Consider the following 115,343-nt stretch of genomic DNA (forward strand, 5'->3'; position numbering starts at 1 on the left):
AATTATCATAATATTCATAAAATACCGTGGCAATAGGTGAGGCATAGCTAGTATCTTCCTTAATCATTAAAAAGCCATTTTCAAGCATATCAAACTCACTCATTAAATACACGGCTTTATTATAATCATAATTGTTAGCGTATTTAGCTTGTTCTATAATTGGGTGCCATTTATACATACCCTTAAAAAAACCTTCAAAATTATAGTCCTTTGGTACAAATAGTTTTGATACATTTCGGCAACCCAAACCATAATATCTAAAGATATCTTCAGAGAGGTTTTCAAAATCTTTAGCAGTTTCCTTACCAGTTAATACCGCAACCGAATTCCTGTTTTTACGAATAATGGAAGGCTTATCTTTAAAGTAATATTCAAAATAACGTGCTGTATTATCGCTTCCTGTAGCTATAACCGCATCAAAATTAGACAGCTTGTCTTCAGTAAAACGTATGCTACCTTTAAATTCTGGTTCAACATATTCCAAATATTTGGCTAAATAGGGAAGGAGCTGCTTGTCGTTAGACGATTGCTTCACTAACACTTGATGTCCAGAAATTAATACTGATAAAAAATCGTGAAAACCAACCAAAGGAATATTTCCAGCCATAATAATAGCAACCGTTTTTGGTTCCAGAGTATTAAAGTTATACTTTGATAACCATTGGCTTAAATTATTTTTAGTCAACGTATTAGACCAATTATTAAAGGCGTAAACAATATTATCTGTATTAAACCAACCGTTATGCTCTTTGGCCAGTTTTATTTGATGTTTAAAGCCATCAAAAAAAAGATCGTTGTGTAAAACAGTATCTATTTTTGTGAATTCAAGCGTACTAAACTGACTCAAAAATTCACCTAATTTTACAAAGGCATTAATTCTTTTTTCTAAATCCATAGTTCATTTGGTTATGAATGGTTTTGGCTTTATTTTTGCAGACGCAAAAGTACGGAAACTTAAACGAAAAATTACTATGGCAATTATAATAACAGACGAATGTATTAACTGTGGCGCATGTGAACCAGAATGCCCAAACACAGCTATTTATGAAGGAGCTGATGACTGGCGTTATAAAGATGGTACGAGCCTTACAGGTAGTGTGGTATTGCCAGATGGTAAAGCTGTAGATGCTGATGAAGCCCAAGAGCCTATAAGCGATGAGATTTACTACATTGTACCAGATAAGTGTACCGAGTGTAAGGGTTTCCATGAGGAACCACAATGCGCTGCCGTATGCCCAGTAGATTGCTGCGTACTGGACGACGACCATGTAGAAAGCGAAGAAACCCTATTGGGCAAACAACGCTTTATGCATCCAGATTCTTAATTTTTAAAATTTCTTTAGGTTTTTTCAAGTAAACTTTACTTATTTGTTCTTTAATATTTTTATCGATTGATGAGAGTTTACGTAGTTTTTAATATTTTATGTCATTTCGTTCTTTCCATTATGACACCTTTCAGTGGGCTTTCTCAAGATTCCGGAGTTGCACAAATCCAATTAAGAAATAACTTGGATATTAATGTATGTAGTGATGATGGTTATGCAACTTTCAACATTCAAGAAATAGAGCAACTGGTTTTAATGGATTTAGGTATTGATGATGATGATTTTTTAGAAAAAATACTAATCTCAACTTCAAACGGAAATGTTCTTATTGTTAATTCTCCTTCAAACAATCCTAATATAGAAACTTTTTGTGAGTTAGATGCTGAATTAACAGATATAGCTATTAATTCAAATAAAGAAATATTTGTTTTAAGGGGAGGTGGATTTACAGAAATTGATGATAACTGTAATATGACCCACTATAATTATTCTTGGTTTGGGAGTAACGCATTATCTGTTGATGATTTAGATAATTTTTATCTTGGATCTGCAACAAATACTGATGTATTTAAATTTGAACTTTTACCAAGTGGTATAATTACAGGTGATAGATGGTATGATTTTGATAATGGAAGTTCAGGCGGTGATTTTGTTTTATTAAATGACAAGATGTATGTAGCATGGAGATTAAGTAATAATAATTTTAGGCTTTATGAAGTTACTGTGAATCAAGATAGAGATTACATTTCTCATGTAGATCTGGGCCAAATACCAAATAACACATTTGGTCTTGCTTCAGAACTAGGAAGACTATATGGTGTGACACCAGACCGCCTGTATGAAATTAATTTATCTGATTTTTCATTTTCAGACGTAATTCAAAATCCAAACATTGAAGATGAATGGTTTGGAGCAGCTGGCTTTCATGAGGCATCTCCTTACAATGCTTCTACACATATAAATTTCACTGATGCTGAAAATGATATCAACGAAATAATAGGCGATTGGACAAACACTATTATGGGTGGGCAAACTATCTACATTAGAATTGATAATTCAATAACAAATGAATTTATAATTGCACCAGTAAATATTAATGTTGAAACTTTTCCAGAAGTAGATCCACCAGAAGATTTGATAAAATGCAAAAATGACAGCTTTAATAGTTTTGATTTCAATGAGGTTTCATCACAGATGCAGATAAATCCAAATGACGACTTAATTTTTGTTTATTACAACATTGATCCTCAACTAAATTTTGGGGCAGTACCATTAGATTTAAATTATCAAAGTATTTCTGAAGCTGAAACAATTTATGTGCGTGTGGAATACGCTAATAGTATAGATTGCAGTTTGTTTTTTGATTTTCAAATAATTAATCATGAGACACCAGACCTATTACCGTTATCAGATTGGAATTTCCCAACAGTTTTAGAATCTTGTTATTTTGATCAAAATAATAATGGATATTTCAATTTGAATGAAATAGAAAATGATATCATTTTGAATAACAATGATTTAAACATTTCATATTATATAAGTTTTAATGATGCACAGAATAACACTAATCAAATACAAAATATTTTTTTTCTTGAAAATTCAAGTCAAGAAATTTTTATAAAAGCAACTAATACATTTGGGTGCTATACTATTTCCAATTTTTTTATTGAACAAGATTGTATATTAAATAATGAATCTCTTTTTAATATCAACTTTCCTAAATTTTTCACACCTAATAATGATGGAACGAATGATTTTTGGAATGTTTATGGTATTTCTGAAAAAGTTAGGAAAGAATCTATAATAAAAATTTTTGATAGATATGGAAAACAAATAATAGCCTTTAAACCTTACAATTCAAATGGTTGGGACGGAACTTACAACGGTAATCCTTGTCAATCTTCGGACTATTGGTTTGTGTTTTATTCTGATTCAGGATATCAAAAAGTTGGACATTTTACATTAAAAAGATAAAAACAATCAATTAAAAAAATAAACAGTTATTTGATAGCCATTTTTTTAAAGAGCGTTCATGCATCCTGAAAATTAATTCGTTTTATTAAGATTAGAATATTAAAACCTCAAGTATTTGCTTGGGGTTTTTTGTTTACAGTCTTAATAAAATCTTTTTCCCTAAATTAGACCATCAACAGATAACCAACCAACCCATGATAAAAATTTTCCGTAAAATACGCCAGCAATTGCTGTCAGAAGGTAAAACAGGCAAATATCTCAAATATGCCATTGGTGAAATCATTCTAGTAGTTATCGGTATTTTAATAGCCTTACAAATAAACAATTGGAATGAAAACCGGAAAAATAAGATTGCAGAAGCCGATTACTACTGTCGAATTTTAGATGACTTTGAACTCAATGAAAAATTAATTGATGAAACTGCAGAACTCACAACGCACAAAATTAAGCTATGTAAAGAGCTGCTATTAGATTTAAACAGCATACCCAATAAAAGAAGTGATATACTAAACAAATTTGTATTGGCCTTGAGGCAAGACGTTTTTGTGCCTAGCAATATTGCCTTTGAAGAGATTACATCCTCTGGCCAGCTAAAGCTATTAACAGATTTAGAACTTAAAAACAGATTGATTCAGCACAGTACATTTTTAAACAATATTTTAAACCTGCTTCAAGAAAACAGGAATGAAATTATTGAAAGAATGGGTGATTTTGATTTAGTATCTGAATTTGGGTTTCAAGATTTAGACTATCTGAATAATGTGCTTGACAAAGAACATTTAGACCTATTGCCAAAAAACAACTGGAACAACGAACCTAATAACCCGTTATTTTTAAAGTTTCAAGACAATCTGGTTTTTTTTGTAGGCATGCTTGTTAGGCAAAAACAACATTTAGCTAATTTAAAGATCGAAATGCAAGAACCTTTAAAATTGTTACAAGCCAAAAAGTGTCAATAACGTAAGACTAACCAACCCATGATAAAATTCTTTCGTAAAATCCGCCAACAGTTACTATCAGAAGGTAAAACAGGTAAATATCTAAAATATGCCATTGGCGAAATCATTTTAGTTATGATTGGTATTCTTTTAGCACTTCAGGTAAATGACTGGAATACCAAGCGATTATTAAAATCCAAAGAGCAGGTCTATTTAAAACAAATTAGAATTAGCTTAAACAATGATTTAGAAAGCATAAAAGAAGTAAAAGAATTTAATGCTGATAAAGCTTCTTACATAGACACAACCTATGTAGTGTTAGAACAGTCTTCAAACCCTGAAAAATATATACCTGTAATTACTGATTATATGTATGTAATAGCTGAATTTAATGTTTTTGAACCTAACAATATTGCTTTTGAAAATATGATAGCTTCAGAAAATATTGACCTTATTACTAATATGGAGTTAAGAAAAAACCTTTCACTATACTATAAAAGAGATTTTGAGAATAGTACCCAAGAGCGTATTAAAGAGCAAACGCGGCAATTTGTAGATTACATTATGCCTAAACTAACCAGCAGACAATTTGTAAAAGAATTGATGAAACACGATTCTCATTTACCTGATATTTCAGAGACTAATATACACAGTGATACACAAGTTTATGCTCATCTTTTTATTATGATTGCAAATATGGATGGTCAAAATGAACTTTTAGATACTACTACTGAAGAAATAAAACGTTTACTAGATTTAATTGATAATAATCTAAAATCATAGACATGATAAAATTCTTTAGAAAAATTAGGCAAAATATGATTAAAGAAAATCGAGCAAGTAAATATTTACTTTATGCCATTGGCGAAATCATCCTTGTTGTAATAGGAATTTTGATTGCTTTGAGTATTAATAATTGGAATGAAAAACAAAAAGATTTAAAGCAGGAACAATTAATTTTAAAACAATTAAAAAGTGAATATCAAAGCAATCTCGTGCAACTAGAAGAGAAAATTCTAATGCGTAATCAAGGATTAGAGGCTTGTAACAATTTACTCAATCAAATTGATCATCCAGAATCAATTAATGAAGGTGAACTTTACAAATCGCTTTCGTTAATAATGAGAGACCCAACATTTGACCCTATTAAAAACGATATTGTAGGTTCAGAAAAATTACGTCTTATACAAAATCAAGAGTTAACTAGTATTTTATCAAATTGGTCTTCCGAAGTCTATCAAGTTCAAGAGCTAGAATTAGAATATAAAAAATTTCGTACCGAAATAATAATTCCCTGTTATATTAGGCTTGGTGTTTCAAGAAATCTTAATAATGCACTCTGGAAGGATGGATATACGCCTACTGAAGCACTAGACAAAAAATACAATCACAAGTTTACCATAAAACCAACCAAAAAAGATTTAGACTTTTTAAAAGTCCTGAATGATGTTGAATTAGAAGGTATAATTGGACAGGTAATAACATTTAATCAAATAACCAATCTCCAATCGCAAACATTAAGAGATAGAATAATAAATATGCTTGCAGTAATTGAAAACGAGATTGATAAAGAATAGTAAAATACCAACAATGATAAAATTCTTTAGACATATTAGACAAAACTTACTTTCCGAAGGTAAAACCAGCCCGAATGACTCGGTCGGGCGGGCAGGCAGGTACCTAAAATATGCCATTGGCGAAATTGTTCTCGTGGTTATTGGTATTCTAATTGCACTACAGATTAATAACTGGAATAATGATAGAAATGACAGAAAGTTAGAAAAGCACTATTTGGCAGGACTTATAAATGATCTTAAATCAGACTCTATCGCTGTTAGTGATCTCAAAACAATGTCAAATGAACAAGTTCGGAGAAAAGAAAAGTTGTACGAGTATTTTGATGGATATCAGTTTTCCAAAGATTCTATTGCTTACTTCTTTGCAATGCAATGGGGAATGCCTGTTGGATTCGTGCCAAATACTGCCACAATTGACGAAATGAGGAGTGCTGGTGGAATTAGTCTGATTGGAAAACAAGATATTCGAAAGAAAATTATTGAACTGTATAATACTTACCAAGAGTTTATAAATGGTGACCAAGCATACTATGAACGTAACAGGTTCGAGTTGAGAAAATTGGCATTCAAAATTCCCAACGTATTTGATAAAGAGTCACTGAAAAATGCAATTGAACCAGACATAGTAGATGCATTAAAAAATGATGAGTTAAGGAATAGCGTTATGGCTAATTACGCCTTTGGAGTAAATAATGAACTAAAAGTTTTGCAAGAAGAAAATGCAGAATTACTAAAACTATTGACTACGTATTTATCTGAACTTTAAAAAAATAACGAAAGCACAACCAACCCAATGATAAAATTCTTTAGGCGAATACGCCAAAACTTACTTTCAGAAGGCAAAACAGGCAGGTACCTCAAATATGCCATTGGCGAAATTGTTCTAGTGGTTATTGGAATTCTAATTGCGCTACAGATTAATAACTGGAATGAAAATCGACAAGCCATTTCAAAATCACTAAATTATCTTGAAGAATTTCGGAAAGATTTAATAAGTGACACTATCAGCTTAAATAAAGCATTAACAAGACTAGACGAAGAAATGAGTGCAGAATTGTGGGCTTTAAGACGAACTAGTTATAAAATCGCCGATGCAGACTCTATCATGCTTGCTATTGGTAGAACATATTACGATAGGGAAATCAACAATCGAACCTTTAGTAATGTCCAAAATTCAGGAAATTCAAAGTTAATAGGGTATGATAGTCTTTTCACAGTACTCTCACAATATTACACAAAAACCAATGAGAGGCTCAAGGCTCACACAGAATGGGATGAGAAAGAAGTTACAGAAAAACAACAGTACAAGAGAGATTTGTTTAGCAAAATTGAAGTTGACATAAATTACATTAAAAGCAATTCCAGATCATTAGATATAGAGCATTTTCCGATGATTACGGATTCTGTTGAGCAAGCAAACTTGATTATAGATTTTGCAACAACCGTACAAGGAAGAAATCACTTTAAGGAAAATTATGTACGGCATTTGAGACTTCAAAATGTTTTTAATCAAACTAAAAAAGAAGCAGAGGAATTGATAAAACTAATAGATTTAAAAGTAATAAAATAATGAAAGCAGCACTACAAGCCCATGATAAAATTCTTTCATTATCGAAACATAATTTTGCATTTGCAAAATCAAAGGTCTAGTAGAGTCCTCATGAAAATGGGGATGGTGGAGATAGCCGCTTGCGGAAAGCTCAAAATTAAAATGTGTGAAATATGATTAAGTTTTTTAGACACATTCGTAAATCACTCCTTATAGAAAATATAACAGGCAGGCACCTAAAATATGCCATTGGTGAAATCATCCTTGTTGTAATAGGAATTTTGAAACATCCTATGAGAAATTAATAGAAGACTCTTTTTTTTATAATAGTATTTCAATGAAAAGTAGATTAATTAATCAGCAAAGAAAATACTATGAAAATCAGATTTATAAAATTGGAGAAATTATTGAGTTTATTAATCTTGAACTGAAAAAATAATGAACACACAATAAAGAACTGACAAAAAGAATTACAAACGCATAGTTTTTTTGTAAATTACGTTAAACACAAACACCATGCAAAACATCAGACAACTAGTCATAAGTCAGCTACCACCAGGCACACGCAATCCTGATGACATCAGTCCTATAGATATTTCCAAACCATTCAATATTATAGTATTTATTATACTGCCTATACTTATCATTATCCTGTATCTCATATGGAGAAAACAAAAAAACCGTAATAAAGATTAAAATATAGTATCACTTATGTTTAGTTCGTTGTGCTCGTATTTATTTAGTTAGTATTTATTAATTTAGGTGATCAAACCACGTCAATAAACCTACAATCCCGTTGGCATCAACTAAAAATAACCACAAATTCAACATAAAATGAAAAACTTATTATTTCTTTTACTAACAGTATTCCTCATTTCCTGCAACCAGAAAAACAATCAACCAGAGGCCAAACTTCCTGTTGTGAACAAAATTGACATAGAAGCCGAATTAGCGGCAATTGAAGAAACTCGGACAGGGTTTCAGTTGGCAATAAAAGAAAAACGCTACGCCGATTTAAAACAATATGGCACCAAAGACATTATCTCACTAACACCCATTTGCGGAACTTGGGAAGAATACAAGCGTTTACGCAATGAACCTGTTGGTTCCTTTAGTTATGATAGTTTGGTAATGAAACCCCAAGAAACTATAATAGTAAGTGACAGTGTCGCTTATGACTTTGGAGTAAGTTCTGTATATTATACCAACGAACAAGGAGAGCCCGTTGAAATTGAAGATACATTCCTGGCCATACTAAAAAAGGATAAAAACGATGGAAAATGGAAGTTGCATAGGGAAGTGGCCACAACTAATAAACTAGAATAATAGCATATGAAACCTTTCAAAATAATAGGGGTATTATTAATCTTGACTTCCTGTAACTTAAAAAAATCTGAAAATATACCAAGTGTGGACAATCAGGTTTACACCGGCCCAATAATAGACATGCATATTCATGTAGACAACGAAAATAGTTTACCTCCTGTTGTTCTCGGTTTATGTCCACCATTTTCAACCTTGATAGAAAGTTTTGATCCTCAAGAAAAGTTTGAAGATGTATGGAATGAAAAATTTGGTAATCCTGATTGTGAAAACGCATTAATGTCTCCAAAATCATATGATGGGTATCTAACAGAGCTCGAGAGTCAATTAAAAAAACATAATGTAGTAGCAATAGCAAGCGGCTCTCTAACTGATATTACAAATTGGAAATCCAGACTTCCTGAACATATTATTCCAAGCATTGAATTTAGGATAACCAGAGACAGTATTTCTCCAGATCAAATGAAAACCCTAATTATAGAGAATGATATAAAGGTTATTGGTGAAATTTCAAATCAATATGCAGGAATAGCTCCTAATGACCCTAGAATGTTTCCATACTACAAAGTAGCCGAAGAATTAGATATTCCAGTGGCAATTCATCTTGGTAGTGGTATTCCAGGCACGCCATACATGGGTTATCCAGATTATAAAGCCAAACTATCAAACCCACTTCTACTGGAAGAAGTTTTAAAAAAGTTCCCAAAAATGCGTGTTTCTATAATGCATTATGGAGAACCATTTATTGATGAGTTGATAACCATGCTATATCATTACCCACAATTATATGTTGATATCGGTGGCATTCAATGGGCCTATCCAAAAGAATACTTTTATGAATACCATTTAAAGAAAATGGTTTTAGCAGGTTTTGATAAAAGGATTATGTATGGGTCTGATATGATAATTTGGCCTAAATTAATAGAACATTCAATAGATATTATTAACGAAGCATCATTTCTATCCTATGAACAAAAAGCAGATATTTTTTATAATAATGCCGCAAGATTTTTGAGATTAAAAAAATAACTGTTTACAACATTGCTTATAGGTAATTGCTAGTTCTAGCCTATTTACCAAAGCCCTAACGGATTTTCTATTCGGTTTGTATTTGCTAAATTAGTTGCTTAAACGACACAAGCCATATCCAACAACCTTAGGTAACATTAAAAAAATGAAGAAACTAAAAAAAGAAAATAACAGAAGAGACTTTCTTAAAAAATGCAGTTTATCAACTGTCCCTTTCTTGATTCCTACGATTGGTTTGAATGCAATGTCATTTGAAAAAACTAATGATAAGGTACTCACTAAAAATCAATCATCTGTTAACTTCATTTACGATGGATTGGCTTTAGGCCCTACTGAATACCTGAATAAACTGCAAGAAATAAATAAATCAAAACCAATTGAACCCGACTTTTACGGAGGTGGTGGAACCACGAAATTAATTGAAGAAGAATTTGCAAAAATAACTGGTAAAGAAAAAGCCATTTATCTTCCAACTGGCACGATGGCTAATCAATTAGCAATTAAGTTGCTTAATGAAAATAATACTAAAGTTATAGTACCCGAAAACTCACATATCTATAGAGATGAAGCTGATGCCGCTCAAAGTGTTCATGGTAAAAGACTAATTCCTGTTGGAAAAGGAAAGTCATATTTTGATATAACTGATTTGAAAAGTACAATAGACTATACAAATAAAAATGAAGTTTTTAAAAGTGGGTTAGGAACAGTAGTGATTGAAAACCCTGTTAGACGAGCTGACGGAACTTTCGTGCCAATAGGCGTAATAAAGGACATTTCAAAATATTGCAAAGAAAATAATTACAAAATGCATTTAGACGGTGCGCGAATTCATATAGCGTCTGCATTCAGCAATATATCGGTTTCAGAATACGCTTCATATTTTGACACGGTTTATATTTCTCTGTATAAATATTTAAATGCATCTGGTGGAGCAATACTTTGTGGAGATGCAAAAATCATTGAACAAATATCGCATCAAATAAAAATACTTGGAGGAACTGTATTTCAAAGTTGGAATAATACATCAATGGCGTTGCATTATTTAGAAGGTATTAATGAGCGATGGAATGAAGTTGTTATAAAATCTGAAAAATTAATTACTGCATTGAACAAGTTAAATGGTATTAGTATTACTAGTCTTAAAAATGGCACTAATATTTATGATTTAATATTAAGTAATGAAATAAGTTTAAAAAAACTTGCCATATTTCTATACAATGAGCATAATATTTGGTTAGGAAGAGCCAACGATAAAGGAATTGTAAAATTTACTGTGAATGAAAGTTTATTAACTAGAGATTATACAGATATACTTGATGCTTGGAAGAAAGGAATTGAACAAGCACGAAATTAAAAACGTTGCCTAACACCGTATAAAATTTAATGCTAGTTCTAGCCTATTTACCAAAGCCCTAGCGGATTTTCTATTCGGTTTATATTTGCTAAATTAGGTGCTTAAACACACCATAGCTCAATACAAACACGTTGGCACTTATTTAAGAAAAATATGAATAATAAAAAGACGTATATATTTTTATTAATGACCATTATTTGGTCTTGGACTTTTTGGTTTTTAGGTCTAAATTATTTTACCAACGGAATCAATCAAGAATCAATCGGAAAATTTTTAATATTCTTTTTTACGGGTTTATATGGACCTACAATCAGCGCAATTGTAACAACACTACTTTTTGATGGACTCAAAGGTGTATTGAATTTACTTAAGAAAGTGTTTATTTGGAATATTCCCTTTAAAAACTATTTATACATAATACTATTACCTATAATTTTTGTCATTATTGCAATTGGATTATATAGCATATTTATTGGAGATATTGGGAGTTTTGACAAAGCAGCTTTTCTTTCAATTCCTACTGTATTATGGGCTGGTTTTTATGCTGGACCTTTAGGCGAAGAACTAGGGTGGAGAGGTTTCCTATTACCTGAATTACAAAAAAAACATTCTAACTTAAAAAGCGCAATCATAATTGGAGTTATATGGTTTATTTGGCATATGCCACTTTGGTGGGCACCATTTGGCACGTTAGTTAGTGTGGAGTCAATTTCTTTTTTAACTGTAACAGCTTATTTTCTAATGCTAATCTGTTTATCAATAATAATCACTTGGTTGTTAATTAATTCTAAAGGAAGCGTTCTAGTTGCAATCTTATTTCACTTATCAATTAATGCAGGAATAGCATTGCTGTTTTTCCCTGAATTGAGTGCAGATTTTAAAAAAGTACATTTATTGTCCAGTATTGGTATGCTTATATTTACAGGAATATTGATAGCTAAAAATAAATTAAAAACAAGTGCCAACAATAGCTACCCTTCAGGCATTAAAGATTAAGCTGGTTTTTGGGTAAAACCCAACCAAAACAAAAACCACGAATACCTAGAGTTAGTGGTTTTTTTTTATCTCAAGATTAGCAATTAATTTAATATATTAGTGCTATAGGTTGGATATAATCAATGATTATATCCCATTGTTGGCAGTAAGTAAAAAGAACATTATGACTAGAATATTTTACATTTTTATTTGTGGTGTCTTATTATTAAGCTGTAAGGAATCTGATAAAACTCGAAATGAACAGCGGATTGAAAATAAACAATTAACTGGAGAATCAATTCTTGAAAAAAGTATTCAATTTCACGATATAAACAATGAATGGAAAACAGCAAATTTCAAAGTAGTCATTGAAGAACCAAGAATAGGAAATCAATTCAGGAATTCTATTGTAGAACTAGATAATAAATCAAATTATTTTAAACTTCAACGAAATAGAGGCGATAGTATTTCTACTCATATTTCGCAAAACAACAATTATTCTTCATTATTGAATGGTCAAATCATAACAGATTCGTTATTGATTAAAAAGTATCGATTAGACCCAAAAAGGAATAAAGGATATCATCGATTTTATAAAACTCTTTTAGGACTGCCAATGTCGCTGGATGATGAAAATAAGACAATAAAACAAGTAGAAGAAATTACTTTTAATTCAATACAGAGTTATAAAATCACAATAGAATTAGAAGAATCTATTGCAGGTGGAACTGTATTAAATACTGTAAAAAGTTTTAAAAACAGAAAGGAGTCATTGTTTTCTAAAGATTGGATTTTGTATGTCGCAAAAAATGATTTTAGAATTATTGGTTTGGAGATGATTTATCTAGATGACCCAAATGCAGGAGGACGCATAATATTCGAGGGAGATTTTAATATCAATAATATTTCAATTCCAAGAATTAGACATTGGAGAGAATTAGATAATTCATATAACGGAAGTGATATTTTAATGGAATGAAAAATACCTACTGCCAACACCGTGTATAATTAATTGCTATGGCTAGTGCTTATCACGAAAATTCCTTCGGAATTTCCTCTGGCAAGTATTTGTTTACTAAATTAGTTGCTGCGCACGCAACTAACCATACACCAAACGTTAGCTGCAATGTGAAAACAGGAATTTCAAATAACATATGAAAGACAAAGACATTTGGGAGCAAGTTTTTTCTAATATTCCAATGGAATGGAAAGAAGTTTCTCCAACAGATTCAATGCTTTTTTGTTTAGATTATTTTCAAAAACATAATGTTGAATCTGTATTAGATTTGGGATGTGGTGTAGGTATCTGGTCTGTTTTTTTAGCAAAAAATGGAATTTCTGTAAAAGGAGTAGATTTTTCTAAAAATGCAATTGAGTATGCCAAAAATTGGGCAAAAGAAGAAAAAGTTAGAGCTTTGTTTGATTATTCAGATTTAGTCAATCATTCTTTTAAAAAAGAATCTTTTGATGGAGTAGTCGCATCAAAAATTTTGGATAATATTTCGAGATTTAAATTGTCTGAAGTTAGTCAACAAATTGAATCTAATTTAAATGATGGCGGAATTCTTTTTTGTGTCTTCAATCCGTATTTAAACGAAACAGATAGAGAAAAACTAATGAAAAGCGATAATCCCACCAAAGGGATTACTCATACTGTATACAAAGATGAGGAATTAGAAAAAATCTTTCCCGAATTGAATTTATTAGAATTTAGAATTTTTGAGCACGGATTTAGAGGTTTGATATGGCAAAAAGAAGAAAACACAGCAGCTAACAATGTGTAAAAATAATTGCTTGGTCACAGTGTACTCGGAAAATCCTTCGGATTTTCCTCTGGCTTGTGATAGTTTACTATCTTTAGGCAAACCAACGCAACGAAATCATACACAAAACCGTTGTGCTTCATTATCAGAAACCGCTAACCAATGATAAAATTCTTTAGAAAAATTAGACAAGATTTACTTTCGAAAGGTAAAACTGGAAAGTACTTTAAATATGCTATTGGTGAAATTGTGCTAGTTGTGATAGGGATATTGATTGCGTTATCTATAAATAATTGGAATCAAACCTTAAAAAACAGAAAAGCTGAAAAGTCTATATTAGAATCTCTTCACAATGAATTTTTACTTACCAAAGAAGAATTGAGAAGAAAGCAAAAAATCTATGAAGAGAAGAAAATAATCTGGGATGAGTTAAATGAACTAGTTGGACAAGAAAAAAGTGATATCGACAGAAAATATATGGACTCTTTGCTTACAAAGAGCGAAGCATATCCTAGTTTCAACCCTCCGGATGGAGTTGTTTTGGATATCATTAATTCAGGCAAGGTATCCCTTATCCAAAATACTGAGCTTAGAGAAGCAATAACTAGTTGGAATGGAATAGTATTGGACGTAAACAAGAACGAAGATTCTCAGGCAAATTTTATGCTCAATCAATATATGACATACATTAATGATAACGTTGAACTACTTTACACTAGAGCTAAATGGTACTCATTGGAAGAGACTAAATCATTTGGACCAGACCCAAGATTGCTTCTGAAAGATTTTCGCTACGCTAACTTGTTGAGAAGAAACCTTTATTGGTATGCGTGGATAACTGGTCAATATAAAATTGTAGAAAAGAAAATTGATAAAATACTGGAGATGACTAAAAACTCTACAGAATTAAATAATGAACCAATAGAATAAATAAAAGTAAAGGCAAATAGCGTATACAAAAAGCTGGCTGAAGATTTATTGCTAATGGCTAGTCAAGAATTAGAGAAAATATAAAAATGATTGATACTAAAATAAAAATAACGAAAGCACAACAATCGCTATAAACAATAGCTACCCTTCAGGCATTAAAGATTAAGCTGGTTTTTGGGTAAAACCCAACCAAAACAAAAACCACGAATACCTAGAGTTAGTGGTTTTTTATATCTCAAGCTTATCATTTAATTTAATATATTAGTGCTATTGGTTGGATATAATCAATGATTATATTCATTTGTTGTAGCCAATTTGAAAAACAGCATTTTATGAAAAATAATCGCGCATTTTTAGTAACATTTTTAATAATATTAATCATAATGACAGGATGTAAATCTCATAAGTCGGAATTGGATAAAATGGTCGAATTCGGACAAAAATATACTGATGCTTGGAACAGTAAAGTGCCAGAAAAAATGGCTTCATTTTATGCAGAGGACGGAACTTTAACTGTGAATAACGGAACACCAGCAGTTGGAAGAAAACAATTAGCAGAAACGGCTAACTCATATATGGAGGCATTTCCTGATATGGTTTTGACAATGGACAGTCTAACAATAGAAAATGACAGTTTCAGATACTATTGGACATTTAAAGGAACCAATACTGGACCGAATGGAACTGGAAATAAAGTTAACTTCAGCGGATTTGAGGAATGGACAATAAATGACCAAGGACTCGTTCAAAAATCAATCGGAACATACAATGCGGTTGATTATGAAAAACAACTAAATGGAAATTAAAAAAATCTGGCTACAACAATAGCTATAAGTAACCAGCCCGACAAGTCATTCTGGTGGGTTGCTTGTATTTGCAAAAATCCGTGCTATCCCACGCCACTAATCATACACACAAACGTTGTGCTTCATTCAAACCAACCAAAACCAATAAATGGCATTTAAACAAAATAAAATACTTTTTTTTCTTGTGGCACTTCTTATTTTAGGCTGCAAACACTCTGAAAAAAATAAGTCTGAACAAGAAATTATAAACTCTGATTCTTATGTTTTAGTCAAGGATTGGCCTAAATTACCGGATAATTTTATTTTAGGAAGTCCTACTGGATTGGGACTTGATAGTAAAGGGAATATAATTGCATTTCATCGTTCTGGTAGAGCTTGGTTAACTATGCCAATTTCGCACCTTCCGTTAATTCAAGAAAATACCATATCAATAATAGATTCCAAAACTGGTGAAATTCTGAATTCCTGGGGAAACAATTTATTCATAATGCCACACGGTCTTGAAGTAGATAATCAAGATAACATTTGGGTCACAGATTGCGGACTTCATCAAGTTTTTAAGTTTGATTCTAGAGGTAACTTACTCATGACATTAGGTGAAGCTAAAGTTTCAGGAAACGATGCTGAACATTTTAATCTTCCAACCGATATCGCTGTTACAAACGATGGTTCATTTTACGTAAGTGATGGGTATGGTAACAGCCGAGTTATAAAATATTCCAAAGACGGAACATATTTATTTGAATGGGGAAAATTCGGAAATAAAAAAGGAGAATTCAATATTCCACACGGAATTGATTTAGATAAAAATGGAAATGTTTATGTCGCTGACCGCGAAAACAATAGAATCCAAAAATTTGACGCTAAAGGAAATTTTATTGCTCTCTGGCAAAATCAAACAACTGACCAATTATATTCTGTAACCATTGACAATCATAAAAACCATCTTTTTGGAATAGATTATTGGACTGATAATGATTCTATTATAAAAGGTTCTGATATTTTTCGATTTGATTTAGATGCTAACCTACAAGTACAGTTTGGTAGAACTGGGTTTTACGATGGACCAGTAGCAAGATATCACGATATTCAAATTGATAACGAAGGAAATATTTATGTCGGAGATATTTTAGGAAATAGAATTCAGAAATTTAAACTAAAATAAAAACGCCGTACAACACTGGCTAGAAGTAATTGCTTGTTCTAGCCTCTTTCTAATTAATCATATAAACAAATCAACAAATCAACACACATCCGTCTTCGGTCTTCATCACCCAACTACCCACTAAAAACTACCTACTACAAACCAACATCTAAAAACTAAACTTTTTGTTTCCACTAACGCCAACTATAATTATATTTGCAGCCTGCAAAAACCACTGTCTTGGTTCTTGCGACTTGAATCTAATGATCTAAAAAAAAATGAAAGCAGGAATAGTAGGATTACCAAACGTAGGGAAATCAACCTTATTTAATTGTTTAAACAATGCCAAAGCACAAAGTGCCAACTTTCCGTTTTGTACCATTGAACCCAATATTGGTGTGGTAAACGTACCAGATCCTAGGCTTCAAAAACTAGAAGAACTGGTCAATCCAGAGCGTGTTGTTCCAGCTACTGTTGAAATTGTAGATATTGCTGGTTTGGTAAAAGGCGCTAGTAAAGGCGAGGGGCTAGGTAACCAGTTCTTGGCAAACATTCGTGAGACAGACGCTATTTTGCACGTGTTACGCTGTTTTGATAATGACAATATTGTACACGTAGATGGCAACGTAAATCCTATTCGCGACAAGGAAACCATTGATATGGAATTGCAGTTAAAAGATTTAGAGACTGTAGACAAGAAATTGGACAAAGTAAAGCGCGCAGCCAAAACAGGCAATAAAGATGCCCAAAAAGAAGAAGCCGTTCTATTAAAAATAAAAGCCGGTTTAGAAGCAGGGCAATCGGTACGTGCTTTAGAGTTTTCAGAAGACGATGATAGAGACTTTGTAAAACCAGCGCAGTTTATTACAGATAAACCGGTTATGTACGTGTGTAATGTAGATGAAGGTTCGGCAGTTTCAGGTAATGCCTATGTTGAAACCGTTCGCGAAGCTGTTAAGGACGAACACGCCGAAGTATTAGTCTTGGCTGTTGGTACTGAAGCCGATATTAATGAATTAGACGATTACGAAGAGCGCCAGATGTTTTTATCAGATATAGGACTAGATGAACCCGGTTCGGCAAAACTCATTCGTGGTGCTTATAAATTATTGAATCAACAAACCTATTTTACAGCAGGTGTGAAGGAAGTCCGCGCTTGGACGGTTGATATAGGAGCCACTGCGCCTCAAGCAGCAGGCGTGATCCATACCGATTTTGAAAAAGGCTTTATTCGTGCCGAAGTAATTGCCTATAATGATTACGTGCAATACGGTAGCGAAGCCAAAGTAAAAGAAGCGGGTAAAATGCGTGTTGAAGGCAAAAACTACATTGTTAAAGATGGTGACGTTATGCACTTCTTATTTAACGTATAGAAACAGGTATAGTCATAAAATTAAAGCTCTTGATTTCCAAGAGCTTTATGGTTTATATATGATATGTTAAGTTACTTAAAACCGGTATCGCAACGATAAGCCTGTGTACTCTTTACCTTGAAAGTCAATACCATTTACAGGAAGTACGGACATTTTATGTTTGCGTTTTTTATGTAAGTGTGGAATAAAATAGCCTGATAGTGCTCCAAGGCCATAACCAATTAAAACATCAGTTAAAAAATGCTGACCAGCTTGAATTCTTAAGAATCCAACCGCAGCTGGCAATAGTGCGGCACCAGCATAAAAATAAGGGATTTTAGATGAGCCAGGGTTAAAATCCTGATAGACTTTAGCTACAAAAAAAGTAGCCGTGGCCGTCATCAAGGTATGCCCAGAAAAAAATGATCGTTGACCACTGGCACCAACACGTCTATCATAGTCATAATCCTCTGCATATACGTAAGGTCTGCTTTTGTCAACCAGTCCGGCTGTAATGGTGTACATAGCGCCAGAAGTTGCCATGGTTTCTAGGAATATTCCTAATACCAAACCACTATTGTCATTCACTTCATCATCAAAAAACAAAGCTAGGGGAGCGGCAAATGATAAATAAAATGGGATATCACTTATTTTTCCAGCAGTTTCTGATGAGTTTCCTGCTGCCCAACGGTTTATACCACTAATATTATCTTCATCAGCGACTATAGATTGTAATTCAGCATCACTAATGCCATCTTTATTAATTATAAAATATAAACCTAAACCATTAGCTGCCATAGCTGTTCCTGTCCATATACCATCTCTCGTCCAATTCCATTCATAAGGCGGATTTTCACCTGTATCAATCTGTTGCGCAAAGGTTGTTTGGCATGAAAAAAATAGTACTAATACTAATATTGTAATTCGCATAAATAAAACTTTTGGTTAAAATTACAAGCATAGTCACAACGCTTTTAATTCGATTACTAAAAAAATTAGCGCAATTAGATTTTTAGTGCTTTCAAATACCTGCCTCATGAAATGAAAGCACCAATGTTCTCAACAAATCAGGCAATTTTTTTGTTAATTACTTTAATAAAATCGGGTTTCATTTTTTACTATGAAAATGTATATTAGCAAGGTCTCAAAAAATTCACTTTCACAATGGCTCAAGAAACCAAATATACTGAAGAAAACATACGCTCACTAGACTGGAAAGAGCACATCCGCATGCGACCTGGTATGTATATCGGGAAATTGGGTGATGGCTCTTCGGGTGATGATGGTATTTATATTCTTCTTAAAGAGGTTTTAGACAATTCCATTGATGAATACGTGATGGGTGCCGGAAAAACTATTGAAATTTCAGTTCATGGTAATAAAGTAACTGTTCGCGATTATGGTCGTGGTATTCCGCTAGGTAAAGTAGTAGATGTGGTTTCTAAAATGAATACCGGTGGAAAGTATGATAGTAAGGCGTTTAAAAAGTCTGTGGGACTAAATGGTGTTGGAACAAAAGCGGTTAATGCCTTATCTAGTTATTTTAGGGTAGAATCAACACGTGATAATAAATCTGCTTCGGCTGAATTTGAACAAGGAAATCTGACTAATGAGGAGCTGTTAGATGATACATCTAGACGAAAAGGTACTAAGGTATCCTTTGTACCAGATGACACCATATTTAAAAACTACAAATACCGTAATGAGTATGTCATTAAAATGCTCAAGAATTATGTGTATTTAAATCCTGGATTGACCATTGTTTTTAATGGTGAAAAATATTACAGTGAAAATGGTTTAAAGGATTTATTGAGTGAAAACATCAAGGATTCTGACTTATTATATCCAATAATTCATTTAAAAGGTGATGACATTGAAGTAGCCTTAACACACAGTAAAACCCAATATTCCGAAGAATATCATTCTTTTGTAAATGGACAAAACACTACCCAAGGTGGAACCCATCTAGCTGCTTTTCGGGAAGCGCTGGTAAAAACCATACGGGAATTTTATGGCAAAAACTATGATGCCTCTGATGTTAGAAAATCGGTAGTATCTGCTGTGTCTATAAAAGTTATGGAGCCTGTTTTTGAAAGTCAGACCAAAACTAAATTAGGTTCAACCGATATGGGTGGCGATTTACCAACGGTAAGAACCTATATCAATGATTTTGTTAAAACCTATTTAGATAACTATCTGCATAAAAATCCGGATACAGCTGAAAAAATCCAACGCAAAATCTTGCAGGCTGAACGTGAGCGCAAAGAATTATCAGGCATCAGAAAACTAGCTAAAGATCGTGCTAAAAAAGCCAGTTTACACAACAAGAAATTACGCGATTGTCGTGTGCATTTTGGTGATACCAAAAACGAACGCAATTTAGAAACTACTTTATTTATTACAGAGGGTGATTCGGCATCGGGTAGTATTACCAAGTCACGCGATGTAAATACGCAAGCCGTTTTTAGTTTAAAAGGAAAACCTTTAAACTGCTACGGTTTGAGTAAAAAAATTGTGTATGAAAATGAAGAGTTTAATTTATTGCAAGCAGCTTTAAATATAGAAGAATCACTTGAGGATTTGCGTTATAATAATGTTGTAATTGCAACAGATGCTGATGTTGATGGTATGCACATTCGCTTATTACTAATAACATTTTTCCTTCAGTTTTTCCCTGAACTCATAAAAGAAGGCCACTTGTATATTTTGCAAACACCCTTGTTTCGAGTTCGTAATAAAAAGAAAACCATTTATTGTTATTCCGAAGAAGAGCGTCAAAATGCTATTGAAGAATTAAAACCAAAACCAGAAATCACCCGATTTAAAGGTTTAGGTGAAATTTCACCAGATGAATTTAAACACTTCATTGGTGAAGATATTCGTTTAGATCCTGTTATGCTAGATGACGATATGTCAATTGAAGAACTTCTGCAATTCTATATGGGTAAAAACACACCAGACAGACAAGAGTTTATAATCAATAACCTTAAAGTTGAATTAGATTTAGTAGAAGACACACCATGAGAACCAATAACGAAAAAGTAAAAAGTGTCATCATTGGGGTATATTTCATTATGATTGTATTGGCTATCACATCTATTTTTGTGTTTAATGCTGTTACAGGTCTTGAAGTCAACCCACTTATTCTATTTTTGGTGGTTCTAGGTATTTTTGGAATATTATTCTTTTTGGTGCATCGTGTTGCAAAATATTTTGAATATGATAGTGATGGGGCAAAATTAATTTTATTAAATAAAGGTTTATTACTTTCCGATAGATTCAACTACCGAGAGCATAAACTTGAAACCAGTAAGCATGAACTTGTAGGTTTTAAGATGTATAATTTTTTTCTCTATAAAGAGTTGGTAGTATTCATCAAATGGGATGGACATGAGAGAGTCAAAAAATATAGATTTAATATTACTTTGGTCGCTAGAAAAAAGCGTAAATACATGAAACAGTCTTTGAGCAAAACGGTTAAATTAAATAAAAGAGCAAATAATTAATGAGCGAAGCGAACGACGATTTGATTAATGAACAGGAAGACAATAACGAAACCATTACCAGAGTAACTGGTATGTACAAAGATTGGTTTCTAGATTATGCATCATATGTTATATTAGAACGTGCCGTACCAGCAATTGAGGACGGCTTTAAGCCTGTACAGCGACGTATTATGCACTCCATGAAAGATTTGGATGATGGTCGTTACAACAAAGTTGCAAATATTGTAGGTCATACCATGCAATACCATCCTCATGGTGATGCTAGTATTGCTGATGCCATGGTGCAAATTGGTCAAAAAGATTTACTAATAGATACTCAAGGAAACTGGGGAAATATTTTAACTGGTGATAGTGCAGCGGCATCGCGTTATATTGAAGCACGACTTTCAAAATTTGCTTTAGATGTTGTTTACAATCCAAAAGTAACCGAATGGTCTGCAAGTTATGATGGCAGACGAAAAGAGCCTGTTAATTTACCCGTAAAATTTCCCTTATTATTAGCTCAAGGTGGTGAAGGAATTGCTGTAGGCTTATCTACAAAAATACTCCCACACAATTTTCTTGAATTGGTTGATGCTTCCATAAAACACTTACAAGGCAAACGTTTTAAAATTGTTCCTGATTTTCCAACTGCTGGAATAGCTGACTTTACAGATTATAAAGATGGTTTGCGTGGTGGTAAGGTTAGGATTAGAGCAAAAATTTCACAGCTAGACAAAAATACTTTAGTCATTACCGAAATTCCATTTGGAACTAATACATCTTCTCTAATTGATTCTATTCTAAAAGCCAATGATAAAGGCAAAATTAAAATAAAGAAGATAGAAGATAATACGGCAGCTGATGTTGAAATATTGGTGCATTTACCAAGTGGTATTTCTCCAGATAAAACCATTGACGCATTATATGCCTTTACCAATTGTGAAACATCAATCTCACCTTTAGGCTGTGTGATTGAAGATAATAAACCCTTGTTTATTGGTGTTTCAGAAATGTTACGTCGTTCAACCGATCATACAGTTCAGCTACTTAAAAATGAATTGGAAATTAAACTCGCCGAGTTTGAAGAACAATGGCATTTTGCTTCTTTAGAGCGTATTTTTATAGAAAATAGAATCTATCGCGATATTGAAGAGGAAGAAACATGGGAAGGCGTTATTCAAGCCATTGACAAGGGCTTACAACCTCATATAAAACACTTAAAACGTGCAGTTACTGAAGAGGATATTGTTCGATTGACAGAAATTCGAATTAAGCGTATTTCAAAGTTTGATATTGATAAGGCTCAACAAAAAATTGATGCTCTTGAAGAACAAATAGCTGAAGTAAAACATCATCTGGCTAATTTAATTGATTATGCTATTGCTTATTTTGAACGTCTTAAAAAAGAATATGGAAGCGGTAAAGAGCGCAAAACAGAAATCAGAACCTTTGATGACGTTGATGCTACAAAAGTCGTTATAAGAAATACAAAGCTCTATGTAAATAGGGCAGAAGGTTTCATTGGTACGTCACTACGAAAAGACGAGTATGTTTGCGATTGTAGTGATATTGATGATATCATAGTTTTTACCAAAGAAGGTAAAATGATGGTAACCAAAGTGGATTCTAAAACCTTTGTTGGCAAAGATATTATTCATGTTGCAGTCTTTAAGAAGAAAGACAAGCGAACAATTTATAATATGATATATCGCGATGGCAAAAGTGGTCCAACCTACGTAAAACGTTTTGCCGTGACTTCTGTAACTAGAGATCGTGAATATGATATGACCAATGGTAATAAAAACTCTATGGTTTGGTATTTTTCTGCAAATCCAAATGGCGAAGCCGAAGTGGTCACGGTTTATTTACGTCAAGTAGGAAGTATTAAGAAGTTAAAATGGGATTTGGACTTTGCCGATGTACTCATTAAAGGTCGTGCATCTAAAGGAAATATTGTAACAAAATATGCTGTCAAGAAAATTGAATTGAAAGAAAAAGGTGTTTCTACATTGAAGCCAAGAAAAATTTGGTTTGATGATACCGTTCAACGTTTAAATGTAGATGGAAGAGGCGAATTAGTTGGTGAATTTAGAGGCGAAGACAGGATATTGATAATCAGGCAATCAGGAACCATTAAAACAATCATTCCAGAAGTAACAACTCATTTTGATGATGATATGATAGTCATGGAAAAATGGATTCCTAAAAAGCCTATTTCTGCCGTTTATTTTGATGGTGAAAAGGAACGCTATTATGTCAAACGTTTTTTAGTTGAAAACGAAGGAAAAGAAGAAAGCTTTATTTCAGATCATCCAAATTCGCAATTGGAAATAGTTTCAACAGACTGGAAACCTATGGCAGAAGTTGAATTTACTAAAGAACGCGGTAAAGATAGAAAAGACAATCTTGAAGTTAATTTAGAAGAATTCATAGCTATTAAAGGTATAAACGCTTTAGGAAATCAATTGACAAAGGACAAAGTAAATCAAGTAAATTTATTGGATCCTTTGCCTTATGAAGCACCCGAAGAAGTTCATGCTGAAGATATTGAAGTTATAGATGAAACGGCTGTTACCAGTGAAAAAGAAGAAGATTCTAGCGCAGATTCAAATTCTAAAACTAAAGAAGATGACGCTTCAGATAAATTGGATGATCAAGGACAAATAACCTTATTCTAATTTTTATTGAGCCAAGCAAAATATAAGCGTGGTGCTACTAGTAGCCAAATTGGGATCAAAACCCAAACTCTGCCATTTAGAATGTTATAATCAGCCAATATATCTGTTAAAGTCAAGCCACGATAATACCCAAAACCGAATTCAAAACTCAAGGTTAAAAGCATCCATGTAACGCCAATTTTATAACTCATCGTTTTAGAAGAAATTGGATATTTCTTAAATACAAAATAGAAGTAAAGCCCAAATAAAAATATTAGTGTTAAAGTGGATAATTGATGTGCTGATTGCTCCCCTAAATAAGATATGTACCATAAATCGCGAGCAGATCCATTAACAATAGCTATGAATATCATGGGTATCCAAAGAAAAACATAACGTTTCATAAATATGTTTATTAATATAAATAAGCAGAGGTAGTCATAACTAGTAGCGTAAATAGCACTAGAATAATGAATAAAGGCAGAATAAATTTCAACCATTTATCATAACCAACTTTTGCAATAGCTAGAGATGGCAATATCAATCCTGTAGGACTAATAAGATACAACAATCCCATACCATATTGATAAGCATTAACTATGAGCTCTCTACCAACACCAACAGTATCAGCCAAAGGCGCCATAATAGGCATAGTTAAAACAGCCATGCCAGAGGAACTTGGAATGAAAAATGACAATCCAGAATAAGTAAGGGTAAGCACACTAGCAAATAAGCCTTTATTCATACCTGTTGTAATGTCACTAGCATAGTACAACATAGTATCACTTATTAATCCATCAGACATAATAACCGTGACGCCTCGCGCAATTCCTATAATTAATGCAACACCCAGTAAATCGCCAGCACCTTTAACAAAAACTTCAATAAAGTCACCTTCCTTTATTTTTGTAATAAAACCTATTAATATGGCTCCTACTAAAAATGTTGTAGTCATTTCTAAAAACCACCAATCTAATAAGGATACACCAATAATCATAATTACAAAACATGCCGAAAACGTTAACAATGCCAATCGTAAGCGCCAATTAAATTTAGTGACTGTTACGGTTCCCTGATGGAAAAGCGCTTCTATTTGATCCTTTTGACTGTAAATTATGGATTTTGTTGGATCTTTTTTTACACGACTAGCGTAACGCATGATAAATACAAGAGAAATCAATAAGGTCATTAAGAGCATCGCCAAGCGACCTTGCCAGCCTGTCGTCCAATTTATCCCTGCAGCATCTGATGCGATAATTGTACTAAAAGGATTTATTGTCGAGCACATGGTACCAATGGAAGACCCTAAAAAGATACAAGCAATAGCAACAAGCGCATCATATTTAGCTGCTAAAAATACAGGTATAAGAATAGGGAAGAAGGCAATAGTTTCTTCAGCAAAACCAAATGTCGTGCCTCCAAGAGCAACAAGTACTGTAACAATAATAATAAGATAGTATTCGCCTCCATACAAAGCCTTTGCCAACCAGCCTATTCCAGCATCAAAAGCACCTGTATGATTCATGATACCTATAAGACCTCCAATAATAAGGACTAAAAAAATAATATCGGCAGCATCAATGATACCTTTTATTGGTGATTTCAAAAAAGCTACTAAACCTTGCGGTTTAGCATCAAGTTCTTTGTAAGTATTTGGAATATTTATGGCTTTGTAAATGTCACCACTGGTAAATTTTTCTAAAGGAATAATTACATTCAACGATTCTAATGTTTCCTGCGTAGCAGCAAGTGTTTCGGTATTTTCTTGACTTGTCCTAATAAACATATCTGAAGCATTATCATAAACAAGTGTATCATATTTTCCAGCAGGAACAATAAAGGTTAAAATAGCTACTAAACCAGCTATAATGAGTAAAATGGTTTGAGCTGAAGGGAATTTGAGTTTTTTCAAGGTATTAGATTTTTATAATTTAAAGATAGTATTATTTTAGATGCCCTAAAGTGATACTCAAAAATAATGACTGTAAACATAAATGATAGCTGGAAATCTTATTTAAATGCAGAATTTGACAAGCCTTATTTTCATAATCTAGTAGAATTTGTTAAATCAGAGTATTTAAAGCATACTTGTTATCCGCGAGGTAAACAAATTTTCAATGCTTTTGAACATTGCAGTTTTCATGATTTAAAAGTGGTTATTATAGGCCAAGATCCTTACCATGGTCCTAATCAAGCAAACGGTTTATGTTTTAGTGTTAATGATGGTATAAAACACCCACCTTCTTTAATTAACATTTTTAAAGAAATCGAGCAGGATTTGAATATCCCTTATCCAACGAGTGGTAATCTGGAACGTTGGGCAGATCAAGGAGTTTTACTTCTCAATGCGACCTTAACAGTTAGAGCACATGAAGCAGGAAGCCATCAAAATAAAGGTTGGGAAACCTTTACGGATGCCGTTATAAAGACAATAAATAACAATAAAGAAAATGTGATATTTTTACTTTGGGGTGGTTTTGCAAAAAAGAAATCGAAATTGATAGACTCAAAGAAACACTATATTTTACAAAGTGGACACCCATCCCCATTAAGTGCAAATAGAGGATATTGGTTCGGGAATAAACACTTTAGTAAAACTAACTCCCTGTTGGAGCAAGTTGGGTTGAAGGCTGTGGATTGGTAGTGTTTTTAGTTACAATAAACGTAGGTTTTTTCTCAACAGATTTAACACGCTTTGTTGTTTTATTACAACTAAAAATTAGCAATAAAAAATTGATTGCAATTAAAACTGAAATCACGAGAGTTATTGTTAATAGCATAAGCAATTTGGGTTAGTTAGACACTCTGTTTAAAACAAATATAAACTTTTTGGGCTAAAAATTAAATATTTTTTAACATTTGTGAGTTATTTACTAAAATACAAAGGTTTGATTTTGAGCATTCTTCACACATATTCCTATCTCAAAAAACCAAGATTTAACATTTGTGACGTATTAATTAACTAGGTGTATAAACCAAGTTCTTGTAATCTGTAATTTTAGTTATAATGTTTAATGTAAATAGCTCTTTTTGAATTTTTGCTACAGTATTTCTATCTAAAACTGATTGTGACCACTCGGTCAATGATAGCCATTCTTGTACGTCTTCTAACTTTTGTTCGTATCTGTTAGCTATTGTTTTGTCAATACTCGGAATATTCTTAAACTCAGCTGTGGTGTTATTAATTATTCTCAAAATAGTATCCAGATCATTCTTGCTTTCAGCAATAAAATTATCACTTACAGCAATAACAAAGCATGGCCAAGGTGTTGGGCATTCATCAATACGTCTAAAAATCTCGTCATCAACATAGGGTTTTGTGGTAAATTTTTCCCACATAAAATAATCAGCGATACCGTTTGTTAGACCTTCAACAGCACCATTTAAATTTTTTATAACTTCAAAATGAAGGTCTTTATCCAAATTCCAATGATTGTTTTCGGCATTGATATATGCCATAAGATGAGAGCCAGAACCATAACGGCTAATGGCTGCTTTGGTTCCCTTTAAATCATTAATTTCGTTATAATTTGAATGATGAGCTACATGAATACCCCAAATGAGTGGCGATTGCACAAATGTTTGTACAATCTTACTTGGGTTGCCTTCAATAATATCTTTTATGATGCCTTCTGTTAAGATAACTGCCATATCAATGTCACCATTCCGAAGGGCTTTACACATAGCTCCTGTGCCACCATAATAATCATGCCATCTCAAGTTTATACCTTCAGACTTGTACTCACCATTCTTTAACGTTAAATACCAAGCTAAATTAAAATGCTCTGGAACACCACCAATTTTAACTGTTCTCATTAATTCACAATTTTATCTAGGGTATAAACAATTAAATCATCAACTACTTTTTTAGGATCATTACTAAACTCACCAGTAGCTCTATTGGCTATTATAGCATTTAATGAAACGGCATTATGACCTAATAATTTTGACAAACCAAAAATAACGGAAGTTTCCATCTCCAAATTGGTGACACGTAAACCATTATAACTAAATGAATCTATCTTATTATTAAGTTCACTGTCTTGCAATGGTAACCGTAAAACACGTCCTTGCGGACCATAGAAACCCCCTGCAGTCGCAGTTATACCAGAATGCATTTTAGGCCCTGTAAACTTCTTTTCTAGCCATTTACTATTTTCAATTACAATGGGTCTGGATTTGTTTTGATGCCAGTTGGTAAAGTCAATAAAAGAATTTTCAATTTCTGGATGAATAATTTGGTTAATTTGGTAAGCATGTAGCATCCCATTGAGATCTAATCCATAAGTACTACTTAAAAAAGAATCAACAGGAATATCTTTTTGCAAGGAGCCAGATGTACCCACCCTCACAATATTTAAACTTGTTAGATTTGCTTTTGGCTCACGAGAATTGAGATCAATATTCACCAAAGCATCTAATTCGTTTAAAACAATGTCTATATTATCTGGTCCAATACCTGTTGATAACACAGTTATTCGTTTGTTCTTATAAATTCCGGTTTGAGTTTTAAATTCACGCTTTTGTATAGAGAATTCAATAGAATCAAAATGTTGAGTGATTCGTTCTACACGATCTTGGTCACCTACAAAAATAATATCTTGAGCTATGTGCTCTGGTTTTAGATTTAAGTGATAAACACTACCATCTGGATTTAGTATAAGTTCAGATTCTTTAATGGGCATGGTATCGGGTTTTTTACTAATACATTTTCTTCACTACTGAAGAAATAATCTAATCTGTTAATTCCACCATAAGGAATGTTATTATTGATTTCTAAAGCGAAATTATGAGTTTTCAAAAGGGCTTCATGACCTTGTCTGTTTAAAACAATACCATTGTCGTCTTCTGTAAATAATCCTTTTAAATTATCAATTATTCTATTTAGTTGAGTATCACCATACCCATAATAACCTTGATAATTTAAAATATAACCAAGTAAATGATGCCTTGAATTAATTTCGTTATCACGAATTAAAATCAAAACATTTTTTTCTAATATTGACAAACCACTTTTTAAATCAGGAAACCTTCCAAAATGAGCCTTGATACAATTATTTAAATACTTAAAGGATGATTCTCTTGTAATGTATGGCTTTAAAAGATTGTGGTCCTTGCCGCAATAAATTCGCCATATGGTTATTGCTAGGTCAATATCAGATTCAGTTAGTTGTATTTTGTTTTCATAATGACTCAACAACTGCTCATGGTTCAATTCACTTAATCCCTTTAAATTTCTATCACCTTCAACATGACCACTACAAACAAGGTAGAGTGGGAGAGAAATATTTTTTTCTTTTAATAGGCTAATAATTGCAAGTAGGTTAATGTGGCAGAACAAATCATACTCAAACCAAAGAACAATTTGTGAATACTCTTCAACATTGTCTAAAATTGCCAGTTCATTTTTAAATTCTTCCTCATCAATTTCAATATCGTAATAGGTGCTTAAAAAGGCCTTTCTTTGATTTAAAAATGATTTAGAACTTACCAATGATGTTGTATTGCCTTCACAAAGCATTTCATGCCAAGTAAGTATATCATCATTAAAATCTAACTCTTTAAGATAATTTGTAAGACTGGAGCCATTGGTTATATGTAAAATACGTTCGCTCATTAACCGCCAACGCGTTTAACATTAAATCCCTTATCTTTTAAAATACCCATGATTTTATCACGATAATCACCTTGAATAATAATTTTATCATCCTTAAAGCTACCACCAACACTCAAAGTTGTTTTAAGTTCTTTAGCTAGTAATTTAAAATCTTCTGTAGCTCCTGTATAACCTTCTAAAATAGTTATAGGTTTACCTTTACGCTTTTCATATTTACAGATGATTGGATCATCTTGAAGCCATATTCCTGAATCTTCTTCTTGTGTTTCAGATGATTCTTCTGGAATATAATCAGGAAACAAGTTTTTTAATTGATCTTGTAAATCCATGATTATTTTTTAGTTAACCCTAATTCAATTAAACGTTCATTTAAGAACTCACCAGCAGTTATATCATCAAATTGTTTCGGGTTGTCTTCATCAATACAACTATCAAGCACATTTAGTTTCATATCACTTATGGGATGCATAAAAAATGGAATAGAATAACGTGAGGTTCCCCAAAGCTCTCTTGGAGGATTTATAACACGATGTATGGTTGATTTTAGCTTGTTATTAGTGTGCCTAGATAACATATCACCAACATTAATCATCAATTCATCAGGCTCTGCAATAGCATCCAACCACTCACCATTATGGTTTTGTACTTGTAGTCCTCTACCTTGAGCACCCATTAACAATGTGATTAAATTAATATCGCCATGAGCTGCTGCACGAACAGCATTTTTAGGTTCTTCTAAAATAGGAGGGTAGTGAATAGGTCTTAAAATACTATTTCCATTATAGATATATTGATCAAAATATGTTTCTTCTAGATTCAAATGCAAAGCCAAGGCCCGCAAAACATATTTAGCAGTTTTTTCAAGACTTCTGTATGCTTCTTTACCTACACGGTTGAAGTTAGGTAATTCATCAACAACAACGTTTTTAGGATATTCGGCTTCTAATTTCGGATCATTTTCAACAAACTGCCCAAAATGCCAAAACTCCTTTAAATCACCTTCCTTTTTACCTTTGGCGCTTTCTTTACCAAATGAAATGTAACCGCGTTGACCGCCTATGCCTTCAATTTCGTATTTCTGCTTGGTCTCCACAGGAAGATCAAAAAACTTTTTGACTTCATCATAAAGGTTATCTACTAATGAGTCATCTAAAAAATGTCCCTTCAAGGCAACAAAGCCAATCTCTTCGTAGGCCTTTCCTATTTCATCAACAAATTTTTGTTTTCGTTCAGGATCGCCTGAAGTAAAATCATTTAAATTAACGCTAGGTATTTTATTCATCGGTATAAATATTTCAAGTGAATGCTTACAAATGTACAAAAACATTACAAAATTTTAAGCAAGAATTCTTTTTGTATTCGCATTTGTAATTATCAAATTATACTATATTTGACAAACAAAATTTATGAGTTCAAAGGTGACTTCAACAGCCGAATTACAATTCAATATTTCAGGTTTAAAACATAATGAGCTAATTACTTTATACAAGAATATGCTCAAACCAAGACTAATTGAGGAGAAGATGCTTATCCTATTACGTCAAGGTAAAATATCAAAATGGTTTTCAGGAATTGGTCAAGAAGCTATTTCAGTAGGTGTAACCATGGCTATGCAGACCGAGGAGTACATCTTACCCATGCACAGAAATTTGGGTGTTTTTACTACGAGAGAAATCCCTTTATACCGATTATTTAGTCAATGGCAAGGGAAGGCCAATGGATTTACCAAAGGGCGTGATCGCTCATTTCATTTTGGTACACAAGAATTCAAGATCGTGGGTATGATTTCTCATTTAGGACCACAACTAGGTGTAGCTGATGGTATTGCTTTAGCAAGTAAACTAAAAAACCTAAATCAAGTAACAACAGTTTTTACAGGAGAAGGTGGCACTAGTGAAGGTGATTTCCACGAAGCATTAAATGTTGCATCAGTATGGCAATTACCTGTTATATTCTGTGTTGAAAACAATGGTTACGGATTATCCACGCCAACTCGAGAACAATATAATTGTGAGCATATTGCTGATCGTGGTATAGGCTATGGTATGGAGTCACATATTATAGACGGGAACAACATTATCGAAGTCTATCAAAAAGTAAATGAAATAGCCAAAAGCATAAGAAAAAACCCCAGACCAGTTTTACTAGAGTTTAAAACTTTTAGAATGCGTGGTCATGAAGAGGCTAGTGGTACTAAATATGTGCCACAAGATTTGATGGACGCTTGGGCAAAAAAAGATCCTGTTGAAAACTTTCAAGCATTTTTAAGAGATGAAGGTATTCTTTCAGAACAGGAAGAGGTTGCTATAAAAGAAACAATTGTTCATGAAATTAATGAACATTTACAAATGGCTTTTGATGAAGATATTATTTCACCAAACGAAAGTGTTGAATTAAATGATGTTTACAAACCATTTGAATATCAATATTTTAAAACAAAACCAAAAACCGAAGGAATTCGATTGATTGATGCCATTTCTCAAGGATTAAAACAATCCATGGAGCAACATGAAGATCTCGTAATTATGGGGCAGGATATTGCAGAATATGGTGGTGTTTTTAAGATTACTGATGGTTTTGTGGAGCAATTTGGAAATAATCGTGTACGCAATACACCAATATGCGAATCGGCAATAGTTGAAGCTGGAATGGGATTATCTATTGCTGGTATGAAAGCAGTAGTTGAAATGCAATTTGCAGATTTTGTTTCTTCAGGATTTAATCCTATTGTCAATTATTTGGCCAAATCACATTACAGATGGAATCAACACGCTGATGTTGTTGTTAGAATGCCATGTGGAGCAGGAGTAGCAGCAGGTCCCTTCCATTCACAAACTAATGAGGCTTGGTTTACTAAAACACCAGGTTTAAAAGTAGTTTATCCAGCATTTCCATTTGATGCGAAAGGCTTATTAGCTACAGCAATCAATGACCCCAATCCAGTGCTTTTCTTTGAGCATAAAGCTTTATATAGAAGTATTCGTCAAGAAGTTCCTGTTGATTATTACACCCTACCATTTGGTAAGGCATCACTTATAAGAGAAGGTAGCGAGGTAACTGTTATTTCTTACGGAGCTGCTGTACATTGGGCGTTGGAAACATTGAATGCTAACCCTGAAATTCAAGCAGACTTAATTGATTTAAGAACTTTGCAGCCACTTGATACGGAGGCTATTTATAATTCAGTAAGAAAAACAGGACGAGTAATTATTTTACAAGAGGACTCTTTGTTTGGAGGTATTGCTTCGGATATTTCAGCACAAATCATGGAAAACTGTTTTGAAGATTTAGATGCACCTGTTAAACGTGTAGCCAGTATGGAAACACCTATACCGTTTATCAATCAACTAGAAGATCAGTATTTAGCCAAAGGCAAATTTGAAACAGTACTCAAGGAGTTGATTGCCTATTAACTTTTATTTAGAAAGTAAGTTATTTTTTCTACCATAATTAAGTAGAAAGCGTATATTTAAATATGAAATACGGCTTACTAATATTGCTATTCACTTGTATATTGGCTTGTAAAAAATCTAAAAATAAGCCTGTCTATGATTGGAAAACTATTGAGGTCACTGCAACGGCCTATAATTCATTAGCTTATCAAACAAGTGATAATCCTCACATTACAGCATTTGGAGATAGTCTAAAACCTGGCATGAAGTATATAGCTGTTTCTCGTGATCTATTGGCACTAGGACTTAAACACAATACACCAGTTGCCGTAGAGGGAATGGAAGGTCTTTATCTGGTAAAGGATAAAATGCATTGGCGCTGGAAAAAACGCATAGATATTTACATGGGAGAAGATGTGAAAGCGGCACGAGAATGGGGCAGAAAAAAGCTTATTATAACCTATGGTGTTGAGATTGATTGATAACTAACCATAAAGCTTTATATTATTTAATTTTGTTACTTTTAAAAGAAATTTAAAAATCACTATACATGAAATTACTTCGCCTACTATTTGTTTCAGCTTTAATTATTGCTTGTCAATCTGAAAAAAAGGAAGATAAAAAGGAAGTTATTAATCCGCCAATTGCCAAAAAGATTCCAAAAGAGTTAACCTCTCATGGTGATACCCGAATAGATGATTATTTCTGGATGCGTTTAAGTGATGAACAAAAGAATGCTGATAATCCTGACGACCAAACCCAAGATGTTTTAAACTACCTAAATGCTGAAAATGACTATCTCAATGAGGTCATGCAACATACGGAAGTTTTTCAGGATAGATTATTTAATGAAATTGTGGGACGCATAAAAAAGGATGATCAATCAGTTCCTGTAACCGATAATGGATATTCTTATTACACGAGATATGAAGAAGGCAGTGAATACGCTCTGTATTGCAGAAAAAAAATAACAGAAAACGCAGAAGAAGAAATCATATTAAACGGTCCTAAATTAGCAAAAGGCTACTCATATTATGGTATAGGAAGTCAAGATGTAAGTCCCAACAATAAATTGATGGCTTATGGTATTGATACGATTTCTAGACGCCAATACACCATCTTTTTTAAAAATCTAGAAACGGGTGAGTTATTAAATGATAAGTTAAGTAATACTGGTGGTAGTGCCACTTGGGCAAATGATAATAAAACTGTTTTTTACACAACTAAAGACCCACAAACACTGCGTCAGAATAAAATTTATAAACATGTTTTGGGTACTGATCAAGCTAGTGATGTTTTAGTCTATGAAGAAAAAGATGACACATATCGCTGTGGTGTTTTTAAAACTAAATCGCGAGATTATTTAATGATAGGTAGTTTTCAAACACTTTCCACTGAATACCGCTTTTTAAAAGCAGACAACCCTGATGGCAATTGGCAAGTTATACAACCTCGAGAAAGTGATTTAATTTATTACGCAGACCACTTTGGAGATGATTTTTATATTAGAACCAATAGAGATGCTACCAATTTTAAATTAGTAAAAACTCCAATAAAAAAACCTTCCAAAGAAAATTGGACAGACATAATTGGTCATCGAGAAGATGTGCTTTTGGAAAACTTTGATCTTTTTAAAGACCATTTAGTAACGGCAGAACGCCTTAATGGCTTAAGAACTATAAGAGTTTTGCCATGGGAAGGTAAAGATTATTACATAGAATTTAAAGATCCAGCTTACACCGCATACCCAACCTCTAATTTAGATTTTGATACAAATATCTTGCGTTACACATACAGCTCTCTAACAACACCGAATAGTACCTTTGAGTACAACATGGATACAAAAGAGCAAGCACTTTTAAAACAAGAAAACGTTTTAGGAGGATTTTCTTCTGATGATTATACTTCAGAAAGATTTGAAGTAACTGCAACTGACGGTACAAAAATCCCTGTTTCTATGGTTTATAAAAAAGGGATAAGCATAGGTTCAGAAACACCGCTGTTATTGTATGCTTATGGTTCTTATGGTAATAGTACCGAACCTACTTTTAGATCAGATAGGTTAAGCTTGCTAGACCGAGGATTTATTTATGCTATAGCGCATGTAAGAGGTGGCCAGGAAATGGGTAGGCAATGGTATGAAAACGGTAAATTACTTAAAAAGAAAAACACCTTTACAGATTTTATTGATGTTGGCAAATACTTGGTAGACAAAGGCTATACCAGTTCAGAACATTTATATGCCATGGGTGGCAGTGCTGGAGGATTATTAATGGGAGCCATTGTAAATATGGAACCCTCCTTATGGAACGGTATTATTGCTGCAGTACCTTTTGTAGATATTGTTACTACAATGCTTGATGAGTCTATTCCACTTACCACTTTTGAATTTGATGAATGGGGTAATCCTAAAGATAAAACATACTATGACTATATGCTATCCTATTCACCATATGATAATGTGGAAGCAAAAGCTTACCCCAATATGCTCATCACAACGGGTTATTGGGATAGTCAAGTGCAATATTGGGAACCTGCCAAATGGCTTGCTAAATTACGCGACATGAAAACAGATAATAACATACTTATCATGGATTGTAATATGGAAACTGGTCATGGAGGTGCATCGGGTCGTTTTGAACGACATAAGAGAACCGCTTTGTACTATGCCTTTCTATTTAACCTAGAGGGTATAGAAGATTAATTTTTAGTCATTACTTCAGAAATTTGTACAGGGTATAAGGTATTTATAGACTTTAATTCTGCAGTTGTTACGTCTGATAAGGGTTTATTATATACCTTTTTTGCATAGTTGTCTTTTAAAAACCAGTAGGCTTTTGAAATCTCATCGTGTACTAAAACAAATAGCTCATAGCTAGTTTCTCTATGATGTTGTAAACTTAATACGGCTTCTTTTGGATTATTAGATAGTGATGAATCTGCTGAGCCACCACAATATGTACACGTGCCATCAGCATTATTATCTATATGCTTTATTAAAAGTGCTTTTAAGTCTTTTAATTCAACTTGTTCATCGGCAACTAAAATATTATCATCATTATTTAAGACAATTCTTAAAACATTTTGTTCAAGAATAGTTTTAGTACAATCAACACGGTCTGGGCATTTTTCAGGTAATGTTCTGTTAATACCCTTGTCAGTGGCAATAGTGGTTGTTACTAAAAAGAAAATAAGGAGTAAGAAGGCAATATCTGCCATAGATCCAGCATTCACTTTTTCTGAAGAGCGATAATTTTTCATGAGAACTTGGTGTTAAAATTAATAATTGAGCGTTGAACCAAATAACTCAAAAACAGTACCAAGGAAAATACTGTATATAAAAAAAGCCAGTAAACTGTTACTGGCTTTTAATTTTTAACTAATTCAAACTAATGTAAATATCGTTTAATACCTTTCCAAAGTGTATCGTGACAGTTAGAGAATGACACGGACTCACAACTACGTTTAAATGGTTTTTTTAAGAATTCGCTGTTATCTCTCGATATTTTATTAACTGCCTCCATAATTCATTTTTTGATTGATTGATTGTTGACTAAAAAGATTTCTATTATCTATAACGTCTTTTGCTGTTCCAAGTATTACTTTTCGTATTACTTAATGTTCCTGTTACTTGATTGTTGTCTAAAGTTCTCATGATTTAATATATTTTAATTGATTGATGTACTATATAGACGACCAATAAATAGAAATGTTACAGTACTATGTATTACAAAGTAGTTATTTAACATTTTTTAACATTTATAGTGCTAATTATAAGCGTGTTAAAGCAATGCATAAAAATGACAATTTGACGAGTGGGAGCGAAATTTTGACAGAAAGTGAGTGAAAAATAGGATTGGCATCTATTTTGCAAATACAATTGTAAACAATGTTTAACTAAAAATTTGATTAACATGAGTAATTTAGTAACAACGCCAAAAAATGGCACCGACTTATCAAAAAAAAGAAATGTTACCGGTTTGCCAAGTTTTTCATCTTGGATAGACAATTTTTTTGACACAGAATTAGGAACCGGATTATTATCAAACTTCAATACGGGTATGACATTACCAGCAGTGAATATTAAGGAGGATAATGAAAATTATTTTCTTGAAGTTGCTGTTCCTGGTATGAAAAAGGATGATTTTGATTTAGAAATTGATAATGATATATTATCTATTTCAGCCGAAACAAAATCAGAGAATGAAACAAAACAAGATACCTACACAAGACGTGAGTTTGGTTATGCTTCTTTCAAGAGAACGTTCACTTTGCCTGATACTGTAGAAACTGATAAAATTAAGGCAAAATATGAGGATGGTATTTTAAACATACATATTCCTAAACGTGAAGAGGCTAAAAGAAAGCCAGCTAAACGCATAGACATTTCTTAAGGTTATAGAAATTATAATCTTATCTTAAAACAAAGAGAAGCGGATTCCGTTTCTCTTTTTTTAATTTATATTTGATTTTAAATAGAATAGGTATGGTTTTTGTAAATCTATTGATGAAATCATTTCTAATTAATTATATGGAAAGAATCGTTTTGTTAATTTGTCTTCTGCTTTTGGCTGCACCAGTGCTACAGGCTCAAGTTGACGGTAGCAATAATACTACCATTATTCCAGCGGAAACCAATCAATCTGATGGCGACTCTTCCCTAGATATAAAGCCTTTGGATAATAAAGGTTTAAGCAATCCAAATAGTAACCGTATTAATGGTATGTCTGTACCAAATACCTCAAGCTCTAACAACAGTGAATTTTCCATGTTTCCAAAAGAAAAATTTGGAAATCCTGGAGAGATTTATAGTGAAAAGCTTAAGAAACAAGAAAAAAAGCATGATTTAGGAATTGAAGGACAGACTTTGGGAGCTGTTGAAGATCAATATTTAGGTGATTTTAAGACTAAAAGCAAAAAGGTAACGATTGCATATAAAGATGGTGGAGGTGTAGTAGATGGAGATCGGATAAGGGTTTTTGCAGATGAAGACATTATTCGTGCTGAAGTGCTATTAAGTTATACAATGACTGGGTTTGAATTGGAACTCAAAGAAGGTTTCAATAAATTGGATTTTCAAGCATTAAACGAAGGAGAAGCTTCACCTAACACAGCTGAAGTTCTGATTTTGGATGAAGGCGGCAATGTGATTGCCCATGAATATTGGGCTTTAGCAACAGGCGTGAAAGCTACTATCATAGTCGTCAAGGAATAATTTGTAATTCTTCAACAGCACCAACATCCATATTGTCTAAAAGAATATTTCCAATGCGTACACGTACCAAACGCAAGGTTGGATAACCAACTGCCGATGTCATTTTGCGTACTTGTCTAAACTTACCTTCCGTTATGGTTATGCGTATCCATGATGTAGGTCCATGTCTGGCATCTCGTATCTTTTTGGAACGTTCTGGCAAATTTGGGCTTATGTTTAATTCATTAACAATACATGGTTTTGTCTTATATTTTTCACCATCAAACCCAATTACAACACCTTCTCTTAAATATCTAATGGCATCTTTAGTAATTGTGCCATCCACTTGAACATAATACTCTTTTTCTATATTATTACTTGTAATGTAAGTGCTTGTTTTACCATCAGTAGTCAGTAATAAAAGCCCTTCCGATTTTTCATCCAGGCGACCAATGGCCATTGTACCCTCTGGAAAATCATAAAATTCACCTAACAATTTTTTATTGCGTTTCTGCTTTCCATTAATAATAAATTGGCTGATATAACCATAGGGTTTGTAGAGTTTAAAATGTCTATGATTTTGAAAATGAGCACCTTTCATAAAATAAGAAAATTCTTCAGCTTAACAAAATTAAGTTTTAAACTATGAACTGTTGAAAAAGTATCCATTTTAATTTAAAAATAGGCTGTAAAAACCTAGAAAAGAACTTATTTTTGCACATTGGAAAATTTTATGAGTCAGACTATTTCAACATTAGAATTAGAAGATAGAAAGGTAGGGAAGGACCTCTATAGTTATCAAAAAGGTGCAATTAACAAGATTTTCAAGAGTTTCGAAGAAGCTCCAGAAGATTATCATCTATTATATCAATTACCAACTGGTGGCGGAAAAACCGTTATTTTCTCCGAAATCGTTCGTCAGTATCTAAAACATCATCAAAAGAAAGTTTTGGTTATGACACATCGTATTGAGTTATGCCGACAAACATCGTCGATGCTAACCGAGTTTGGTGTTGAGAATAAAGTGGTAAATAGTAAAGCAAATCTTGATGACCAAGCGCAATACAGTTGCTTTGTTGCCATGGTTGAAACGCTTAATAACCGTTTGAATGAAGACAAACTGGATATTTCAGATATCGGCTTGGTTATTATTGACGAAGCGCATTACAATTCATTTACCAAATTGTTTAAGTTTTTTGAAAAGTCTTTCATACTTGGGGTAACAGCAACACCATTAAGTTCTAACATCAAATTACCTATGAAGGATAATTATGATGAATTGATTGTTGGTGAAAGTATTGAGTCTCTTATAAATAATGAGTTTTTGGCAAAAGCCGAAATCTATTCCTACAATGTTGGTCTAACATCATTAGTGGTTGGTGCTAATGGAGATTATACGGTAAAGTCGTCTGAAGACTTATATACCAATAACGACATGCTTTCAAAGCTTATTCAAGCTTATGAAGAACGTTCAAAAGGTAAAAAGACGCTAATCTTTAACAATGGTATCAATACGTCGTTACATGTATATGATACATTCAGGCGTGCTGGTTATCCGGTAGCGCATTTGGATAATACCAATTCTAAAAAAGAACGTAAAAAAATACTCAAATGGTTTAAAGAAACACCAGATGCCATTTTAACCTCGGTAAGTATTCTAACTACTGGTTTTGATGAGCCTACTGTTGATTCCATAATCTTAAACCGTGCAACCAAATCATTAACGTTATACTATCAAATGATTGGTAGGGGTTCGCGTATTTTAAAAAATAAAAATACCTTCACAGTTATTGATCTAGGTAATAACTTACATCGTTTTGGACCATGGGGAGCCGATCTGGATTGGCATCGTATTTTCAGAACGCCTAACTTCTATCTAGATGGCATATTGGGCGATGATGAAATTGAAGAAAACTTTCGTTACGAAATGCCTGAAGAATTACGTGAATCTTTCGCTAATTCTGAAGAGGTATATTTTGATATCAAAAAAACCTATATTGATGCTGTACGTGCAGGTGAATCTTCAAAAGTTGTACTAGAACGTTCCATAGCGCATCATGCTAAAATTTGCATTGAAAACAGCGAAGATGTTTATGATGCTTTAGATTTAGCTAAACAATTAGGTGATGATATTGATTATAGGATACAGCGCTATACCAAATGCATTAGCAAAAGTACATTCAATTTTGTTGAATGGTTAAAGGATGATTATCGTAAAAAACTACGATCCTATCTGCGCACAAATTTTGATGATGTGTTTTTAGAAATTCATGGTCGTCCGGCAGAATAGTTTTTCTAATTTTATAATTGTAAATTTAGGGTATGAATAAACAACTTATCCTAAACAAAAGACCAAAAGGCATGCCAGATAGCGATACCTGGTCATTACAAGAAGCACCCATTCCTGAAATTGAAAATGGCGAACTACTTATACAAAACCATTACATATCATTAGATCCTGCCATGCGTGGCTGGATGAATGATTCAAAATCCTACATAGAACCAGTTGCATTGGGTGATGTCATGCGAGCAGGTACCATAGGAAAGGTAATTAAGTCAAATAACAACAAATTTAACATCGGTCAAACTGTTACGGGTTGGGGAGGTGTGCAGCAATATACCATCTCGAATGGTGAAAACTTATATCAAGTAGATGATAGCCAAGTTCCTATGACCAAATTCCTAGGCGTTTTGGGTATGCCAGGCATGACGGCTTATTTCGGTATTCTGGAAGTTGGCAAAATCCAATCTGGTGATGTGGTAGTTGTTTCAGGTGGAGCAGGAGCAGTGGGTAGCGTAGTCGGCCAAATAGCTAAAATTAAAGGGTGTTATGTTGTTGGTATAGCTGGCGGAAAGGAAAAGTGTGATTATATTACAAACCAATTAGGTTTTGATGCTGCGATAGATTACAAATCGCAAAACGTTTTTGAAGCTGTAAAGGAAACCTGTCCGAAAGGGATTGATGTGTATTTTGATAATGTGGGAGGTGAAATACTGGAAGCTGCTTTATCCAGACTTCGAAAAAAAGCTCGCATAGTTATTTGTGGAGCTATTTCACAATACAATAAAATTGATGATATGAAAGGACCACGTAATTATATGTCCTTATTAGTTAATCGTGCTACCATGCAAGGTATGGTAGTTATGGATTATGCCGATAGATATCCAGAAGCTATGCAAGAAATGGCTGGTTGGATGCAACAGGGTAAACTTAAAAGTAAAGAAACCATTTTTGAAGGTATTGAAAACTTTCAGGAAACCTTTAAGCGCCTATTTACAGGAGATAAATTAGGTAAACTCATACTAAAGGTCATTGAATAACTATAATTAAACGAATATTTAAACATTAATAATACAATTAGATTCATGAAAACCATACTACTCCCAACTGATTTTTCTGAAAATGCATGGAAAGCTATGCAATATGCCCTAGAATTGTTTAAGAATGATACGTGTAAATTTTATATTTTACATGCGTTAGAACCTCAATCTTCAGCACCATCAGCTGGAATCACCTCAAAACGTGCTTATCAAGCTATTCATGATTCCAGATCTAAATCGTCTCAAGAGGATTTAGATAAAGTTTTAAAACAAGTACAAGATTATTCTAATAATTCAAAGCATACATTTGAAACAAAATTAGCCTATGGTTCTCTTACAGCTTCAGTTCAAGGCTATTCTGAAAACAACCATATTGATGTGGTTGTAATTGGAAATAAAGGCGCTAGTGCTATACAAAAGGCAACATTTGGTAGTAACGCAGCGCAATTAATTCTAAAATTATCGTGTCCTATTATAGCAGTTCCTGAAACTGCTAATGCCAATAATATTAATGAAATAGGATTTACTACAGACTATTCTATTGAAAATTATGGAGATGGTCTTTCTCTACTTAAGGAAATAGCGCTATCAAGTAACGCGAAATTGGCAGTGGTTAATGTGGTTAATAAAAATTCAGGACCTGTATCAGATTTAGAAGCTAAAAGAGCCATTCTAGAAAAGGCTTTAAAGCCAATAACTCCGGAGTATTATACACTAACTGATGTATCAATTGAAATGGGAATTCACGTGTTTAGCGAGAGTAGAAAAATTGATATGCTAACGCTCATAACAAAAAAACGAAGCTTTTTTGAAAAACTAACAACTAGAAGTCATAGTAAAGCTATCAGTCACAATTTAGATGTACCATTATTGGTTTTTGACCAAAGGTCATTTTAATTTTACAATTTAAAAACACCCATTATTCTAATAAAAAACGCTCTAACATGTAGTTGTTAGAGCGTTTTTTTGAGGGATTAATTAATAATATATAATGTTTTTCTTATTGGTTGTTGCTCTCCAACATCGCAAAAAACTTATTGATGTTTGGCAAGATTACAATACGTGTACGTCTGTTTTTTGAACGGTTTTCTTTAGTATCGTTATCAACCAATGGTTGGTAAAAACTTCTACCAGCTGCAATTAGCTTTTCTGGAGCTACGTCAAAATCTTCTTGTAATTTCTTAACTACTGATGTAGCACGCAATACACTCAAGTCCCAGTTGTCCTTTACAGCTGCACCAGGTACCATAGTTTTATTATCAGTATGGCCTTCTACCATTACTTCAAGACTTTCTTCTGAATTAATAACATCAGCTAACTTCTGTAATATACCATCTGCTTTATTACTCACTCGGTAACTACCTGAATTAAATAGCATTTTATCAGAAATTGAAATCATAACTACAGTTTCATTAATATTAATGGCTATGTCCTCATCTTCATTCATATCACTAGTGTCCATAGATTTACGCAAGTTATAACCAACCGCCAAATTCATAGAATCCTTTAAAGTTTTAGCTTCAGCTAAAGCAGCTGGATCCACATGCTTTAAGGTTTCATTCATTTGCTTACGCACATCATTAGAGATCACCAAGTCATCACCAACAGTTACGAGTTTAGCATCATTTTCTTCTGTAAGGGAATTAATTTTTGAATTGTAAGTGTCAATTCTAGCTTGAATTTCGGCAAATTTAGCTTCTAAATCTTCTTTCTCAACTTTTGTTTTGGTCAGTTCGCTTTTTATTTCACCATTTTCTTGTTGTAAAGCAACATACTTCTTTTTTGATACACACGACATTACAAACAGTCCGGTTAGTACAAGGATTGAAATTTTCTTCATAATTGTTTATTTAGTTTTTATGGTTTATTATATCTACGCTCAAAAACACATATTAGACGTTGAAATACATTTTTTATATTTTTTTTAACAATTGCATTATGGCAGCACAACTTTATATATATTTATAGAACCCAACCAACAGATGGTTTATGAGAAAAGTAGAAGCAACCATTTCCATTCAATCCAAGCCTGAAAGCATTATTTCAGCGTTTGTAAACCCTAGTTTGTTAGAAAAATGGTGGCAGGTGGAACGCGCTTTTATTGATACAGAAGTTGATGGTATTTATGCTTTAACCTGGCAAGTAACCAATAAAGGTTTTGGTTATATGTCAGTTGGAAACATCAAAACCTATAATCCCAATATGCAGCTAGTGATTGATAACTTCACATATTTCAATCCTGAAAAGCCCATATTAGGTAATATGACTCTAACGGTTATTGCCAAACAAAATGGCGACCAAACAATATTATACTTATGCCAGGAAGGGTATCAAAAAGGACCTGATTGGGACTGGTACTATGAGGCCGTTAAACAAGCTTGGCCAGAGGTGCTCCAAACTCTAAAAACCTATTTAGAAAAATAGTAGGGGAGTTACCTTAAAATGTTAAAACATCTTAAATTGCTTGACTTCAAGCCGTGAGTGCATTATATTATAATAAATCAAATCCATATATTTATTATGAAAACTACACTATATATATTTTTATTATTTTTTTCAATAAGCACTTTTGCTCAAGATCCTATGTTGCAAAAACCAGACATTAGTTTAGATGAAAAGGCAAAAGCCTTAACTGTTGAATACAATAAGCAATTGGGATTAACAAGTGATCAAATAGGCTTGTTTGATATTAAGGTAGAAGAGTTCTTAATCCGAAGAGAAAAAATTGAAAACACACTCCAAGGTAAGGAAAAGTTAAGAGCACTCTATGCCTTACAAGAACAAGAAACAATTGAAATGCAAAACATTCTTACACAACCACAGATGGATGTTTACAAAAAAGTACGACCAGAAATACAACCACTAGAGGTCGTAAAGAAAGAGAAAAAATAACCTAAGCGCTTAACTGTCTTTGTTTAACCGTTTCTTTTATATGTAGCAAACTATTGACTACAGCAACCAATTCAAATTTCAAAAAGTTTTTATTCTTTTTACTAAAATGATTGATGCAATGTGTGTACAAAGGTTTACTGCCTTTTTTAATGGTCACAAAATAGGTGTCCTTTTCAGCATCTAGAACAATAGAACTTTTATAATTGCTCTCCAGTAAGAACCAATAAGATAAACTGTTTATCTGATTAAAAAGTGATAAGTTGGCTTCCATAATTGTTAAGTTTAATTAGGCTTGGGACCTTGTTTCTATATTCAAGATACAATCTGGAGCGAAGGACCTTCAAAAATGTTTGACATAAAACCGTTTTTTTCGTTAAAAAACAACAATTTACCGTTCGTCGATAGTTTTTTGGGCTACCACCACACTACAAAAATCCGTTCCATGCTACCATCTGGATGGCGTATCCAAACCAAAGGTGAGCGCTGCGATTGCAGTAGTGCTTCCAAACGGGAAATAAAGAGGGTATAGGGCATCCAATTAACATCGTCGTGCGCCATGGTAAGCCAATCCATCTTTTCTGGCAAGTAACATTCACAATAACGCAAGGAGGGAAGCTGCTCCTTGTTATAATAATAGCCTGCTATACAGGCCTCATTTAAAATAGCGTCATGTCTATAGGTCTTATCAATGGGCACAAATAATTGCGCTTTAAACAACAACTGTTGAGATAGATTTTCTGCATGTAGTTCTAGTTTGTCCAGATACGGTTTGGTACAAGCATGATATAATAAAGGAAATTGCTTGGTTTGTAATTTGTTTAGTTTTTGAATGAAACTATCCTTACGGTTAGGACCAATCCAATGATCTAATACTGTAGTACCAACCGTAGAATCATACAAATAAAACTTGTAAACTATTTCCAAATGAATTGCATGATCAAGAGATTGTAACAACATATCAATCTCACCAATGGTTTGCTTATCGTTTTGAATTTGCAAACTTTCAGCCAGCAGCTCTATACCTGTTAATTGTTGTAATTCACGACTCACAAAATGCTCCACGCGCTTACCTAAACGTTGGGGTAAATACTGTAAATCCACAGCAGGTAAGGGGTTTGCCAATTCATAGTCAAAAGCTTTAAGACCAGAAACAGCAGCACCCAACCATAAGTTGGGTGTTTGTCTAAAACCATGATATTGTAATACTGTGTTATCTGTCAATGCTTTAGCTGTTATACATGCTGAATAAAGTACATAATACAACCCAGTTGTTAATACGTTTTCATCTGTTCCTTACGTTTTCGTATTTGGCTCTGTAATTCTTTTATAGTATCACTTACAGCATCTTTAAATGTTTCTTTAGACGATTCAGCAAATAAACGCGGACCTGGAGCACTCAAACGAATACCGCATTTTTTACCAGTTTCGTCACTGCTAGTATTTTCAATCTTAAAAAAGATATCAGCACGAATAATAAATTCGTTGCGATTAAATATTGGTTCCAATTTTTCTTTTGTAAATGTTTCTAGTGCATCGCTTTGCGATACATCATGGTATTCAAATATGGTTTTCATGTTTTTTGTTTTGTTACAATGTAAGAACAATCTGTGAATGGTAGTAATTCGATTACGAATAATATTAACACGTTTGCTTTTAGAAATAATTTGACTACAGGGAAGTATCGAACAGGAAGAAGATATGTAATTCCTAGATAAGGGACTAACAACTCTTTAATCAAAAAAATCTATTTTACATACTAACTAGTAGCGAACATCCAGTGGATGTTTGATATCTAGATACAAAAAGTGGAAGTGAACACTGCTATACAAAAAAATTCTATTTTACATAATATAAATTATAGTACAAATGTATATTAAGTGAAATGGTGAATACTTCAGTATTTGATATAATATCAGATATAACTTCACGTATGTGAATTATATCGTCAGATATTATGTCACAGCCATTTTGTTCTAATTTATTATAAAAGAATTACGCATAGCTTGGCTATTTGATCATAATCATAGATATAATGCCTTTAGGCTTATATCGTTCATGATTATGTCAAAGTAATTCTAATTCTTCTGATATTCTAAAAATCGCGTATTCAATAAAATATCAACAAAGAATGGTTGTACGCTATTCTCATGACAATACTAATACCAGAATTCATCCAAGTAACCCAAAAAAGACGTTTTTTATACCTTATTTTATTTTTTCCCCATTAAAATTATAATTTGTTCTTCCTAAAAATTTACCGTCTGCATTGTAGTTATAAACCGATTTAGCAATACCATTTCTGTCTACAGTCTTTTCTCCTATTCTATTGTAAAATGTAATACTTTCTCTCGTCATATTAGGCCTGTAGGTTATTTTTCCGTAAGCTCTTTGCTCATGAGGATATCCTAAAACATTCATGTAGTAGATACGAGCTGGCTTCCCATATTTATTAAAAGCTCTCCAATTTATTTTTGCTAAATCAAATCTTGGGTGCAAAAATAGATTCCCTTTTTCATCGAGAAACTGTTCTTCAAAGAACATTCCATCTTGATTGAATTGAAAAATTACTGCGGCATAACCATTCTCACCATTTACTACTTTACCATTTATAGCAAGGTTTTGTCTGTAAAGGGTTAAACCATTTTGATCGTAAGCGAAATTAACTATTGGAAAGCCATTACCATCAGGAATTGTATCATTGGTTACTGAAAATTGAATTTCTGTGGCTAATTCATTTTTTATATTTCGGGTAACTTTTGAATATGCTACGCCTTCAGTCACTAAATTACCTTTGCTGTAGTTTTCTTTCTTAATCCAATAACCATAAGTGTTTAATAAATATTTTCTTTCATCTATTCCTCCTGAAATACTAACATATTCGCCTTTTGTGTTCTTGTATTTTTCAATAAAATGATCATCAAAGTAGAATCGTTCCAGTTCATGTGTTCCATAATTTCCGTGATTACTTTTCTTGCCTTCAAAAAAGAATTTGACGCTTTGTAATCTATCGTGATTGTCAAACTCAACATAATATCCATACATGTTTTGTAATTCATCTTCACTAATTTTTATACTTGGTTTAACACTTCGTTCGGTATGATCTATATTCCAATTCATATAATAACCCGATTGTTGCGCATAAATGAGTTGTATAGATAAACATGTTATTAATAATATAATCTTCTTCATTTTATTGGTTCGTGTTATGGATAGCCCTTCATTATTTTTAACTAAATACTTTATTCAATTCTAAAAATATTATCAGTATAGTTTTCATCAGATCGTGTTCCATAGGCATCTATAGCTACATAAACAGGTTCTTGATTTACTGTTATGATAATCTGTGACGTATCTTTATTAAAGATGTAATTTGATGTATAAATAGGCTTTTCATTTAAACCATATTCTTTTGGGTGTTTTGAAAACAATCCTATTTTTATGGGTTCGTTAATGTCAATCTTTGTTTCACTGCCATCTTTATTGGTTTCAAACCTTTCAGAACTCACATCAATAACAACCTCAAATTGATTGCTTGATTGTTTTTTGGTTACTGATGCAGTCTCAATTTTTAAATCGTAAGTAATGACACGCTTAAACCAATCATCAATTAAATCATGATATTCTTGAGGTGCTACTTTATAAATTTCGTTTAAAAATGCCACTGAAGTAACTTCTAATTGAACTTGATCTCTATATTTTTCTGTTAAATTTTTTATCACTTTATTCACAACATCTTCTCCAATTAATTCCCTTAAGGCCAGCATAACAGTATAATTTTTCCCATAGGATAAAAATCCTTGTCCACTAACTTGATAAATTGGTGGTTCGACTTGGGTGTCATAAGTTCGCCAGGTAAAATATTTTTTATTGGCATTACGGCTTAATTCCCAAATAGCCGATTTTCCATACATGTTTTCCATGACAACAGCTTCAGAATATTTTGCAAAACCTTCAACAAACATCGAACCGCCTTCTACGGGTTTTGGTCCTAGTATATGACCAAACCACTGATGAGCCACTTCATGAATAGTACGCTTGGCTACTAAATCAAAATCTGTGGAGTCTCGTAAATCAACTAAATGCAACATATCTTCTGTCATACTAATAGTACCAGGATGTGCAAATCCTCCAAAACTCCAATGCGATGGTATTTGCGCAATACGGATATGTTTAAATGGATAAGGACCAAAATTTTCGGTACAATAGTTTAAGGTATTTATAGTGCTCTCCTCTATCCTATTATTGTTATAAGCGCTTTCTGGCATAAAATACTGTTCAATTTTAATACCCTTGTGTGTTGTGCTATGCACGTCATAATTTGCTGAAAAGTAGCCCATGGTTGGCATGATTAAAGCTTCGGAAGCATACTCATAATAGTTTCTATTAGTATCACGCCATTTTTTAATAAGTTCTCCAGATCCTAGAGCAATTTGGTTATGCTCTGTAGATACTACAGTTTTATAATACACACGCCCTATACTACTTTGTGTTGTTACAATATGATCTTCAGAAATGGTTTCTTCTTCGCGTTCTGGCAAACCTCTTTCTTTACGTTCTAAAGGATTAGAAATCTCCAATGCTGTTCTGTAACCTAAAGCGGGTTCAAAATCCCTGTGCTGAATATAAGTTCCATTTTTAACAATGTTTTTTGATGTTTCAAAACCTTTTAATTGTTTATCAACTATATAGGTGAACAGCAGATCGTCATTAGGTCTAATAGGTGTCTTAAAATCAAATAAATAGGTTCCTAGATCCTTATTATGTTCCACTAGTTCGCCTCCGGCTAAACTGATGCTCTGTAGTGGTTCTTTTTCTGTAATTAAGTATTGCTTTAATGTTTTTGAGCTTTTATTCTTTAGAACATATGTTGCCCTAACGACATAGCGACTGTCTGATGGATAAAGATCGACTTCGGTTTCCATTTTTATAGGAAATAAACCTCTTAAATCTTCATATTTCTTAAATAAGCGCTCGTAGTCCTCTCGCAAATCCAAATGCTCTTGAGTTGTGATATAGTCAGTTTCTACATTTGTATTGTAATATACGGTTGCTGCCGATGTTCCAAATAATAGTAATAAGGATGTTAAAACCATAGTAGATTTTTTACCCCAATTGGATACCATAAGTTTAAATCTAAATTTTAAACTTGTTGACACACCTCTTTTCCATAGTTTAAATGACAGGAAAGCCAGTAAACTTGCGAATAACAACCAGTAAACCGCTAAATAATTATAGCCTTTTACAATACCACTAAAACCATTCATTCCAGAGAAATTAATATTTGGCAATTTTCCTAATAAAAGCATAGGGTGTTGTAAGCCTATTGATGATGATAATGAGGTTCCCAGAAATACAATTATTAAACCTGTAATTCCCATGCCTAAATATTTATTAGGTATTAAGGATTGAATAACTAAAGCCAAAAGCGCATAAAACACAAAAGTTAATCCTGGGTTATAAAAAAGTGAAAGATATAGGTCTATTTCAAAGTGATCATAACCAAATACACCTTGCAATAGCATGGCTATTAAAGCTCCCATAACAATCAACACCATTGGTAAGCCCAGTATAGCTAGAAACTTTGACAAGAAAAATGGCAGGTTTCTTGTTGGACTACTATCTATAATACCATTAAAATGTAAACTGCGCTCTCTCCAAACTATCTCACCACTATAAAATATGATTAGTATATAACTTAAAAATAACAACGGGTCTACAAAAAGCTCAATGAGCTTATACATGGCTGGGTATAAGCTGTCATTGTAAGGACCACCTTCTACAATTCTTGAAAAAACTTCTATAATTACAATTGTAATCCATAATAAAACCACACCAATAAACGGCAAGCTTTTCATACTGTTTGTCATCTCAATCTTGAACAGCGATATAAATGCGCTTATTTGTGATTTGTAAGTCGTATTTACAGCTGCTTTATGATACGGAACTGTATTTATAAGCCCGTTATCTAGACTTATTTTTTTCTTTGTTTTTTTCTGAATGGTTCTAAATGAAAACAAACGATAAGTCACTAAAAGTGTGATTACGCCAACTAGCACCCATAATAGTCTATTCCACATAAAATTGCCAGCAAACGCAATGTATTTACTATTCTTCTCAAAAACGGTCCAGAACTGTGTCTGTTCGAAAAGCGCAGATAATCCAAACGGATCTAATAAGGCTGCCATAACATAACTATCAGCTGACATTTGCGTTGAACTAGCCATAATTGGCGAGTTTAAAAATAACGAACAGAGAAAATACAACGCATAAATTAAAATGGCACTGGCATAAGTAGCCACGTTACTTTTTGTTAAAATACTCACCGAAAAAATAATGGCAGTACATATAAAAATATTGGGTAAAACTATAATGAGTAACGTCCATAAGTAATCTGCAATATGAAAAGCATTTACCAATTCTGGATCTAAATTAGGAAACAACGTGGTTATAAAAAATCCTAATAAAAAAGAGGAAAAGGATAATACACTTGCCATAAATACACCTAAAAATTGACTCCAGAAATAATACTGTTTTTTTACAGGCGTACTAAATATTATGGGTTGCATATTATAGCGACTGTCTTTTAGCACACCGCTAATAACAAAAAACATGATGATAAAAACGGCACCTAATGTTAGAATACCAGTAATTTCAGTAATGGATTGTGGTGAATTGTAAATAGAAGTGCCTCTTCCATAACCTTGCCTACCAATTTGAATTCCAATTATTAAAAACAAAAGTGAAAGGAAAAGAAAAGCTCTTTGTTTAAACTGATACCTTATTTCAAATTGAATGAGTTTATTAAACATAATATTGCGTTTTTTTGATTGATTAATGTGTTGCTAGCGTGGTAAAATAAAAGTCTTCAAGATCTGCTCTTACAGGAGAAAAACCTTCTTCTGGTTTAGTATCTGACAAGACCTTTATTTGAGTTTCTCCCGAGACTAACGCCGATGAAATAACAGAGAATGCATTTTTATAAGCTTCTAGGTCTGTTTTAGATATAATTTTAGACCATATTTTGCCCTGAATACCCTGTACAAGTTCTGCAGGATTTCCGGTCACAAGTATGTTTCCGTTAGAAAGAATAGCCATATTCTTGCAGAGATTATGTACATCTTCAACAATATGAGTTGATAAGATGACAATAACGCTCTCACCTATTTCGCTTAATAAGTTTAAGAATCTATTACGTTCTTCTGGGTCTAATCCAGCAGTAGGTTCATCTACAATTATTAATTGCGGATTACCCAAAAGTGCTTGGGCTATGCCAAATCTTTGGCGCATACCACCTGAAAAAGTAGCAACCGCTTTTTTTCGATGTTGGTATAAATTAGTTTGTTGGAGTAAACTTTCAACTTGCTGTTTTCGCTCCTTGGTATCAATAATACCTTTTAAAATGGCTAGGTGATTTAGAAGTTTTTCTGCTGATAATTTAGGATACACACCAAATTCTTGAGGTAGATATCCCAAGTTTTCGCGAACATATTGTGGTTTTGATATAATATCAATATCATTGAATGTGATGGTTCCGTTCGAGGGCTCTTGCAAGGAGGCGATTGTTCGCATTAATGATGATTTCCCAGCACCATTAGAACCAAGTAATCCAAACATACCGTTTGATATGTCTAACGAAACATTTTTAATAGCTTCTACGCCATTAGGGTATGTTTTACTGATGTTATTAATTTTTAATGTGTTCATTTTTATAAGTTTCTTAATTGTGAGACAAATAAAATAGGAAACAAAACATCAAGAAATTAAAAAGGATACACAACTAGCTTTGGGCTATAAACAATTTTGTTTTTAGGTTAAGACTTGGTTTAACTCAAAAAAAACGGTGTTCATGCAAATTTTTATACTGTACATCAATATAATTGTGTTTAGACAGTAACATTTGTAATTTCGCCTAATGATTAAGTTTTTAAAAAAATATAAAGCCTTTTTTATTGGTTTAATAATTACCAGGGTTTTAGCATTACTTTTGGAATACAAGGGCGTTATTATTATTGATGATGATGAACATCTTACTAATATATTGGGATTTCTGTTTTACTGGTTTTTAATTTCAATTCTTATTCACAAAATCGCCTATCTCAAAGAACACATAAAAACTATTATTAAGGTCATAAGTCTTATGCTCTTCTTAATAGTCATACTCGTTATAGACTCTAATGCTGATATGCCAGATAATCCGGTTACCATCCTGTTACTCATGGTATTCTATTTGGCCATTGTTTACGTGATAATACCAACATTTTTTAAAAAGTACAAAGTAGCTATACTCGCTACCTATACTTTGGCATATTCGGTTTTTCTTTATTTTAGACTGTTTTCAGATAGCTTTGAATTGTACAGACAGCAAAGCAAGGAATTGTTTATTCTCTTTCTGTTGCCAATCCCCATTTTTGCCTCATTGTGGGCTTACCACCAATGGAAATGGTTTCAAAATTTAAAAAGTGAAAAGTCAAAAGCCGAATTAGCCATGCTGCAAGCACAAATGAATCCACATTTCTTTTTTAATACCTTAAATAACTTATATGCATTAACCATTAAGAATTCTGATAAAGCACCTGAAGTTATTTTGAAATTGTCCGATATGATGCGCTATACTATCTATGAAGGTAAAAAGGACTTTGTAACAATTCAAGAAGAGATTGAGTATTTAAATAATTATATAGAATTACATAAAATTCGTTATAACAAAGAGGTTGATATTCAATTTAACCATGATGTTGATAACGATTTAAAAATAAAACCCTTACTATTCATTATCTTACTAGAAAATGCCTTTAAACATGGTGTTGAATCCTGGCCTAAAAATAATGCATACATTCATATGAATCTGGCTTATACAAATGATTTTATACAATTTGATATAGAAAATAATTTCGATGGAACACATAATAACGATGTTGGTATCGGGCTGGAGAATCTAAAAAGGCGCTTACAATTATTGTTTGGAAAAAACTATACGCTTTTAATTCATAAAACGGACAACACCTATAAAGTAACCTTAAAAATACCACCACATGCTTAAGTTTATAATTGTTGATGACGAACCGCTAGCTCATGAAGTCATAACGGAATTATGTAACATGATTCCGCATATAGAAATGGTTCATAGCTGCTTTAGCGCTATGGAAGCTATGCAGTTTCTTAATGAAAACAAGGTGGATTTTATGTTTTTAGATATTAATATGCCCAAACTAAAAGGTCTCAACTTCCTAAAAACCTTAAGCCAGCCTCCAAAAACCATTATAACTACCGCTTATAAGGAATATGCTTTAGAAGGTTATGAATTAAACGTAGTCGATTACCTTTTAAAACCCTTTAGTTTTGACAGACTGGTAAAAGCCGTAAACAAGGTTTCAGAGTTACAGACATCTAAAACGGTAATACGAGAAGTTTCAAACAGCAATACCAATCCTTCTAGCCTATTTGTTAAAGGTGATAAAAAACACCATCAAATAGAATTAGACAACCTGCTATATATTGAAGCCTACGGGAATTATACCAAGCTATATCTAAAGGATGACATGATTGTAAGTCATGAAAAAATATCATTTTATGAAGCCCTTTTAAATCCTACGCATTTCCTACGCGTTCACAAATCCTTTATCGTTGCCATTGATAAAATAAAATTTATTGAAGGCAATCGTATAGTCATACAGGATCACAAGATACCCATTGGTCAAACCTACAAAAGTAATGTAAACAGGCTATTTAAGATTTAATTATATACTATCTAAAATATAAACTGAAATCGTAGATTCAACAAAGTTAATCTAGTTAAGCCTAACAAAATTGAGTAACTGTCATTCTGAACTTGTTTCAGGGTCTAAAATTCGATAAAATACCAACAAAAAAACCGTTTGCGTGATTGTCAAGCATTAGCGTTTCTTCACAAATCAAAATAATCAATACCTATTAATCGGTATCGTCAAAAAACTATCCGTATACCATTTAATCTTTAAAGGTTTTCCAGCATCTTGAATAGTCTCGTCACTCACAGCTTTTCCAGTTCCGTAGTTTATTTGCGAAAACGGATGCTTAATACCATTAATAACAACAACTATACGACTCCCTTTTTTTAGTTTCTTACTGGTCATTCTAAAATTACTAATCGGTATGGCGGTCTTTTCATTTGGAGTCAACAAGTTTCTGTGTTCCTTGTCTTGAGACATACTGGCTCGTGTTGTAAATGGTAATGTCAAACTAAAGAATTTCCCATCTGCGGTTTGTTCGTATAGTAACACATTACAATCAAAATCCTTTTTATTGATAGCCACATTTAAAACGCCTCGTATGGCTCCAGTAATTTCCACATCGTCATCAAAGGGTTCTGTAGCAAACGAGAAACCTTGACCAACCGTTAGGGTTTCCGATACAATACTACGATCGCCACTTAAATTCCAGGAAAACTGACTGCGATCAGACATATCAATGGTTTGTTCTATATAATTGGTGGCATCAGCACTTTTAGCTAAACTAAAGTGTTCGTTTACACCCAGATTTCCGGTATCATAGGTCGATTTAAACGCCACACCAGAACGCTGATTACTAAAATATACCTGTAACGAGTCCGTAGCCAGTTTATCCAGTGAAGCTACATGTTTCCAGGTATTTGCACCCATTACTTGATAATTAATTTTATCCTGTAACAATGTGGGTTTCTGGGCATCTTTAAATATGTAATCAAACCATTCAAAAATTAAATTCTTAATATCTATCTGCGCTACGGAATCAATATCATACCCTAGAATGTGCTTTTCGGGTAATTCTTGCGCCCCAAAATGAGAATAAGGCCCTATCAAAAGGTAATGCTCGGCATTAGGATTATATTGATAATGTGATTTTAAATAGTGCATGGTCCCAAACTGCCCACCATCATAATACCCTGTAGTACTTAAGATGGGTATATCAATTTTAGAAAAATCGGCTTGATTATAAAGTGTCATACTTTTCCAATAACTATCAAATGTTGGGTGCTCCAGTGTCTTATTGAATCCGGGATTGGGTTCAACATCTAAACTATCCAAACGCTTATAGGCCACACCATCTTTATACCAATTAAAGTATAAATCATTCCAGCGTTTCCCATTATAATATGAAACGGTATCCAACGTTTTATTATTCGTCACATAATGCCACCACGGATAATGAAAGTTAAAATAGACTCCATTTTCCATAGGTTCAGCAATACCTGGAGCTGCAGCAACCGACGGCACAATCGTTTTTAAGGCTGGATGCACAGCTTCCTTCATGGATGCCCACTGTACAAAACCAGCGTAACTACCACCATACATCCCCACTTCAGCATTGCTCCACGCCTGCTTGGCAATCCAATCTATAACATCGTACACATCCTGACCTTCATGAACATAAGGCCTTATCTCGCTCGGACTTAAGTGTTTCCCGCGGGTGTATGATACCACACCTACATAGCCTTTATCGGCTGCTTCATAAGCCCTGTTTATGTCTTCTGTACGCGTATATATGGTATGAAACAGTATGGCTGGCTGTGGTTTTGTTTCCGCTTTGCTCCTAACTATTATGGCAGATACTTTCGCACCATCTCTGGTGGTGATTAATACAGAATCCTGCACCAAATAGGCTTTGCCATCTCTACTTACGGTTCTAGGCTGTTGCTGTACGTCTGTTGTCGAGTTACAGGAAACCAACCCGACTAACAGTAGAACAAATGCGACCTTTAATAATTTAAATGCTGTCATGGTTATGGATTGGTTTTATTTTGAATATTCAATTAATTCTTCGGTATAAGAAAATCCGTCTTGCACTTGGGTCATTCTTATAAAGTTCTTGACTTCTGGAGCATACACCCACACTTCATCTGTTTGGGCACTATAACCCCTTGAATTGGAAACGGTTCCCTTGTATTCTATGGTGTAAGCCATAAATGTCCCTGCTCCTACGGTTTCTTCTTTATAGGATAGCACTTCTACGTCCTGACTTTGCTTTCCGGTAGTACCATCTTGACTGGTCCAGTCTTTTTCATAGGTCCATGTTTTACCAACCTCCAAAGGCCATTTATAGCGTGGTGTGGCACTCGTTTCAGGCTTTACAATGTCAGACACCAAAACGGTATCCTTACCTAAGGTCATGCCTAATGCGCCATTAATAGCAACAATACGTCTGGTGTCGGTTCCATCTGATCGGACTTCGCCTGCATCAGTAACGCCTTTATATTTCCACACCCACTTCTCGCCTAGCGAATAATCAGACAATACGGGTTGCTTCGTCACGGTTACAGCCTGATGACTCTTGCAAGATGCCAAAACCAATAGTGTTAAAGCCACTATGAATGTTACAATGTAATTCTGAATAAAAAAAGGTTTCATAATTCTAGTTTTTAATGATTAATGACACAAAGTAAAGGTCATTAAACGTGGCAAAAAACAAAAAGTACAGGAGCGTAACATAACGACATTAAACGTCAATAATTGAGGCATTTTAACCTTACAAACTATTCCAATTTCGAAACTTAACCGACTGACGGCTAGATACATCTATCGTTTCACCTGAAGTTAATTGAATCTGCAACCTATTATTAAAATGCGGATGAATCGCTTGTATATAATGGGTATTGATTATCTGACTTCTATTCGCTCTAAAAAATACCGTAGGATCCAGTTTTTCCTCTAATAGATTTAACGAACGCTTAATCATAGCCTTCTGCTCACCAAAATACAAGCGTGCATAATTCTCCAACGATTCTATATACCGAATCTCAGACAGTGGAATAAAATAACAAGCCTCTCCATCCTTAATAAATATCTTGCGGTGCATGGGCAACACATCGGGAGTGGCCTCACGTTTCTTGAGCAGTTCCTGTTTTACCTTGGCTATGGTTTTGGCAAAACGCTCGTCGCGCAAGGGTTTAACTAAATAATCCAAGGCATTCAACTCAAAGGCTTTAACCGCATACTGGTCATAAGCAGTTGTAAAAACCACTTCTGGTACCGTACCCAGTTCCTCCAATAAATCAAAGCCAGACTTTTCAGGCATATGGATGTCCAGGAAAATAATGTCGGGCACTTCGGTTTCTATCAGTTTAAGAGCTTCATCTACATGCGAAGCCTCCCCGACCACATGAAATTCTTGGTGTGGCTTTAAAGCACGCTTTACCTCTTCTCTGGCCAAACGCTCATCGTCTATAATTATAGTTTTAAATGTCTTCATGGGTATTTAAAGGTAAAATAAGCTGCGCCTCTACAGTATGGGCATCCCGTGCTCTTAAGGTGCAGGTTGCTGCTGTTTTATATTGTAAGTCCAAGCGTTCTTTTAAATTCTTAAGCCCTACGCCTTTCGTGTTTGATGCTGTCAATTTTCCAGGGTTTTGTACGCTAATGACTAGCGTATCGTCTTGTTTACTAATGTCCAATCGTACAATACCACCTTTAACCGACTTATCAATACCGTGTTTAATGGCATTCTCTACTAGTAATTGAATACTTAAGGTTGGTATTTTAATAAGCTCTAAACTGTGGTCTAGCGTAATGTCTAGAGATAAGCGTTCTTCAAAGCGTAGTTTCTCCAATTCTATATAATCGCTTACCAAGGCCAGCTCGTCCTTAATAGTTATTAAATCGGTATTGGTTTCATAGAGCGAGGAGCGTAATAAATCTGATAACAAATCTATGGCCCGTCTGGCTTTACTGGGGTTCTCCTCTATTAGTGACTTAATGGAGTTTAACGAATTGAATAAGAAATGCGGATTCAATTGCGCAGAAAGATTATCTAATTGTATCTGTTTGGTTAAAATAGATAGTTGGGCATTTTCTTGAGCCGTAGCCACCTCTTTTTGGTAATAATGGTATAGGTGATACGCCAGAATCCAGATGGACATTAAGCGTAAACCCGTAAGTAAAATAGGATCCCAATACACTAGGGCTTGCCCAAAATCTTCAACCTCGCCGGCAATAGCCGTCCAATAGACGTACCATTTTATATTGTTTAGCAACACATATAACACAGCCAAAACAAGGATGCTGGGTACTACCCTATACAGCAATTTCTTAAGCGGCAATGCGTTCCAGTGTCTATGTAAAGCAAAGCGCCTGTAACCATGCGTTAAACAAATACCAATGGCAATATCCAGCACATAGTTTATAAACGTGTAAAACACCCCATAGTTATCGCGTGTATACACCGTATAGGCCCAATAGATGGACACCAGGCTCCACCCCAGGAGCTGACAGGTCCAATACAGTGAAGGCTTGGTCTTACGGGTATGTGTGGTATTGCTACTAGCCATTATGAAACAAAGCAACAAAATACTTTTTAATAGTAAAAATAAAAGTACAGGAACGTCAGTTTTTAGGTATAGGCGTAAGTAGCAGAATATAACGGCATCTCACCCCATAAACATATAACCCAACGATTGTCATCCTGAACTTGTTTCAGGATCTATTATTCCATAAAAATACCCACAAAATTTATTGTTAAGCATTTCTCACGTATTTGAAATAAAATTGTAATTATCGTATATTTATTTGAATATCAATAAGTAATGGAATCATTATCCGATTTAACTTTAGAACAATACGGACTCATACTAATCGTAGTTTCCGTTATTGGGCTTTACATAATTTTACTATTGGTAAGCAATGATTACAAAAAGCAAAAATGGATAAGCCATTGGAAAGCTCGCCGAGATTACTACCGGAACGTCTACCTAAAATCCGATGCCTGGCGTCGTAAACGCTATGTGGTATTCAAGCGTGATAATTGGACCTGCCAATACTGTGGAGCTCGCGCCACCCAAGTACATCACAAACGCTATGCAAAATACCAGATTGGCAAAGAACCCATCAAATGGCTCGTGTCAGTATGCAAACCTTGTCATGATAAAATTCATGATTAAAATGAACGAACATCAACCCGTTCCTCCAAAACTCCAATCAAATCCCTATCATAATAAGTGTACACATCCTTTATCCCCAAAACCATAATCTTACCATAGCAACCACTACCAAAAACCGAAACAAGCGCCTTACGGTGCTTCTCCTCCATCACCAAAACCCTATCCGCCCAATCCAATTGCGCTTGGCTAACATACGTAGTCCCAAGCTGCTCACAAACACGCTTATTCGTCCCAGCCGAGTCAAAATGCATATCAGGATATTTGGCACTAAAATAATCATCGGCCGTTTTAGACCGATCCTTATTTCCGCTACAAACAAACAGGATATTGGGCATGAATATTAATTAATATTTAGAAAACTAAATAAAATAATTATTTGACTGATTCCCTAAAAAACTCATATATCATTACCATTGCTAATGTATCTAACTCACAATACATTAATAATGCTTTTCTTATTTCTAGTCTTTCTGCATCATTCATTTCTTGAAATTGTAATTTTGAATATGCAATTAATGCAGCTCCACCATTGTCAATTCCTTCTAAATCTGACATTAAACTATCTAATTCATCCTCACTCCAATCATCGAATAATTGTGGTAAACTTTTATACGGACTTATAACTTTATCATTTTTGTCAAATTCAATGAATACTTTATCATCATTAAAATTTAAACTTGTTAAAGAAATCTCTTTTATAGGTTTAGAATACTTATTTTTTAAATATTCACTACTGTTCAAAACTGCTGGTAGCACTGCCTTTATAGAGTTAGAGCCTTTTGTTTGAGGGTCATAATAGTATAACTTAACCATTTCACATAAATCTATCATATCCCTATCTCCTACCCAGGAAATAGCACTTTCATTTTTTGAATGGCTAATAGATTGTATAAAATCAACTAATTCTTCTTTGTCCTTTTCATTTGAAGATATTAATTGTAGATAGATAGCATTAAGAATAGTGTTTTCGTGATAAGAATATTTAAATATACTTCCATCATCAAAAGACAAAGATTTTTTTAAGTTTCTTAAAAAATCAAAATTCGGAAAACAACCTGCTTCAGAGTTGATATATTCAGATTCGTGAGAAATAGAACCGTCTTCCAAAACTTTATGATGTGAAAATTGAAAAGCAATTTGCTCATAAGGCTTTTTCCCTTTATTAAATGGTATTGCAACTGTTGAAGTTTCAAAATCAATAAAATGTAATGGAAATTTCCAATTTCTCATTTCTAATTTTAATCCATCGATATCAATATAAGGAGTATTATCATTTTCCTTTACTTTACTTATTTGTAACCACTGCCTTTCTGATAATGATAATCCATTAAGTTTTGGTACAATTGTTATATCATCTTCAGTTATATCTTTCATTAAATATAACCCTTCTTCGATCAATTTGGATGCAAGTTTAAAATTACCCACTTCATAAACTTTTGGCTCATTAGTAATCGCATAATTAGATATATTTACTTGTTCTTTCCAACATTCAATATATCCGCTTTTTAAACTGTCATTATAAACTGTTGTATAGAATTCACAGTTTTTGCATTTCACATTGACTGGAGAGTTTATTTTTATATCCTTTGAATAATACTCCGAAAATAGAGAAATAGCCTCTATAAAGGATAATGACTCATCATATTTATATACTCCAGACTTTATATTAGAAATAATTGTTTCCACAGGTACTTTAGCTAAAATAGATTCTCCAATATCATCTTTAGTAGTTCCTTCTTTAACAATTATTCCTGTACGGTTATTCGATTTAGATGTTACTTTAAATTTTTGATTTAAGCCATCAACAGTTGCTGTTTTACTTTTATCAATTAGTAATAAGAAAGGCTCGATTGTCCAATTAGAAAAGGCATTTTCCATTACATAATTTTGAAAAGCAATATCAAATAAATATGCTTTCCATTCACTTCGAAGTCCTCCCCTTTTCCCTAAAATCGAATATTTATCATTAGAATTTATGGATTTCGCTTTTACTTCAATTAATTCTACAGAGTTACCTTTTTTTACCAAAATATCAACTCTAATAAAACAATTATTATACAAAAAAGCAGGTTCATAAAGAATGATATTTTCTTGCTTCAACAATTCATTAGTTTTCTTCACTAATAAATGATAATCCCATGGATTACCATCAACAAGCGTTCCTCCATCATATTCTAACCTTGCCAATTCTTCTAACTGAAAACCACCTTGTGCTAATGCATCTAAGAAATCATCTTCCTTCTTTTGATTAGCATATTCGTTTTTATTTGTATAGTAAAGCTTGGTTGGACATTCCAGCCCTAATTTAAACCTTGATTTTGATAAGTATCTTTTCATTAATCTTAATAAAAAAGTTAGCCCCAGAAAAAGCTAACTTTGTGACTGTCTTTTTACGGACATATCAGGATGCTTGTGTGTGGCAATATAAAATTGCAAAAATTATCTGGTGCATCCCTTTATTGTTTACGAATATGGTTCCAACGAACTTTTTGAATTTAATTCTTCAACTAAATTGAAATTATTCCATTTAGTAAACCAGTATTTTTGTTTTTCAACAAATTTAATAAACTCATCTTTTTCACTGCTTGGTATACCAAATAGTGTTAATATTTCTTTTTTAAATTTATTGTCATCTTCTTTTAGATAAGGACAAGATACTAAATCAAAAAACAATAATACTAATTCAGAATACTTTGATCTTTCAGTTTTTTTGATATTCTTTATTTTACTTCTAATGGCATTTTTAACCATTACTTTAAGTCCTTTATAGATTACAATATCTTTGAAATAAAACAGTAACACAGTAATTACAAAATAATTAATGTCATTTTTGAATTTATAACGTTTTGGACTATAACTTAAATTCTCAGATGTCATTATTTCATCTAAATTTAAATATTTAACCAATTGTACCGTAGTTAATCTATAATCTTTTCCAAGCTCTTTTAATACTATTAGCAAATAAAGGGTTTCAATTTGCAAATTCTCATTTAGTTTACTCTTATCTAATACTAATATAATTTCATCTAGTACTTTTTTAAATATTTTCTCTTGATTGATTTTATCAAATTGATTTAGCAGATTGTATTTTATTTTACCCTTAGAGTCTTCATAATTAAATCTATATCTTTTCTTAAATGTTTTATTAACAATAGATAAAATATTTACAAGTTTTATCGTTGAATTTACTTTTGGAGACACACCATAAAGGAAAAACACAAAATCAAGAATTTCTTCAATATATTTCGTAAATTTTGCTTCTTGTTTAATTAGCTTTTTTTCTTCTTTTTTAGTCAGTAACCCATTGAATTTTCTTTTTTCTAGTTTTCTTTTATGCTCTTCATATTTCTTAATATTTCTCGTTAAGCTACTTTTATAAATTGCTAAAGTATAATTCATTATATCTTTATAAAGAACATTTGACTCAACAACTATTGTTTTAAATTCTGTAATTAATTTATTTGAATTGCATCTTATATCAACATCACTAACCTTTATCTTTTTGTCAGGAACAAAATTTGCGTCGTCTTTCTTATCTTCTGGAATTTTTTTATCTTCTTTATCTTTATCCTTTTTGATTTTAAATTTAATTTTATTCTTTAAAAGATTTACAATTTTATTCTTTGCTATTGTTATTTCTGTTATCAGCGGCTTTTCATATAATTTCGTCTTAGAATCATTCAAAGACATTTTGTACTCTTTTAAATTAATTTTATAATTATCTAAAACTTCATCTTTAGTTTTTCCATCATTATAGAAAACAAAAAAATCGTCGACATATCTATAAATTTCATAATCAACTTTATGTACTAAGCCTTTTTTTCTTAATTTTTGTTCAATCTTTTTATCAATTTGCTGCAAAATCAACTCTGCAAAAATTCTAGAGAATTCAGGGCCAATAATTATTCCATTTGTTTCACCATAGTTAGTATTCTGCATAAACTTATCAAACTTTCCAGCAAAAGTATTTGAATCACGATTCAAGTTGTTCTTTACAAAATCTTTACTTATAATTGCCCAAGAAAGTGAGTGAGTATAGATACTGTCAAAACATTTTGCAATATCAAATTTGAACATTTTGTTATACTTTTTTTCTGCTCTATGATAAATATAGTCTTCATAAAATTTATAGATATTGGAGTATAATTCATAGGTAAAAAAAGTTTTTAAATTTTTATATTCTTTTCCGCTTTCTTCAATAAAATCATCTTGATTTCCTTTTTTTGTTGCACCATCATTTAAATAAACAAATTTTGCTATGCTATTAGGTTTTCTGATTGAAAAAGGGCTTTGTTTGGAGTAATAAACAATTAGTTCTTTAAATTCTTCATAAAAAGAAACTAATTCAATTTGGCTCTTCGGATGTGGTATTGCTAAATCACGAAAATCTTTTTCTTTATGAGTAATTTTATAATGAAAAGCTATTTTTCTTAATTCTTTCTCATTCAGTTTTAGGGTATTATTAGTTGAAGAAGAAATGTCTTTTATATCAAATAAAATGGATAGTAATCTTTTTAAAACGTCATCGTCTTTACATTTTATCCAACTTATGGAATCGTCTTTTAGTTTAATTTTATGATTAACTAAAAATTCATAAAAATGACGATTTGAAAAAATAATTGGTGTTTCATAGGGAAGCACATCACTTAATACAGCCCTTTCTATCGAGTAACTAATTGGTTTTTTTGATATACTTTTTCTCATTTTATTTCCAAACTGATATTATTCTTTCAAAATTATTATCTAATTTTTTTATCTCTTTCAGTTTATCTGGTCGCAGATCAGGTATGTTTTTCTTTTTAGAATTTATATTAAAAAACCTTTTATTCTTAAATCCATCTTCAAAACTATATTCCTTTAGTTTTTTGTTTAAACTTTTGTAAGTACTACTTGGTAATTTGTGATCAATTATTTTGTGTAATTCATTATCTAAAAACTCTAAATCTTTACAATTTTTCTCTATTAAACTATTAGAATAATATATTCCCACTAAACCCTTTTTTGGTTTGTGTAGTCTTGTGTTTTTTGTCAAATAGTTAAATCTATGTAATAATAACTTTGATGCTTCAGAAGATGCAAAAACCTTTTGTTCGAGAAAAACATCGATAGTTTTTTCTATTCTTGATAGATATCTGTCCTTTTTGTTTTTAGATATAGATGTTCCTGTATATTCTGAGTTTTCAATACTGAAAACGTAACCTAAAAATTCAATTTTTATTAAGCTTTTATCACTATTTAAATCATAAGGGTATGTTTTTGATGGATTCATTAATAAACTACTTTCAGAAATAATCTCTTCAACCTTATTTTTATAATCATCAAGGCTCATTTTCCAACTTGGAGTAAAGAGAACAATTATATCATCGACATATCTACCATAATAAGTTACGTTACCTAACCTTTTTATTTTATTATCTACTTCTCGCATATAAAGTTCCGCCAAATATGCACTTATTCCTGCGCCTCTTGGTATACCTTTTCTTTCATTAACAGGCAGTTTTATTTGGTCAGTTAGTACATTATAACTATAAAATAGATTTTTAATTAAAGTCTTTGATTTTGGGCTTAACAATTGGTTATCATTAATCATGTTTAAAAGCCGCTCTTGTGGTACACTCTCGTAAAAACCTTTAATATCTGTTCTCAAAACTATTTTAGGGAAATTATCTTTAATTAAAGACTGAACTTGTTTTGAAATCAAATATCTGTTGCCTTGTTTGACTTTAAAAGTGCGATTTATGTTAAATTGCAATTGTTTCATAGCAAAATACGAGGATGCATCTTTACCTATCGGATAAACATACTTACCACTTGCTTCGTGTAAGAATTTAGAAAACACAAACTTAAAACCTTTACTATTTACATTTTCGACATATTCTTGCAAAGTAATTTCTAATTCATTCTTTTTCTTCTCTTCAATCTTTTTCTTTTCTTCATTAAGTTCTAAAAGACGTTCGTCATCCTTAGCTATATCTCCCTTACTTTTAAATGCTTTTATTATTTTTCTTTGCTTTTTTAATTCATTTGATAGATCAAGGAATTTATCGGAATAATATTTTGTTTCAAAATTTCCTTTACGGTTTTCAATTTCAAATATTTTATTGAAGTTTTCTAAAGAAAATGATTGGTCTAACATATCTGTTTAAAATCTTTATCTAGTTTTAGTTAATTAATTTCTTCAAATTACAACTTCAAACTCAAAAATAAAATACGTACAAGTACGTATTTTTATAAACCAAAAAAAACCCACTCTGGCTCTCTCCAAAACCAAAGCGGGTTTACTAATTAATCAGTCAGGAAAATTATCCCGTTACAGCAACTTTCATGGCATTACCTTGTGCCAATACATAAAGCTCACTGTTTATCTCTTGGTAAAACACAATACCAACAGTCGCAAACAGCGCACTACTGGCAGGTATCACACCAAGGGCACTCATATCAACCGTTAGCGTTGTATCAGCACCCACCATACCGCCTAGCGCTATGGCATCACTATAAAACACATCACCCCTGCCATTCACCAACTCATCAGTGGGCACATAGGTTTCCGTAGTTTTCTCAAACACATAATTATCCACATACCCCGCAGCCAGCACCAGTTTAAAATGCGTAGCACCTTCCGGAGCACGCAAATACGAGTCCGTATCAAAATCAGGTACCAACCACGTCACAATATCACGGGTGGCATTAATACTAGGCAACCCACTGGGTGCAAAAAATTGGGTGTTAAAAGGGTCATTCAGGTTAAACTCAAAGTTCAACAAAATATCCCGCATACTCACCACATCAAAGTCCCGTTCACCACGAACACCAGAACCATTTTTGTTAATCAATTTCATGGTGCGGTTAAGTCGGCCACTCAAATAGGTATCGCCCATCAGGCGCACCACATTAGCAAAGGCATCTCTAAAGGCTTTGGCAACCTTACTGGCACCGCCAAATTCAATCATGTTCTCGCGCGTACGCTTGTACGTCGGGTCGTTCATAATACGGTTTTTACTCACGCTACTCTTTGTTTTAACAACATTTTCGCCGTCTTTGTTATAAAAGGTCAACCCATCCAGGGTGCCTTCCAACTTAATAAAGCTTGTGTTACGAGCCATTTTAATAAGTATTATGATATACCAATACACATCGGTATATCTGGTTAATAAATACAGATTAGACTTGGGATCTAAATCTTTAAAACAAATTGCTATTAAGTAATTCTTGGGAGAGATAATAATAAAAACGATTTCCGGAATCGTAACCATGCCTACCCTTCTACCTCGCGATCGCAGAAATGAGAAGCATCGTCAAATCAAATATATAAAATCGAAATTAACAACCAAACCGTTTGAATTACAGTATTTTATAAAAAATCAGCCTTTCATTGAAAATTTTTCAAAATCAGATTCAAAAAAATTCCACTTTTTAGAAAATTCTTACAACCACCTGAATACCAATTATTAAAATCATAAAAATGCATACCTCTAAATTTTGGTCATTTTTCCTTAAGGTCTGCGTCAGGTTTCCTTAAGGTCTCCTTAAGGTCTCCTTAAGGTCAAACCGTGAAAATTCCTACAAAAAACGACCCAAAAAACACCATTAACAAAAAAGCATAAAAAAAGGTGCCCAAAACTAAAATTTAGACACCTATTTGAATTTTTAAAACCTCCTCGTCACTTCGAGTGTTCCGACCGAAGCGTCGGAATGTATCGAGAAGTCAATACAGTTATTTTTTTCCTGCAATCATATTGAGCTTGTCATCCTGCGCTTGACGCAGGATCCATCAGATACTACTTTACATAGATTCCGCATCAAGTGCGGAAATCGAAGATTCGACGAAGTCAATGACAAAAATGGATGCTGAAACAAGTTCAGCATGACAAAGGTTGAGAGTTATTCATCCAACAACAAGTTTAAAGTCACCGTAATATTATCGCGTGTAGCCTTACTAAATGGGCAAACTTCATGAGCACTTTCAACCAATTGCTCGCCAGTCTCCAGATCAACACCTGGAATATAGCAATCTAGTGTAGCTTCTAGACAAAACCCATCATCATCCTTACAAAAGCCAATAACAGCGGTCACGCTTAAAGCGGCGTCATCAATATCCAAACCTTGTTGTTTGGCAATAGCTTGTATAGCACCACCAAAACAGGCCGCATAGGCCGCACCAAATAATTGTTCCGGGTTAGCACCATCACCACCAGCACCTCCCATAGATTTAGGTACTGATAAGTTAAAGTCAATAGGACCGTTCTCTGATTTTACATAGCCTGCTCTGCCACCAACAGCTTCGGTGGTAGCTTCATATAATGTTTTCATGTTTTCTTTTTTTAGAATGAATCATAAAGATACTATCCCACACATCATCAGTAAAGTGATTTCTCATAAATTTCTCTTAAAATACAAATGAGGAGTTAAAGACCTAAAAAAGAGCCCTAAAGGCTTTGAATTGTCAATTATATTTCCTATATTAGTTGAATCTTAATTGGGGTGCTTAAGTATTATACAGCTGAAAACAAACCCATTGAACTTCGTCGGATAATGCCAACTGAAGGAATTAAGATACCAAAGGGAATTGAAGGTGTAAAAAATCTTTTAATTCCCTTTGTTTATTTAGTGCTATACCTTGATTCAGACACGCTATTTGAATATTACTTACTATAGATAACAGGCATCTGCCCTTTCCATTTACTCCAAAGGTTTTCGTTAGTAATAAGACTTGCCATAAAATGCCCCACATTAATACGGCTTACTTTACCTGCATTAAAAATAGCACTTCGTGTTGGTGAGGCGTGAATCTCATAGTCGGTTACGGTGTCTTCGTTAATCAAACCATCTGGTCTTACGGCAACCCATTCAATTGTTTGATGGTCCTGCCCTATTTGTGTTCTTAAATAATCTGCTGCTTTTTCATTATCTACATGCGGTGGTAAGAGTAAACGCAACAATCCTATAACACACTTTTGAGCAAAGGAAATGGGTTCGTTTAAATCCCGATTACGATTCCCTGTAGTATTCATTAGCACATACTTTACAGGTTGCTGTGGGTTATTAGACACTATTGCTTGGCATAATCTGCGTGTCGCATCTGTAACCAAGCGTCTTGGATGACCGTACACGCCTTTAAACGTCAGGTTATGCCCCAGACAGGATGCTACAGCCTGACAATCGTGAACAATATTGCGCATTTCGGTATCGGTTAATTCTAATACGCTTGCAGCAATTATTTGGAGATTGTCATTAGTTTTCCAAGCATCTGGCGCCTTTTCAGGAGACCTTACAATGACTTTTACATTATGGTTTTGAACAAGTAGTTGTTCAACTAATTTACTTCCGGTTGCCCCACTGGCACCTACTACTAAAACTGTCATGATTATTTTGATTGATTGTGATACTTAAAAGACGCCGTAGTACAACAAATGTTACAATGACTGATTCGTTGCTTTCCGTAAGATTTTAACAACACGGTTATGGGTTATTTCTAGTAAATTATATTGGTAACCTTCAAAATCGGTGGTATTCATAAATTGTATAACCACGGCATCGATATCTTTATGGTATTCTGCCATACTTTGATGACCTGGTACCAGACCACCATGGTTGTACTCATAAGGATAGATTTCCTGTTCGCCTGCATCAAATACAGAACCATCGTTTAAGGCTCGTAAAAATATTGCCACATCTTCTGCTGTTGCTATCATGCCGTATTCATTCGCCTTAAAATCTTCATCATACCCAACGTAATACCCACTCATAACATCATCTAGATTCACTTCATTAAGCGAAAAAAAGGTGTTATGCAATTCAAGCGGTTTTAGTATGCGCTCTTTTATAAACTGTTCGTGACTATGGCCTGTTACCTTTTTAATAAGCTCCCGAAGCAATAAATAATTGGTATTTGAATATTCATAACCTTCATCGGGTTCAAAACTAGCTGGGAGATCGAGAGCAAAATCGAGTGCTGTTTTACTATTGGTTTGTTCGTCTTCCCAATAAGCGGGATTATCTGTGAAATTTGGTATGCCAGACCGGTGTTGAACCATCATTTTTAAGGTAATGGTTTCTGCATTTTCAATTCTACCTACAAGCTCTGGAAAATAATCTGCTAGCGTTTCATCTAAAGACAATTGCTTATCGCCTACTAATTTTGTGATAGATACGGCAATATATAACTTGCTGATACTGGCAATTTTAAATAAGGCATCAGGTTTGGCTGGTATTTGTTGTTCGCGGTTATGATAGCCTGCCGTATAAAAGGCTGGTGCTTTACCAGCTTGATCTACATAAACAATAACGCCATCAAAACCATAGGTTAATGTTTGATCCACTTGCTCCTGAACGGTGTCTGGCAGTGGTACTATCCAGGCTTTGACTATAATCCATGGCACAAACCATAAGGATATAACCGTACCTACCAGTAATACGATTCTAAATAGTTGTTTGCCTTTACTTTTTTTTCGCGTAGACTTTTTCATATCTCTTATTATACTTCAATTGGTTGGTGTAACTTTATGGTACAAATATATTGGAGAAAGCCATACCTATATATTGAATTTAACCGAACTGTAGTATTTTATGGATGAATTGATTCTTGTTAGGATATGCTGCAATCCATTGATTGGCAAATCCCTATTGTTTACACCTCTCGCCGCAATACTTCTAAAGGCGAACTCTTTAACACCCCTTGAATATTGCTTAAACCAATAGCTAATACCAAAAGTGAAATACCCGGTAAGAATCCCAAAAACGGCACGGCTGATGGTACAAAGGGTTCTTTAAAAACCAGGATAGCTAATAGCAAACTACTGACTAGCGCTAAAAGTACACCTACCAAACTCCCTAAAAGCCCTAAAAACAAATACTCCAATGCCGATATGCGTAATATCTGCTTGTTTTTAGCCCCCAGTGTTCTTAATAACACACTTTCTTTAACACGTTGGTACTTGCTATTACGCACAGAACCAATTAGTACAATAATACCGGTAAGTATGCTGAAGAAAGCCATAAAATTGATAATCCATGTTACTTTTTGCAATATATCTTCAATGATGGTATATACTTGTCTTAAATCGATAATAGATACATTTGGAAACTTGGCTACCAATTCGCTTTGTAATTTAGCCGAGCGTGTCTCATCTGGCACATAAGTAGTTAAAACATTAAACTGTGGTGCCTGTTCCAACACGCCTTTTGGAAATACTATGGAGAAATTGAGTTGCATTTGTCCCCAATCAACCTTCCTGATACTGCCCACAACGGTTTCCATAAGGACACCCTGTACATTGAAAACAACCTTGTCACCAATGGCCAATTTGCCGTCTTGCGCTAGATTATCAGAAATGGATATTGGTATAGGGTCTTTAGTGGTGTGATTAGAGACCCAGTTCCCTTGTGTTAATTCCTCTGATGCGATGAGATTTTCACGATAGGTGGTTCTAAATTCATGATTTAAAAGCCATCCTCTTATACTGCGGGTACTATCTTGCTGGATAGCATTAACGGTGCGCCCTTTAATACTGTGCATGCGCATGGTTACCAGTGGGATATTATCTAATATCTCTAAATTATTGTCTGTAAACGTTGTAATGGTTTCAGTAAGTTGAGTGCTTTGCACATCTAAAGCAATAAGATTGGCATTTTCAGTACTGGCGCCAACACTTGTTTTTGCTAACAGAATGTCCTTGGTAAAGTATAAGGTGCTTATTAAAAACGTTCCTAATCCAATGGCAACGATTAAAACTAATGTCTGATTATTGGGGCGGAATAAGTTTAACAAGCTTTGCCTCACTGTAAAATCTGCCCATTTAGGAAATAAGGCTTTTACGATTTTCATACACAGCACCGCAACTGCCGCCAAAATAGCAAAGGTTACCAAAACTCCTATAACAAACGCAGCGGAATACTGCCAGTCTTTAAGCAACCAAAATGAAAAGGCATATAGCGATGCGATAATGATTAATAAGATAATTAGGCGTGCTTTTTTAGGTTTTTCCATAGGCGTACCACCTATTCGCAGCACTTCCAATGGCGACACATACCAGGTGCGCATCAGTGGCAATAAGGCAAATAAAACCGACATAAAAAGCCCCAGTAATACACCCATGATTAGGGGTTGCATGCTAATATGTATTTCGACATCGAAGGGTAAAAAATCTTTTAAGATATACGGAAAAAGCTCCTGCAAACCAACACCTATAAGTGTTCCGATAAGTCCGCCAATGATGCCAATTCCTGATATTTGTATCAGAAATATCAAGAAACTTTGTCGGCGTGTGGCGCCCATGCATTTCAACACGGCAACTGCTTTTAGTTTTTCCTTAATGTAAATGTTTACAGAGCTGGCAATACCCACGCAGCCCAATAGTAAGGCAATAAATGCCACCAGATTTAAGAACTTACCCACATTATCATACCGACGCCCTAAACGTCTGCTTGTGCTGGTGTGGGTGTCTAAATCGGCCTTTTCTAGGTCGAGCATGGGTTCAATACGATTCTCCAAGGCTTCTAAATCGGCAGTAGGCGCCTTATAAAAAAACTGGTATTCCTTACGGCTTCCAAATTGCAGGAGTTCCGTTTTAGCAATATACCGATAAGGTATAACTACCGGAGGCGCTACCGAAGACGACATGGCATTACTGCCTGGAATCGATTTTAAAGCCCCTGTAATGGGTAATGTAATCTCCCCTACTTTAATGGAATCACCTGCTTTAATATCATATTGCAACATGAGTGTGGCATCCACTAAAGCGCCTCCTAGTTCTTGATAACTAGCAGCAGCCGAACTGGGTATGGTGGTTAATTTACCATAAAAGGGGAAATCGCCATCCAAGCCTCGAACACGCACTAATTTGGTACCGCCGTTTTTTGGAAAGGCGATCATGGATACAAAGTTCACTTCGCGAGCATCAGGATTTAAAGAATCAATGATAGCTTGAGCACGTTCTGTAGGCTCATCGCGACTATCAATGATAAAGTCGGCTCCCATTAAAACCTTGGATTGTCGCTGGATATTATCTTTTAAATTCTCACTAAACAATTGAATCGAAACAACTGCCGCAATTCCCAAAATAATAGATGCCATAAATAATAGCAGCCTTACTTTGCTGGCTTTGGCATCGCGCCATGCCATTTTAAAAAGCCAGGATGTTTTGCTTTTAGATTGGAATTGTGCTTTACTCAAAATGTTGCAGTGGTTTGATTGGTGACAATTTGCCCACCTTTTAGTTTTAAAATTTGTTGGGTTCTGTTGGCAAGGTCTAAATCGTGGGAAATAATCACTAATGTCGTACCAGCTTCTTTATTAAGCTCGAACAATAATTGAATGACCTTTTCTCCTGTTTCATCGTCTAAATTACCTGTAGGTTCATCAGCAAATAAAATAGAAGGTGTGTTTGAAAAGGCACGTGCTAGAGCAACCCGTTGTTGTTCGCCACCCGATAATTGCGATGGGTAATGATGCATACGATCTGATAAACCCACTTTTTCTAATAAGGTTTTGGCTACTTCAGCTGCATTGTTTGAGCCTTGAAGTTCTAATGGTACACTCACATTTTCAAGAGCCGTTAGCGTTGGCAGTAATTGAAAGTTTTGAAATATAAAGCCAACTTCTTTGTTGCGTAATTGGGCACGTTCATCTTCATTCAACGCACTTAAATCGTGGCCACATAATTCAACAGTGCCAGCATCGGGCTTATCTAAACCAGCGCATAGGCCCAACAAAGTTGTTTTTCCACTACCCGATGGTCCGACAATGGAAAAGGTTTGCCCCTGCTCCACCTCAAATGATATATTTTTTAAAACGGTAAGTTTTTTAGAGCCACTTTCATATGTCTTTTCTAACCCATTAATCTTTAATATCTTTGACATGTAAATTTTAATTTATTCTACAACGTATGTACAGCCCTAAAAATATACAATCCTTTTTGAAAGCACCTAGCATTATGGAATGGAAATTCATAAAGTTTTGTTATTTTCTAATAGTCTTCACTTTAATATCATGTGGGAACTCAAACAATTCAAAAGAAACAGATACTCAAGACGCAACCACAGAAACCAATACGACTGATGTAGTTGAGAGTTCAAAAAAGACTATTCTTTGCTTTGGAGATAGTATAACAGCTGGATATGGACTGGATGATAGCAACGATGCTTATCCTGCTTTACTGCAAGCAAAAATAGACTCATTAGGTTTGGCGTATGATGTGGTTAATTCGGGATTAAGTGGTGAAACGACAGCTGGTGGTAGAAGCCGCATTAATTGGGTACTCAATCAAGATATTGCTGTATTTATTTTAGAGTTAGGCGGTAATGATGGTTTACGTGGTGTACCACTTTCAGAAACCAGAGCCAATTTACAAGCTATTATTGATGCCGTGCGGGCTAAAAACCCAGAAACCACTATTATTTTAGCTGGAATGGAGTTGCCTCCAAATATGGGACAAGATTATACGTCTGAATTTAGGTCTATTTATGCTGATTTAGCACAAAAGAACAGTTTAGAATTCATACCATTTATACTCAAGGATGTTGGCGGTATTGCTGAATTAAATCAGAGTGATGGTATTCACCCTACGGTTGCAGGGCATAAAATTGTAGCACAGACAGTATGGGAGGTTTTGGAACCAGTAATTAATTGAGTCGCCCTAGAATAGAACGACTCATTAATTAGTTTGTTTAAAATTGTCTCACAATTACCACAGCATTACTGGCAAAGCAAGTACCTAAAAAGCAATCACCATTAAAGGTGTTAGGATTAAAGGTCATCACATAAGGTTGATACCCTTCTTTAGTAGAAGTCCAGTAGAATTGTGTTTCATCAAAATTACCCATGCCACGCATGTGTACGTTATCAAAAATAGCTTCCATAGTACCTTTACTAGGTACATACCAATCGTCATATCCAGCATGTTCTAAATCCCAAACGATTTTAAAGGCGTAATCGTCGCTACCAAACTCAAGACCGTTAGGTACATTACTGTTGTCGGCTAGGTTACCATCAACAATTTGCTGTGTATTGTCAAGCCCAGCACCTATTTCGGCGCTATTGGTTAAATCAAAATGATCGCCCCATGAAGTTTGCCCTATAGTAGAATAGTCGGTGGCTACCATCAGTTTGCCATCTGTTTCGTTGACATGGAAAATATATCCACCTCCATATTCAATACCGTATAAGGCTTCTACGCCCAGCTCGCCCGTAATATCCAATACCGCTACCCCATTGTCTAGATTCTCTACAATGGTTAAGTCCGGATTATATATGGTAAGATCTTCAGGTTCTTGTTGGTTTACGATTAACGAATCATCATTGGAACAATTGCATAGTGCTACTGCTAAAAGTAGAAAAAGTATTTTTTTCATATTAGTGTTTTTGGTTTATAGCTATATAACAACTTGAAGCCAAAAACTCCTGAAAGAATTATTTATTTATTACAAATGATGGCTGCCGTTCATTTTTAATATTGTCGTATCAATAAAAAAACCATCTGTTTTCACAGATGGTTTACTTACATTATATATGAGTTGTTTATGCTTTACGCACTTGAACTGCCATAAGGCCTTTATCACCTTTTTCTACATTAAATCTGACTTGGTCAGCTTCCTGTATTTGGTCAATAAGGTTTGATGAATGTACAAATACCTCTTCTTCGGTGTCTGTAACGGTAATAAACCCAAATCCTTTGGCATGGTTAAAAAATTTTACGGTACCTTCTTTCATAATTGTTGTTTTATTAGTTTTTATTAACTTATTTATTAATGTTTTTATCATAATATTGATTGTAAATATTTATACTGAACACTCAATTGCTTCATTGAGCTTATTTACGTAATGCGCTATTGATTTTTTTATAGCAAAATGACATTCAGTATTTTAAGTGTGGGATAAGGTGTCCTTTATGTAATAAAGTCAAAAGACTGTGACTTTCAAAGTCTTGAAGAAATATCAAAAACAATCATAATAAACCTTGTAAATTATGAGTATTTGAGCTGTTCAACTAACTAGCATCGTGGCGAAAGTAGGTTAAATAATATAGTTAATGCCCAATTATGTGTTAAAGTGTTAAAAAAGGAACTTTTAACAGCTTGCTTAAGGCACCAATTGACATAGAAAAGGTGCATAAGCATTGACACCTTGCACCTTATCAGAAATTTTAAATACCTAAATAAATTAATTTTTCAACGACTTCATATCGATAACAAAACGATACTTAACATCACTTTTGAGCATACGCTCATAGGCTGTATTAATATCCTGCATTTTTATTACCTCGATATCAGAAACAATATTATGCTTTCCGCAGAAGTCCAGAAGCTCTTGTGTTTCGGCTATACCGCCAATTAAAGATCCTGCCACAGCTTTACGTCCCATAATCATAGGTACTGTTATCAATGCTGGATCTAAAGGACCTAAATAACCTAAAACAACTAACGTACCATTTGTGCTTAATGTATTAATATATGGATTGAAATCGTGTGCATATGGTACGGTATCTAGTATTAAATCAAAACGACCCGCAGCTGCTTCCATGGCGCTTTCATCTGTTGATATAACTACCTCATCAGCACCTAATTGCTTAGCATCATCTATTTTATTGGTTGAACGTGAAAATAAGGTGACATGACTACCTAGAGCATGCGCTAATTTAATAGCCATATGACCAAGACCGCCTAGACCCACTACAGCTACTTTGGTGTTTTTACCAGCCTTCCAGTGTCGTAATGGCGACCATGTCGTAATACCTGCACATAGAACAGGTGCTATTCCAGCTTTGTCTAAATTTTCAGGAACACGTAGTACGAAGTCTTCATCTACCACAATAGTTTCAGAATACCCACCATGGGTATTGGTATCTAAATGCTTGTCATAACCACCATAGGTACCTACCCAGCCATTAGTACAGTATTGTTCTAAATCCGCTTGGCAATTATTACAAGTTCTACATGAATCTACCAAACAACCAACGGCAACTAAATCGCCTTCTTTATATTTACTCACTTCTGAACCTATATTAGATACACGCCCAACGATTTCGTGCCCTGGTACAACTGGAAATTCCGTCATGCCCCAGTCGTTACGGGCAAAGTGTAGATCTGAATGGCAAACACCACAGAATAAAATATCTATTTCTACATCTTTAGGTAACACCGTACGTCTATCAATTTGCATTTGTTTTAAATCGGCATCTGATGACTCTGCACCGTAAGCTTTTATACTTTTTGTGTTCATATTTAATTGGTTTTAATTTAATTAATATCAATCTGTAAAAGATACGTATTTCTAATGAACTGTCCTAGTAAGAAACTTTACGAAAACCTTAAATATTAAAAACGTTCATACTTTTAGCAATCAAGCAAAGACAAGGTCTGTTTAACTATTACTTTAGGTAAAAACAAACATTATGAAAACCTTATTATATTACTTAATACCATTTTTATTCATATGCGTATCATGCAGCAGTGATGATGATACCGTATTTATTCCTGAATCAGATACAGCACCACAAGCCAGTGGTATAGGCTATATTCAAACAGATATGGGAACAAACAGCCTATATGATGCTTTAAAGACAGAAATTAATGCCAACACCAATCTTGATGTTATTGCTGAAATTGATCACAGCCTAAATGCCAGCACAGCTGGAATGACTTTAAACAATACTAGAACCATTTACTTTAGTAATCCAAGTATTACCGCTATGCTCATGGAGAACAACATGAAATTGGGATTGGACTTGCCCTTACGGATTTCAGTTTATGAAAATGGTAATAAAAGTACAGCCATCTTTAATAGTTCGGCCTACCTAGATAACAGATATGCCTTGAATGACCCAAGTAATTTACAATTACTGGAAGATACACAAAGCAGTGTAGTTTCCATTGCAGGAGAAACAAACGTTCGATACAATAATGCTATCGCTGATCCGGTAGATGGTATTACATTGGTGTTGAGTGAAAATGATTTTGATACCACATATGACAACATTGTTCAAAACATAAACGAATTGACAGGTGTTACTATTTTTGCTGAAATAGATTTAAAAGCCAATGCTTTTGAAACTGGTATTGAATTACCTCCAGCCAAACTTATCATTTTTGGTAATCCCAATCTAGGAACACCCTTAATGCAAGATAAACCATCTATATCAGTTGATTTACCTCAAAAAATGTTGGTATATCAAAATAGTTTGGGTGCTGTAAATGTAGCGTATAACAATCCTTATTATTTATCAGACAGGCATAATTTAGGAACTCTGAATAATAACAACCTTGCTACCATTGCAGACGCTCTTTCTAATATTGCTGATGCTGGTGTTCGCGTAGATTAATAGTAAAGAACACCCATTATCATTGTGGCACATTTACTATAGAGAATTTAATAACGCCTGCATTTACATCGGATTTTTGAAGTAATCCGTTCTTGTAATAGTAGGTGTTTGTATTGCCATTAGGTGCTGTTTTTAGATACGTATGGTCGCCAATTGCGCGGATATTATGGTATTCACCATGCTCTTCAGCATAAATTTTGGTTACACCCACAGGCTCTTCAAACAGCAATTGTACAATACTGTGTTTTATAAATTCAGCTGGTATTTTTTTGACAAACGCTCCCTCTGAATAATAACCATAAGCACTACCTTCTTTTACGGTTTTGGCTTTGGTTTTATCATTCCCTCGCACTATAATGTGTGCTTTAGCTTCTTGCAAGTGACCATTGGTATAAGTTACATGATAGTCATACACCACTTTTATAGCTACTAGCAAGTGATACTCTATTTCTGTATGGCTTGTGTAAATGACGGTGTTTCCTGTTACAGTTTTGGTAGCATCTAATGTTCCAAGCGATTTACCATCATGAATAACCTTGAAATGAAGCGTTTGAGCCTTTAATGGTATTATGGCTACAAATAGCATAAGCAAAATGAATCTTGACATAGGCTAAAGTTTTTTATAAATATAAGTAAATCTGATTATTGCTCAATCTCCAATTTATAGCCCACACCATGAACGTTAGTCAATTTAATTGAATTATCAGATTGTAATTTTTTACGTAATTTAGATATGTAAGTATCCAAACTTCTCCCAACTATTACACCATTATCTTCCCATACCGTTTTAGTAAGTTCATCGCGCTTTATTATTTCATTTGGCCGAGCTACAAAGATGGCAAGTATTTCGCATTCCTTTTTAGATAAGCTAATTTCAGTAGCTTGTTTTACTAATTTATTCTGTTCAGGATAAAAATTAAAACTACCAATTACCATGTGGTTTTCATCTTTTGGAGCAGTTGAATCATCTGATTTCTTTTTAAGAAAACCCAATGTAATAAGCAAAAAACCACCAGTTAGTAATATATACCACCAAATGGTACTATTTTGAGTAGTTTGTAAATCGTTTGTAAAACGAACCGTTATTGTGTAACAGTTTTTGGGTAAGTCACGACCACCACAAGGAATAATATCAGTATCTATGCTTTTTTTCATGTCGAAACTATAAGCTACTTCCTGATCAACACATTGCAATACTTCTGTAAGGTATTCATTAGGAAGTTTAGCGTTATTAAGACTTCGTTCTAAAATATCAACCAAACTATCGGGTTCAATAGTTAATGGCTTTTCAAAAGAAAGCTCATATTTTAAAGGTTCTAGCTTTTTAATAGGACGAATTAATGACGTAGAATCCTGATTGGCTAATAACAATTGATTGCCCGCATCACGAAGGGCCAATTTCACCTTTTCGGTAAATGTCACTGGCTGCGTTTTAGAACTTGATAGATTGTAAATTGATAAAACGGTGATAATCAAACCAATGATGATATAAATAACTTTTCTACTCATAATGACAGTAAATTACTGACAATTTTAGGACTTTTTACAACTGTTGACACTTCTTTTGCATTTTTTTGACACTTTAAACACTTGATACCACTAGTTTTATCCTGAATTAAAAAAACGAACATTATGACTAGATTTATTTTAACCTTTTGCTTGATTGCACTATTAAGTTGTAACAGCAATCAATCACAAACCCAAGAATTGGCTTTAGCTACTCATCAACCTGAAGCGACATTGACCTGCAAAAAAGGTCCACTTGAATATTCAGTATTCAATGAACCTGATATGAATAAAGAGCTGTTTGCTGTTAAATTCTATGCTATACCAAAAAGCCAATCAGTTCACCAATTAATTATTGATATGCGTTTAAAAAATGGCGGTCACTTTGTTTCCCCTAATGCGACCAGAGATTTTTCTGGAAAGTTTAGCGTCATTATGGATGATACCGATGCCTTTGACTTTGAAGGTGATCTTATTGAAAACCCCTTAACCGAAGAAGAAATCGATTTGCATCCTTTTGTAAATGGTTCTATTAATTGGGTTAGGAAAAACACGACCTATACACAACAAATAGAACTCAATACCACCGAAGCGTTTGAAGTGAAAGGCTATATCCAGTTTACCATTGAACCAGCCTGTACTTTAGAGAAAGTTCCTTTTATTATAAAAAATAATGGTGACAAGTTGACTTTTGAATTCTTTGGGTGCTAATCACTTAAGCTACCACGCAGCATATAATATATTGCATAAAACTATTTAGAAGGTTGTAGTCATGATCCTATTAATTGTGAGTTCATCTTGTATCCAAAAGAAAGCAAACACAACAACAGCAAGAAATGATAAAAAAACAAGGCCTATCAAAGTTATAGGTCTTTCCGTTTTTTAAACGCTACAAGATTATGTATATGAGTTAATTTTTAAGCTATAAACGATGTAATTTAGACCTATCAAACAATTACATATGAAATCACCTTCAGGAAAGTCGTTTTTAACAGGGTTTGGCATCCTTGCTATTTTACTTACTATTATTCCTTATTTTTCCACTGATTACTGGTGGATACGTATGTTTGACTTCCCACATTTGCAACTCTCTTTTTTAACTCTAATAGCCATACTTGTCTATTTCTTTAAATTTAATTTTAAATCTTGGAAAGATTATTTATTTATAGGCCTATTAATTTCTTGTTTTGTTTTTCAATTTGGTAAAATTTATCCTTATACGGCTTTTGCAGCATATGAAGTATTATCTGCCAGTAAGAGTCAACAAGACAGCATAACAATATACACTGCCAATGTGCTGCAGAAAAATGAGAAAAGGCAAACTGTAGTAGAGCAATTAATTAAGTATGAACCAGATATAGTTTTACTAACAGAAGTTAATAAACCTTGGGAAAATGAAATAAGTCAGGCTATAGGTAATAACTATCCATTTAAAATTAAGGTACCAAAAGACAATACATATGGTATGTTACTGTATTCAAAGAATGAATTAATTAATCCAAAAGTAAAATATTTAGTTAGCGACAGCATCCCATCCATACATACCAAGGTCAAAATGATTGCGGGCGATACTATCCAGATATACGCCATCCACCCAACGCCACCCATGCCGCAGGAAAACCCTTTGTCAACAGATAGAGACACTGAAATGATGATGGTAGCAAAAATGGCTTTAGATTCTCAATATCCTGTTTTGGTCATAGGCGATTTTAATGATGTTGCTTGGTCGGTAACTTCTAAACTCTTTCAAAATGTGAGTCGTTTGGGAGATATAAGAAAAGGAAGAGGGCTTTATAATACTTATGACGCTAATAATTTTTTATTACGCTGGCCTTTGGATCATATATTCATTTCAAACGAATTTAGGTTGCAATCTGTAAAGCGCTGTGAAGATATTCATTCTGATCATTTTCCGTTATATACAACACTGTCTTTTGAACCTCAAAATAAACTTGAGCAAGAACTACCACCTCCAACGGATGATGAACTTAAACGTGTTGAAGATCAAATAAAGGCTTTTAAGAAAAACAATAAATAAATTATTTTACGGGAATGTCAGCTTTTAAGACGATGTCATGATTGGCAACATGTATATCACCTTTCTTTGGAGTTGAAAGAATATTATCGACACCTTTTTTAGCCAATCTTTTACGACAAAGCTTTGTAAGAAACGGATCGTCATCAAACAAGAAGCCATTTAAAGTATAATCAACTTTCCCAGGTTCTTTTACTGCTGCATGAATATGGCGCGCTTCTTTACTGTGAGGATAAGATCCTGGGAAGAACGTATAAAAAGTGTATTTTCCATCAGCATCTGTTTTTACCCAACCTCTATGATAAACATAACGTTTGTCATTTGCTGTTTTCATATCATAGTAACCATCTTCATCTTGATGCCATATATATAATATAACATCTGCAGCAGGAGTAACACCATCACTTTTATAGACAGTTCCAGAAATCATTAACTTACTAACTTGAATATCAAAATCAGGTATAGTATCTGTATTACTTATGGTATTAGGATCATAATCATAGATAGGGTTTCTTGACATGTAATCAAACGGAACCTCTTCTAAAACATTTGAAGAATCTTGTGCATTTAAAGAATGAAAGATTAGGGAAATAAAAACAAAGACTAAAAAACGCATAATTTTTTTCATGATAAGCAGGTTTTAATTACCGTAAATCTATATCATACAACTTGTTAGGTAACAAAAAAGCTTATGAACACTTAAAATTTTCGATAAATAGAAAAAGAAAACCAAAATCTTCGATGAAAGGTCGATTTGATTATTGTTAAAAACGTTAATTATTATATAGCTCTAACAATATTTTAACACACTTTATCGTTTTTTTTATTATTTTCGTCGGTCGAAAAAAATTAAAATCAGTCATCAATCACATAGAAAAGATTAATAGCAAATGAAATCACTTTTTAGCCTACTGCTTGTTGGCTCTGTGCTAACAGGTTTTGCCCAAAGTACTCCAGAATTAAAAAACACTGATAAATTATTGGAACTTTTTGAGGGTATTGAGTATCATGACCTTTCAGAAGAATCTCGTTTAGAAGAAAAATATACTGCTTTTGACATTACTGCTGAAAACTGGGATACAGAACATGTAAAAATTGACTATGACCAAAAAGTTAGTTTCCCTTTACAAATAGCTTTTAATGACTCTAGTTATGTATCTCCTATTTCTAAAGATAAAGTAATTACGTCTCGTTATGGATGGCGTTGGGGTCGTGCACATAAAGGTATTGATATAGATTTGGTAGCTGGTGATAGTCTTTATGCTATGTTTGACGGTATTGTAAGATTTGCTAATTACAGTTCTGGTCATGGTCATACTGTAGTTGTAAGACACTATAATGGTATTGAAACACTTTACGCTCATTTATCAAGCTATGGCGTAAAGGCTAATGACTCTGTAAAAGCAGGAGATTTTCTTGGTAAAGGTGGACGTTCAGGCAATGCACGTGGTAGTCATTTACATTTAGAAATGACCTATAACGGTGTTCACATAAATCCAGAGTACTTATTGAAGTTTGATGAAAACAATGATGTAAACGCTTCAGAATTATGGGTTACAAAAAAATGGACACGCCCAGAACTTCATAGCAGTAGACGCCAAAGTAAATTGGAGTTATTAACTACAGAAGAAGAGTTAGAAGCCTATCTTGAAAGACCTACCGAAGTGTATGTTGTTAGAAAAGGTGACACGCTATCACGAATATCAGCAAAAAACAATATAAGTATTACCGCTTTGTGTAAAACCAATCACATTCGAAAGAATTCAACCTTACGTATTGGCCAAAAGTTAGTTATAGAAAAAACCTTATAATAAAGAGAAACGAAACCTAAATATTAGGTTCCGTTTCAAAATAATTAACTAAAAGCGCCTATTAAGCGTTTATTTTCACGGTTTTCTTTTTCTTACCGTTATCTAGTACGACTTTATAAATAATTTCAGCATTAACATCTTTGTTGTATTGGATATTGCAAAACACCTGACTTATACACCAGCCTGGATTTTCTTTTATTAGATTAGAACTTAATTCATATGGCAACTTAATAGATTGATAATGTTCTTGACTACTCAATAATAGTCCGTTTCTGTCATAAATAGCGTTTAATCTATTTTCACCTTCGGTAAACTTCACAGTATAAGTAGTATTGCTTTTTGAGCGATATACTTTACTAGTTTTAATATCATAATTTGCAATTACATTTTGAAGCTTTAATATTTTCTTTGAGATACTTATTTCAGAAATACTGTTTATGTATTCATGATTAAGTGCTAGTTCATTATTAATGTCATCATAAGAATACATGTTAGTATTCATGTCTAAAACAGCAACATCATTTTGTGCGCACATTAGGTTGGTGAAGCCTAAAAAAATAATACCAAGTACAAACGTTTTCATAATAATAGGTTTTAATTAGTTATACGATTAATGCTATTAATGATTCTTTGAATTTTGATGAAACCAAAGTATTATGAAAATCGTCTGTTTCCTAAATTTTGGAATAGACTGCTAATGAACAAGCAATAGACTTTTGATAGACAAACAACTAAATTTTTAAAATTTTAGAATTTATCACGCTGTTTATCAGGCTTTTATAAGTTTTGTATGAAATCATCCAAATCAACATCCTCTTGAAGATTTAGCTTTTTACGAAGACGGTATCGGCTTGTATTTAATGAGGCTAATGTGATATTTTGCAAAGTTGCAATGCTACGACTATCCATTTTTAACCTAATCAAAGAGCAAAGTCGTACTTCATTTTTACTCAAATTAGGAAATTGCGACGTTAACTCACTATAAAAAGAATCGCTTAACTTATCTAGACGTTCGTAAAAATCCTTGGTATCTACATCGACAGTAGTTTTATTAATGATGTCCTGTTCCAGTTGTGCTAACAATTTTTTTTGCTCCTTAGTATTGGCTTCTTTAATACCCTTTATTTTATCAGCCAGTTCTCTAGCCCATTCCTGATTATGCGTTAAATTGATAGCGAAATCTGACAAGTCTCTTTGTTTTGATTCAATCTCGGATTTTAATTGTTTGTTTTTTACTGCAGTAAGTTCAAGTTTTTGTTCTGCTAATAATTGTTTGTTTCTAGCGTTAATAACATATTGACGTCTTCTTAAAAATAACGACACCATCAGAATAAGAACAGAAGATGATGTTAAACTAACAATCCAGAGTTTTGAGCGTTGATTTTGAATTTTATTTTCCTTCTCAATTCTATCAATTTTAAAATTTAGAGCCACCCGATCAAGTGAAATCGTATTCAACTCATCTTGCCATTTACTATCTGCAATTTTAGATATGGTATTAAGACTATCCTTAATGCGATTTTTATTTGTTGCAACCTTGTAAGCAGCTTCATAATTATTTTGAGCGATTAATAAGGTCTCCTTTGCATTTAAAAACTCTATTTGTGACTTACTTGAGATGGTGTTTTTAAAATTTGGGTCATGCATTATTTTTTCTAGCTCTTGGAACGATTGTTCTGCAATATCTAGCAGATTGAGCTTTAATTCTGTTTCTACTAGCTGTGATCCTGCGCTTATTAATCGCGGTAAATCAAATTGATTTGACTTTTCATTTTTAGTTGTTCTATATAAATCAAAATTCTCTCTATACAGCGGTCTTGCTAGTTTTGGTCGGCCTTGTTCTATATAAATATCGGCAATATTATCGCGAATACTTCCCAATAATGTATGGTTTGGAAAATTTGCTTTTGTTAAGGAATAGGCTTTATTGAAATAAATTAATGCCGAATCTAATTCTTTTTTATTCCAATAAAAAAACAACCCATAATTGTTATATGCCGAAGGATTCAATATAATATTGACATCTTTTATAAACGCAATATTTTTTTTATGCATGGTTGCTGCACTTTCTAATTGACCAGTTTTAGCATAGTTGTCAGCTTGGATACTGTATGCATAAGTAACCATTTCAATTAATTCCTCTTTTTCTTCAGGTGTTAAATCTTGTTCATGAGTGTTATAATAGTCAAAAAAAGCACGATACCATTTGATGGATTCTTTTGGAAAACCAATTTCTCTGAACCAGTTACCTGAATGCAAATAACTATGCATTTTAAATGCATGTTGATCTTTTATTAGTGGTAATAAATCTAATCGTTGAAAATGTTGCGATAAGTAGGCTTGTAATTGCTGTTCAGAAAACGAATCCCTTCTATATGTTTTGAAAGCATCTTCAGGAAAAGATTCTTCCATACTTTTGGTAATGGCTTGATATTGTTTGAAGGCTTCATCACTTGTTAAATTGCTTTGGGAGAAACTAACCAAAGAAATCATAAAAATCAATAAGCCTAAATAAATAGAATTCGAACTCAAAGTAATTGGAAACATTAGTTAGCTTCTCAAATATACAACATTATAAGAATTTATTTACAATATTATTAAGCCTAGAATTACTTGTTATAATATTTCTTACGTAACCAAAAAGAAACGCGAACCAACAAAATTAAAGCTGGAACCTCTATTAAAGGTCCAATAACACCTGCAAAAGCCTGGCCTGAATTTAAACCGAATACGGCTATGGCAACTGCTATGGCTAATTCAAAATTATTACCTGCTGCAGTAAAAGAAATAGCTGCATTTTTATCATATGAAGCTCCCATAGCTTTACTCATAAAAAACCCGATTAAAAACATAATAGCAAAATAAATAAGCAATGGAATTGCAATAACAACTATGTCCATTGGTATTTCTACAATTAATTCTCCTTTCAAAGAAAACATAACGACTATTGTAAATAATAAAGCAACCAATGTCAATGGTGAGATTGTTGGTATAAATGTTTCCGTGTACCACTTCTCTCCTTTCAATTTTACTAATATTAAGCGGCTTAATATTCCCATTAAAAACGGAATACCTAAATAAATAGCCACGCTTTCAGCGATAGTTACAATAGAAATATCTACAATAGCACCTTCAAATCCAAAATAAGGTGGTAATACAGTTATAAATAACCAAGCATAAAAACTATAGGCAAATACCTGAAAGATACTGTTTAAGGCTACTAATCCGGCTCCATATTCACTACTGCCTTCAGCCAAATCATTCCAAACCAATACCATGGCAATACATCGAGCTAAACCTATTAATATCAATCCAACCATGTATTCTGGGTAGTCTTGCAAAAAGATCAATGCTAAAACAAACATTAAAACAGGACCAATCACCCAATTTAATATTAAAGAAATGGATAAGGTCTTAACATCTGAAAATACTTTAGGTAACAAGGCATAATTAACTTTCGCCAAAGGTGGGTACATCATTAGAATTAAACCCATTGCAATTGGGATGTTGGTTGTATCACTACTTAAAGCATTAATTTTGTTAGGAATAGAAGGGAAAAAATAACCAAATCCTACACCAATCCCCATTGCGACAAATATCCAAAGCGTTAAATATTGGTTTAGAAAACCGAGTTTCTTCTTTTGAGTCATTATATCTTTATTTTAGAAAAAACAGCGTAAAGTTCAGTGGCTATTTGTAAACTTCGTTCTTTATATTTTTCTTGCTGTTGTGGTGTGTTATCAAATAATTTAGGGTCATCAAATGTTAATGCTATACGCACATCTGCATTTGGGATAAACGGACAATCTGCATCAGCTTCAGAGCAAGTTAATACAGCTGCAAAATTTGATGAAGGATTAAAATCATCATGGTACGTTTTAGAAAAGCCTATAATGGGTTGTCTACTGGAATTGTATTTTATAGCATAAACTGGATTAGAGCCTTCAACTAAAGTTTGAAATACAAAACCTTGATTACGCAATGTTTCAGCAGTCATAGGAAACATAGCAGTGGCTTCTGTTCCACCAGAATAACATGTTACATTTGGTATTTTAAAATAGGAAGCCATGGTTTGCGCCCAAATTTGAGACAAATGACTTCGTCTTGAATTATGCGTACAAATGAAATTTAAATTTACATCATCACCTTTATCAACTTTTGATTGAATATAGGTAATGAGTTGATTATGTATTTCTTCTCTATTTGGACGAATAGTTGATAAATCTATTCTATCAATATTTTGATTAATCTTCGGATATAACATACTTATTTTATTAGATTTAACAACAATTACCATCAGGCGAACAACAAGGTTCATTTCCTATTTCAGCTAATTTGACTTTTGCTTTTTCAACTGGTATACCACAATTGTCTTTTGCTAAACAATCTGTTTGTTTGGTCGTTAACAAAAAGTTAGTGCCATCAAAATCTAATCCATACTTCCCAATAGTCTCACCTTGATATTCCACCTCTATATCTAAATCTGGTAATTCTAACACACGTTCAGATAGTTCAATGATGTGAATGAGTTTTTCAGGGTGTAATCGGTGATTATAGTCATTAGCTTCCCAAAGCTGAAAGCTTATAACATCTTCCTTTCTAACTGTTCCACCACAGTCAATAAAATGCTTATTAATTTTTCCAACTTCTGTCACATGAAAATGACTAGCCACTAATTCGCCATTAGGCAATTGAAATCCAATGGTTTTTAAATGCTTTAACTGATTTTTAATTTCCGATAGTTTCATAATATTTTACTTTTATTATTAACAGCAGTCTCCTGCTTTATTTATTTTTTGTCCAAAAAAGACCTGAAACAGTTCAACTATTTCAGACCATGTTTCTTGGTCTATACAATAACAAATACTGGTGCCTTCAATATTTCCTTTAATTATTTTTAAGTTCTTTAGTTCTTTTAAATGTTGTGAGATGGTTGGTTGAGCCAAGCCAATTTCATCAACTAAATCACCACATACACAGCTATTAGTCCTAAATAAATGCTGTAAAATAGCTACTCTAGCTGGATGACCAATAGCTTTAGCCAACAGCGCTATTTTATTTTGCTGCTCATTAAATATTTCAGATTTAGTAATTCCCATATTGCTTAATTTGTTTATTGCAATATTACGATTATTAAATGACATATCAATCGTATTGATATAAAAAACAATTAAATAAAAGTTAAAATTTCTTTTTTAATAGTATTACTATTATATTTGCGGTAAATATTATTTTTATGAAAAGTTTATTGTCAAACATTAAAATTGTTGTTCCAGATAAAATATTTATAAAAGATCCTGAAACATCAGATCTTGGCAAGCGTATAATAGAGCATAGTATTGAATTGATTGATGAGATTGGTTTTGATAATTTTACATTTAAAAAATTAGGTATTAAAATAAAATCTAATGAAAGTTCCATATATCGCTATTTTGAAAGTAAGCACAAGCTACTACTCTATTTGTCTTCTTGGTATTGGGCATGGATAGAGTATCAATTGGTGTTTGAAACGCATAATATTTCAGATACAGTTAACAGATTAGAAAAAGCAATTGAAGTGGTGACAAGACCCGTAGTAGAAGATTCTAATTATACGCATGTTAATGAGATTGTATTGCATAGAATTATTGTAAATGAAAATTCAAAATCATTTTTAACCAAGGAAGTCGATTTAGAAAACAAAGACGGTTATTTTATTGTATATAAACGTATCATTGGTAGGTTAAATGATATGATTCTAGCTGTTAATACAGATTACGCCTATTCATTAAGTCTGGCGAGCACAATTACAGAAGGATCTTTACATCAGCATTTTTTGAATGATCATTTTAAATCGTTAACCAATTGTAATGATCAAAAAACACCAACATCGTTCTTTAAAAGACTTGCTATTGACGCCATAACCAAAAAATTATGAATAAAGAAAATTTAACTCCTTGGAATCGTTTTATAGGCTTATTACAGCTTGAAAAAAGAGATATTTTCCAAATATTTTATTATGCCATTTTTTCAGGAATTGTAGCCTTATCTCTACCTTTAGGTATTCAAGCTATCATTAACCTTATTCAAGGTGCACAACTATCAACTTCTTGGATTGTTTTAGTTATACTAGTAACTGTTGGCGTGATGTTTTCAGGTGCTTTACAAGTGATGCAACTGCGTATAATTGAAACTATGCAACAACGTATTTTTACACGGGCTTCATTTGAATTTAGTTACCGTTTTCCAAAAATCAGAATGAGTGAACTACGTAATTATTATCCACCAGAGTTGGCTAACAGATTCTTTGATACACTTACAATTCAAAAAGGACTCTCAAAAATACTAATTGATGTACCTTCGGCTCTTTTACAAATAATTTTTTCACTAATTCTATTATCCTTTTATCATCCATTCTTTATTGTGTTTGGAATGTTTTTATTATTGTTGGTTTACATCGTATTCAAATTCACAGCTAAAAAAGGACTTGAAACTAGTTTGGAAGAATCTAAACACAAATATATGGTAGCTCACTGGATTCAAGAAGTTGCCAGAACCATCGTGAGTTTTAAGTTATCGGGCAACACCAGTTTGGCTGTTTCAAAAAACGATGCTTATGTATCAGACTATTTAAAAGCAAGAGAAAGTCATTTCAGAATATTGATTATTCAATTTATTCAAATGATAAGTTTTAAAGTTGTTGTAACAGCAGGTCTATTACTAATTGGTGGCGCACTAGTACTGAATCAAGAAATGAATATTGGTCAGTTTGTAGCAGCTGAAATTATTATTCTATTGGTCATTGGATCAGTTGAAAAACTTATTCTTGGCCTTGAATCGTTTTATGATATTTTAACGTCAATTGAAAAATTAGGGCAAGTGGTTGACAAAAAATTAGAGTCTCAAGAAGGAGAAAAACCTAACTATAGTGACCTTCTTGAAATTGAACTTAATGATGTTATATATAGTGTTGAAAACAGAGAGAAAGCTATTTTAAACAATATCAATTTACATATTTTTCCAAAAAGCAGAATTTTAGTTCGAGGTGAAAGTAGTTCAGGTAAATCGAGTTTGTTACGACTTATATCAGGAATAATAAAACCAACCAAAGGTCAGGTGATTGTTAATAAACATTCTTTAAAAAGTATCAATTTAAATCATTACAGATCACATCTTGGCATGTCACTTTCAGAGGAAACACCATTCATTGGAACCATTAGGGAAAATATTACATTTGGTAACCCTAACATTTCTGATGAAGCTATTTATTGGGCTCTAGAGAATGTTGGTCTGTCAGATTTCATAAAAGATCAAGATGATGGATTACAAACTATTTTACACCCAGAAGGTAGGCAAATGTCATATACTACTTCAAAGAAAATAATATTGGCAAGAGCCATTGTAAACAAGCCTAAAGTATTGATTCTTGAAGACCCTTTGGATCAATTCAGTGCTCAAGAAACAACTAAAATCATAGCATTTTTAACCAATAAAAATCAACCATGGTCATTAATAGTGGTTAGTAGAAATACAGAATGGGAAACTGTTTGTGATCAAATTATTGAGTTAGAAAACGGAAACATTAAAAGCAATACCAAATAGATATGTTAAACATTTCAAATAACGAATTGCATAAAAAAATACCATTGTCAAATTTCAATTCTGGTAAAATGGTATTTGAAAAGGAATATTACAAGGTGATTAATAAATTTTTGTTGGTCTTTGCTATCATTGTATTAATAATATTGTTTTTACCGTGGACACAAAATATAACTGGTCAAGGTCAAGTAACAACCTTAAAGCTTAATCAAAGACCACAAACCATTCAATCTCAAATCCCTGGTCGTATTGAGGAATGGTTTGTTCAAGAAGGTGACTTTGTAAATAAAGGAGATACTATTTTAAGAATTTCAGAAGTAAAAAGTGAGTATTTTGATGAGCGTTTAGTTGAAAGAACTAGTGAGCAGATTAACGCCAAATCATCATCGGTTACTGCTTATGATGGTAAAGTTGAAGCGCTTAACAATCAAATTGTGGCTTTACAGCAAGAACGACAACTCAAGCTTAAACAGGCTGAAAACAAACTACTGCAATCCAAGCTAAAAGTTAAGAGTGATAGTATAGATTTTGAGGCTTCAAAAACCAATATGGATATAGCAGAGCGTCAATATAATCGTACGGTAACATTGCAAGAAGAGGGGCTAAAAGCTGTTAAAGATGTAGAAGAAAAACGTTTGAAACTACAAGAAAATCAAGCGAAATTAGTGTCGCAAGAAAACAAATTATTGGCAAGTATAAATGAAGTTATTAATGCTGAAGTTGAAATTGGCCGAATTCGTGCAGAATATGCTGATAAGATATCGAAAGCTCAAAGTGATATGTTTACAGCCAAGTCTAACCAATTTGATGCTAAAGCACAAGTAACAAAACTTGAAAATGATCGTACTAATTATCAAAAACGAAATGATTTACTTTATGTAACAGCTCCTCAAAACGGCTATATAAACAAAGCCTTGCGTGGTGGTATTGGTGTGACGTTTAAAGAAGGCGAAGAAATTGTAGGAATTATGCCTTCACAATTTGAATTGGCAGTTGAAACTTATGTCAGACCAATTGATTTACCGTTATTACATATTGGTGAAAAAGTACGTGTACAATTCGATGGCTGGCCAGCTATCGTTTTCAGTGGTTGGCCAAATGTATCTTACGGAACTTATGGTGCTAAAGTTGTAGCAATTGAAAATTTTATTAGTGATAATGGTCGTTATCGCGTTTTATTAGCTCCAGATGAAACTGATTACGAATGGCCTAAAGCCATACGCGTTGGTTCAGGAGCGCGCACAATAGCATTACTTAATGATGTACCTATTTGGTATGAAGTATGGCGACAGTTAAATAGTTTTCCTCCAGACTATTACACGCCAGAAATTAGTGAAGCTAAAGATAAAAAGAAATAAAACCATGAAACAATTTGTATTAGGTGTTTTCCTAAGCTTTAGTTTAAATGTATCCGCTCAACAATTGATAGATACAACGATGACCTTGTCTGAATATTTGGGTTATGTAAAAGCATTTCATCCCATTGTTAAACAAGCCAATCTAATAGTGAATGAAAGTGAATTAAAGCTTTTAAAATCTCGTGGAGCATTTGATCCTAAAATAGAAGTGGATTATGATCGTAAGAAATTTGAAAATACTGAATATTACGACAAATTAAATGCCACCTTCAAAATACCAACTTGGTATGGATTAGAGTTTAAAGGGAATTTTGAAGAAAATGAAGGTGTGTATTTAAATCCTGAAGCAACCGTTCCAAATGATGGTTTGTATAGTGTTGGGGTTTCTATCGATATAGCCAGGGGATTAATCATGAATGAGCGTATGTCTATGCTTAAGCAAGCAAAATTGTTTGTACAACAAGCAGAAATGGACAGACAACTTTTGGTAAATGATATTTTATTCGAGGCATCTGTAGCTTACTTTAACTGGCTCAAAGCTTACAATGAAAAAAAGGTTTATGAGTCTTTTGTTGAAAATGCCAGTTTACGCTTTAATGGTGTGAAAAAGAGTTACGAGGTTGGTGAACGAGCTGCCATTGATACAACCGAAGCCAGAATTGCATTATATGATAGACGACTAAACCTTGAAAAAGCACGTATTAATTATGTGAAAGCTACTTTGGACCTATCAAATTATTTATGGTTGGAAAATAACGTGCCAATTGAGTTACAAGATAATATTGTACCAAATACAAACACCATATTAGAAATTGATTCCGTTTTAAGTACATCGGAATTTGATTTGGCTAGTTTTGATATTAATACCCATCCAAAAATGCTATCATTGGATTACAAATATGAAGGGCTAGATATTCAAAGAAGGTTAACAGCTAATAATTTATTGCCAACTATTAATTTGGAATATAATTTTTTATCCGACACTCCTGAAGCTATTAATTCATTTAACACATCCAACTACAAAAGTGGCGTTAACATAAGTTTGCCATTATTTTTAAGAAAAGAGCGCGCAGATTTAAAACTGGCCAAGCTAAAAATGCAAGACACCGAGTTTGAAATTGAAGCGACAAAAGTTACTTTAAAAAATAAAATTTCAGCAATAGATCAGGAATTAGATTCCTATGTAGTTCAAAACGATTACAATGCAAATATTGTAACTGATTATGAAAAACTATTATCAGCTGAAGAACGTAAATTCTTTTTGGGTGAAAGCTCTATATTTCTGGTTAACAGCCGAGAATCAAAATTAATTGATGCTAAACTAAAGGCTATTAATTTGGAGTACAAATTCTTTGAAACGAAAGCCAAATTATTCAATGTGTTATCTACCTTACCCTTTTAAAAAAGTGTAATTATTGCATGCCATATTTTAATAAAAACTAGTATTTTGCAGCATTCAGATTTGAACCTTTTTAATGAAAGTTTGTATTGCAGAAAAGCCTAGTGTCGCTAGAGAAATTGCCACAGTATTGGGAGCTAAAACCAAACGTGATGGTTATTTTGAAGGCAATGGCTATGCCGTAACTTACACGTTTGGTCATTTATGTACGCTTAAAGAACCTAATGATTATAAACCACATTGGAAACGCTGGGATTTAAATAACCTACCCATGTTACCCGAAAAATTTGAAACGAAAGTCACAGGTGACTCTGGTATTAAAAAGCAATTTAATATTGTAAAATCACTATTCGAAAAAGCTGATGTAGTAATAAACTGTGGTGATGCTGGTCAAGAAGGTGAACTTATTCAGCGTTGGGTGTTAAACAAAGCTAATTATAAAGGCAAAGTGCAACGACTTTGGATATCGTCGTTAACAACTGAAGCTATAAAAGAAGGTTTTGACAACCTTAAACCTTCTGAAGACTACAACAACTTGTACTATGCCGGATTTTCACGTGCTATTGGCGATTGGCTTTTGGGTATGAACGCAACACGCTTATACACGTTAAAACATGGTGGCTACAAGCAAGTTTTATCTATTGGCCGTGTACAAACACCTACGTTAGCTATGGTTGTAAATCGGTTTAAAGAAATTGAAAATTTTAAGCCACAACCCTATTGGGAATTACAAACCTTATATCGTGATACGTTGTTTTCCTATGAAGAAGGACGTTTTACAAACATGGAAGATGGTGAAGTTTTAGCTAACAAAGTCAAAGATGATGATTTTGAAATCTTATCAATAACCAAAAAGAAAGGTAAGGAATATGCTCCAAAATTATTCGATTTAACAGGATTACAAGTCTATTGTAATACGAAGTTTGGTTTTTCAGCTGATGAAACTTTAAAAATTGTTCAACGTTTATATGAGATGAAAGTCGTTACCTATCCTAGAGTTGACACGACTTTTCTTCCTAATGATGTTTACCCAAAAGTATCTGGAATATTACAAAAACTTACAGATTACAAAGAGCTCACACAGCCACTGCTAGGAAAAAAGATAAAAAAATCATCAAAAGTTTTTAATGATAAAAAAGTTACCGATCATCATGCTATTATTCCAACTGGTATGCAAACCAGTTTGCAATATAATCAGCAACAGGTTTATGATATCATAGTTAAACGATTTATCGCAGTGTTTTATGAAGACTGTTCTGTAGCAAATACAACAGTAATAGGAAAAGCGGCTGACGTTAATTTTAAAACAACTGGTAAAGAAATCCTAAAAAAAGGTTGGCGCATTGTTTTTGAATCTGAAAATTCGCCTAAAAAAGAAACCGTATTGCTACCTGCTTTTAGCAAAGGAGAAAAAGGACCTCATGAACCCTCTTTTTTGGGAAAACAAACCAAACCTCCCAATCAATTTACTGAAGCCTCACTCCTACGCGCTATGGAAACTGCAGGAAAACAAGTTGATGATGACGAGTTACGCGATTTAATGAAAGAGAATGGAATTGGTAGACCATCTACACGAGCCAACATTATTGAAACGCTCTTTAGAAGAAAATACATAAAGCGTAATAAAAAACAAATATTACCAACAGTAACAGGTATTCAGCTGATTGATACTATTCAAAATGATCTTTTAAAATCTGCTGAATTAACAGGTACTTGGGAAAAGCAATTAAAGGATATTGAAAAAGGAACCTTTAGTGCCAGTGATTTTATTAAAAACATGAAGCAAATGGTTGATGATTTGGTTTATGAAGTGCGTAGTGAAACCAAACGTGCAAATATTACCCATATTAATAACAAGACAAATAAAACAGTATCCAAATCAGCAAAAAAAACTTCCAAGAAATTAGTTAATCGTACTTGTCCAAAATGTAATCAAGGAAAGATTTTGAAAGGAAAATCAGCTTACGGTTGTTCATCATATAAAGATGGCTGCAAGTTTTTACTCCCTTTTAAATATAAAGACAAGCGCATATCAGAAAAACAATTTATTAGGTTATTAGATAAAGGCTCTACTGTTAATTTAAAGGGATTTAAAACTGATTCCGGAACGACAGAAGGTTTATTAAGGTTTGATGATAACTTCAATTTAAAATTAGAACCTAAACATAATAAACCGTCAATTCCTGATAAAATAGTATGTCCAAAATGTAAATCTGGGACTTTACTTAAAGGGAAAACAGCCTATGGCTGCTCTGAATATAAATCTGGTTGTGATTTTATTTTTTCTTTTGATGCTATCAAAAAAAAGGCAACTGGTAAAAAACTTACTAAAGAGTTGGTTTATAAAATTATAACTACAAACTAGATTAGTGTTACTTTAACAGCATTCAAACCCTTCATGCCTTTCTCAAGTTCAAAAGACACCTTATCGTTTTCGGCAATTTCATCTATCAAACCACTTACGTGACAAAAATATTTTTCTGAATTTTCAGAATCAATGATAAATCCAAAACCCTTTGAATTATCAAAAAATGAAACTTTGCCTTTTCTAACTGGATCTATTTCTTCAATATCGCTATCATCACGTTTTGGGATACTGACTTCTATACTTTCGGCATCAACTTTTACTTTCATTGAAGGATCTGGTGGTGTATCAGTTAAATTGCCATTATAGTCAACATAAGCAAATTGAATACCATCACTTTCTCCAGTTTCTTTTTCAAGCTTTCTAGCTTCCATTTTTTTACGTTTATCTTCACGCTTTTTTAAACGTTTTTTTTCTCTTTCATTTTTGTTAAAAGTCTGCTGTGATTTAGCCATTTATTGTATAAGTTGTTTTTATTTATTGAAGAAACTTAAGTGTTTCTATCATTTGTTCAAAATACGAGAATAATTAGTCCTATAAAAATTTAAACCGATAATTCTTTAAACTGGATACCTAATGCTTTTTGAATTTCATGAACACGTTGTAGCTCATTAGGTAAAATTAATGCAATTGAACGACCCGTTTTACCAGCTCTGGCGGTACGTCCACTTCTATGTGTGTAATATTCTAATTGTTCTGGCAATTGATGGTGGATTACAAAAGCTAGATTATTGACATCGATACCTCGAGCAGAAACATCTGTAGAAACCAATACTTTTAACGATTCGTTTTTAAAGGCTCGCATAACTTTGTCACGTTCTTTTTGTTGCATATCACCTTCTAAAACATCTACTGCAAAACCTTCATCACGCAATATTTGAGTCAAGTTCTTGGCACCTGCTTTGGTTCTACAAAAAATAATGCCACGTTGCTCATTAAAATGATCCAACACGCCAGTTAATACATTCTTCTTTTCTTTTAAGCTTGTTGTTATAAATTGATGTGTAATATTGGCATTCACCAAACTATTTTTATTGACTTCAATTTTAACAGCTTTTGGTGACATATAGGTTTTTACAATACGCTGAATTTCTTCAGGCATAGTTGCCGAAAACAACCATGTAAACCGTTTACCGGTTGTATATTTTAATATTTTATTTAAATCTTGTTTGAAGCCCATGCTTAACATCTCATCAGCTTCATCTAGCACCAAAGTTTTAATGTTTTTTATATCAATTTCGCCTCGTTCAATAAAATCTAGCAATCTGCCAGGTGTTGCTACGACAATGTGCGTTGTACGTTGGAGCCTTTTAATTTGTTTGTCGATTTTTTCGCCACCATAAACACCTTCAGCAAATATTTTTGAATCACAATATTTCGTGAATTTAAATAACTGCTTTTGTATCTGCTGAACTAACTCTCTTGTTGGTGCCAAAATCAACGCTTGTATTTCTGAATTATCAGGATTAATTTGATGCAATACTGGTAAACCATAAGCAGCTGTTTTTCCAGTACCAGTTTGAGCCAAACCAATAAAGTCGGTTTCATTTTCTAATAAAACTGGAATTGTTTCCTTTTGTATTTCAGTTGGTGTTTTAATATTAAGCTCTTTTAACGCTTTAATAAACTCTTTTCTAACACCTAAATCTGCGAATGAACTCATAATCTAAAAATTGAAATGCAAAGGTATAGTTATTATTAAGCATTGCTCTATGGTATTTCAATTATATTTGCTTTATACTAGTGAAATTAGCATGCATAAAAACAATAAACATCATGAGCCTTATAATTTCTTGGCTTTATCTAAAGCAAATCCTGTTTTAAAACCTTATGTTTTTAGTAACGACTATAATAATCAAACCATTGATTTTGCCGATTCTCAAGCTGTTTATGAACTCAACAAAGCTATTCTGATTTTAGATTATAATCTAACGGATTATCTATTACCTGCTGGATATTTGTGTCCGCCTATTCCTGGACGTGCCGATTATATTCATCATTTACATGATTTATTAAATGCTGAAAACGCAACTATAATGGGTTTAGACGTTGGTGTTGGAGCAAACTGTATTTATCCTATTCTTGCCTCTCAAATTTATGATTGGAAAATGATTGGTTGTGATATAAATTTTGAAGCAGTAAATATTGCACGTCATAACGTTAATATTAATCAAGAGTTGTTAAAGAAAATAGATATTCGTCATCAAGAAAATCCGGCTTTTCTCTTTACAAATATCATAAAACCCAATGAATACTATCATTTTACCATGTGCAACCCGCCGTTTCATAGTTCTGAATCTAAAGCTTTAAAAGGCACAAAACGTAAGTGGAAAAATTTAAAAGGTATTACGGCTTCAGAATTAAATTTTGGTGGACAAGCCCATGAGTTATGGTGTAATGGTGGTGAAGCCCTTTTTATCAAACGTATGATAAAAGAGAGTGTGCAATTTAGAACGCAAGTAGGATGGTTTACAACACTAGTTGCCAAAGGTTCTCATTTACCAAAACTTCAAAAGCAACTTGACAAATTAAAGACTGAACATCAGATTATAAATATGGCTCAAGGTCAAAAACAATCCCGAATTTTGGCTTGGCGATTTAAAAACTAATCTAAATGGTAGTAACCACATTTTAAATAAGCCCCTTCTGAAAAGCTTATTGGATGGTCAATATCGTGTTGTGTTTTTAAAACAAGTTTAAATGACCGTTTTGAAGCTTTTAATACTTGCTGATTAATATCGAAAAACAAATCGGCTGAAATACGTGATGAACATGATGCTAAAACCAATAATCCTTTTTTTGCGGTGAGCCTCTCACCTAGTCTAGCGAGTTGCGTATATTTCTTTTTGGCTAAAGAAATTTCAGATTGTTGCTTGGCGAAACTTGGTGGATCAATCACTACTACATCATACGTTTTACCTGATTGAATGAGGTTTTCCATTTCGATAAAGGCATCACCTGCGATGGTAATATGTTTTCCAGAATAGTCGTTTAATTTGCCATTGTCGATTGCCATTTCAAGTGCTTGTTTGCTTATGTCCAAACTCGTGACTTCTTTTGCTTGATTGGCTAATGCATGAACCGAAAAACCACCAGCATACGAAAAGACATCTAGAACAGATTTTCCCTTGCTTAATTCACCAACACGTCTGCGATTATCACGATGGTCTAAAAAATAACCTGTTTTATGGCCTTTAATTACATTAGCCGAAAAATTAACACCATGTTCTACAAATTGAATGACTTCGTTTTCCAGTTCACCATAAATAATTTGACCATCTGTTAAAGCTGTTTGTGATTGTTGTAAATGTCTGCTTAATCGTAATACTACAGTTTCTGATTTTGATGTGGTTATTAAACCTTCTACTATTGTTTTTAAATAGGGAAACCAAATTTCAGAATAGAGTTTTATAACCAAAACGTTTGCATAAACATCAGCTATGAGACCAGGAAAACCATCGTTTTCGCCAAAAATAAGGCGATAACTGTTGGTGTTAGTTTGTAATAAAGACTCTCTTTTTTTAAATGCCTTTTTAATGACCGTATTAAAGAAATCATTATCTATTTTTTGTGCACCACCATGATGCAACATTTTAATGCGTATGGGCGAGGCTTTATCAAATAAACCAATGCCAATTACAGAATCATCTCGCTTTCTAAAAATAATACAAATATCTCCGGATTCACCTTCCTTATTCTGCTTCAAAATGCTGTTTTCAAAAACCCAAGGATGACCTCGTAGCACGCTACGTTCACCATTGCTATTGAGTTTAATAGCGAGTCGTGATATATTATTCTTGTATTCCGGAATACTTACTAATTGATTCAAGAGTCTGTTTTTTATAAGATCAAAAATAGAAAACGCACAGTAAAGAATAGCCTACTGTGCGTTTTATATTATTTAAAATTGGTTATTCTGAAACTATAGGATTTCCAAAAATATCCAGTTCAATAACTGTTTTACCTAGTTTTTGAATTTCATCCCATTGGGTAGCTTTATCACCAACCACTACATATATCATATCATCTTCAACTAAATATTTATTGATTATGTTTTTATAATCGTCAACTGTCATAGCGATCAATTCCTCTTGGTCTTTTTCAATATAGTTCAAGGCATAACCATATTTACTGATATTTCGTAAAATGGCCAACTTGGCTCCTAAACTTTCATAGGCTCTGGTATTGGCTTTTAATAACTTGTTTTTGGTTAACTCGACTTCTTCTTCACCAAAACTTTCCGCGTAAGTTCCCAGCATCTCTTCAATAATTTCTAAAGATTTTAAAGTGGCATTAGCACGAACACTAGAACGAACCGTATAAGGCGCAATTTCTAAACTATTTCCAACTCCTGAATACGCACCATAGGTATAACCTTTTTGAATTCGTAAGGTTTGAAACAATCGACCACTTGAACCACCTCCTATAATTTCATTGGCAAAATCCAAATTATTAGCTTCCGGGTTTTTAGCCGATAATGCCAATTTACCAATATTTAATACCGATTGCTTAGAATCTGGAACATCTATAAAGAACAGCAAATCTTTTTTGTCATTTCCAGAAATGGCGTAATCGCTGATTTCTGGAGCAGTGCCTGTCCAATCATTTAAAGTTGCTAAAACAGTTTTTGTTTTGTCAGAAGTGATAGCTCCTGCAATATGAAAGGATGCATTTGATGGTACTAAATTATTATAGTATGCTTTTAAATCATCCATAGTAATGTTCTTTGCCGTATTTAATGTCCCACTTCCTGGAACCGCAAACGGATGATCATCTCCATATAATAACTTATTATAGGCTAAACTAGCAATAGCATTAGGATTGGCTTCACGATCTTTAAGTCCTGTTTCTAAAGCCTGTTTTAATCGTGAAAACTCCTTCTCATCCCAACGTGGTTCCAAAAGTATTTCTTTTACCAATGCGATAGTTTCTTCAAAGTTTTTAGTTAAACAAGAGCCTGTAATATGAAAATCTTCATTGGCGCTATACATTCCAATACTAGCTCCTAACAAACCAATTGCTTCCTCTAATTCAGCAGGTGTTTTAGTTGCAGTTCCTTCCATAATTAAATCACTCAAAAGACTAGCGACTCCAGCTTTACCTTCAGGGTCTAACAAATGACCTCCAGGAATGGTAATGTCGAATTGTACCAATGGTATTTCATTATTTTCTATACCATATAAATTCATACCATTGTCTAATTCAGCAGTCCAGATTTCTGGCATTTTGAATTTTGGTAAGTCACCAAAAGGTGGTTCGCTTCTATCGTACTTACTTGGCGTTTTTTCATATTCTGCTTCCTCACCTTGGCTGACTTCTTCATTGGCTACATTTTGCTTAACTTCTTCAATCCAAACAGTTGCTTGGTTTGAACCTTCAACAGCTAAATCTAATTGTCCTTTTGGAACAACACTAGTCATCACAAAGTTCTTATCTTTAATATATTGGTTATAAACACGCATCACATCTTCTGCAGTTACAGCATTGGTAAGTTTAGCGGTTTTTGTGATATAGCTTGGATCACCACCAAACTCATTATCTTGACCTAGTTGAAATGCTTTATTTAAAACTGTACTAATTCCTTGGTAGAGGTTGGTCTCCAATTCTGCTTTAATGCGTTTGAGGTCACGATCATTGACGCCCTCTTTTTCAAATTTTTCAAATCCATTATTAATAGCAGCCTTTACAGAATCTAAATCTATACCTGCATTTGCTCTAACACGGAAAATAAATTCACCAGCTAACTCGCTACTGTATTGATAGGTTCCAATATTTGGTGCTAATTTTTGTTCTTCTACAACCGTTTGATATAAAGGTGATTTTTTACTACCACTTAATAATTGACCCAATATTTGTAGAGCATATGAATCTTTATGATATTCCTCAACCGTAGGGAAAACCATTCGTAATTCAGGTAGCTTGGCAAAGTTATCTTCAAAGTATAGTGATTTCGTTTCTTCTAAAGTCACCGGCATTGGGTCTTGTTTTTCAACCTCTGGTCCACTAGGAATTTCACCAAACCATTTTTCGACTTGTTTTTTAGTTTCATCAAAATCTATATCACCAGCAACAACCAGAGTTGCATTGGCTGCACCATAATATTTATTATAAAACTCTTTGACATCATCAATAGTAGCAGCCTGTAAATCCGGCAAAGATCCGATAACCGTCCAATTATATGGATGCCCTTCTGGATATAAATTTGAACGAATAATTTCGTCGGTATAGCCATATGGTGCATTATCAACACGTTGGCGTTTTTCGTTTTTTACAACTTGCTTTTCGCGTTCTAATGCAGCTTCTGTAACTGTATTAATCATGTATCCGAAACGATCAGAATCAATCCACATGATTTTTTCAAAAGCATCTTTAGGCACGACTTCATAATATACCGTATAGTCGTTAGAAGTACCACCATTGCGGCTTCCACCCCATTCCGGAATCATTTTTCTATTAGCACCTACAGGAACATTTTCAGAATCGTTAAAACTCATATGTTCAAAGAAGTGAGCAAAACCTGTTTTTCCAGGTTTTTCACGATTGGAACCTACATGCATAATCGTAGCAACCGCAACAATAGGATCACTTTTGTCCTGATGCATAATAACCTCCAGACCATTATCTAATGTAAATTTCTCATAATCAATGGAAAAATCCTTTTCAACTTCAGCTACTTTTGACGTTTTTTCTTCATTTTTACACGAGAAAATAATCAAAAAGATAGCCAATAGACTTAATTTTAAAATTCGCATGGTTTAATAGGTTTGATTGAAAATTTAACTTAATCCATAAATGTCAGACTTTTATCGATAGAACACCTAAAAACATAGTATAATTAACATTTTTTTATACATTTAAAGAAATTTAAAATATGCAAAAAATTACCCAAATTATAGGTTTTATCTTAATGATTTTGAGTTTCCAAACGCATGCTCAACAGTCAGTTGCTAGAGAATGGAATGAACAATTGTTGGATGCTATTAGAAATGATTTTGCCAGGCCAACTGTTCATGCTCGAAATTTATTTCATACATCTATGGTTATGTATGATTCTTGGGCTGTATTTGATTCACAAGCTGAAACCATTTTTCTAGGCAAAAATTTTGGCGGATATATCTGTGATTTTAACGGTATTGATTCACCAAGCGATGTGGCATCTGCAAGACACGAAGTTATGAGTTATGCCATGTTTAGATTGTTGAATCATAGATTTCAGGACTCCCCAGGTTCTGCAGAATCGCTTGCAGCTTTTAGTGATCATTTTGCATCTTATGGCTATGATAACACATTCACTTCAACCGATTATAGCACTGGTTCATATGCCGCTTTAGGAAATTATTTAGCTAGTGAAATTATTGCTTTTGGACTTCAAGATGGTGCCCATGAAGAAAGTGGTTATAACAACTTATTTTATTCCCCTCAAAACCCACCTTTGGTTTTGGAACTCTATGAGGATATTACTGAAATTGATCCTAACAGATGGCAACCACTAGCCTTTGACGTATTTATTGACCAAAGCGGAAATGTCTATCCTTTAAACACACCAGATTTTGTTAGCCCAGAATGGGGAGAGGTCGTTCCCTTTAGCTTATCACCGGAAGATTTAGAAATTTTAAATAATGGTTTTGATAGTTATATATATCATAATCCGGGTACTCCTCCATTTATTCAAAATTCAAGTGAGGATGGTTTTGACGATCCTTACAAATGGTACTTTTCGCTTGTTGCTTCTTGGTCTTCACATTTAGACCCAGATGACACAACCATGATTGATATTTCTCCAAATGGTATTGGAAATGTAGATATTAATAATTTCCCACAGACTTTTGAGGAATATCGTGCTTTTTATGATTATTTGGAAGGTGGTGACCCAGGTGCAGGCCATAATCTAAATCCCTATACCAATGCACCATATGCGCCTCAAATGGTTAAAAGAGGAGATTATGCTCGTGTACTTGCAGAATTTTGGGCAGACGGACCTGACTCTGAAACACCTCCAGGACATTGGTTTACTATAATGAATTACGTAAGTGATCATCCTTTAATTGAAAAAAAATTCAACGGCCAAGGTCCTGTTTTAAGTGATTTAGAATGGGATGTAAAATGTTACTTGACTTTAGGTGGCGCTATGCATGATTGTGCTGTGACCACTTGGGGTGTTAAGGGATACTATGATTACATTAGACCCATATCAGCTATTCGCTACATGGCAGGAAAAGGTCAAAGCACTGATGAATCATTACCCAATTATGATCCTCATGGCTTACCATTGGTGCCAGGTAGAATAGAGCTTATAGAATCTGGTGACCCGCTTGCAGGTTCTGGTGATGAAAATGTAGGACAGATAAAGATTTTTGCTTGGAAAGGACCAGATTTTATTGCTGACCCAGATACTGATGTTGCTCATGTCGATTGGATTTTAGGAACACATTGGTGGCCATATCAAAGACCAACATTTGTAACGCCTCCTTTTGCAGGATATGTATCAGGGCATTCAACATTTTCTAGAGCTGGTGCTGAAGTTTTGACTTTATTGACAGGTGATGCTTATTTTCCAGGTGGTATGGGAACTTTTGAAGCACCACAGAATGAGTTTTTGGTTTTTGAAGAAGGTCCTTCTGAATCCTTAACTTTACAATGGGCAACATACAGAGATGCCTCTGATCAATGTAGTTTATCACGCATTTGGGGTGGTATTCACCCTCCTATTGATGATATTCGCGGTCGTATTATTGGTGAAGAAATTGGCATTGAAGCTTTTACTTTGGCCTCTCAATTTTTTTCTGGTACTTTAAGTGTAGAATCTTTAGAAGCACAAAATAATATTGCCGTTTATCCTATTCCTTTTGAAAGTGAATTACATATAAAGCATGAATTAAACGAAGAAACAACCTATCAAATTCATAGCCTAGATGGAAAGCTTGTCTTTAAAAGTAGTTCTAATAATAATGTTAGCCAATTGGATTTAGGACATTTACAAGATGGTATTTATATTTTAAGACTAATCGATTCTAAAGACGATACTGTAGCTATTAGAAAAATAGTAAAACGCTAAAATTATTGAATTATAATTTTTTTGGAAATGGTCTGATTAACTGAAGAAATATTAAATAAATACATCCCAGAACTGTAATTAGACAAATCAATACTATTTAATCCAGTAATTAATTCTTTGTTTAGTAATGTTTTACCATTAGTGTCGTAAACTACAAGTTTTGATTTTGACTCTATGGTTTTAATATTCAAATAATCAACAACAGGATTCGGGTATATTTCAAAGGTCATTATTTCTTCTTTAGTATCAGTAACAGATAAAGCATTGCAAGCACTTTCGTCTGTGACAAAATTTGATGAACTGTCAATATCCCAATCAGATAGAAAACTGGCACTACTATCATCAACATAAATACAGGTTAAAGCTGGATTATTTAAGGTATTAAAATCTGAAATATCACTATTGTTCCCATTTCTAAAGTCAATGCTTTCCAGTTCATTAGACGCTAGCCTTACATATTTTAATTCATTGTTATTCGTTAAGTCAATATCTCTTAAATTATTAAAACTAGCATAAAACAATAGTAATTCTGGAGCGTGAGAAAGATCTAGTTCCTGAATATTATTATTGTTACAAAGTAAACGACGCATTGATGTATTGGAGGTAATATCTAATTCATTAAGCATGTTTCCGCTTACATCCAAATATGTCAAATCTAAACAATTGTCAAATGTAAAGCTAGTTATGTTGTTTTGACCACAAGAAATAGTTTCGAGTAATGTGTTATTTGAAATATCAAGTGAATCCAAATCATTGTCACCACAAAACAAAGACTCCAAAAGGATGTTTTCTTCCAAATTAAGATCAGTTAGAATATTTGAATAGCACCATAATACAGCTAAATCTATATTATTGGTAACATCTAATTCACAAATATTATTAAGGTTACAAGATAATACCTCTAAATCTAAATTATTCGAAACATCAAGAACGTCTAATTGATTGTTACTTACATAAAGTTCCTTGAGATTCAGGTTTTGAGACACATTTAAATCTGTAAGGCTATTATTTTCAATATCTAAAACTTCTAACTCTAGATTATATTGCAAATCCAAATTTGCAATATTATTATAATAACTGTATAAGTATTTCAGGTTTACAAAGGCTTCAATTCCTGATAAATCAGTAATGTTTTTACTAAAAATATTTAATGTAATAACACTTTCTGCATCAGAATTGAGAATATTACCATTTAGGCCATTCGTGTCAATATTATAATCAATAAGCGCTTGCTCAAAACTCACATCTGGAATGGGTGTAGTTTGTGCCACAACATTAAAACACAGTAAAATAGCTGCACTAAAAGTAGTTAATAGGTTAGATTTTATAATAGGTTTTATTGAGGCCAAGACTATAATTTAATGTATATAGAGCATTAAAAGTATTATTAAATAGTTTTCATAAAGATAATATTCGTTATGCGTAACTTTTTATCGTTGAGCGACTTAATTCAACAAAAATTGAATTTATTATTTATAATAGTTATTTGTTAAAATGTTAAATAATAATATATTGAATTGTACTTTTGCAGCAATCAAATTAAAGAATAACAAATGCTTCCATTTTTTAGAGTTATTGCACTTTTAGAAGGCGTATCATACATTCTTCTATTATTTATAGCTACTCCAGTTAAATATTTTATGAATGAGCCTAAATATGTTAAATTACTAGGTATGCCACATGGTATCTTATTTATTATGTATATCATTTTGGCCGTAATTGTTGGCTCTAATCTAAAATGGAATAATAAAACCATGCGTACTGTTTTATTAGCTTCAATTATTCCATTTGGTACTTTTTATGTTGACAAAAAATTTTTGAAACAATAGACTATGAAAGACATTCAATGTTTGTTTTATGATTATTTAGTTTCAGTAGATGTAAGCCCAGATACAGCCAAATATTTGAATATGCTTGTGCTGCTTGTGGCTTTATTTGTTATAATTTTTATAACTGATTTTGTTACTAGAAAACTATTAATAAATGCTTTTAGTAAGTTTTCTGAACAATCCAAGACACATTTTGATGATTTATTGGTTAATCACAAAGCTCCTAGAAATATAGCTCATATTGTTCCTTTAATTTTAACCATCAAACTGTTCCCTTTTGTTTTTTATGACTTTCCGCATTTTGAAAGTTATATCGTAATGATCCTAAAAGTGTACGGTATTATTCTTACGGTTTGGATTATAAGAAGTATTTTAAAAACTTTTGAGTCCTATTTTAAAACCCTTCCACGCCTGAAGGATAAACCTATTGATAGTTACATTCAAGTAGTCATGTTGTTTGTATGGATTATCGCTATTGCTTCCTGTCTTGCAGTATTAATTAATTTATCTTTTATTAAGTTTTTTACCACGTTAGGCGCAGCTTCGGCCATACTATTATTGATATTTAAAGACACTATTTTGGGTTTTGTGGCAAGTATTCAAGTGGCTGTAAATGATAGTGTTAGAATTGGCGACTGGATTACAATGGAAAAGTATGGTGCAGATGGTGATGTTATTGAAATTAATTTATCAACCGTTCAGGTTCAGAATTTTGATATGACTATTACTCATATCCCAACATTTGCGCTCATAACTGACTCCTTTAAAAATTGGCGTGGTATGCAGTCATCTGGTGGTAGACGCATAAAACGTGCCATTATACTTAAAGCAAAAAGTGTTCATTACCTGACTAATGAAAAAATAGAGAACCTTAAAAAAATACATTTAATAAAAGATTATTTAGATCACAGACAAAAGGACATTAATAGTTTTAATGAATCTAATGAGATTGATAAATCGACTCTAATAAATGGTAGAAATCTGACCAACATTGGCGTTTTTAGAAAATATCTTCAAAGCTATGTAGAAAATCATTCAGCAATAAATAAAGATATGTTTATAATGGTCAGACAGCTTGCTCCAACTGCTCATGGTCTACCCTTGGAAATTTACGCTTTTAGTAGTGATAAACGTTGGGAAAACTACGAGTACATAATGTCAGATATTTTTGATCATGCTTTATCTGCTGTGCCTTATTTTGATTTAGAAGTTTTTGAACTATCAACTACAATTGATTCACCTGAAAACTAAAATTAGCTTTCTAATCTATCTTTCACAAATTCTACTTTAGTTTTTCCATGAGGTTTTGGCTTACCATCTTCACCTAAATTTACCATGATGATTCTATCAATGGTCAATATAGTTTCACGAGTCATTTTATTTCTGGCTTCACAACGCAATGTAATTGAAGATTTTCCAAAATTTACCACTTCCATACCCAACTCAACTATATCACCTTGCTTAGCTGAACTCATAAAGTTTATTTCGGATACAAATTTGGTAACAATATGCTTGTTTTCTAATTGAATTAAGGTGTACAATGCGGCTTCTTCATCTATCCAAGCTAGCAATCTACCACCAAACAGTGTGCCGTTAGGGTTTAGGTCTTCTGGTTTTACCCATTTTCTAGTGTGAAATCTCATAAACTATAATAAGGTTTGTTGTGAATTGTTATTAGGTATTTTCAATTTAGAACCTAATTCAGTATTTAATTTTTTAATAAAATAGGCTGAAAGTAATGGTGATTCTTTTTCAATATTTTGATGTATAAAGAAATCAATTTCTTTGATTCCCTGTTCTTGCCACTCTTTCAGTCTAGAAACCCAATCATCCAATCTAGTATAATCACTAGGATGGTTGGCTCCTACATAGCGCACAAAAGCTATTGCATTAGTTAAACGCATGTGCATTAAATCACGTCTTCCTGCGGTATCAACAATTACGTTTGAAATATTATTGGTTTCCAATAAGTCATACAATTGATTTGAAACCACTTCATCATTATACCAATCTGTATGTCTGAACTCTATGGCTAAAGCAACTTCTTTAGGCCAGTTTTCCACAAAATTTACAACCTTGTCAAAATCTTTTGGTGCAAAATTATTATGCATCTGAAGAAAGATAGTGCCTAATTTTTCTTTGAGGTTTGAAGCATTATATAGATAGTTTTCTACAACAGCATGTACATCATTCAAGCGTTTCCAATGACTAATTTCTTGATTGAGTTTTGGGAAAAATTTAAAACCATCAGGCGTTTTTTTATACCACGTAGCAAACTGTTCAGCCGGAAATATGCGATAAAACGTTGCATTTAGCTCAATAGCATTAAATTGATTTGAATAGTACGTTAGTTCATCTTTGGTTCCACGCGGATAAAATCCCTTCAAGTCGGCTCTATTCCATTTGGCACAGCCTACGTATATATCAGGAACATTATCATCCTTCACCTTATTGAGCACACTTGCCGTATCATTATGATCAGGTTTAAGGGTAAAATCTATATCTCCTGGATTATCGACGCTTCCAAACTTCATTTTTCAGGTTTTAATCAAAGATAGTTGTTACTTGTCATTCTATGAAATACTTCAAATAATTAAGCTTGATTTTTGAATTTGTAAAATTTATTGTTGATAACGCTGTTAATATTCTAATTCCACATGGCGTTATTAAGCTATTTGAATTTATATTTTTATTAAAACTTATACCATGAACCGATCTGCAAACCTATTAAAATGCCGTCCAGAAATTGCTTCGGCATTATTTTTTGATTCTATGAGTCCTGATGAGCGTTTTCAAAACGAAACCTTACGACCAATTATTAAGCTTCAAAATGATTTGTTTATTGAAGTTTTCAAAAATTATGTAACAAAGCATAAAAATGTTTTTTATGACTTGTCTGTCCAAAAACAAATTGACTATGTTGAGAATGCCATACATAAGGATATGAAATTTAGAAATTCATTAAAAGGAATGGTCATTGGACAGTTTACAGTTGAAGAATACCAATTTTACGTTACCAATTCTTCAGCATTAAACAAAAGGATGATGAATATTGTTAAGGAACGATTAATAAGTAATATTCAGGCTTTTCATTCATTGGTTGCATAAATGACACTCAAAGAACAATTATTGGCAGTTTGCTATAACCATGCAAATAAACGCATAGCAAGTTATAGAGATGAAATAGAAACCATTAAGGAGTCTATAGAAAACAATGATAAAAGTAGTGATGATGATGACGATTCAGGTAACGGCAAACTTTTTAATGATTTAGAAAAAAATGCCAACTACTTGAGCGAAGCAAACAAAATGCTGGACACATTAAAATTAATAAATCCCAGGGCATCTCATACACATGCGGTTTTGGGAAGTATTGTGAAAACAAATTCTAAAACATTCTTTATAGCAACAAGCATTGGTGCGATTGAAATTGAAGGCAATACCTATTTTGGCATTTCTTTGCTATCTCCTATAGGTCAATTATTGAAAAGCAAAGTTGTAGGCGATACCATTGAATTTAACGGTGATTCACAAACCATAATTGATATTAAATAATGGATTCTCCATTTAGATTGGTAGTAAGTACATCGCTCATGTAGTCAAAAAACGGTCTAACTGTTTGAAAAGAATTATTCACATCTTCCAAAAAGCTAGCAGATAATACTTCAGTATCCTTGTATTTTTTTGTGAAAATGAATTGTTTTTTCCTAATTAAATCAATATCTGGGTGGTTTTTGTCAAAATCTCTTGGTGCCGATTTAAGTTCATCTCCAACTAATTCGCCCCAAACGTTTGCAAAGGTCTTATTAGAAAGAATTGCTCGCATTTCTGAAGCATCCATTTCAAATTCTTTACGCATTCGTAGTAAATCATCTTTATTCGGCTCCCAAAATCCTGTAGCTATAAATGATTCATTATTTGGCTGAATATGTAAGTAATAACCACCTCGAAGTTCTGGTTTCCTTCTATTGAACGAGCCTCCAAAATGTGTTTTGTAAGGCTGTTTGTTTTTTGAAAAACGCACATCACGATAAATACGAAACATTTTAAATCCATCAACATCATCATGAATACTTAATGCATTGAACAACTCTTTATAAGAAGCCTTGACTTCTGCCTCTATTGCTTTGAATTCTTTTTTGTTGTCATTAAACCAATCACGATTATTGTTTTTTTCCAGTTCTTTAAGAAAATCTAAAGTTTGTTTTGATATTGTTTTCATATACCATTTTAATTTAGATAAAGTTATAAAAAAAAGCCTCAATAAAATTGAGACTTTTTTTTGTGATAAATTGCTAATTATTTAGGTGTTTTAATTGACATAAATTTGGTAGTCAACAATGAATTTGAATCATTGTCATAATATTCAACTACAAAACTTCCATCACCATCAAAATAACCAATTCCGGAATATTCCTTATTGTTAAAGATATAATATCTACCGTCAAGAGTTGATCTCATGGCATTGGCATATTCACCTTTAGCGTTCTTTTTAGTTACGGTAAATCCATTTGCATTTTTTACAAAATTGTATTCTTTACCATTTTGAATGTAGGAAACCAATTCAATTTCAGAATCATAAAACGGATCATTATCATTATCAATTTCAATGGTTTTTGTAACCATTTTATCACTGTTCATCACTCTGGCTTGGTTTACTTTACCAGCATCGGCTTTATCAAGCTTAACTTTCTTTTCCTCTCTGGTAGTTACTTTGATTTTGTTTTCAACAACTTCTTCACCGTTATTGACTTTTACAGTTTTTACTTCTGTTGTTTCAGACATGCTTCTAGGCTTATCTTGTGCGTAGAAATTAGCTGAAATTAAAAATATACTGATATAAATTAAATTTTTCATTGTTTTAAATTTTAAAGGTTAATAATTCTTTTAAATACTATTGGTTATCGTCGGTAGCATCATCAACTGCGTCCTCAACATCTTCTGCAGCTTCTTCTGCGGCTTCTTCAACAACTTCAGCAGTTTCTTCGGCTGCTTCCTCAACAGTTTCTGCTGATTCTTCGATGTCTTCACCAACATTATCCATAGTTTCTTCTACTTGCTCATCTGCTTTTTTTTCATCTCTACATCCTGTAAATACAGTTGATAATGTAAAAAGAAAAGCAAATGCTACTATTATTTTTTTCATGTTTATCTTTTATTATGGTTATCCAATTTGTTATTACAAACTTAATGTCATTTGAATGATATTGTTTGCTGTATTCGTTTGATTACTGACTCAATAGATTAATTGTCAGAGAATTGCTCTTGAAATTTTGCTGGATTGTCAAACGCTAACTTATTGTTAAACTCAAGAGTTCTAATTGGGAATGGAATATTAATACCTTCTTTATCATATGCTTTTTTAATTTCAATAATTGCTCGTGTTTTGGCACGTAGCTTTTCGAGCATACTCTCGGCATCAATCCAAAAACGGCATAAGTAGTTAATGGAGCTGTCACCAAATTCAGTGTAATAAAACTCAACATCATCTGGGCTTTCTACTTGATCAAAAGATTTAGCAATAACTTCTTTGGTTAGAGATTCTACTTTTTCCAAATCAGATTCATAACCTACGCCACATTCTAAAAACACACGCATTCTGGTTGTTAATGAATAGTTTTTTAATGGGTTTTCTAAAATCATTTTATTTGGAATGACAACTATATTATTATCCGCCTCTTTTAAGGTGAAATCCTTCATATTAATGTCCATAACTTCTCCAGAATAACCATTGGTTTCAACCCAATTTCCTATTTGAATCTTTTTTCTAAATGATAAGATGATTCCAGAGATTGTATTGGAAAGTGTACCTTGAAGCGCCAAACCTATTGCTAAACCTGCCACACCTGCACCAGCTAATAATGATGTAAGTGCTTTATTTAGATTCATAATTCCGAGGGCTAGAAATAATCCTGCAAGTACTACAATAACAGCCGTTATTCTAGAAATCATACTACTTACAGATTCTTCTTCAACTTTTTTATCTACCAATCGTTTTGTCAATTTGTTGACATATTTGGCAATAAAATAAGCCGTAACCAAGACAATGACAGCTAAAACAAAGTTTGGTAAATATTCAATGATGGTATTAAACCAACCTTCTAATTTAAGTACTAAATTGTTAAATGCTTCTGCTAATTGCTCTTTCATTATTTCGTTTTTAAGTGGTTAATTATTCTTTTACAATTTAGTTTAGGCTTCTACTGGTGTTTTATTTAAGGAGTCTTTAGTATCTTTTGTCCAAGCGTTTAACATCCAGCTTGTTTTTTCTAACTCTCTAATGTAAGCACCTATTAAATCTATAGTACCTTCATCTGAAACGGCTTCAGCTTTTTCAATAACTGCACTCATTTGCTTAAGTAAAATTTTATGATCATTTAAAGTCTCTTTAACCATATCAACATCGGTTTTTAAATCATCTTTTTCCGTAATAGCTGATGCTTTAAAATAATCTTTAAATGTGCTCATAGGGTGAAATCTTAAGGTAAGAATACGTTCTGCTATTTCGTCAATTTTGACTTTGGCATCATTATACATCTCTTCAAACTTATTGTGTAAGTCAAAGAAATTTTGTCCTAATATATTCCAGTGATTACTTCTTAACTTTTGATAATAGATATGATAATCTGCCAGCAGTGTATTTAACTCTACTACTACAGGTACTAATTTTTCGTCTTTCATATTTAAATAACTCATGTTTTTGTTTTTTGGTTTATAAATAATTACAGTTATAAACTAGGAGCTAAATGAAGAATGTCAAGTGGTTTAACAGGGTTTAACGAAATTAAGATTCTATTAACATAAAATTATGTTAAGAAATTGACTGTCTCTTAAAAAATTTAACAGAAATTAATTAGATTTTTCTTACAAAAAATCGACTTTATTGAGTATTAATCCTGATGCTGGAGCTATATAATTGATTGAAATGTCGTTATCTGGCTTTAGACTATTTTCAATATCAGATAGTGAAAATTCATTTTTACCCACTTGAATTAAAGCTCCCATCATAAGTCGAATTTGGTTGCGCATAAACCCTTTACCTTTTACGCGTAAAACAAAAGATTGCTTTGGAAAAAAATTGGCAGTAAAAAGATTGTTTTCAACAATCTCACAGACGATTATCTCTCTGTTATAGATACCGTTATCAGTGGCTTTATAGCAATATGATTTTAAATAGTGCTCACCTTCAAAAAGCTTTGCCGCTACTTTCATTTTTTCAATATCCAACTCGTCAAGAATAGTTGTCATAATAGGTGCGCAAAAAGGATGAAATTTATTACCAAATGCGAAAACATATAAGTATTCCTTGATTTTAGAGTCTTGAATAATATTAAAATCTTTAGTTACTGGAACAATACTCAAAGCACGAATATCTTGAGGTAGGTTAAAATTGAAAAGCTCTAAAAAATCATCTAGATTGTCTATTTTATGATATAAAAACAATTCGAAAGCAGCCTCATTGGCTGAGACCATAGCATCTGTTCTGCCAGAAGTAAGCGTTTTAAAACGTTTGCCCTCTAAAATATAATTAAAGGTACGATCTATCATTAAGTGAAGTGTTTTAAGATTAGGTTGTTTTTGCCAACCATGAAATCGATACCCTAAATACTGGCACTTTATAAGATAATAATAGCGTTTTTGCTCGAACAAGTATTGTGAATTTAAAAACTAGTCGAAATTACAGCATTTTAAGAATATGGCAAATTTTTTATACATTGTAATATATTAACTAACTAAATACTTCTAAAATGACTGAATCAAACAAACCCGCAATCTGGTTTTGGATTGTTAGTATCGTTGCTCTTTTATGGAATTTAATGGGTGTAAATGCCTATATCCAACAAGCCTATAGAACAGAGGCTGTTATGTCTCAATTGACAACTGAACAAATTGCACTTCTAGATGCCAGACCTGCTTGGGTCACTGCCTTATTTGCAATTGCTGTTTTTGCTGGAGCTATTGGATGTCTTCTTCTTTTACTCAAAAAGAAACTTGCTACTTCAGTGTTAACTGTATCATTTTTAGCCGCAACCATACAGCAAATTTGGTGGTTTACTTCAGATGGCCCATCTTTAATGGATCAGTTTTCTGGTACGATTATGCCAATAATGATTATTGTTGTTTGTGCTCTACTAGTGTGGTTTTCAAGAACATCAGCGGCCAAAGGTTGGATTTCATAAATCTTTCATATAAACAATTCAAAAGGCACTAGATTTAAAAACTAGTGCCTTTTTTTTAATACATTTTCCACATCGGACAGCTTAAAACCTTTTGCCTGAAGTAAAATTAAATAGTGAAATAGTAAATCGGCACTTTCATTTAAAAATAAGTCATCGTTTCTATCTTTAGCCTCAATTACTGTTTCTACAGCCTCCTCTCCTACTTTTTGTGCGATTTTATTAATTCCGGCAGCAAATAAGGATGCTACATATGAAGATTTTTCAGAAGCATTATTCTTTCTGTTTTCTATTATTGTTTCTAATTCTGAAAAAAAACCATAACTTGAATTGTTTTCTTCATTCCAACAGGTATCACTTCCCTTATGGCACGTTGGTCCTTCTGGTTTTACTTTTATTAATAAGGTATCGCTATCACAATCTGTTTTT

Annotated in this window: 110 protein-coding genes (2 of these 110 cut by a window edge); 52 read left to right on the forward strand and 58 right to left on the reverse strand. The window is 33.2% G+C overall.

Annotation, left to right across the window (positions count from 1 at the left end):
* Positions 1-895, reverse strand: partial view of an acyl-CoA reductase gene (locus tag HGK31_RS09310; RefSeq protein WP_191859507.1) — the 5' portion only. The gene continues 164 nt to the left of window position 1, outside the view; only the first 895 of its 1,059 coding nucleotides appear in the window; the start codon lies at positions 893-895; its stop codon lies off the left edge, out of view.
* A gap of 76 nt (positions 896-971) precedes the next feature.
* Here HGK31_RS09310 and HGK31_RS09315 point away from each other — a divergent pair, with 76 nt between their 5' ends.
* From HGK31_RS09315 to ychF, 18 genes are all read left to right on the forward strand, one after another.
* A complete protein-coding gene (locus tag HGK31_RS09315; protein WP_191859508.1) occupies positions 972-1,325 on the forward strand; it encodes a 4Fe-4S dicluster domain-containing protein in 354 nt (117 codons plus the stop codon).
* Positions 1,326-1,445: 120 nt separating this feature from the next.
* Positions 1,446-3,299 carry a T9SS type B sorting domain-containing protein gene (locus tag HGK31_RS09320; protein WP_191859509.1) on the forward strand — a complete coding sequence of 618 codons (1,854 nt, stop codon included), beginning with the start codon at positions 1,446-1,448 and terminating at the stop codon, positions 3,297-3,299.
* 194 nt (positions 3,300-3,493) lie between these two features.
* Complete coding sequence (locus HGK31_RS09325; protein ID WP_191859742.1) at positions 3,494-4,258, forward strand: DUF6090 family protein; 765 nt, start codon at positions 3,494-3,496, stop codon at positions 4,256-4,258.
* Positions 4,259-4,276: 18 nt separating this feature from the next.
* A complete protein-coding gene (locus HGK31_RS09330; protein WP_191859510.1) occupies positions 4,277-5,020 on the forward strand; it encodes a DUF6090 family protein in 744 nt (247 codons plus the stop codon).
* A 35-nt stretch (positions 5,021-5,055) separates the two neighbouring features.
* Positions 5,056-5,814, forward strand: coding sequence for a DUF6090 family protein (locus HGK31_RS09335; RefSeq protein ID WP_191859511.1), 759 nt, complete (start codon positions 5,056-5,058; stop codon positions 5,812-5,814).
* 13 nt (positions 5,815-5,827) lie between these two features.
* Complete coding sequence (locus tag HGK31_RS09340) at positions 5,828-6,580, forward strand: DUF6090 family protein (protein ID WP_191859512.1); 753 nt, start codon at positions 5,828-5,830, stop codon at positions 6,578-6,580.
* A 27-nt stretch (positions 6,581-6,607) separates the two neighbouring features.
* Complete coding sequence (locus HGK31_RS09345) at positions 6,608-7,384, forward strand: DUF6090 family protein (protein WP_191859744.1); 777 nt, start codon at positions 6,608-6,610, stop codon at positions 7,382-7,384.
* Between the two features lie 495 nt (positions 7,385-7,879).
* The gene (locus HGK31_RS09350; protein WP_191859513.1) at positions 7,880-8,059 is read left to right on the forward strand and encodes an adenylosuccinate synthetase; all 180 of its coding nucleotides are present in this window, start codon (positions 7,880-7,882) and stop codon (positions 8,057-8,059) included.
* A gap of 138 nt (positions 8,060-8,197) precedes the next feature.
* Positions 8,198-8,689, forward strand: a complete 492-nt coding sequence (locus HGK31_RS09355; protein WP_191859514.1) for a Cif family virulence factor — start codon at positions 8,198-8,200, stop codon at positions 8,687-8,689.
* 6 nt (positions 8,690-8,695) lie between these two features.
* A complete protein-coding gene (locus tag HGK31_RS09360; RefSeq protein WP_191859515.1) occupies positions 8,696-9,715 on the forward strand; it encodes an amidohydrolase family protein in 1,020 nt (339 codons plus the stop codon).
* A 145-nt stretch (positions 9,716-9,860) separates the two neighbouring features.
* Positions 9,861-11,069: a threonine aldolase family protein gene (locus tag HGK31_RS09365; RefSeq protein ID WP_191859516.1), complete on the forward strand. Its 1,209-nt coding sequence runs from the start codon at positions 9,861-9,863 to the stop codon at positions 11,067-11,069.
* 153 nt (positions 11,070-11,222) lie between these two features.
* Positions 11,223-12,065: a CPBP family intramembrane glutamic endopeptidase gene (locus HGK31_RS09370; RefSeq protein WP_191859517.1), complete on the forward strand. Its 843-nt coding sequence runs from the start codon at positions 11,223-11,225 to the stop codon at positions 12,063-12,065.
* 163 nt (positions 12,066-12,228) lie between these two features.
* On the forward strand, positions 12,229-13,023 hold the full coding sequence (locus HGK31_RS09375; protein ID WP_191859518.1) for a DUF6503 family protein: 795 nt from the start codon (positions 12,229-12,231) through the stop codon (positions 13,021-13,023).
* A gap of 175 nt (positions 13,024-13,198) precedes the next feature.
* Positions 13,199-13,828 carry a class I SAM-dependent methyltransferase gene (locus HGK31_RS09380; RefSeq protein WP_191859519.1) on the forward strand — a complete coding sequence of 210 codons (630 nt, stop codon included), beginning with the start codon at positions 13,199-13,201 and terminating at the stop codon, positions 13,826-13,828.
* A gap of 141 nt (positions 13,829-13,969) precedes the next feature.
* Entirely contained in the window at positions 13,970-14,737 is a 768-nt protein-coding gene (locus HGK31_RS09385; protein WP_191859520.1) for a DUF6090 family protein, read from the forward strand.
* A gap of 332 nt (positions 14,738-15,069) precedes the next feature.
* Positions 15,070-15,543: an ester cyclase gene (locus tag HGK31_RS09390; RefSeq protein ID WP_233451056.1), complete on the forward strand. Its 474-nt coding sequence runs from the start codon at positions 15,070-15,072 to the stop codon at positions 15,541-15,543.
* A 148-nt stretch (positions 15,544-15,691) separates the two neighbouring features.
* Entirely contained in the window at positions 15,692-16,708 is a 1,017-nt protein-coding gene (locus HGK31_RS09395; RefSeq protein WP_191859521.1) for a peptidyl-alpha-hydroxyglycine alpha-amidating lyase family protein, read from the forward strand.
* 257 nt (positions 16,709-16,965) lie between these two features.
* Complete coding sequence (gene ychF / locus HGK31_RS09400; protein ID WP_191859522.1) at positions 16,966-18,060, forward strand: redox-regulated ATPase YchF; 1,095 nt, start codon at positions 16,966-16,968, stop codon at positions 18,058-18,060.
* 75 nt (positions 18,061-18,135) lie between these two features.
* Here ychF and HGK31_RS09405 read toward each other — a convergent pair whose 3' ends face one another.
* Entirely contained in the window at positions 18,136-18,969 is an 834-nt protein-coding gene (locus HGK31_RS09405) for a phosphatase PAP2 family protein (RefSeq protein WP_104733819.1), read from the reverse strand.
* A gap of 234 nt (positions 18,970-19,203) precedes the next feature.
* Here HGK31_RS09405 and HGK31_RS09410 point away from each other — a divergent pair, with 234 nt between their 5' ends.
* The 3 genes from HGK31_RS09410 to HGK31_RS09420 are packed head-to-tail and all read left to right on the forward strand — an operon-like array spanning position 19,204 to position 24,205.
* On the forward strand, positions 19,204-21,063 hold the full coding sequence (locus tag HGK31_RS09410; RefSeq protein ID WP_104733818.1) for a DNA topoisomerase IV subunit B: 1,860 nt from the start codon (positions 19,204-19,206) through the stop codon (positions 21,061-21,063).
* Complete coding sequence (locus HGK31_RS09415) at positions 21,060-21,545, forward strand: hypothetical protein (protein ID WP_191859523.1); 486 nt, start codon at positions 21,060-21,062, stop codon at positions 21,543-21,545. Before HGK31_RS09410 ends, HGK31_RS09415 begins: the two co-directional genes overlap by 4 nt.
* Positions 21,545-24,205, forward strand: coding sequence for a DNA gyrase/topoisomerase IV subunit A (locus HGK31_RS09420; RefSeq protein ID WP_191859524.1), 2,661 nt, complete (start codon positions 21,545-21,547; stop codon positions 24,203-24,205). Before HGK31_RS09415 ends, HGK31_RS09420 begins: the two co-directional genes overlap by 1 nt.
* Here the strand turns inward: HGK31_RS09420 and HGK31_RS09425 are convergent.
* Both HGK31_RS09425 and HGK31_RS09430 read right to left on the reverse strand, forming a co-directional pair.
* Entirely contained in the window at positions 24,202-24,588 is a 387-nt protein-coding gene (locus tag HGK31_RS09425) for a hypothetical protein (RefSeq protein ID WP_223115331.1), read from the reverse strand. The two genes, HGK31_RS09420 and HGK31_RS09425, sit on opposite strands and share 4 nt — an antisense overlap.
* Before the next feature lie 11 nt (positions 24,589-24,599).
* The gene (locus HGK31_RS09430) at positions 24,600-26,096 is read right to left on the reverse strand and encodes a YfcC family protein (RefSeq protein ID WP_191859525.1); all 1,497 of its coding nucleotides are present in this window, start codon (positions 26,094-26,096) and stop codon (positions 24,600-24,602) included.
* A gap of 66 nt (positions 26,097-26,162) precedes the next feature.
* Between HGK31_RS09430 and HGK31_RS09435 the strand changes: the two genes are divergently transcribed.
* Positions 26,163-26,828, forward strand: a complete 666-nt coding sequence (locus tag HGK31_RS09435) for a uracil-DNA glycosylase (protein ID WP_191859526.1) — start codon at positions 26,163-26,165, stop codon at positions 26,826-26,828.
* A gap of 314 nt (positions 26,829-27,142) precedes the next feature.
* Here HGK31_RS09435 and HGK31_RS09440 read toward each other — a convergent pair whose 3' ends face one another.
* From HGK31_RS09440 to HGK31_RS09460, 5 genes are read right to left on the reverse strand one after another with little or no spacing between them, the layout of a single operon-like run.
* On the reverse strand, positions 27,143-28,000 hold the full coding sequence (locus HGK31_RS09440) for a substrate-binding domain-containing protein (protein WP_191859527.1): 858 nt from the start codon (positions 27,998-28,000) through the stop codon (positions 27,143-27,145).
* Complete coding sequence (locus HGK31_RS09445; protein WP_191859528.1) at positions 28,000-28,869, reverse strand: nucleoside phosphorylase; 870 nt, start codon at positions 28,867-28,869, stop codon at positions 28,000-28,002. Before HGK31_RS09445 ends, HGK31_RS09440 begins: the two co-directional genes overlap by 1 nt.
* Complete coding sequence (locus tag HGK31_RS09450; protein ID WP_191859529.1) at positions 28,839-29,801, reverse strand: DUF1835 domain-containing protein; 963 nt, start codon at positions 29,799-29,801, stop codon at positions 28,839-28,841. The genes HGK31_RS09445 and HGK31_RS09450 overlap by 31 nt, the downstream gene beginning before the upstream one ends.
* Positions 29,801-30,130: a translation initiation factor gene (locus HGK31_RS09455; protein WP_191859530.1), complete on the reverse strand. Its 330-nt coding sequence runs from the start codon at positions 30,128-30,130 to the stop codon at positions 29,801-29,803. Before HGK31_RS09455 ends, HGK31_RS09450 begins: the two co-directional genes overlap by 1 nt.
* Before the next feature lie 2 nt (positions 30,131-30,132).
* Complete coding sequence (locus tag HGK31_RS09460) at positions 30,133-31,083, reverse strand: isopenicillin N synthase family dioxygenase (RefSeq protein ID WP_191859531.1); 951 nt, start codon at positions 31,081-31,083, stop codon at positions 30,133-30,135.
* 211 nt (positions 31,084-31,294) lie between these two features.
* On the opposite strand from HGK31_RS09460, the gene HGK31_RS09465 reads away from it, so the two are divergent.
* The 3 genes from HGK31_RS09465 to HGK31_RS09475 all read left to right on the forward strand — a co-directional run bounded on the left by HGK31_RS09465 (position 31,295) and on the right by HGK31_RS09475 (position 35,897).
* Positions 31,295-33,214 (forward strand): alpha-ketoacid dehydrogenase subunit alpha/beta, encoded by a 1,920-nt coding sequence (locus tag HGK31_RS09465; protein ID WP_233451072.1) that lies wholly within the window; start codon positions 31,295-31,297, stop codon positions 33,212-33,214.
* Positions 33,215-33,276: 62 nt separating this feature from the next.
* Positions 33,277-33,675, forward strand: a complete 399-nt coding sequence (locus tag HGK31_RS09470; RefSeq protein ID WP_233451057.1) for a 3D domain-containing protein — start codon at positions 33,277-33,279, stop codon at positions 33,673-33,675.
* Positions 33,676-33,743: 68 nt separating this feature from the next.
* A complete protein-coding gene (locus tag HGK31_RS09475; protein WP_191859533.1) occupies positions 33,744-35,897 on the forward strand; it encodes a S9 family peptidase in 2,154 nt (717 codons plus the stop codon).
* On the opposite strand, the gene HGK31_RS09480 is transcribed toward HGK31_RS09475, so the two are convergent.
* The gene (locus tag HGK31_RS09480; protein WP_191859534.1) at positions 35,894-36,454 is read right to left on the reverse strand and encodes an ExbD/TolR family protein; all 561 of its coding nucleotides are present in this window, start codon (positions 36,452-36,454) and stop codon (positions 35,894-35,896) included. The two genes, HGK31_RS09475 and HGK31_RS09480, sit on opposite strands and share 4 nt — an antisense overlap.
* 653 nt (positions 36,455-37,107) lie before the next feature.
* On the opposite strand from HGK31_RS09480, the gene HGK31_RS09485 reads away from it, so the two are divergent.
* Complete coding sequence (locus HGK31_RS09485; RefSeq protein ID WP_191859535.1) at positions 37,108-37,587, forward strand: Hsp20/alpha crystallin family protein; 480 nt, start codon at positions 37,108-37,110, stop codon at positions 37,585-37,587.
* Between the two features lie 113 nt (positions 37,588-37,700).
* Positions 37,701-38,408, forward strand: a complete 708-nt coding sequence (locus tag HGK31_RS09490) for a hypothetical protein (protein ID WP_233451058.1) — start codon at positions 37,701-37,703, stop codon at positions 38,406-38,408.
* Here HGK31_RS09490 and HGK31_RS09495 read toward each other — a convergent pair.
* A complete protein-coding gene (locus tag HGK31_RS09495; protein WP_191859536.1) occupies positions 38,398-38,988 on the reverse strand; it encodes a pseudouridine synthase in 591 nt (196 codons plus the stop codon). The two genes, HGK31_RS09490 and HGK31_RS09495, sit on opposite strands and share 11 nt — an antisense overlap.
* Before the next feature lie 132 nt (positions 38,989-39,120).
* Between HGK31_RS09495 and HGK31_RS09500 the strand changes: the two genes are divergently transcribed.
* The 3 genes from HGK31_RS09500 to HGK31_RS09510 are packed head-to-tail and all read left to right on the forward strand — an operon-like array spanning position 39,121 to position 42,605.
* On the forward strand, positions 39,121-40,677 hold the full coding sequence (locus tag HGK31_RS09500) for a DEAD/DEAH box helicase (protein ID WP_104733801.1): 1,557 nt from the start codon (positions 39,121-39,123) through the stop codon (positions 40,675-40,677).
* 32 nt (positions 40,678-40,709) lie between these two features.
* On the forward strand, positions 40,710-41,708 hold the full coding sequence (locus HGK31_RS09505) for an NADP-dependent oxidoreductase (protein WP_191859537.1): 999 nt from the start codon (positions 40,710-40,712) through the stop codon (positions 41,706-41,708).
* A 45-nt stretch (positions 41,709-41,753) separates the two neighbouring features.
* On the forward strand, positions 41,754-42,605 hold the full coding sequence (locus tag HGK31_RS09510; RefSeq protein ID WP_191859538.1) for a universal stress protein: 852 nt from the start codon (positions 41,754-41,756) through the stop codon (positions 42,603-42,605).
* Between the two features lie 103 nt (positions 42,606-42,708).
* Here HGK31_RS09510 and HGK31_RS09515 read toward each other — a convergent pair whose 3' ends face one another.
* Positions 42,709-43,548: an OmpA/MotB family protein gene (locus HGK31_RS09515; RefSeq protein WP_191859539.1), complete on the reverse strand. Its 840-nt coding sequence runs from the start codon at positions 43,546-43,548 to the stop codon at positions 42,709-42,711.
* Between the two features lie 149 nt (positions 43,549-43,697).
* Between HGK31_RS09515 and HGK31_RS09520 the strand changes: the two genes are divergently transcribed.
* Together HGK31_RS09520 and HGK31_RS09525 are read left to right on the forward strand one after the other, a co-directional pair.
* Positions 43,698-44,132 carry an SRPBCC family protein gene (locus HGK31_RS09520; protein WP_191859540.1) on the forward strand — a complete coding sequence of 145 codons (435 nt, stop codon included), beginning with the start codon at positions 43,698-43,700 and terminating at the stop codon, positions 44,130-44,132.
* Positions 44,133-44,228: 96 nt separating this feature from the next.
* Complete coding sequence (locus HGK31_RS09525) at positions 44,229-44,600, forward strand: hypothetical protein (RefSeq protein WP_104733796.1); 372 nt, start codon at positions 44,229-44,231, stop codon at positions 44,598-44,600.
* 1 nt (position 44,601) lies between these two features.
* Here the strand turns inward: HGK31_RS09525 and HGK31_RS09530 are convergent, their stop codons facing one another.
* The 6 genes from HGK31_RS09530 to HGK31_RS09555 form a co-directional block, all read right to left on the reverse strand.
* The gene (locus tag HGK31_RS09530; RefSeq protein WP_104733795.1) at positions 44,602-44,871 is read right to left on the reverse strand and encodes a hypothetical protein; all 270 of its coding nucleotides are present in this window, start codon (positions 44,869-44,871) and stop codon (positions 44,602-44,604) included.
* Between the two features lie 143 nt (positions 44,872-45,014).
* Positions 45,015-45,821 carry a DUF1853 family protein gene (locus tag HGK31_RS09535; protein WP_191859541.1) on the reverse strand — a complete coding sequence of 269 codons (807 nt, stop codon included), beginning with the start codon at positions 45,819-45,821 and terminating at the stop codon, positions 45,015-45,017.
* Positions 45,822-45,871: 50 nt separating this feature from the next.
* Positions 45,872-46,174 carry an HPF/RaiA family ribosome-associated protein gene (locus HGK31_RS09540; RefSeq protein ID WP_191859542.1) on the reverse strand — a complete coding sequence of 101 codons (303 nt, stop codon included), beginning with the start codon at positions 46,172-46,174 and terminating at the stop codon, positions 45,872-45,874.
* Between the two features lie 631 nt (positions 46,175-46,805).
* Positions 46,806-47,789 (reverse strand): hypothetical protein, encoded by a 984-nt coding sequence (locus HGK31_RS09545; protein ID WP_191859543.1) that lies wholly within the window; start codon positions 47,787-47,789, stop codon positions 46,806-46,808.
* 50 nt (positions 47,790-47,839) lie between these two features.
* A complete protein-coding gene (locus HGK31_RS09550) occupies positions 47,840-51,409 on the reverse strand; it encodes an ABC transporter permease/M1 family aminopeptidase (protein ID WP_191859544.1) in 3,570 nt (1,189 codons plus the stop codon).
* 22 nt (positions 51,410-51,431) lie between these two features.
* Positions 51,432-52,304 (reverse strand): ABC transporter ATP-binding protein, encoded by an 873-nt coding sequence (locus HGK31_RS09555; RefSeq protein ID WP_191859545.1) that lies wholly within the window; start codon positions 52,302-52,304, stop codon positions 51,432-51,434.
* Between the two features lie 208 nt (positions 52,305-52,512).
* Here HGK31_RS09555 and HGK31_RS09560 point away from each other — a divergent pair, with 208 nt between their 5' ends.
* Together HGK31_RS09560 and HGK31_RS09565 are read left to right on the forward strand one after the other, a co-directional pair.
* Positions 52,513-53,640 carry a sensor histidine kinase gene (locus HGK31_RS09560; protein WP_191859546.1) on the forward strand — a complete coding sequence of 376 codons (1,128 nt, stop codon included), beginning with the start codon at positions 52,513-52,515 and terminating at the stop codon, positions 53,638-53,640.
* Positions 53,633-54,337 (forward strand): LytR/AlgR family response regulator transcription factor, encoded by a 705-nt coding sequence (locus HGK31_RS09565; RefSeq protein WP_191859547.1) that lies wholly within the window; start codon positions 53,633-53,635, stop codon positions 54,335-54,337. The genes HGK31_RS09560 and HGK31_RS09565 overlap by 8 nt, the downstream gene beginning before the upstream one ends.
* Positions 54,338-54,520: 183 nt before the next feature.
* On the opposite strand, the gene HGK31_RS09570 is transcribed toward HGK31_RS09565, so the two are convergent.
* The 4 genes from HGK31_RS09570 to HGK31_RS09585 form a co-directional block, all read right to left on the reverse strand.
* Entirely contained in the window at positions 54,521-56,335 is a 1,815-nt protein-coding gene (locus HGK31_RS09570; protein ID WP_191859548.1) for a CocE/NonD family hydrolase, read from the reverse strand.
* Between the two features lie 15 nt (positions 56,336-56,350).
* The gene (locus HGK31_RS09575) at positions 56,351-56,962 is read right to left on the reverse strand and encodes a hypothetical protein (protein WP_191859549.1); all 612 of its coding nucleotides are present in this window, start codon (positions 56,960-56,962) and stop codon (positions 56,351-56,353) included.
* Positions 56,963-57,080: 118 nt separating this feature from the next.
* Entirely contained in the window at positions 57,081-57,803 is a 723-nt protein-coding gene (locus HGK31_RS09580; RefSeq protein WP_191859550.1) for a LytR/AlgR family response regulator transcription factor, read from the reverse strand.
* Complete coding sequence (locus tag HGK31_RS09585) at positions 57,790-58,893, reverse strand: sensor histidine kinase (protein WP_233451059.1); 1,104 nt, start codon at positions 58,891-58,893, stop codon at positions 57,790-57,792. Before HGK31_RS09585 ends, HGK31_RS09580 begins: the two co-directional genes overlap by 14 nt.
* Before the next feature lie 240 nt (positions 58,894-59,133).
* On the opposite strand from HGK31_RS09585, the gene HGK31_RS09590 reads away from it, so the two are divergent.
* Positions 59,134-59,487 carry an HNH endonuclease gene (locus tag HGK31_RS09590; protein ID WP_191859551.1) on the forward strand — a complete coding sequence of 118 codons (354 nt, stop codon included), beginning with the start codon at positions 59,134-59,136 and terminating at the stop codon, positions 59,485-59,487.
* Here the strand turns inward: HGK31_RS09590 and HGK31_RS09595 are convergent.
* The 10 genes from HGK31_RS09595 to HGK31_RS09640 form a co-directional block, all read right to left on the reverse strand.
* On the reverse strand, positions 59,484-59,822 hold the full coding sequence (locus HGK31_RS09595; protein WP_191859552.1) for a phosphotyrosine protein phosphatase: 339 nt from the start codon (positions 59,820-59,822) through the stop codon (positions 59,484-59,486). The two genes, HGK31_RS09590 and HGK31_RS09595, sit on opposite strands and share 4 nt — an antisense overlap.
* 37 nt (positions 59,823-59,859) lie before the next feature.
* The gene (locus tag HGK31_RS09600) at positions 59,860-61,824 is read right to left on the reverse strand and encodes a DUF2779 domain-containing protein (RefSeq protein WP_191859553.1); all 1,965 of its coding nucleotides are present in this window, start codon (positions 61,822-61,824) and stop codon (positions 59,860-59,862) included.
* Positions 61,825-61,950: 126 nt separating this feature from the next.
* A complete protein-coding gene (gene drt3b, locus HGK31_RS09605; protein WP_191859554.1) occupies positions 61,951-64,191 on the reverse strand; it encodes an antiviral reverse transcriptase Drt3b in 2,241 nt (746 codons plus the stop codon).
* A gap of 1 nt (position 64,192) precedes the next feature.
* Positions 64,193-65,623 carry an antiviral reverse transcriptase Drt3a gene (drt3a, locus tag HGK31_RS09610; protein WP_191859555.1) on the reverse strand — a complete coding sequence of 477 codons (1,431 nt, stop codon included), beginning with the start codon at positions 65,621-65,623 and terminating at the stop codon, positions 64,193-64,195.
* 166 nt (positions 65,624-65,789) lie between these two features.
* Complete coding sequence (locus HGK31_RS09615) at positions 65,790-66,740, reverse strand: hypothetical protein (protein WP_191859556.1); 951 nt, start codon at positions 66,738-66,740, stop codon at positions 65,790-65,792.
* A gap of 628 nt (positions 66,741-67,368) precedes the next feature.
* A complete protein-coding gene (locus HGK31_RS09620; protein ID WP_191859557.1) occupies positions 67,369-67,797 on the reverse strand; it encodes an organic hydroperoxide resistance protein in 429 nt (142 codons plus the stop codon).
* A 332-nt stretch (positions 67,798-68,129) separates the two neighbouring features.
* Positions 68,130-68,849, reverse strand: a complete 720-nt coding sequence (locus tag HGK31_RS09625) for an NAD(P)-dependent oxidoreductase (protein WP_191859558.1) — start codon at positions 68,847-68,849, stop codon at positions 68,130-68,132.
* 51 nt (positions 68,850-68,900) lie between these two features.
* Positions 68,901-69,953: a serine hydrolase domain-containing protein gene (locus tag HGK31_RS09630; protein WP_191859559.1), complete on the reverse strand. Its 1,053-nt coding sequence runs from the start codon at positions 69,951-69,953 to the stop codon at positions 68,901-68,903.
* Between the two features lie 161 nt (positions 69,954-70,114).
* Positions 70,115-72,607 carry an ABC transporter permease gene (locus tag HGK31_RS09635; protein WP_191859719.1) on the reverse strand — a complete coding sequence of 831 codons (2,493 nt, stop codon included), beginning with the start codon at positions 72,605-72,607 and terminating at the stop codon, positions 70,115-70,117.
* Between the two features lie 47 nt (positions 72,608-72,654).
* Positions 72,655-73,344, reverse strand: coding sequence for an ABC transporter ATP-binding protein (locus tag HGK31_RS09640; protein ID WP_191859560.1), 690 nt, complete (start codon positions 73,342-73,344; stop codon positions 72,655-72,657).
* A gap of 26 nt (positions 73,345-73,370) precedes the next feature.
* On the opposite strand from HGK31_RS09640, the gene HGK31_RS09645 reads away from it, so the two are divergent.
* On the forward strand, positions 73,371-74,114 hold the full coding sequence (locus HGK31_RS09645; protein WP_191859561.1) for an arylesterase: 744 nt from the start codon (positions 73,371-73,373) through the stop codon (positions 74,112-74,114).
* Between the two features lie 37 nt (positions 74,115-74,151).
* On the opposite strand, the gene HGK31_RS09650 is transcribed toward HGK31_RS09645, so the two are convergent.
* From HGK31_RS09650 to HGK31_RS09660, 3 genes are all read right to left on the reverse strand, one after another.
* On the reverse strand, positions 74,152-74,835 hold the full coding sequence (locus HGK31_RS09650; protein ID WP_191859562.1) for a hypothetical protein: 684 nt from the start codon (positions 74,833-74,835) through the stop codon (positions 74,152-74,154).
* Between the two features lie 166 nt (positions 74,836-75,001).
* Positions 75,002-75,193 (reverse strand): cold-shock protein, encoded by a 192-nt coding sequence (locus HGK31_RS09655; protein WP_104735737.1) that lies wholly within the window; start codon positions 75,191-75,193, stop codon positions 75,002-75,004.
* A 450-nt stretch (positions 75,194-75,643) separates the two neighbouring features.
* Positions 75,644-76,702: an NAD(P)-dependent alcohol dehydrogenase gene (locus tag HGK31_RS09660; protein ID WP_191859563.1), complete on the reverse strand. Its 1,059-nt coding sequence runs from the start codon at positions 76,700-76,702 to the stop codon at positions 75,644-75,646.
* Positions 76,703-76,874: 172 nt separating this feature from the next.
* Between HGK31_RS09660 and HGK31_RS09665 the strand changes: the two genes are divergently transcribed.
* Positions 76,875-77,801, forward strand: coding sequence for a DUF302 domain-containing protein (locus tag HGK31_RS09665; RefSeq protein ID WP_191859564.1), 927 nt, complete (start codon positions 76,875-76,877; stop codon positions 77,799-77,801).
* 19 nt (positions 77,802-77,820) lie between these two features.
* On the opposite strand, the gene HGK31_RS09670 is transcribed toward HGK31_RS09665, so the two are convergent.
* Both HGK31_RS09670 and HGK31_RS09675 read right to left on the reverse strand, forming a co-directional pair.
* Positions 77,821-78,408: a DUF6134 family protein gene (locus HGK31_RS09670; protein WP_191859565.1), complete on the reverse strand. Its 588-nt coding sequence runs from the start codon at positions 78,406-78,408 to the stop codon at positions 77,821-77,823.
* Between the two features lie 35 nt (positions 78,409-78,443).
* Positions 78,444-79,310 carry a winged helix-turn-helix domain-containing protein gene (locus HGK31_RS09675; RefSeq protein WP_191859566.1) on the reverse strand — a complete coding sequence of 289 codons (867 nt, stop codon included), beginning with the start codon at positions 79,308-79,310 and terminating at the stop codon, positions 78,444-78,446.
* A gap of 123 nt (positions 79,311-79,433) precedes the next feature.
* Between HGK31_RS09675 and HGK31_RS09680 the strand changes: the two genes are divergently transcribed.
* Together HGK31_RS09680 and HGK31_RS09685 are read left to right on the forward strand one after the other, a co-directional pair.
* Positions 79,434-80,018 carry a hypothetical protein gene (locus tag HGK31_RS09680; RefSeq protein ID WP_191859567.1) on the forward strand — a complete coding sequence of 195 codons (585 nt, stop codon included), beginning with the start codon at positions 79,434-79,436 and terminating at the stop codon, positions 80,016-80,018.
* 250 nt (positions 80,019-80,268) lie between these two features.
* Positions 80,269-81,345: an endonuclease/exonuclease/phosphatase family protein gene (locus HGK31_RS09685; protein ID WP_191859568.1), complete on the forward strand. Its 1,077-nt coding sequence runs from the start codon at positions 80,269-80,271 to the stop codon at positions 81,343-81,345.
* Between the two features lies 1 nt (position 81,346).
* Here HGK31_RS09685 and HGK31_RS09690 read toward each other — a convergent pair whose 3' ends face one another.
* Positions 81,347-81,970, reverse strand: a complete 624-nt coding sequence (locus HGK31_RS09690) for a dioxygenase family protein (RefSeq protein ID WP_104733764.1) — start codon at positions 81,968-81,970, stop codon at positions 81,347-81,349.
* Between the two features lie 262 nt (positions 81,971-82,232).
* On the opposite strand from HGK31_RS09690, the gene HGK31_RS09695 reads away from it, so the two are divergent.
* Positions 82,233-83,153 (forward strand): M23 family metallopeptidase, encoded by a 921-nt coding sequence (locus HGK31_RS09695; RefSeq protein WP_191859569.1) that lies wholly within the window; start codon positions 82,233-82,235, stop codon positions 83,151-83,153.
* 61 nt (positions 83,154-83,214) lie between these two features.
* On the opposite strand, the gene HGK31_RS09700 is transcribed toward HGK31_RS09695, so the two are convergent.
* The 6 genes from HGK31_RS09700 to HGK31_RS09725 all read right to left on the reverse strand — a co-directional run bounded on the left by HGK31_RS09700 (position 83,215) and on the right by HGK31_RS09725 (position 88,252).
* The gene (locus HGK31_RS09700; RefSeq protein WP_191859570.1) at positions 83,215-83,736 is read right to left on the reverse strand and encodes a hypothetical protein; all 522 of its coding nucleotides are present in this window, start codon (positions 83,734-83,736) and stop codon (positions 83,215-83,217) included.
* A 194-nt stretch (positions 83,737-83,930) separates the two neighbouring features.
* Positions 83,931-85,700, reverse strand: a complete 1,770-nt coding sequence (locus tag HGK31_RS09705; RefSeq protein WP_191859571.1) for a tetratricopeptide repeat protein — start codon at positions 85,698-85,700, stop codon at positions 83,931-83,933.
* A gap of 62 nt (positions 85,701-85,762) precedes the next feature.
* Complete coding sequence (arsB, locus tag HGK31_RS09710) at positions 85,763-86,803, reverse strand: ACR3 family arsenite efflux transporter (RefSeq protein ID WP_191859572.1); 1,041 nt, start codon at positions 86,801-86,803, stop codon at positions 85,763-85,765.
* Complete coding sequence (locus tag HGK31_RS09715) at positions 86,803-87,417, reverse strand: arsenate-mycothiol transferase ArsC (protein WP_191859573.1); 615 nt, start codon at positions 87,415-87,417, stop codon at positions 86,803-86,805. Before HGK31_RS09715 ends, arsB begins: the two co-directional genes overlap by 1 nt.
* 16 nt (positions 87,418-87,433) lie before the next feature.
* Positions 87,434-87,901, reverse strand: coding sequence for a DUF6428 family protein (locus HGK31_RS09720; protein WP_104733758.1), 468 nt, complete (start codon positions 87,899-87,901; stop codon positions 87,434-87,436).
* 18 nt (positions 87,902-87,919) lie between these two features.
* Complete coding sequence (locus tag HGK31_RS09725) at positions 87,920-88,252, reverse strand: ArsR/SmtB family transcription factor (RefSeq protein ID WP_191859574.1); 333 nt, start codon at positions 88,250-88,252, stop codon at positions 87,920-87,922.
* A gap of 137 nt (positions 88,253-88,389) precedes the next feature.
* On the opposite strand from HGK31_RS09725, the gene HGK31_RS09730 reads away from it, so the two are divergent.
* The 5 genes from HGK31_RS09730 (at position 88,390) to HGK31_RS09750 (ending at position 95,853) form a co-directional block, all read left to right on the forward strand.
* The gene (locus HGK31_RS09730; protein ID WP_104733757.1) at positions 88,390-89,070 is read left to right on the forward strand and encodes a TetR/AcrR family transcriptional regulator; all 681 of its coding nucleotides are present in this window, start codon (positions 88,390-88,392) and stop codon (positions 89,068-89,070) included.
* Positions 89,067-90,734, forward strand: coding sequence for a peptidase domain-containing ABC transporter (locus HGK31_RS09735; protein WP_104733756.1), 1,668 nt, complete (start codon positions 89,067-89,069; stop codon positions 90,732-90,734). Before HGK31_RS09730 ends, HGK31_RS09735 begins: the two co-directional genes overlap by 4 nt.
* Positions 90,735-90,736: 2 nt before the next feature.
* Positions 90,737-92,089, forward strand: a complete 1,353-nt coding sequence (locus HGK31_RS09740; RefSeq protein ID WP_191859575.1) for an HlyD family secretion protein — start codon at positions 90,737-90,739, stop codon at positions 92,087-92,089.
* Positions 92,090-92,093: 4 nt separating this feature from the next.
* On the forward strand, positions 92,094-93,491 hold the full coding sequence (locus HGK31_RS09745; protein WP_191859576.1) for a TolC family protein: 1,398 nt from the start codon (positions 92,094-92,096) through the stop codon (positions 93,489-93,491).
* Between the two features lie 73 nt (positions 93,492-93,564).
* Positions 93,565-95,853, forward strand: a complete 2,289-nt coding sequence (locus HGK31_RS09750) for a type IA DNA topoisomerase (protein ID WP_191859577.1) — start codon at positions 93,565-93,567, stop codon at positions 95,851-95,853.
* Here the strand turns inward: HGK31_RS09750 and HGK31_RS09755 are convergent.
* Together HGK31_RS09755 and HGK31_RS09760 are read right to left on the reverse strand one after the other, a co-directional pair.
* On the reverse strand, positions 95,850-96,308 hold the full coding sequence (locus HGK31_RS09755; protein ID WP_191859578.1) for a cold-shock protein: 459 nt from the start codon (positions 96,306-96,308) through the stop codon (positions 95,850-95,852). The genes HGK31_RS09750 and HGK31_RS09755 overlap by 4 nt on opposite strands.
* Positions 96,309-96,397: 89 nt before the next feature.
* A complete protein-coding gene (locus HGK31_RS09760) occupies positions 96,398-97,516 on the reverse strand; it encodes a DEAD/DEAH box helicase (RefSeq protein WP_191859579.1) in 1,119 nt (372 codons plus the stop codon).
* Positions 97,517-97,565: 49 nt separating this feature from the next.
* On the opposite strand from HGK31_RS09760, the gene rlmF reads away from it, so the two are divergent.
* The gene (gene rlmF / locus HGK31_RS09765) at positions 97,566-98,462 is read left to right on the forward strand and encodes a 23S rRNA (adenine(1618)-N(6))-methyltransferase RlmF (RefSeq protein ID WP_317169728.1); all 897 of its coding nucleotides are present in this window, start codon (positions 97,566-97,568) and stop codon (positions 98,460-98,462) included.
* Here the strand turns inward: rlmF and HGK31_RS09770 are convergent.
* On the reverse strand, positions 98,459-99,682 hold the full coding sequence (locus tag HGK31_RS09770) for a class I SAM-dependent rRNA methyltransferase (RefSeq protein WP_191859580.1): 1,224 nt from the start codon (positions 99,680-99,682) through the stop codon (positions 98,459-98,461). The two genes, rlmF and HGK31_RS09770, sit on opposite strands and share 4 nt — an antisense overlap.
* Before the next feature lie 82 nt (positions 99,683-99,764).
* Complete coding sequence (locus HGK31_RS09775) at positions 99,765-102,605, reverse strand: M16 family metallopeptidase (protein ID WP_191859581.1); 2,841 nt, start codon at positions 102,603-102,605, stop codon at positions 99,765-99,767.
* Between the two features lie 119 nt (positions 102,606-102,724).
* Here HGK31_RS09775 and HGK31_RS09780 point away from each other — a divergent pair, with 119 nt between their 5' ends.
* Complete coding sequence (locus HGK31_RS09780; protein ID WP_191859582.1) at positions 102,725-104,908, forward strand: T9SS type A sorting domain-containing protein; 2,184 nt, start codon at positions 102,725-102,727, stop codon at positions 104,906-104,908.
* A gap of 2 nt (positions 104,909-104,910) precedes the next feature.
* Here HGK31_RS09780 and HGK31_RS09785 read toward each other — a convergent pair whose 3' ends face one another.
* Entirely contained in the window at positions 104,911-106,257 is a 1,347-nt protein-coding gene (locus HGK31_RS09785) for a T9SS type A sorting domain-containing protein (RefSeq protein ID WP_191859583.1), read from the reverse strand.
* A gap of 204 nt (positions 106,258-106,461) precedes the next feature.
* On the opposite strand from HGK31_RS09785, the gene HGK31_RS09790 reads away from it, so the two are divergent.
* Together HGK31_RS09790 and HGK31_RS09795 are read left to right on the forward strand one after the other, a co-directional pair.
* Positions 106,462-106,737: a DUF3817 domain-containing protein gene (locus HGK31_RS09790; protein WP_191859584.1), complete on the forward strand. Its 276-nt coding sequence runs from the start codon at positions 106,462-106,464 to the stop codon at positions 106,735-106,737.
* A 3-nt stretch (positions 106,738-106,740) separates the two neighbouring features.
* Positions 106,741-107,988 (forward strand): mechanosensitive ion channel family protein, encoded by a 1,248-nt coding sequence (locus HGK31_RS09795; RefSeq protein WP_191859585.1) that lies wholly within the window; start codon positions 106,741-106,743, stop codon positions 107,986-107,988.
* A gap of 2 nt (positions 107,989-107,990) precedes the next feature.
* Here HGK31_RS09795 and HGK31_RS09800 read toward each other — a convergent pair whose 3' ends face one another.
* Both HGK31_RS09800 and HGK31_RS09805 read right to left on the reverse strand, forming a co-directional pair.
* The gene (locus HGK31_RS09800) at positions 107,991-108,380 is read right to left on the reverse strand and encodes an acyl-CoA thioesterase (protein WP_191859586.1); all 390 of its coding nucleotides are present in this window, start codon (positions 108,378-108,380) and stop codon (positions 107,991-107,993) included.
* Between the two features lie 3 nt (positions 108,381-108,383).
* Entirely contained in the window at positions 108,384-109,271 is an 888-nt protein-coding gene (locus HGK31_RS09805; protein ID WP_191859587.1) for a DUF72 domain-containing protein, read from the reverse strand.
* Between the two features lie 172 nt (positions 109,272-109,443).
* On the opposite strand from HGK31_RS09805, the gene HGK31_RS09810 reads away from it, so the two are divergent.
* Positions 109,444-109,845 carry a glyoxalase gene (locus HGK31_RS09810; protein ID WP_104733743.1) on the forward strand — a complete coding sequence of 134 codons (402 nt, stop codon included), beginning with the start codon at positions 109,444-109,446 and terminating at the stop codon, positions 109,843-109,845.
* Positions 109,846-110,292, forward strand: a complete 447-nt coding sequence (locus tag HGK31_RS09815; protein ID WP_191859588.1) for a transcription elongation factor — start codon at positions 109,846-109,848, stop codon at positions 110,290-110,292.
* Here HGK31_RS09815 and HGK31_RS09820 read toward each other — a convergent pair.
* The 6 genes from HGK31_RS09820 to HGK31_RS09845 all read right to left on the reverse strand — a co-directional run bounded on the left by HGK31_RS09820 (position 110,285) and on the right by HGK31_RS09845 (position 114,285).
* Positions 110,285-110,959 carry a DUF2461 domain-containing protein gene (locus HGK31_RS09820; RefSeq protein ID WP_191859589.1) on the reverse strand — a complete coding sequence of 225 codons (675 nt, stop codon included), beginning with the start codon at positions 110,957-110,959 and terminating at the stop codon, positions 110,285-110,287. The two genes, HGK31_RS09815 and HGK31_RS09820, sit on opposite strands and share 8 nt — an antisense overlap.
* A 77-nt stretch (positions 110,960-111,036) precedes the next feature.
* Complete coding sequence (locus HGK31_RS09825) at positions 111,037-111,594, reverse strand: hypothetical protein (protein WP_191859590.1); 558 nt, start codon at positions 111,592-111,594, stop codon at positions 111,037-111,039.
* 37 nt (positions 111,595-111,631) lie between these two features.
* Entirely contained in the window at positions 111,632-111,883 is a 252-nt protein-coding gene (locus HGK31_RS09830; protein ID WP_191859591.1) for a hypothetical protein, read from the reverse strand.
* 98 nt (positions 111,884-111,981) lie between these two features.
* Positions 111,982-112,887: a mechanosensitive ion channel family protein gene (locus tag HGK31_RS09835; RefSeq protein WP_191859592.1), complete on the reverse strand. Its 906-nt coding sequence runs from the start codon at positions 112,885-112,887 to the stop codon at positions 111,982-111,984.
* A gap of 42 nt (positions 112,888-112,929) precedes the next feature.
* Positions 112,930-113,433 (reverse strand): Dps family protein, encoded by a 504-nt coding sequence (locus HGK31_RS09840; protein ID WP_104733737.1) that lies wholly within the window; start codon positions 113,431-113,433, stop codon positions 112,930-112,932.
* Positions 113,434-113,601: 168 nt separating this feature from the next.
* Positions 113,602-114,285 carry a tRNA pseudouridine synthase A gene (locus HGK31_RS09845; RefSeq protein ID WP_394368040.1) on the reverse strand — a complete coding sequence of 228 codons (684 nt, stop codon included), beginning with the start codon at positions 114,283-114,285 and terminating at the stop codon, positions 113,602-113,604.
* 200 nt (positions 114,286-114,485) lie between these two features.
* Between HGK31_RS09845 and HGK31_RS09850 the strand changes: the two genes are divergently transcribed.
* Positions 114,486-114,917, forward strand: coding sequence for a hypothetical protein (locus HGK31_RS09850; RefSeq protein WP_191859594.1), 432 nt, complete (start codon positions 114,486-114,488; stop codon positions 114,915-114,917).
* Positions 114,918-114,958: 41 nt separating this feature from the next.
* On the opposite strand, the gene hisIE is transcribed toward HGK31_RS09850, so the two are convergent.
* Positions 114,959-115,343, reverse strand: the 3' portion of a protein-coding gene (hisIE, locus tag HGK31_RS09855; RefSeq protein WP_191859595.1) for a bifunctional phosphoribosyl-AMP cyclohydrolase/phosphoribosyl-ATP diphosphatase HisIE. The gene runs 212 nt beyond the window's last position; only the last 385 of its 597 coding nucleotides appear in the window; its start codon lies off the right edge, out of view — the gene reads right to left on this strand; the stop codon is at positions 114,959-114,961.

The sequence above is a fragment of the Hanstruepera ponticola genome (genome assembly GCF_012931685.1).
Classification (GTDB): Bacteria; Bacteroidota; Bacteroidia; order Flavobacteriales; family Flavobacteriaceae; genus Hanstruepera; species Hanstruepera ponticola.

Coding starts and splice junctions, on each gene's coding strand:
- HGK31_RS09315 (WP_191859508.1), top strand. CDS start 972: ATGGCAATTATAATAACAGACGAATGTATTAACTGTGGCGCATGTGAA.
- HGK31_RS09320 (WP_191859509.1), top strand. CDS start 1,446: ATGACACCTTTCAGTGGGCTTTCTCAAGATTCCGGAGTTGCACAAATC.
- HGK31_RS09325 (WP_191859742.1), top strand. CDS start 3,494: ATGATAAAAATTTTCCGTAAAATACGCCAGCAATTGCTGTCAGAAGGT.
- HGK31_RS09330 (WP_191859510.1), top strand. CDS start 4,277: ATGATAAAATTCTTTCGTAAAATCCGCCAACAGTTACTATCAGAAGGT.
- HGK31_RS09335 (WP_191859511.1), top strand. CDS start 5,056: ATGATTAAAGAAAATCGAGCAAGTAAATATTTACTTTATGCCATTGGC.
- HGK31_RS09340 (WP_191859512.1), top strand. CDS start 5,828: ATGATAAAATTCTTTAGACATATTAGACAAAACTTACTTTCCGAAGGT.
- HGK31_RS09345 (WP_191859744.1), top strand. CDS start 6,608: ATGATAAAATTCTTTAGGCGAATACGCCAAAACTTACTTTCAGAAGGC.
- HGK31_RS09350 (WP_191859513.1), top strand. CDS start 7,880: ATGCAAAACATCAGACAACTAGTCATAAGTCAGCTACCACCAGGCACA.
- HGK31_RS09355 (WP_191859514.1), top strand. CDS start 8,198: ATGAAAAACTTATTATTTCTTTTACTAACAGTATTCCTCATTTCCTGC.
- HGK31_RS09360 (WP_191859515.1), top strand. CDS start 8,696: ATGAAACCTTTCAAAATAATAGGGGTATTATTAATCTTGACTTCCTGT.
- HGK31_RS09365 (WP_191859516.1), top strand. CDS start 9,861: ATGAAGAAACTAAAAAAAGAAAATAACAGAAGAGACTTTCTTAAAAAA.
- HGK31_RS09370 (WP_191859517.1), top strand. CDS start 11,223: ATGAATAATAAAAAGACGTATATATTTTTATTAATGACCATTATTTGG.
- HGK31_RS09375 (WP_191859518.1), top strand. CDS start 12,229: ATGACTAGAATATTTTACATTTTTATTTGTGGTGTCTTATTATTAAGC.
- HGK31_RS09380 (WP_191859519.1), top strand. CDS start 13,199: ATGAAAGACAAAGACATTTGGGAGCAAGTTTTTTCTAATATTCCAATG.
- HGK31_RS09385 (WP_191859520.1), top strand. CDS start 13,970: ATGATAAAATTCTTTAGAAAAATTAGACAAGATTTACTTTCGAAAGGT.
- HGK31_RS09390 (WP_233451056.1), top strand. CDS start 15,070: ATGAAAAATAATCGCGCATTTTTAGTAACATTTTTAATAATATTAATC.
- HGK31_RS09395 (WP_191859521.1), top strand. CDS start 15,692: ATGGCATTTAAACAAAATAAAATACTTTTTTTTCTTGTGGCACTTCTT.
- ychF (WP_191859522.1), top strand. CDS start 16,966: ATGAAAGCAGGAATAGTAGGATTACCAAACGTAGGGAAATCAACCTTA.
- HGK31_RS09405 (WP_104733819.1), bottom strand. CDS start 18,969: ATGCGAATTACAATATTAGTATTAGTACTATTTTTTTCATGCCAAACA.
- HGK31_RS09410 (WP_104733818.1), top strand. CDS start 19,204: ATGGCTCAAGAAACCAAATATACTGAAGAAAACATACGCTCACTAGAC.
- HGK31_RS09415 (WP_191859523.1), top strand. CDS start 21,060: ATGAGAACCAATAACGAAAAAGTAAAAAGTGTCATCATTGGGGTATAT.
- HGK31_RS09420 (WP_191859524.1), top strand. CDS start 21,545: ATGAGCGAAGCGAACGACGATTTGATTAATGAACAGGAAGACAATAAC.
- HGK31_RS09425 (WP_223115331.1), bottom strand. CDS start 24,588: ATGAAACGTTATGTTTTTCTTTGGATACCCATGATATTCATAGCTATT.
- HGK31_RS09435 (WP_191859526.1), top strand. CDS start 26,163: ATGACTGTAAACATAAATGATAGCTGGAAATCTTATTTAAATGCAGAA.
- HGK31_RS09440 (WP_191859527.1), bottom strand. CDS start 28,000: ATGAGAACAGTTAAAATTGGTGGTGTTCCAGAGCATTTTAATTTAGCT.
- HGK31_RS09445 (WP_191859528.1), bottom strand. CDS start 28,869: ATGCCCATTAAAGAATCTGAACTTATACTAAATCCAGATGGTAGTGTT.
- HGK31_RS09450 (WP_191859529.1), bottom strand. CDS start 29,801: ATGAGCGAACGTATTTTACATATAACCAATGGCTCCAGTCTTACAAAT.
- HGK31_RS09455 (WP_191859530.1), bottom strand. CDS start 30,130: ATGGATTTACAAGATCAATTAAAAAACTTGTTTCCTGATTATATTCCA.
- HGK31_RS09460 (WP_191859531.1), bottom strand. CDS start 31,083: ATGAATAAAATACCTAGCGTTAATTTAAATGATTTTACTTCAGGCGAT.
- HGK31_RS09465 (WP_233451072.1), top strand. CDS start 31,295: ATGCTCAAACCAAGACTAATTGAGGAGAAGATGCTTATCCTATTACGT.
- HGK31_RS09470 (WP_233451057.1), top strand. CDS start 33,277: ATGAAATACGGCTTACTAATATTGCTATTCACTTGTATATTGGCTTGT.
- HGK31_RS09475 (WP_191859533.1), top strand. CDS start 33,744: ATGAAATTACTTCGCCTACTATTTGTTTCAGCTTTAATTATTGCTTGT.
- HGK31_RS09480 (WP_191859534.1), bottom strand. CDS start 36,454: ATGAAAAATTATCGCTCTTCAGAAAAAGTGAATGCTGGATCTATGGCA.
- HGK31_RS09485 (WP_191859535.1), top strand. CDS start 37,108: ATGAGTAATTTAGTAACAACGCCAAAAAATGGCACCGACTTATCAAAA.
- HGK31_RS09490 (WP_233451058.1), top strand. CDS start 37,701: ATGAAATCATTTCTAATTAATTATATGGAAAGAATCGTTTTGTTAATT.
- HGK31_RS09495 (WP_191859536.1), bottom strand. CDS start 38,988: ATGAAAGGTGCTCATTTTCAAAATCATAGACATTTTAAACTCTACAAA.
- HGK31_RS09500 (WP_104733801.1), top strand. CDS start 39,121: ATGAGTCAGACTATTTCAACATTAGAATTAGAAGATAGAAAGGTAGGG.
- HGK31_RS09505 (WP_191859537.1), top strand. CDS start 40,710: ATGAATAAACAACTTATCCTAAACAAAAGACCAAAAGGCATGCCAGAT.
- HGK31_RS09510 (WP_191859538.1), top strand. CDS start 41,754: ATGAAAACCATACTACTCCCAACTGATTTTTCTGAAAATGCATGGAAA.
- HGK31_RS09515 (WP_191859539.1), bottom strand. CDS start 43,548: ATGAAGAAAATTTCAATCCTTGTACTAACCGGACTGTTTGTAATGTCG.
- HGK31_RS09520 (WP_191859540.1), top strand. CDS start 43,698: ATGAGAAAAGTAGAAGCAACCATTTCCATTCAATCCAAGCCTGAAAGC.
- HGK31_RS09525 (WP_104733796.1), top strand. CDS start 44,229: ATGAAAACTACACTATATATATTTTTATTATTTTTTTCAATAAGCACT.
- HGK31_RS09530 (WP_104733795.1), bottom strand. CDS start 44,871: ATGGAAGCCAACTTATCACTTTTTAATCAGATAAACAGTTTATCTTAT.
- HGK31_RS09540 (WP_191859542.1), bottom strand. CDS start 46,174: ATGAAAACCATATTTGAATACCATGATGTATCGCAAAGCGATGCACTA.
- HGK31_RS09545 (WP_191859543.1), bottom strand. CDS start 47,789: ATGAAGAAGATTATATTATTAATAACATGTTTATCTATACAACTCATT.
- HGK31_RS09550 (WP_191859544.1), bottom strand. CDS start 51,409: ATGTTTAATAAACTCATTCAATTTGAAATAAGGTATCAGTTTAAACAA.
- HGK31_RS09555 (WP_191859545.1), bottom strand. CDS start 52,304: ATGAACACATTAAAAATTAATAACATCAGTAAAACATACCCTAATGGC.
- HGK31_RS09560 (WP_191859546.1), top strand. CDS start 52,513: ATGATTAAGTTTTTAAAAAAATATAAAGCCTTTTTTATTGGTTTAATA.
- HGK31_RS09565 (WP_191859547.1), top strand. CDS start 53,633: ATGCTTAAGTTTATAATTGTTGATGACGAACCGCTAGCTCATGAAGTC.
- HGK31_RS09570 (WP_191859548.1), bottom strand. CDS start 56,335: ATGACAGCATTTAAATTATTAAAGGTCGCATTTGTTCTACTGTTAGTC.
- HGK31_RS09575 (WP_191859549.1), bottom strand. CDS start 56,962: ATGAAACCTTTTTTTATTCAGAATTACATTGTAACATTCATAGTGGCT.
- HGK31_RS09580 (WP_191859550.1), bottom strand. CDS start 57,803: ATGAAGACATTTAAAACTATAATTATAGACGATGAGCGTTTGGCCAGA.
- HGK31_RS09590 (WP_191859551.1), top strand. CDS start 59,134: ATGGAATCATTATCCGATTTAACTTTAGAACAATACGGACTCATACTA.
- HGK31_RS09595 (WP_191859552.1), bottom strand. CDS start 59,822: ATGCCCAATATCCTGTTTGTTTGTAGCGGAAATAAGGATCGGTCTAAA.
- HGK31_RS09600 (WP_191859553.1), bottom strand. CDS start 61,824: ATGAAAAGATACTTATCAAAATCAAGGTTTAAATTAGGGCTGGAATGT.
- drt3b (WP_191859554.1), bottom strand. CDS start 64,191: ATGAGAAAAAGTATATCAAAAAAACCAATTAGTTACTCGATAGAAAGG.
- drt3a (WP_191859555.1), bottom strand. CDS start 65,623: ATGTTAGACCAATCATTTTCTTTAGAAAACTTCAATAAAATATTTGAA.
- HGK31_RS09615 (WP_191859556.1), bottom strand. CDS start 66,740: ATGGTTACGATTCCGGAAATCGTTTTTATTATTATCTCTCCCAAGAAT.
- HGK31_RS09620 (WP_191859557.1), bottom strand. CDS start 67,797: ATGAAAACATTATATGAAGCTACCACCGAAGCTGTTGGTGGCAGAGCA.
- HGK31_RS09625 (WP_191859558.1), bottom strand. CDS start 68,849: ATGACAGTTTTAGTAGTAGGTGCCAGTGGGGCAACCGGAAGTAAATTA.
- HGK31_RS09630 (WP_191859559.1), bottom strand. CDS start 69,953: ATGAAAAAGTCTACGCGAAAAAAAAGTAAAGGCAAACAACTATTTAGA.
- HGK31_RS09635 (WP_191859719.1), bottom strand. CDS start 72,607: ATGGCATGGCGCGATGCCAAAGCCAGCAAAGTAAGGCTGCTATTATTT.
- HGK31_RS09640 (WP_191859560.1), bottom strand. CDS start 73,344: ATGTCAAAGATATTAAAGATTAATGGGTTAGAAAAGACATATGAAAGT.
- HGK31_RS09645 (WP_191859561.1), top strand. CDS start 73,371: ATGTACAGCCCTAAAAATATACAATCCTTTTTGAAAGCACCTAGCATT.
- HGK31_RS09650 (WP_191859562.1), bottom strand. CDS start 74,835: ATGAAAAAAATACTTTTTCTACTTTTAGCAGTAGCACTATGCAATTGT.
- HGK31_RS09655 (WP_104735737.1), bottom strand. CDS start 75,193: ATGAAAGAAGGTACCGTAAAATTTTTTAACCATGCCAAAGGATTTGGG.
- HGK31_RS09660 (WP_191859563.1), bottom strand. CDS start 76,702: ATGAACACAAAAAGTATAAAAGCTTACGGTGCAGAGTCATCAGATGCC.
- HGK31_RS09665 (WP_191859564.1), top strand. CDS start 76,875: ATGAAAACCTTATTATATTACTTAATACCATTTTTATTCATATGCGTA.
- HGK31_RS09670 (WP_191859565.1), bottom strand. CDS start 78,408: ATGTCAAGATTCATTTTGCTTATGCTATTTGTAGCCATAATACCATTA.
- HGK31_RS09675 (WP_191859566.1), bottom strand. CDS start 79,310: ATGAGTAGAAAAGTTATTTATATCATCATTGGTTTGATTATCACCGTT.
- HGK31_RS09680 (WP_191859567.1), top strand. CDS start 79,434: ATGACTAGATTTATTTTAACCTTTTGCTTGATTGCACTATTAAGTTGT.
- HGK31_RS09685 (WP_191859568.1), top strand. CDS start 80,269: ATGAAATCACCTTCAGGAAAGTCGTTTTTAACAGGGTTTGGCATCCTT.
- HGK31_RS09690 (WP_104733764.1), bottom strand. CDS start 81,970: ATGAAAAAAATTATGCGTTTTTTAGTCTTTGTTTTTATTTCCCTAATC.
- HGK31_RS09695 (WP_191859569.1), top strand. CDS start 82,233: ATGAAATCACTTTTTAGCCTACTGCTTGTTGGCTCTGTGCTAACAGGT.
- HGK31_RS09700 (WP_191859570.1), bottom strand. CDS start 83,736: ATGAAAACGTTTGTACTTGGTATTATTTTTTTAGGCTTCACCAACCTA.
- HGK31_RS09705 (WP_191859571.1), bottom strand. CDS start 85,700: ATGTTTCCAATTACTTTGAGTTCGAATTCTATTTATTTAGGCTTATTG.
- arsB (WP_191859572.1), bottom strand. CDS start 86,803: ATGACTCAAAAGAAGAAACTCGGTTTTCTAAACCAATATTTAACGCTT.
- HGK31_RS09715 (WP_191859573.1), bottom strand. CDS start 87,417: ATGTTATATCCGAAGATTAATCAAAATATTGATAGAATAGATTTATCA.
- HGK31_RS09720 (WP_104733758.1), bottom strand. CDS start 87,901: ATGAAACTATCGGAAATTAAAAATCAGTTAAAGCATTTAAAAACCATT.
- HGK31_RS09725 (WP_191859574.1), bottom strand. CDS start 88,252: ATGGGAATTACTAAATCTGAAATATTTAATGAGCAGCAAAATAAAATA.
- HGK31_RS09730 (WP_104733757.1), top strand. CDS start 88,390: ATGAAAAGTTTATTGTCAAACATTAAAATTGTTGTTCCAGATAAAATA.
- HGK31_RS09735 (WP_104733756.1), top strand. CDS start 89,067: ATGAATAAAGAAAATTTAACTCCTTGGAATCGTTTTATAGGCTTATTA.
- HGK31_RS09740 (WP_191859575.1), top strand. CDS start 90,737: ATGTTAAACATTTCAAATAACGAATTGCATAAAAAAATACCATTGTCA.
- HGK31_RS09745 (WP_191859576.1), top strand. CDS start 92,094: ATGAAACAATTTGTATTAGGTGTTTTCCTAAGCTTTAGTTTAAATGTA.
- HGK31_RS09750 (WP_191859577.1), top strand. CDS start 93,565: ATGAAAGTTTGTATTGCAGAAAAGCCTAGTGTCGCTAGAGAAATTGCC.
- HGK31_RS09755 (WP_191859578.1), bottom strand. CDS start 96,308: ATGGCTAAATCACAGCAGACTTTTAACAAAAATGAAAGAGAAAAAAAA.
- HGK31_RS09760 (WP_191859579.1), bottom strand. CDS start 97,516: ATGAGTTCATTCGCAGATTTAGGTGTTAGAAAAGAGTTTATTAAAGCG.
- rlmF (WP_317169728.1), top strand. CDS start 97,566: ATGGTATTTCAATTATATTTGCTTTATACTAGTGAAATTAGCATGCAT.
- HGK31_RS09775 (WP_191859581.1), bottom strand. CDS start 102,605: ATGCGAATTTTAAAATTAAGTCTATTGGCTATCTTTTTGATTATTTTC.
- HGK31_RS09780 (WP_191859582.1), top strand. CDS start 102,725: ATGCAAAAAATTACCCAAATTATAGGTTTTATCTTAATGATTTTGAGT.
- HGK31_RS09790 (WP_191859584.1), top strand. CDS start 106,462: ATGCTTCCATTTTTTAGAGTTATTGCACTTTTAGAAGGCGTATCATAC.
- HGK31_RS09795 (WP_191859585.1), top strand. CDS start 106,741: ATGAAAGACATTCAATGTTTGTTTTATGATTATTTAGTTTCAGTAGAT.
- HGK31_RS09800 (WP_191859586.1), bottom strand. CDS start 108,380: ATGAGATTTCACACTAGAAAATGGGTAAAACCAGAAGACCTAAACCCT.
- HGK31_RS09805 (WP_191859587.1), bottom strand. CDS start 109,271: ATGAAGTTTGGAAGCGTCGATAATCCAGGAGATATAGATTTTACCCTT.
- HGK31_RS09810 (WP_104733743.1), top strand. CDS start 109,444: ATGAACCGATCTGCAAACCTATTAAAATGCCGTCCAGAAATTGCTTCG.
- HGK31_RS09815 (WP_191859588.1), top strand. CDS start 109,846: ATGACACTCAAAGAACAATTATTGGCAGTTTGCTATAACCATGCAAAT.
- HGK31_RS09820 (WP_191859589.1), bottom strand. CDS start 110,959: ATGAAAACAATATCAAAACAAACTTTAGATTTTCTTAAAGAACTGGAA.
- HGK31_RS09825 (WP_191859590.1), bottom strand. CDS start 111,594: ATGAAAAATTTAATTTATATCAGTATATTTTTAATTTCAGCTAATTTC.
- HGK31_RS09830 (WP_191859591.1), bottom strand. CDS start 111,883: ATGAAAAAAATAATAGTAGCATTTGCTTTTCTTTTTACATTATCAACT.
- HGK31_RS09835 (WP_191859592.1), bottom strand. CDS start 112,887: ATGAAAGAGCAATTAGCAGAAGCATTTAACAATTTAGTACTTAAATTA.
- HGK31_RS09840 (WP_104733737.1), bottom strand. CDS start 113,433: ATGAGTTATTTAAATATGAAAGACGAAAAATTAGTACCTGTAGTAGTA.
- HGK31_RS09845 (WP_394368040.1), bottom strand. CDS start 114,285: ATGATAGATCGTACCTTTAATTATATTTTAGAGGGCAAACGTTTTAAA.
- HGK31_RS09850 (WP_191859594.1), top strand. CDS start 114,486: ATGACTGAATCAAACAAACCCGCAATCTGGTTTTGGATTGTTAGTATC.